Origin of the sequence: Rothia sp. HMSC069C04 (genome assembly GCF_001812895.1) — a bacterium.
In the GTDB taxonomy this organism is placed as follows: domain Bacteria; phylum Actinomycetota; class Actinomycetes; order Actinomycetales; family Micrococcaceae; genus Rothia.
Map to the genome: position 1 here is coordinate 166,819 of NZ_KV810762.1, position 86,237 is coordinate 253,055.

The window sequence follows — 86,237 nt, forward strand, 5'->3', positions numbered from 1 at the left end:
GCGAATCGGATGCCAAAAGCATATAGTTTTGGCACCCATAGTAGTATTCACAGAAATATTTTAAAATTTGAACTGTAAATATAGGATTGTATGAGAAAACATATCCCGGTATGGGTGAGGAATACGCAGGGTGCTCATAGTTAGCAGGAACATGAACCCCAATCATATCAGTCTCACCCAAATCATACTTACCCCTGTAATCTTTCCCGTCAAAGAATGATCCATATACATGATTTATTACAGGCTCCATATAAACTCTCCTCCTCACATCGTACCAACAGAAATTTTAGCTCTTATAGAGCTCATATGCTCCACGTGTAATCGAATTACTTTTTGAGGTATTCGTCCCCGTATACAACCCCGTTCCTCCCCTTTCATTAGGATTATCTTCAAGAGCTACATAATCCCCTGTGTCGAGATGCACCGCAGTATCATAACCATGGCCATTCGAAATATTATTCCTAGTAGCATCAACATAAACATTCATATCATGAGGACCCAACACACCAGAAACGTTGGGGCTCTCAACAACATGTATTTCTTGAGCAGGATCTTTAATTTCTGCCTTATTTTGGGGAGCAAGAGAAGGGACTGGGTCCTGAGCATTAACAACTGAAACATAATTAAATTTATGCTGCAGATCCTCCCTCTGGCTTTCAAGATTCGCAACAGGCGAGCCATAAGTCACCACGCTGGAAACTTTATACTTACTATTAAATTCCTTATTGTTAGCCAAAGAGTATGCCACAGCACCACCCTGGGAGTGACCCACTAGAACAACTTGATCTACACCCATAACATCGGCTTGATGCATTGCATTTTCTACCATACGGTGATATGGGGAAAGTTCATCTATGGGTTTATCAGAAGTGTTTGCCCCTAGTCCCAAATTATTTCCAATAGACCCAAGCTCACCTTGCTTATCGCCAAAATCTGTTCCTGGAATATATACATACGCAATTTTCTCACCTGTATTTTTATTTTTATAAACATCAATCTGAACAGAAGAATAACCTTTATCTCCTTCAGATTTTTCCATCTCCTTAACATGAGGATTGTCGTTAACCGAATTCATACGCTGCGCCACCTCATAATCACTTTTGGGCGGAATCGGCGGGATATCGCCACTCTGGCCATATTGCCTATGGACATTTAGATCTTCAATTTTAGGGGAGAATGTGTCGTCCCATGCCTCCCTATTAGTAAAGTAAACGCCAGCTGAGCCAAATACGAGAGGACCAAAAAAGAAAAATCTTCCCAGATCTCTTAGTCCTGTTGCACCAGCAGCGTTAGCTTCACTTCTTTGCCTGAAGCCAGATGCTTGATGTTCTCTAAAATCTATCACCGACATCGGGCGCAAACCCCACGGGTCAGCTAGAGAAATAGGATTCCAGCCCACAAACGAATTTACATCAATGCCATGTACAATACCCGGCACCGAGCTCAAAGCATCGGTGGACACAAAACGGCGCACGCCAGCATCAGCTACACGGAAACCCATAAAATCAAGGCCAACAATATTGACTGAGGAAGCTGCCGGACCAGCACTAACCATGCCAAGGCCGGGAACAGTAGGAACAGTAACTACATCACTTTCCCACGGATTAGAAGACATAGACCAGCCCAAGCCATAGCCCAGTTCCTCCGCAGAAGAGATCTTCTCCAGCACAGAACCAGCACTCATTCCGCCCACACCCAGCACCATAGGTACAGATGAAACAGCGTCCCACATCAAAGGCATAGACGAACCGGAGACATCCACCGTAGTGCTAGGATGCACGGAGGCAAGCTCACCAGTCATGTCATGGTGCAGTGACCATTCTTCACCGCCCTGGCGAATAGCATTCACCTGCCCCATAACATCCCAGCCAAGGGTACGTTCACGGCGCTGTCCAGTCAGCTCGTCCGTGGTCACCTCACGGACGCGCTCACCGGCAGCGTTATAGAAATACTCAGTTCGAGAACGATTCTGGGCAGTACCACCTGCACCATACTGCACCTCAGAAACAGCGCTGAGCAGACCAATTGAATTATGGCTGAAGGCGCGTTCCAGCAGCAGGGCGTTATTTCCCTGCTCACAATTATGCTTATACAATGCCTCGGCGACCATCATGCCGTTTTCGTAGGTCCAGGTTCGCTCCTGAACACCATCCGATACAGAGATGAGAGCACCCGAAGCATCATAACGATACTTCATAGTGTGTGCCTCAGGCTTATTTTCTGCACCTTCAAGAGTGCAGACAGCAACCTGAGAAGAAGCGTTACGTTCCACATGAGCAACAAACGTACTTACAGGTGCACTACCAGTTCCCAACTCATGGGTACCGGTACGCTCTACCTTGTACTCCACGGGAACATGCTTAACAGGATCGAGTTCCCACACGGTATAAGTGTCATCTGTACACGCCGAAGTTAGGGCACCACACGGAGCATGGGTAAATTCCATCTCCCTGGTACGAGCAAAGACATCCTTAGACTGGGCGTGGCGCACTCGACCTGCGCCGTCACGTATCCAGCGAACTGAACCGTACGGGTTGCTACTCATTACCAGAACGCCATCAGCATCGTAGGTATAGTTCAGCGTGTACTCACCACGCTGCTTAAACGCTTGCAAGGCATGGAGAGTACGCTGGCTCGCGTCCGGGGCGCGAAGAATACCCGTGGTGTGATCAGCAATAGACACCGTACTTGAGATGCGCTTCATGTTCATATCACCATGGGGTACGCGAGTACGGCTCAGCAACCTGCCAGATGCAGAGTACTCATAGATATGCTCTGCCTTTGCATCATTTACCGAAACCTTCAACGTGCCCTGCTGAGAGCCACGTCCATTCATCAAGGAATATTCAAAAGTTCCCTGAAGTTCACCATCAACAGTGACCGAACGGAGCACACCCCCGCGAGCGTAATCATACTCAAACGAACGGATACGTTCGCCATCGTTCATCGTCAGAAGACGGCCTGCAGCATCGTAAGAGAAAGTACGTACGAGAGAGTCTGCCGCACTTTCAACCGTAAAACTTGTACCCGAACGTTCTTCACGCAGAAGACGTCCTGCCGCGTCCCATTCATAGCTCGTTACGATACCCGCAGGCGTAATCCAGCGCAGAGGACGTGCGAGCGCATCATACTCACAGCGGGAGGTACCACCCAAAGCGTCATCAACGCTCACAAGGCGACCTGCCGCATCGTATGAGAAAGAACGAGTACCTTCAACACTATCTTCAATACGTGCAATAAGTCCACGTGAAGTGTAGCTGTAGCAGGTGACCTTCTCCCCCGTATCTTCTTTAATGCGTCGGCCAGCAGCATCGTAGGTGTACTGTACAAGGCGCGACGGGGTAGCTGAAGTATCTGCAGAATCCCGAATGGTCTTCTCTAACAAACGACCTGCGAGATCGTACGTAAAGATAGTCTCCAGGTAACCCTCATCAGTATCGAGCTCGGTCGTTTTCTTGAGGGTTTTCTGGCTGGTACAACGGCCTGCCGCGTCATATTCAAAGAAAGTCTCTCGACCAGCTACACTGATGCTACGACTCATACGTCCCTGAGCATCGTACTCGAAGCTAATTGCCCCGCCATCGGCAGAGCTAATCTGAGCAATCTGACCGTGAGTGTTATATCCAGCCTGCGCAGAGCTATCAGATGAAGAGTTGAGAAGGATAGAGGCATCCGGCATGTTCAGCTTAGGAACGGGCACCCCAAAGAGAACCGCCATATCCTGACGGTTCTCAAACATCGTAATAACAGACGGAAGATGAGCAGCAGTAAGGGCGCTATCGCCTCGCGATACGTTATCGCGGGAACCCAAAATAGTGGGAACACGAAGTTCCGGCTGCACCAAGCTCCACGACGCCCAAGGACCCGCAGGACGCTCAGAAGGCTGCTTACCTGCTGAAGCAAGCCCCGCAAGAGAAGAGTTAGAGCGCAAAGATCCAGCGGGACCCAGACCCGGCACCATATTCATCAGAGAATTTGATGCAGAGACAACTCGTCCCAGGGCATCGGTTACAACGGCGTAGTTACCAGGCGCGCCCTCAACTCGCATTGAATACTCACCGTGAGAGCGCGAGTGGGTAATGCTCAAAGCTACACCAGTAGCGTCCACAATGCGGCTCAGGTCGCCAGTTAGAGAATATTCGTATTCGGTACGAGCCCCGCAGGGGTCAACGATAGCGACGAGCTGCGAGAGTTCGTCGTATTCATAATGGGTCTGGGCTCCTGTGGCATCAGTCATGGAGACAACGTTGCCCCAGGTGTCGCGTTCAACACTGGTTCGGTTACCCATAGGGTCAACCACAGCACTTAGGTGACCAGCTGAGTATTCAAAAGTAGTGATGTTACCTTCAGGGTCGGTCAGCGCTGTCAAGTGTTGCTCGGAGGTCGGCGTAGCATTCTGAGCTGCCTCTTCATAAGACAAACCCCAACGAGCACCTATAGCATCGGTCACTGCGCTGAGGCGCCCGCTCGCATCCCACTCAAAATACTGGGTATCTCCGAGAGGATTAGTTACTGAGCGCAGGTTGCCAGCAGCATCATACGAGTACTGCGTTTGCGCACCACTAGAGTCCGTGGAGCTCAGAAGCTGTCCACAGTCATTGTAGGTAAAGTGCTGTTTGGATCCTGATTCATCAGTGACGGCGGTGCAATGACCGGCGTTGTCCCATTCAAGATAAGTTGTATTGCCTCCGTTACGGGTAATAGTCAGGGGGTTAGGGTCCAGCGGATTCTGGGAGTAGGTATAGCGTGTTTCAGCAAGGATGCCTGCACGCCGATCCTTATTCATAATTCGGTGGGCAAGCATACGGTCGTACTCATCCCACGTATAACGGTGGACCGCACCTTCCGGAGTATTCTCCGAGACAAGGCGAGCACGTTCATCATAGCTACGATGCGTCACAGATCCGTCACGCTCGCAGATATAGGTACGGTAACCGTAGGAGTTGTATCGCATGGACTGGCGGCTTCCGTCACCAGCCACGAGGGAAACAAGCTGACCGTGTTCATTCGAACGCCAAATATTAGCGTGCTCACCGGTTTCGGAATCTTCAATCACGGTCATCAGACCGTGCTCATAGCGGTAGCTAATATTTCGACCATGCTCGGTCTTCTGGGCTACGATGCGACCGTCAGCGTCATAGCTATTCTCAACCTCGCAATATCCCGTTTCATTCCAGACACGGTGGATAAGGTTATCCTCCGTCTGTTCATAACGGCGGGTACCATCAGGTCGCTGAACTTCACAAAGTACGCCAGCAGAATTGTAAATATAGCGCGCATCGTTCAGCTGGCTTTCGACCTGTCCTGATGAATGTTTTTCAAAGGAACCTTCATTGAAGTTATTCAGAGACGCAGCAGATACAAAACCCTGGGCGTCATAGCTGACAACAATGCCCTGCGCGCTAAGAGGCTGAATCAAAGCGATCGGTCGCTGAACTACGGATTCCCCATCAGCATTAGCCTTTGGGCCACGGTTGTAAAGAGCAACTATAGCTGAGCTGGGGTGCCCCTCCATGAAAGCAACCAATTCACCCGAAGGAGCATAGAAATAACGGCTACCAGAATGGTTAGTAACAGACCAGTAGTAACTGGGTTCAGACGATTCCGTTACTTCAAAGGATGACGGCAGTAGACGATGGGCGGACTTGACCGCTTTATTCACAGCAGAGTATAGGGCGCGATAAAGCGCCTCTTGTCCTTCGGTATCTTCTTCGAAGGGCGCAGAGACTGAATCCACATTATACGTAGGTGCCGCGTCTAGAGCAGACTCGGATACCTTCTCCAGCCAGTAGGGGGCGTTGGGAGTTCGTGCATACCCGCTAGCCGAGTTCGTATCACGTTCAAAGACGAGTTCACGACCGTCGGCAGTGTGCCATGAGATGCTATCGGAGTTTTGCTCAAGTCGGCTATCCAGCATGCTTGACCAGCCCTTGCCAAAAGCACCGTGAGGGGTATTCGGGAGGGCAGCGAGAACACTGTTGTAGGTGCGCTCAAGACGCAACACAGGGTTTACATGAGAGCGAAGGTCAACTTCACTTTCAATGAAGTTACCGGTTGCAACGTTGACGGGGTCATTTGCGTAGCCGGATGAGATATTTACACCGGTAATGCTCATGCCAGGAACCTGCAGTAGGTGATGCATGGGAATATCATCATGCATCAGCTCATTCAGAAGGTTCATGTCGAGGCTAACTTGAGCCTTTGCCCCAGGCCCGGAAAGATCAACAGAACCCTCCACCGAAGCACTAGTGAGATTGCCATAAGTTGCAGCATCAAGCATTACCTGAGCAACTTTTCCTAGCCAGGTAGCATCTTCATACACATCTTCAATCCAGGTGTGCAACGCAGCAATCAAAGAATCAGCGTTAAAAGTTCCCCACGAAGTATTCGAACGGAACTGAGCATAGGTGGACGCTACGCGAAGCTGCACCTGGTCAAGTTCAGCATTCATAGAAAGAGTGACCTGACGATGCTGATACGCATTGTGCGGAATGATAGAAACCGTAGATCCATCAGAAGCAAGCGCAATCTGGGTATTCAAATGCTGAGTACCCTGTGCAGAAGAGTTTGCCTCGGCAAACTGTCCGAGAGCGCTTTGAGAAACTCCCGAAGAAACTGAGTTACCCTGAGCACCAGTGAAGGGGTCAGCTACAGGTCGTGGAGTGTAGACCTCAAAATGCGGGGGACTGGATGGTATAGGACGAGGAGGGATCTCCAGTTTGTAGTCAGAATTACTCTTATAGTTATATTGATACCAAGGAGTGGTCTGCCTCTCATGGATTGCATGTTGCTTACGCCTTTTGAGTTCCTCCCATTCAGTAATCTCTCGACGAATACGCTCTTCCTCCCGGGCAGCTTTGATATAAGTCTCCATATTACGAGCTGCGTTGCTAAAGCATTCCTTAAACTCGCGCAACAGCGCAAATGACGAAGCAAGCTTTGCCCTATACACTCGTGCATAGCCACCGGTGAACCCCTCCAGAGCGAGCTGAGCGGCACCACAAGTACCGTCGGCGCCATAGCGGGCAGGGAGCTGATGCTCGATTACTTGAGTTAGATGCGTCAAATGTGTTTTGAGAGCCTCGGCGCTCTCAAAATCAAAAGGAACAGCTTCAGTATTAGCGTGGACATAACCCATTGTGTATTTACTTCCGGAAGTTGATGTGACAGTGAACGAGCATCCTCGTTCACATTCGTTGCATGTGTGTCCTCACTCGGTGACAGTGAGAATCACACACCTTTCAAGGTAACACACGCACACTCTGCACACGAACTCAGCAGGACGGATTCCACCTCCCCTAGCCAGCCGCGAAGAGCCCCCCTGAAAAGTGCAGCAAGAAACCCCCACCAGCACAGTACCGAAAGTACTGCCCGGCGGGGGTATCTAGAGTAGCTACAGCTGCCCGAATCCTCGCGGGTAGATCGGCTCGTAGGTGTTGCGGTTGCTGTAGCCGTCACGGTCAACCACAATCACCCACTGCCCGCGCAGATGCTCCACAGCCAGCGAGAAACGCCCCAGATACCTCAAATATTTGTTGACATCCTGCTTCTCACCCGTCTCAGTCACGTAAAACGCCAGGTCCGTAGCCTTAGTCGTGTACAGGGTGCTCACCAGAATATTTCGGCTCGTATTTTTAGCCTTTTCACCGGCGATAAGATCATCAACAACGTTGGCGTTCAGCACATTCTTATCAGCCGAAATAACCCACCCGCGCTTCTCCCTGTACAGGCGAAGAATTTCGGGATGTAGCACCTTTTCGGGGTCTGTGACCTTGGAAAGAGGCTCCGTGTCGCCCGTGTGGTAGAAGTAATTCATCGACGCAAAGAAGTACGCCACGAATGCGTACAAGCCGGCGCGGTCGTAGTTATCCATTCCGGGCTGCTGGATAGGGTATGGCACGTTCTGCGCCGCCTGCGCCTCGGTGGCAGGAATGAAGCGGCCCTTACGCTCGAATGCCGTGTAGACGAGCGGCCCGGAGGAAGGCCCCAAGGTACGGAGCTCATCGTACTTCTCCGTGGGTTCCAGGCTCACAAACTCCTGGTCCCGCTTCTTATCGGCTTGGGAATCCGAGCTCATCGTATTGAGCAGGTTGACACCCCAGCCAAAAGCCACCGCGACGAGGGCGGCACCGGCGAACACGCCAGCCCGTATAAACTTGGCGCGAGACAGCATAGATCTCATGTACGCTCGTTGCTCGTTATATCCGGGTCCGCCGTATCCGGGTCCACCAAAGTTATTCGTCATGATGCCCTCCCCTAGCTCAAACTATTTTCTGGGATGAATTGGACGGGCCTCCACTCATTCGTGAATTGTGTGCGTAGAGTCCCGTGTATTGCGCCGTCACGAATCAGGCCGCGCGTATCAAAATCGGTGATGGGATACACCTGATTTGTGTCCTTGCGGTACACCTGAACTTCGGGAAGAATATCGAACCGCACATTCCATTCCACAATTTTTAGCGTCTCGTCAATGAGGCGCGGCTGCCCCTCCAAAAGGTTCATGGTCAGAATCTGGGGGTTAGGGGTAATGACCCAGCCTTTACCTTCTTCGTAGAGGTCCTGAATGGTGGGGAAGAACATTTCCTCGCTGATATTGTCCATTCTCAGAACCGCAGGTTCCGAGGCGAGAATCATGTAATTCTGGCAGGCGTAGTAGTAGCCCAGGTAGGGGCGCAGGTTCCTCGCCGCATAGTGCCTCGGCCTGTACCTCACCCCCGGCGCCGGCGCCGAGTAGGCGGGGTGGTCCCGGTTTGCGGGTGTGTAGGGCCCAATCACGCCATCGGCAACGTACGGGTATGTTCCGGTGTAGTCTTTTTCGTCAAAGAGCGCTTGAGCGTTTACGGTCATTCTTTGCCTCCTTGGATTCGATGTTCACTAGTTGCCGTTTTCATAAGCTGCCGAGGTGGTCCTGGACTGCTCGGGCGGCTGGGTTCAGCACCTGGGCGTCTTCGCCCGCCTGTATTTGCTTGCCTGTATTTGTTTGCCTGTGGAGGTGCGTGCGCTCCCTGTTTCGCTCCCCCGCGGCAACCGTATGGGTACCGCCCGGTGAGCGCCGGGGCCCTCTATATTTCCAGTCTAGTAAAGCTGCTCTGTCCCTCTCGGATACAGGCGGCGAATCGAGGGAATCCACAGCAAATAGCCAGGAAACAGCCCCACACCCTGCCCGCGCAGGATTATCCGGGCATGAGCGGGCATGCAGAAACCCCCGCCGGAACGGTACCGAAATACCGCCCCAGCGGGGGTTCCTTACACTAAAACCGTGTACTAAATCTGTGCACCCAGATTAGGCGCCCAGTGCCTCCAGGCCGGGCAGGGTCTTACCCTCAATGTACTCGAGGGAAGCGCCACCACCGGTGGAGATGTGGCCGAACTGCTCATCCTTGAAGCCCAGGTTACGGACTGCAGATGCGGAGTCGCCACCACCAATGATGGAGAACGAGTCAGACTCGACGATAGCCTGAGCCACTGCGCGGGTACCCTCAGCGAAGGGAGCAATCTCGAACACGCCAACGGGGCCGTTCCAGAAGATGGTCTTTGCACCCTTGATCTTCTCAGCGAAAATCTCGCGGGTCTTGGGGCCAATGTCCAGGCCCTCAGCCTCTGCGCCCAGCTTGCCGCCGGTCAGGTCCTCAATCGGGCGAATCTCGGTGTTAGCGTCAGCGGAGAATGCGTCAGACCAGACAACGTCCACTGCGGTGATGATCTCGGTGCCCTTCTCGGGAGCTTCCTTCAGGTAACGCAGAACGTTGTCGACCTGGTCCTTCTCCAGCAGCGACTGGCCAACCTCGTAGCCCTGTGCGTATGCGAAGGTGTAGCCCATACCGCCACCAATGAGGATGGTGTCAGCCTTACCAATCAGGTTGTCAATCACGGCGAGCTTATCGGAAACCTTAGCGCCACCCATGACCACGACGAAGGGACGCTCGGGGTCGTTCAGGGTCTTAGCCAGAACGTCAACTTCCTTCTTCACCAGGTCACCCAGGTATGCGGGCAGGCGCTTAGCAACGTCGTAGACGGAAGCGTGCTTGCGGTGAACTGCACCGAATGCGTCGTTCACGTATGCGCCGTTCTCACCGGTCAGTGCGACCAGCTCGTCAGCGAATTCGCCGCGCTCTGCGTCGTCCTTGGAGGTCTCGCGTGCGTCGTAGCGGACGTTCTCAACAACCAGAACTTCGCCGTCAGCCAGGGCTGCTGCCTTAGCCTTTGCGTCCTCGCCTACCAGGTCGGTTGCAACCTTCACGGGCACGGATGCCAGCTCAGCCAAGCGTGCAGCTGCCGGTGCGATGGAGTACTGGGGGTCAACCTTGCCCTTGGGGCGGCCCAGGTGTGCGGTCACGATAACGCGTGCGCCAGCCTTGGCAAGCTTCTCAATGACGGGCAGGGATGCGCGGACGCGGCCGTCGTCGGTGACAACGCCGTCCTTCAGGGGTACGTTCAGGTCGGAACGAACGAGAACGTGGCGGCCTGCGACGCCTTCTTCGAGCAGTTCGGACAGTGCCTTAGCCATAGGAATTCCTCCTGGATAGGTGGGTTTATATACCGTTTCCATCATACCGAACATTAGGGTGTTTGACAGCCTAAAAAATAGCTTTTATATGGTGTTTTTCCGCAGAATATCGCGGATATTCGCACTCTCTATCAGCTATCTTCTTACGGTATTTTTGACCCAAAAAGGGCGACGGAAAACAGTATGTTTATACGTTTTTAGGGGTTTTATTCAAGGCCCTTACACATGGGTCTTGGTACAGCAAACCCCGACTCCCCCGCTTGATGCGGTGGTGCCGGGGTTCACTATGCGTTAGTTACGCTGGGTGACGCTTACACTCGGTTAGCGTCGTAAGCCTATTGGGGCTTAGAGGGATGCCACAACCTTGTTGGTGAACATCACGAGGCGTGCAACGTAGCCGTACTCGTTGTCGTACCAAGCGATAACCTTCACCTGGTCGCCGATGACCTTGGTCAGCGGTGCGTCGAAGACGGTGGAGATGGGCTCACCCTCGATGTCCTTGGACACGATGGGATCCTCGTTGTACTTGATGATGCCCTTCATGGGGCCCTCAGCTGCTGCCTTGACTGCTGCGTTGACTTCCTCAACGGTGACCTCGCGCTCAGCGGTGAAGGTCAGGTCGGTGATGGAGCCGGTGATGGTGGGAACGCGGACTGCGAAGCCGTCCAGCTTACCCTTCAGCTCGGGCAGAACCAGGCCAACAGCTGCTGCTGCACCGGTGGAGGTGGGGACCATGTTCACAGCTGCTGCGCGTGCACGGCGCAGGTCGCGGTGGGGAGCATCCTGCAGACGCTGGTCAGCGGTGTATGCGTGGATGGTGGTCATCAGACCCTGCTTGATGCCGAATGCGTCGTTCAGGACCTTAGCCATCGGAGCGAGGCAGTTGGTGGTGCAGGATGCGTTGGAGACGATGTGGTGGTTAGCTGCATCGTACTGGTCGTCGTTCACACCCATGACGAAGGTGCCGTCGATGTTCTTACCGGGAGCGGAGAGGATAACCTTCTTAGCGCCAGCCTCGATGTGTGCCTTTGCCTTGCTGCCTTCGGTGAAGAAACCGGTGGACTCGAGGACTACGTCAACGCCCAGGTCCTTCCAGGGGAGGTTCTGGGGGTCACGCTCAGCGAGGATCTTGATTTCCTTGCCGTCAACAACCAGCGCGCCTTCCTTGACCTCAACCTCTGCGTTGAAGCGACCCATGATGGAGTCGTACTTGAGCAGGTGTGCCAGGGTCTCAACATCGGTGAGGTCGTTGATTGCGACGATCTCGAAGCCGACGCCCTCGGTCTGAGCTGCGCGGAAGAAGGTGCGGCCGATGCGGCCGAAGCCGTTGATTGCTACGCGTACAGTCACTGGAGTATCTCCTTGTCAGTGCGTTGGTGGCGGTGTACAAATCCGATGCCTTGCAGGCTCTGGTTTAGTCGGATTCGTCCGTGCTCTATGTTGCCCGGTGCGTTCCGCCGTTGTTGGTAATAATCCTACCCTAGTTTGTGTGTGTTTTGGTGTGTTGTATCGAGAAATTTTTGTGAGTTGCGCCATAAAAACCGACAAAAACCCGTTGTTTTCTGTTGGTTTGCGTTGTGTTCGCCCCTAGAAAATGTTGCGATACGGTCACGGCAACATAAACACACATGAAACGCACATTTACTAAAAACCGCGCCATATCAAGGCAAAATCTGAGGGTAAAAAATACCCTTTCACCTGCGAATGGGTTTCACTGACGCCCCATGCGCTCGCACGCAGTGCAATTTCTCACGCGAAAACAGACGAGCCCAACGTAAGACACACCACAGCCTCAAAACGGGTTAAATACGCTCCCGGCACACAGTTTTCGTGTCGTGTTTCGTGTCGCCCGCGGCGCATCGTACGGGAACACCGCGCGGACACGCAGCACACAGCACAGGGTCAACACGGGCACGCCGGAAAGGCGGCTAGTACACAATCCTAATAAACGACCAGCGCCACAGCACCCAGCCCCGAATGAGCCGACAGCACCGGCGGCAACGCACTCACCAAAAACTCCGGCGCCGAAGAAACGGCAGCATCATGAACTAGGGAGCTCTCCCCCAGCATCTGCTGAACCTGCTCGTACAGCTGCACCGCCTGCGCCGCATTACCCACATGATGCACCGCAACCACCTCACCGCGCGGGGATGCGGCAAGCGAAGAACTGGCGGGGTCGGCGGCGGTAGAACCCACTGAAGCGGAGCTGAGCGCCGCCGCATGCTGATGCTCACGGCAGGTCTGCACGGTCACCTCCACCAGGCGCTCCAGGGCGCGCGCCGCAGTGCGGGGGCGCTCCACATACGCCAGCTTGCCCTCGGTAATCGTGCCAATCGGCTTAATCTGGAACATCTGCCCCACCATCGCCAACGCCGGGGAAACACGGCCACCGCGGCGCAACGCATCCAGGGTCGGGATATAGAAGTAGAGCGTGGACTGCTCGCAGACGGACTGAATGTAGTCCACCAGCTGCGCCGCAGTCGGATAGTCAGAGCTTGGGTGGTCAGGGCTCGGAACAAAATCAGAGGAAGCAGAGTTCAGCATCTCCAGGGCGCGCACCACCGCATGACCGTAGGCACCGGCGACCGTGCGGCTATCCACCACGCTCACACCCTTAGAACCCAGGCGGCTCAGGCGGGCACCGGTGCGTGCCGCCTCCACCGTGCCCGAGAGCTCACCGGACAGATGCACCGATACCACATGCGTAAAACCTCGCGACGCCAACTCGTCATACACATCAGCAAACACGCCCGGCGCGGGCCCGGAAGTGCTCACCGTCTGACCCATCACGTGCGCGAGCATAATCGCCTCATCCACCTCGGCGGTGGTCAAATCCTGCAGCTGACGATCCGGCTCACCGGGCGTGCGAATAGTCACCGGCATCGGAACCAGTACAAAATTACCGCGAGCGCTCAGGCGCTGCACGAGCTCCGGGTCGAGGGCGGCGGCGCTATCGGTCACCACGGCAATGCGGTTCTCTGCTTTGTTCTCTCGCTCCATATTCCGGCCCTTCTTCCGGTTCGTCAGTGCGTGATTCGATGACGAACCCTCTCCTAGCGTTCCCTGAACATTATGGCACTCATCACTACCGCAGTACAGCAAAGCCCCGCCGCGCCTCCGGGTTCGTTCCATTGAACGATCCGAAGCCACAGCGGGGCTTGTACTTTATCTAAGAAACTTCTTTATCTAAAAAGCTTAGATCACGATGTTCACGAGCTTAGGCGCACGCACAATCACCTTGCGGATCTCGGCGTCACCAATCGAACGCTGAACAGCGGCATCCGCCAGAGCCAGCTCCTGAAGCTCCTGCTCGGAAATATCCTTCGCAACCTCCAGGCGAGCCTTGACCTTGCCCTTAATCTGCACGATAGCGGTGACGGTGTCATCCACCAGCAGAGCCGGGTCAACCTCGGGGAAGCCCGCGGTCAGAACCGGGGTGTCGTGGCCGAGAGCGTGCCACATGTCCTCAGCGGTGTACGGCGCGTACAGAGACAGCAGAATAGCGACAGTCTCAGCAGCCTTACGGACAGCCGGGTCAGCCGCACCAGCACCGGAGTCAATAGCCTTACGGGTAGCGTTCACAAGCTCCATGGTCTTAGCAACAACCACGTTGAACTTGCCGTTATCCAGCAGGCCCTGAACCTCGTGCACGGTACGAGCAATCAGCTTCTGCAGCTCCAGGTCACCGGTGGTTGCGTCAACGCCGGGTTCGCTGGTGACGTCCTGAGCCACACGCCATGCGCGAGCCAGGAACTTCTGCGAACCGGACGGGGAAACATCCGCCCAGTCCACGTCATCCTCGGGCGGGGACGCGAAAATCATGGTGGTGCGGATAGCGTCCACACCGAACTTGTCGAGCTGCTCACCCAGGTTCACGCCGTTACCCAGCGACTTGGACATTGCCTTGCCGCCGTTGAGCACCTGACCCTGGTTCATGAGCGCCTTGAACGGCTCATCGTGCTTGATCAGACCCAGGTCGCGAACAACCTTGGTGAAGAAGCGTGCGTACAGCAGGTGCAGAATAGCGTGCTCCACACCGCCAACGTACATGTCGACGGCACCCCACTCGCTCATAGCCTGCGGGTCGAAGGGGCCCTCATCGAAGTTCGGGGAAACGTAACGCAGGAAGTACCAGGAGGAATCCACGAAGGTGTCCATGGTGTCCGAGTCACGGCGAGCCTGCTTGCCACACTCGGGGCAAGGCACAATCGCCCAGTCATCGGCAGCCGCAAGAGGCGACTGGCCCTTAGGAGCCAGCTGCTCACCGCGCAGGTTATCGGGCAGCAGCACCGGCAGCTGATCCTCAGGCACCAGAACCTCGCCACAATCCTCACAGTGAATCACGGGGATGGGGGTACCCCAGAAACGCTGGCGGGACAGCAGCCAGTCACGCAGACGGTAAATGACCTTGCCCTCACCGGTGCCGGCAGCCTCAACCAGCTCAATAGCCTTAGCGAGCGCCTCAGCCTTCGGCAGGCCGGTCAGCTCACCGGAATTGATGAGCACGCCGTCACCAGCTGCGGCAACACCGCTGGTAGCCGGGTCCTCAGCACCCTCAACGTCCAGGACCTTCACGATGGGCAGGTCGAACTTCAGGGCGAACTCAAGGTCGCGCTGGTCGTGCGCGGGCACAGCCATAATCGCGCCGGTACCGTAATCGGCGAGCACGTAGTCAGAAGCCCAGACGGGCAGCTTCGCGCCGGTCAGCGGGTTAATCGCGTAGCGGCCGGTGAACACGCCGGTCTTCTCGCGGTCAGAGGACTGGCGGTCAATATCGCTCAGTGCCTTAATGTCTTCGCGGTACTGCTCCAGGTCAGCCTTGTGCTCGGGTGCCACGATCTGCTCGGCGAACGCCGCATCCGCAGCAACCACGATGAAGGTTGCACCGTACAGGGTGTCCGGGCGGGTGGTGAACACGGTGAAGGACTCAGCAGGCTGGTCCTCGGTCGCCTCAATCTCGAAGCGCACCTCAGCACCCTCAGAACGACCAATCCAGTTGCGCTGCATGAGCAAAACACGCTCAGGCCACTTGCCCTCCAGCTGCTCCATGTCATCCAGCAGCTGCTGTGCGTAATCAGTGATCTTGAAGTACCACTGGTTCAGCGACTTCTTAGTCACGGTAGTACCGCAACGCTCACACGCACCGTTGACAACCTGCTCGTTCGCGAGCACGGTCTGGTCCTTGGGGCACCAGTTGACCATGGAGTCCTTACGGTACGCCAGGCCCTTCTTGTAGAACTGCTCGAACAGCCACTGAGTCCACTTGTAGTACTCGGGGTCCGAGGTGTGCAGGCGGCGGCTCCAGTCAGCGGCAATAGCGTAGCGCTTGAAGGACTCAGCCTGAGTCTCAATGTTCTTGTACGTCCACTCCTTGGGGTGAGTGTCGTTCTTAATGGCTGCGTTCTCAGCGGGCAGGCCGAAGGAGTCCCAGCCAATCGGGTGCAGAACATCGTAGCCGCACTGCTTGAAGTAGCGGGCGTTCATGTCACCAATAGCGAATGCCTCCGCGTGACCCATGTGAAGGTCACCGGAGGGGTACGGGAACATATCCAGCACATACTTGCGGCCCTTGGGGGCGTCACCGGTGGGCTGGAAAACCTTCGTTTCGTCCCAGTAGGGGCGCCACTTGGCTTCCATAGCGCGGAAGTCGTACGCATTTTCGTTGCGTTCGGTCTCTACCTGAGCAGACACAGCGATTCCTTAAATAAAGACAGGTTGATAAAAACTTAACCCTCCAAGTGTAACGCGAAACCCGCACCGCGCCAGAGTTGAGGCCGCCTCGACTACCAAATGGACGGCACCACCCACCCGACCACCTGCGCAATCACACGCCCAACCACCGATGCGGCAGGCGGGTTTCAGAGCCCTTTCAGGCTTCTCCCCTAGAATTAAGAACGGGACTTTGCCGTCCCAGTACCCAACCCGCGAAAGGTACCCATGACCTCCACCGTTACCCCGGACTCTCCCAACACCTCAGTTCTTGAGGGTGTGCCCGGACCGCTCATTCCCGGCACCCGCCACGACGCCCTCATTGGTGACGGCGCGCAGGCGGTTATGACCCGCTACTGGCAGTACGGCAAAGGCATGAACGCTGGGCTCTTCCCCGAAGGCTCCTACCCCGTGCTGCTCGTGCACGGCTTCCGCGGCGACCACCACGGCCTGGAAATCATCGCGAACTACCTGCTGAAGCTTATCCCGAACGTCAGCATTATCAGCCCCGACCTGCCCGGCTTTGGCCGCTCCGCAGACCTGCCCGAAGGCACTCAGGGCAAAAACACTCGGGACGAAAACGCTCAGGGCGAAGACAACATCAACGCGTACGTGGCGTGGCTAAACGACTTTGTGAAGCACACCAACCCCGCCCGTGAGGATGCACAGCGCCTGCCGCTGCACGTGGTCGGCCACTCCTTCGGCTCCATCGTCACCAGCGCCTTCGCCGCCGCACACCCGAACTCGCTCGCGCTCCTCTCGCTCATCAACCCGATTAGCGAACCCGCCCTCGAAGGCAGCCAGCGCGTCGCCTCGCGCCTCGCCTCCCTCTACTACCGCGCCGGCGCGGCACTCCCCGAAAAAATCGGCTACCCGCTGCTGCGTTCGCAGCTGATTACCCGCGCCTCCAGCGAAGTCATGATGCGCACCAAAGACAAGGCAATGCGCCGCTTCATCAACGGCCAGCACGCCGCCTACTTCGGCTCCTTCGGCTCCCGCCGCGGAGTGCTCAGCGCCTACGAAGCGTCCATTACGCACACCGCCGCCGAATACGCCGCCGCCATCCGGGTGCCGGTGCAAATGCTCGTCGCCGAAGACGACGACCTGGGCACCCCCGAAACAGCTCGCGCCATGTACGCGACGCTGACCTCCCGCGACCTGCCTGATTCCCGCAATCTACCCGCGTCTTCGTCCGGCGCCCGCGAGCGCCTGGACATGATCCCTGAAGTCGGGCACCTCATCCACTACGAAACCCCGCACCTGGCCGCGGAACTCATCGCCGATTTTGCCGCCGGCCACTCAGGGAACGAGAAGTAAGGAACCAACATGAAACTCATGGTTGACGCCCGATACACCCGTATCGGCTTCCACGACGGCATCAGCCGCTACACCGCCTCCCTGCTGGGCGCGCTCAAAACCCTCATTGACACCGGTGACGAAGCCGCCGCCGACCTCGACCTGACCATGATTATCAGCGATGAGCGTCAGCTGGACATGCTGCCCGACTTGCCGCACGTGAAAATCTGCTCGCCCACCGGCCCGCTCGAACCGACCGCCGCACTGCAGCTGAACAAGTACGCGCCGGACGTGGTGTTCTCCCCCATGCAGACCATCGGCTCCACCGGACGCAAATTCAAGCTGATCCTCACCCTGCACGACCTGATCTACTACTCGCACCCGACCCCGCCCGGGTTCCTGCCCGCACCGGTGCGCGTGGGCTGGAGGCTCTTCCACAAGACCTACACCCCGCAGCGCTTCCTGCTCAATCACGGCGACGCGGTCGTGACGGTTTCTGAGTCGACCGCCTCACTGATTCGTGAGCACGAGCTGACCACCAAGCCGCTGTTCGTGGTGCCCAACGCCCCGCAGCCCGGCAGCGTCGTATCCCGCCAGACCGCGCTGGAACGCGCCACCACCCGCGAAGAGCAGCCCGTCAAGCACCTGGTGTACATGGGTTCGTTCATGCCGTATAAGAACGTGGAAACCCTGCTGCTGGCGATGCGTTCCCTGCCGGATTACCGCCTGCACCTGCTGTCGAAGATGCCGCCGCAGCGTCTGGTGCAACTCACCGACGAGCGCCTCATCGGTGAGAACGTGGAGGTGCACAACGGCGTGAGCGACGAGGAGTACCAGCAGCTGCTCCGCCAGGCGCACGCCCTGGTGACTGCCTCCCGCGAGGAGGGTTACGGCCTGCCCGTGGTCGAGGCTCAGGCTGCCGGTTGCCCCGCGGTGATTAGTGACATCCCGATTTTCCGTGAGATTGCGCCGCACGCCGTGTTCGCGCCGGTTGACGGTGCCCCGGAGGCGCACGCCGCCGATTGGGTGAAGGCAATCCGTTCCCTGGAGGACACCGCCGTTCGCGAGCGCGTGATCATTGACGGCCTGTCGGATGTGCGCCGCTACTCCTGGCGCGACTCGGCACTCAAACTGCTGGAGGTCGTGCGCGGGCTCTAGAGCCTGCGTTGGGCAAAGAAATGCCGCCGTACTCCCCCGGTTCTCGGGAGGGTGCGGCGGCATTCTCGTATTCAATTCATGGTTGCCGGTAGGTGCGTACGGCTTACGGCAATGATGTACAGCGGCGGTTCGCTACACACTTCCTCCGCGCCGACGCAGGGAACCCGCCCTCGCAGAGCTCGGGCACCCTGAGGGCGCATCCGGAAGGTGCAGCCTCACCGCATCGCACCGGAGCAGAGATCCTTAGACCGCAGTAAAGCTACCGGTACGAGCTGCTTCCTTCGCAGCCAGCTCATCCGCGTGACCGTACGCGTAGAAAATCTTCGCGTCATCCAGCTCAGCAAATCGAGCCAGGTAGCGGCACACCGCGCCACGCTGAGCCTTCGTCATCGAGGACAGCAGAACAGGGTCCGGGTGGGTAATACCGTTGTCGCGGCTCGGTGCCGAACTACCGAACTCGGGCTCGTAATCAGAGGTGATATTGGTGAAACTCATCGGTGAGTACCTTTCCTTAGGGCGTTTCTTAGGGCAGCGCCGCAACAATGCAGACGCTACCGGAGGCAACACCGCGAAAAGAACCTACGGAGATCATCGGAAGTCTCTTCGCAGTAGTGGTTGTGATACCTCTAAACTACCCAAGAGCTAATCAATGTTCAAGAACCATCAGGGAACGCCCCCATAGTGGACATGTTCCCGGTTGTCAGGAAGAAATCAGGGGCATCATAGCGGCATGGGACCGCCGAGTCTCCAACCGAACTGAAACCTGCCCGAAAGCCAGCGTGAAAGCCAGCCCGAAAAGCAGAAATGCTGCCGCACCCATAAAGAGTGCAGCAGCATTTCTAAAAACTAATTGTGCAGGCTACGCCATAGTTGCGTAGAGACCGCGCTCGGCATCCTTACGAGCCAGCTCGTAAGCGTGACCGTACGCGTAGAAAATCTTTGCGTCATCCAGCTCAGCGAAGCGCGCCAAGTAGCGGTAAACAGCTCCTCGTTCTGCGCTGGTCATGTCGGAAAGCAACACGGGGTCCGGGTGCATGACGCCGTAATTGTGTACAGAAGCAGACCCGCCGCATGCAGGTTCGTATGCGGGGGCGATCATAGTCTGAGTCACCAGTATTCATCTTTCGTTGGTGCGCACGGTTGTGAAGCGTACGCGAAGTTGAGTGATAGATACTGCCAACACCACCTCGACAAGCGCCGAAATAGTATCCGCAGTGCTGAATATATTACCGTGGATACGGAGACTACGCCAATTAGAATCAGCCAAACCCCAACAAATCTTAGGTGCACACGAATGCATAAAAATTCTGGGGTGCCCTTCCAACGGCACCGCCTAAGCACCCTAAACTACAGCGCTCTGCCCTGCTTTACTCTCCTGCTTTTTCTCCCCTGCGAGGTTATGTTCCTCTGCATCCTCAGCGTCTTCATCCTCACCGTCAAGACCCAGAAGAGCCGTCACCATCGGCAAAGGATTGAACTCGCTCAGCTGACCCGTGCGGTCCACCTTGCGCATCATGAACGCACGCTGCAAACGCCGCTGAGTCCACGGCGAAAGCACCATCATCAGCAGCGCCTCCACCACAAAAATGCCGACCAGAATCCACAGCAGCAGATCCGAAGAACCCGCCTGCTCACGCAGCTGCTGAGCATCCGCCACCAGACGGTCAAAACCCTCCGAATGTAGGTGCGACGTATCAAGTCCCGTCAACGCGGACAGGCTCACCGGCGACGCCACATTCAGTAGCACCGACAGCATCAGCAGAAGCACCGCATACAGCCCGTAATGCATGGTGCGCATCCACTTCTTCACGCGCGCAAAACCGCGGTTCAGTTCCGCACCAATATCGGTGAAAGCCGCCGCTTTCTGCGCCTGCTCACCCGCCGGCATCATGTGCGGCACCAGACGGTGCGCAAGCATCAACGGCACCGGCGAGCACGCATCAAAATACTGCATGTGACTATTCACCGACGGGCCCGGCAGGGTCACAAAGCTGACGTCTACATCGGCGGGCTGAGTAATATTCGACCTACCAATACTGTCACCACGAGCGGAAATCTCGCACCGGTCAGCCACATCAAGATCCTGCAGCATCGGCGCGTAGGCGCGCACATACAGGTGGCAGGCGCTACGCACCGACATCATGAGCACCAGAATCAGCGCGCCCCAAAACGCCACGGAGGCGGCGGTCAGCTCAGGGACCGCGCCCTCAACACGCAACTGAGCCAGCAGCAGCATGAACACCGCGTACAGCATGAAAACGCCGTGCACGAAGAGCAACGGAATCAGCCATTTCACGTAGGCGCGTGTGCCGTACGGGTTGACCAGGCGCGCATCCGCCAGACGCACATCAGCCGGACTCTTTGCGGAGGGAGTTTCGGAGGCGCTGTCCCGGGCACTCTTGCGGCCAATACGCGCCCTACCCTTGAAGGTACCCGGCACGCTCACAACCAGCGGCACCACACTCAACGCCAGGGGTACCAGCATCGCATAGTGCAGTAGCGAACGGTACGGGCCAAACAGCAGGGACGCCTCCACCAGCCAGGAGAACGCCGCGACCGCGCTCACCCACAGCAGCATGGAGCGGTTACGGTAGCCGCCCGCAGCATCCAGGTGCCCCGGAATGTCGTTGCGGTCACTAGCGATAATGCTAATCGGGACCACGCCACTACCCAGGCCGTAGAAGAAACGAATCGGCTTCTTACCCGCCGCCGCACGACGACGCAGCAACTCATAGCTCAAATACCCGCCCTGCGAATGAGCAATAATGCCCACCGCATCGCTACGGGAACTCAAATCGTCCAGCTGACGATCCAGACGCGCATAAATACGCTCCAAATCGCGCGACTCCGGGCTGGTTGCCGTCTGAATCAGCTGCGTCGGAATAGCCTTCACCAGCGCCCACAGCTCACGGGCACGACGAGCCAAAACCCAGCCCACAATACCCAGGCCGAGTGCCGCCGCCAGACCCATAAATGCACCCTGCGGAGTGCCCAGGGACGCCACAAAAGCATCGCGGAACGTCATGAGCGCCATAGCCGCCAGCACCAGCCACAGCGCTACGTTCACAAACCGCGCCGTAGAACGCAACAGGTGCCCGGCACGCTCACGCCAGGTCGCGCCGGGGCGCTCATAGTAGAAGCAGAACATCAAAAACAGCGGCAAAACCGACGCCAACCAGGGCAAATGCTCCTTCAACGGGCGGTAATGTCTGGGCCGCCAGAAGCCCTCCTGAAAAAGGAGGCTGCGGCGAGTGACCGTGCGAACCGGGCGCGGCTTCGGCTGAGGCAGGTGCGGAAGCTCAAGGTTCGGCAGCTCGATATTCGGGAAATCGATGTTCGGGAGCTCTACCTTGGGAAGCTCAATTTTCGGCAGCTCAATCTTAGGGAGCTCCACTTTAGGCAGTTCCACCTTGGGTAACTCCACTTTGGGCAACTCAACCTTCGGAAGTTCAATTTTCGGCAGACTGATTCTTGTAGATTCTTTGGGCTCGGAGGCTTCGGCGAGTTCTTCCTGCGCGGAGTTCTCTTCAACCTGCGGGCTTTCCTCAACCGAGTCAGCGGGGTCGGCAGGGTACTCCGTGCGCTCAATCGTCAACGAATACGTCAACTCGCTGTGGTGGCTCAGCGGGTTCACCTCGGCGGCAGGCGGGAAGGTATCACCGTCAGGAATCACCTCAACACGAACCCGCGCAGAAGCCTCTGCAGCAGGGTTCTCTTCGGAGGCGGCGACAGAATCCGTGTTCAGCGCCAGCAGAGTCTGCACACTATGCGCCACCGGCTTGCCAAAATACGCGAGCGTCTCGCCGTGATTCTGGTAGCCGATACCGTGAACCAGCAGCACCGCCGCATCATGGTGCTGGCCCTTGCGGTGCAGGGCACTCTCGGATGCGCAGAAGCATACTCAGCCAGCCGTTGCTGCTCACCATCAGACAGCGCACTACCCTTCAGCAGATGAGGCACCTTCGACATGCCTCTCACCTCCTCGCCTCTGCGCACAGCGCGCCCGCAAACCCGCGTAGCTCAACGCCCAACCCGGGGCAAAAACCGCCCCTCACTAGAACACTACAGCACGACTAGAAAATCACAGCACGTCCAAGCCGTCACAGCGAATCTGAACCGGGCGCTCCCCCACGTTCTTCTTCAACGCCGCAATCGTTGCACGCGTAGCACGCAACTCACGGGTCACGTGCTGGGCAATGCCGTACGAGAAGAACATCAGGGTACGCCAATCGCCCTGAACCGGCGCCTCCTCAGAATCCTCCTCAAGAGACTCCGACCAGGCAAAATACCCCTGATCCAGAGGAACCGGGCCCACAATACGCAGCTGCTCACGCACCCGCTCCGGCAACGCAGAAGAGCCCAAGAACTCCTCCATGAAGGCGCGAACATCCGCCTCCGCACCGGTCACCGCAGCCGTACGAACCGCCGGAGGCAGACCCGTCTGAGCGCGCTCCTCCAGCTCCTGACGAGCAAACCACGCCGGATCCCAACGCACCAGCGCCTGCTCCACCGGCGACGGCGAAGCAGTCGTCACCACCGTACCCTCAAGAGCCGCAGGACGAACCAATGCCGCCGCATTCAACCAGCGACGCAACGCCGCCTCCGGGGCACGCAACGAATCAAAACGAAGCATCTTATCGGCATCCAGAAGAAGCGCCGCCGCATAGCCGCCAAAAGCCACCGGCTCAGCACCCGGAGTCGCCACCACCAACGCAGGCTCAGGACCAACCGACGCCCGCACATGGTCACCCGCCGAAGAAATCACCGGAACATTCGGGAACGCACGGCCCAGCTCCTCAGCAGTACGAGTCGCACCCGCCGCCGAATAACGCCAATGCGTAAAACCGCATTCAGAACAACGCCACTGCTGCGCCAAATGACCGCACCACGAACACGACGGAACCGACGAACCCGAAGCCACCGACAAAGGCCCACTACACTCGCCACAACGCGCCGGCATGCGGCAACGCTCACACGAAAACGACGGAATATAACCGCTACGCGCCACCTGCACCAACACGGGACCACGCGCCAACGCCCGACGAGCATGCTCAAACGCCAGGTGAGGAATACGCGCCATCGCCGCCAACGGGTCACGCGCCAACTCAAACTCCGAACCCGTCGAAAAAATACGCGGCGAATAATCACGCACCAACGCACGCGGCGCACGCACATGAGATGCCCAACGGGTACGCACCAGACGCGCCGCCTCACTACTCATACTGAACCCGGCAAACAGCGCCGCAGTATTCTCAGCAGAAGCACGCAGAAGCAACACATCGCGGGCATGACAATACGGGGCGCGCTGCTCCACCAGCGAAGAATCGCCGTCATCCCAGCACACCACCAGGCCCAGGTTCGCCACCGGCGCGTAGGCCGCCGCGCGGGTACCAATCACCACCGGCACCTGCCCCAAACGCACCTTCACAAACCCGTGATAGCGAGTATGCGGAGTCGAATCAGAACTCAAACGCACAAACGAATCAGCGGGCAGACGCTCGGCGAGCGCCGCCTCCAGAAGATCCAGGTTCTTAGCGGTCGGAACCACCGCAATAGCGCCGCGACCACTCGCAGCAGCAGCCGCGAGTGCGGTCGCCAAAACATCCGCCCACGTGTGCTCCAGGTGGCCGGGAAGGACCGTCATCACGGCGCGGGTCGCGGCACCGGCGGCGACGTCCTCAATGAACTCCGCGCCGTTCTCGTAATCGGAGAAGACGGAGGCGGCATCCGGCGCATCCGGGTTCAGCGCCGGCGGGTCCAGCACGAAGGGTGCGAGCGCGCCGGGAGTGGCAAGCCAGGCGTACGGGTCGGCAGTGCTGGAGGCGGCGGAGACGGCAGAAGACTCGGGAGCCGTGTGCTCAGATTCCGCGGCCTCGAGAGCCGCGTTCTCGGGGGCGTTTTCCTGCGACTTCTCCCCCGCGCTCGCCGGGGTCATCTCGGGAGTGTTCTCCGGGGTGTTCTCGGGGGTATTGGAAGTACTTACCGGGGCAGAATCACCCAAATACGCCGACTCGTAACCCGGCAGAAGCGGCGCGTACTTCTTATCCAGCGCGGCAATACGCGGCGGCACCGCCAGGCGCAACACGTTCGCCACCGTGGAGGCGTAACGGTCGGCAAGCGCCTCAGCAAGCGCAAAAATTTCGGGCGCAACAGACGGCACACGCGACAGCACCGACTTGAGCGGTAGTAGCGAGGTACGCGTCCAATCAGTCGTGGCGGCGCGCTCCTCAATGTAACCGGTCAGCTCGTGACCGTTGAACAGCACGCGCACGCGGGCGCCGGGCACCGCATCCTCACTCAGCTCAGCGGGCACACGATAATCAAACGTGCGGTCCACCTGCGGCAGGGTGCTATCCACGCGCACACGCGCCACAGGGTTCGGCACGCCGCTCGCCTCCAACTCGGCGGCAACGTTCACCGGCTCCGGGGCAGCCGGAATCAGGGCATCACGAAGAGCAGGAAATCCCTGCAACAGGTCAAGCTGTTGCAGGGATTCCTGCTGAGCACCCAACGGTGCCGAAGAGTTCGATTCAGAACTGCTCTGAGTCACCCGAATCTGCGTGCTCCTCTACCCTGACAGATATTAGGAGGAGGACACTGCCGAACGCAGTGCATCCACGCGGTTCAGGCGCTCCCAGGTGAATTCCGGCTCGGTACGACCGAAGTGGCCGTGAGCTGCGGTCTTCTTGTAAATCGGGCGGCGCAAATCCAGTTCGTTAATGATTGCCAGCGGGCGCAGGTCGAAGACCTCACGCACAGCCTTCTCAATCTTGATCGGGTCGACCTTCTCGGTACCGAAGGTTTCAACGTACAGACCGACCGGCGCTGCCTGGCCGATAGCGTACGCAACCTGAACCTCGGCGCGGTCGGCAAGACCGGCACCCACAATGTTCTTCGCAACCCAACGCATTGCGTACGCTGCGGAACGGTCCACCTTCGACGGGTCCTTACCGGAGAACGCGCCACCACCGTGACGAGCCGAACCGCCGTAGGTGTCCACAATGATCTTGCGGCCGGTCAGGCCCGCGTCACCCACGGGGCCACCCTGAACGAAGCGGCCAGCGGGGTTCACAATGAACTTGGCGTTGGAGGAATCCAGCTCGACGCTACCCAGAACCGGCGCGATAACGTGCTTCTCAATGTCTGCACGCAGGTCAGCCAGGTCGTAGCTTGCGGTGTGCTGGCTCGAAACAACCACGGTATCCACGGAGACAGGCACGTTGTTCGAATCGTAGCCGAGGGTCACCTGAGTCTTGCCGTCGGGGCGCAGCTCGGTCAGCAGGCCGTCCTTACGGACCTTGGTCAGACGCTCAGAGAGGCGGTGCGCCAGCCAAATCGGGGCGGGCATCAGCACGTTGGTCTCGTTGGATGCGTAACCGAACATGATGCCCTGGTCGCCCGCACCCTGGCGGTCGTACTCGTCAGCAGCAATGCCCTGACGAACCTCGAGGGACTCGTACACGCCGGCGTTAATGTCCGGGGACTGCTCGCCAATGGACACGGACACGCCGCAGAACTCACCGTCGAAGCCGCGGGTAGAGGAATCGTAGCCGATACCCAGAATGGTCTCGCGCACGATGGAGGGGATTTCGACGTAGCTGGAGGTGGTCACCTCACCAGCAACATGCACCTGACCGGTGGTTACCATGGTCTCCACAGCAACATTCGCTGCGGGGTCCTGGGCGATGATACCGTCAAGGATGGCGTCAGAAATCTGGTCACAAATCTTATCGGGGTGGCCTTCAGTCACCGACTCGCTGGTGAATAGGCGCAGATGGTTATTACTCACGGTTTCCACTCTACTGGTTGAGGGCGCGCGAAGATAGCGCGCTCGTAATGATGACGGTTTCCTTCAATTATGACACGTTTGTTAAGCGCCATTACGAGGCGGGGTGCTGCGTTCACACCCCGGGCGGGCCTTCACCCAGCGCCAGCCAGAGGATTAGGTCAGCGCCAGCAGGCACTTAGGCCAGCGCCAGCCAGAGGATTAGGTCAGCGCCGCCAGAATCTTCTGAGCCAACGCCGGACCAATACCCGGCACCGCCGTCAGCTCCTCGGCGCTCGCCTGCTTAATCTGAGCCACCGACCCGAAATGCTTAATCAGCGCGGAACGCTTCACCTCGCCCAGACCGGGCACCTCATCCAGGGCGGAGGCTACCATCGCCTTACCGCGCTTAGAACGGTGGAAGGTGATAGCGAAACGGTGCGCCTCATCGCGGATGCGCTGCACCAGGTACAGCGCCTGCGAGGTGCGCGGCAGCACGACCGGGTAGTCGTCGTCCGGCAGCCACAGTTCCTCCAGGCGCTTAGCGATGCCGGCAACGTACACGTCCGTAATGCCCAGGTCGCTCAGCGCGGCGGATGCGGCAGCCACCTGCGGCGGACCGCCGTCCACGAGCACCAGGTTCGGCGGGTAGGCAAACTTCGCAGGCTCGGGTGTGGAGGCGTCAATCTCGCCGGAGTGCACGGGCGCGGCTTCGCGTTCCGCCTGCTGCGCCAGGTGCCTCTTGAAGCGGCGCGTAATGACGTCGTACATGCTGGCGGTATCGTCACGCGCGGCGTCGCCGGTAATGCTGTAGGTGCGGTAGGCGTTCTTCGCGGGCATGCCGTCCTCAAAGACGACCATGGAGGCAACCACGTTCGTGCCCTGCACATGCGAAATGTCGTAGCACTCGATGCGCAGCAGCGGGTCCGGCAGTTCCAGCGCTTCCTGCAGCTCCACGAGGGAGGCGCTGCGGGTGGTCAAATCGCCCGCACGGCGACTCTTGTGCAGGGTCAGCGACTGGCGCGCATTCTCGGCAACCGTCTTCATGAGTTCTGCCTTGTCGCCGCGCTGCGGGACGCTAATCTCCACGGGGCCGCCGCGCACCTCCGCCAGCCAGGACGCCAGCTGCTCCTTATTCTCGGGCTCCACCGGCACGAGCACGGAACGCGGAATATCGTAGCTGTTCAGGCTCTTCTCGGCGTCCTTCTGGGAGGCGAGGCTCGCCGCAATATCGCTGTACACCTGCGCGATGAGCTGCTCGATGAGCTGTGCGTCGGTGCTGTCGTTGACCTTCTCCACGATCCAGCCGCGCTGGCCGCGGATCCTGCCGCCGCGCACGAAGAACACCTGAACGGACGCCTCCAGGTCGTCCTCAGCGTAGGCGAACAGGTCAGCATCCACGGTCGCGCCGAGCACCACGGCGTTACGCTCAAACGCCTTAGTCAGCGCGGCAATATCGTCACGAAGAATCGCGGCGCGCTCAAAGTCCATATCAGCGGCGGCGGCCTTCATTTCTGCGGTCAACTGGGCGATATGCTTCTCAGCGCCACCACCCATAAACCGGGTCAGCCCGCGCGCCAACTCGCGATGCTCCTCGGCGCTAATCTTGCCCACGCACGGCGCCGCGCACTTATCGATATAGCCGAGCAGGCAGGGCCGGCCACTATTCTTCGCGCGGTTGAACACGCCGTTCGTGCAGGTACGCACCGGGAAAACGCGCAGTAGCGCATCCAGGGTTTCACGAATCGCCCACGCCTGCGAGTACGGCCCAAAATAGCGCACGCCCTTACGGCGCTCGCCGCGAGTGACCATCGCGCGCGGGTACACGTCATTGACGGTAATCGCCAGGTACGGGTACGACTTATCGTCGCGGAACGCAATGTTGAAGCGCGGCGAAAACTCCTTAATCCAGGTGTATTCAAGCTGCAGCGATTCCATCTCGCTCGCCACCACGGTCCACTCCACGCTCGCCGCTGTATGCACCATCGCGTAGGTCTTCGGGCTCAGCGTCTGCGGGGACGCAAAATAGCTGTTGAGGCGGTTGCGCAGGTTCTTCGCCTTGCCCACGTAGATGACGCGGCCGTCGGCATCGCGGAAACGGTAAACGCCCGGGTCGGTGGGGATTTCGCCGGGGGCGGGGCGGTAGCTGGAAGGCTCTGCCATGGGTACTTTCTCCTCGCTCTACTGGGCTTGACGGTGCTTCTCTACGGGGGTCGGTGCGGGGTTGCCACTGCTGGGCTACCGGGGTCATCCCAGGCTCGCGCATACGACAAACCGCGCATCCTGCACCCATCTCCCCCAAAGCGCGGGGGTCGGTGCGTGAATGCGCGGTTTAAGTCTACGCGGTATAGGCGGCGCGTGCCCTAGCCTGCGTCACGTGCGGCTGAGGGCGAAACGTTGTACTCGTGCTTTCGTGCCTGACCGGACAGCTGAGCAATCTCATTCATGATCGTGTCGGTGGTGACGCGGCGCTGCTTGCCGGTCATCTTCTCGCCGGTCTTCTCAAAGTAGAGCGGCTTGCCCACACGAATCGTGAAGCGGCGCGGGTAAATCATGTTCGAGCCGGGCTTCTGCAGGCGGTCGGTGCCAATCAGACCAACCGGAACCACGGGCGCGCCGGTCATGTGCGCCAGCCACGCCACACCAATCTTGCCGCGGTACAGGTAGCCGTCGCGGGAGCGGGTGCCCTCGGGGTAAATGCCGAAGACCTTACCCTCCTGCAGCTTCTCCAGGGCAATATCGAGTGCCTTGAGCGATTCGGAACGGTCGGAGCGGTTCACGGGAATGATGTCCACGGCTTCGAAGAATGCCTTCATCATCTTGCCGCGCGGGCCGGGGGTGTTCACGTACTCAGCCTTGGCGAGGAACGCCACGCGGCGCGGCATCATGGCGGAAATAATGATGGAGTCCAGGAAGGACAGGTGGTTGGAGGCGACAATCACCGGGCCGGTGGCGGGGAAGTTTTCGAGTCCGGTCACGCGGGCGCGGAAGACGGTGCGCAGGATTCCGGTGACTGCTTTCTGGGTGGATTTGTAGAGAAGCACGTGAACTCTCCTGAGGTGCCGATAGATTGCGGGCTGTGGCGGCGGTCCGCCGTGGATGCGGGGTAAGTGGCCCCTTCTGAGGGTACACCGTGTGGGTGCACAGAATCTGTACTGAAAAAATTTGTACTGTGTTTAGTAGTACCGAGTTTTATTATTCCACACCCGAGTGTAGGAACCTGAGGGGTGCCGCATTCCCCTTCCACATGCTGGGATGCGCCTCCCACCAATAATTTCGGCAAGATTTCCGGTAGAAGCTCAAGTAGAAGCCCGAGTAGGAACCCGAGTAAGAGTCCTGATTGAGGGAGCCTGCATAGCTTCCGCCCTATGTTCCCCCGTTGCAGGCTGGTAAGTAGTCACGGAAGCTAAGGATTCAACCTCAACGTAACATTCGAACTTTTTTGCCTTGTAACTGTGGCTTTTATGCCTGAATACGCCTGTCATATTGTGACGATACGTCAGCAAAGTTTCGTAAATACGCATTTAATATGCAAAAATGAGAGCAGGGTGGGCTGTCGCACCTCCCTCAAGGACGATTCACCCTGAACATAGTGAGCCGCCCCTCCAGCGGATGTGCGTCGGAACCACTCCACCTACACAATCCACGCACACTGGAGACATACACTATGGCTACAAAACCCGTCTCGCGTGCGCAGGCAGCAAAGATTGCCCGCCGCTCAGACACGGTCGGTGCCTATGCCGGAAAAGGCTGGGTACAGGCTGTTGCGTTTGTGATGCTCCTGGGCTTCACCATTATGGCAGTCCTTGCAATGCGCACCTACGCACTCTCCATGCCGCTCCCCGATAAAATCGTCGGCAACGACGGCAAAACTATCGCAACCCAAGAACAGATCCTGCACGGTCAGGAACTGTTCCAGGGACGCGGCCTGCAGCAGTACGGATCCGTGCTCGGTCACGGTGCCTACCTCGGCCCCGACTACACTGCAGAATACCTGCGCCTGACCACCGATGCTGCCGTCAAGGAGTACCGTGAACAGGGCAAGCAGGACCCCCGCGAACTCGTCAAGAACGAGTGGCGCAAGGAGAACAAGTACGACGAGCAGACTAAGACCATCACCTGGTCCGCTGGTGAGACCAAGGGCTACCAGCTCATGCTCAAGCACTACCGTGAAACCCTCATGAAGGGTGACACCTCGCAGGGCCTGTTCCCCGACGCCATTAAGAACGACGAAGAACTGCACGACCTCGTCGCATTCTTCGGCTGGACCGCATGGGCATCGGCGGCAGACCGCCCCGACCAGCCCTACTCCTACACCAACAACTGGCCTTCCGAACCCAACGTGGACAACAAGCCCACCGCGGATCTGATGGTCTGGTCGGCACTCTCCCTGATTGCCCTCATCGGTGGTACCGGTCTGATGTTCGCCATCTACGGCCGCTGGTCCCGCGCTATCGGCTGGCACGCGGAAGAGGCACCCGTCCTCGACTTCCGTCAGCCCGACGAAGTTCGCCTGACCCCCTCGCAGAAGGCAGCCTGCCTGCTCTTCGCAACGATCCTGGTGCTGTTCCTGCTGCAGGCTCTGGTGGGTGCACTCACCGAGCACTACCGTGAAGAACTCACCGGCTTCTTCGGTATCGACATGGGCCAGCTGTTGCCCTACACGGTATCTCGAACCTGGCACCTTCAGCTCTCCCTCTTCTGGACCGCAGGCGCGTTCCTGGCGGGCGGTATCTTCATCGCCCCGCTGATTACCCGCCGCGAACCCAAGAAGCAGGGCCTGCTTACCTACGTTCTCATCGGCGCCGTGGTCTTCGTGGTCCTCGGCTCGCTGCTGAACGAATGGTTCTCTCAGAAGGGCCTCATCCCCAAGGAACTCACCGGCTTCTTCTCGCAGCAGTGGGAGTTCCTGGACCTGCCGCGATTCTTCCAGATCCTGCTCACCGCGGGTATGTTCATCTGGATCGTCATCGTCTGGCGTACCCTCTCCTCCCGCCTGAAGGGCTCGAAGAAGACCTCCCTGCCGTGGCTGTTCCTCTTCTCCGGCCTGGCCATCCCCATGTTCTACGCGGTCGGCCTGCTCGCAGGTCAGCGTACTCACGTGACCGTCGCCGAATTCTGGCGATTCTGGGTGGTTCACCTCTGGGTGGAGGACTTCCTCGAACTTTTCACCACCGTCATGGTGGCGTACATCTTCGTGCTGCTCGGTGTGGTCCGCGAGCGCATCGCGATCTCCATCATCATGATGGACGCTGTGCTCTACTCCGTCGGTGGTGTGATCGGTACTCTGCACCACACCTACTTCGTCGGTACCCCCTCCGAACAGATGGCATTCGGTGCGTTCTTCTCGGCTGCTGAGGTTATCCCGCTGACCTTCCTGACCGTTGAGGCGTGGGGCTTCATGCAGCTGGGTGCTCGCCAGTACTCCAACCGCACCAAGCCTTTCCCGCACCGTTGGGCTGTTATGTTCCTGATTGCTGTGGGCTTCTGGAACTTCCTCGGCGCAGGTGTGTTCGGCTTCCTCATCAACCTGCCGATCGTGTCCTACTTCGAGATTGGTACGGCACTGACCGCAAACCACGCACACGCCTCCATGATGGGTGTGTACGGTATGCTCGCGATTGCGTTCGCGGTGTTTGGTCTGCGCTACCTGCTCCCGGAGAACAAGTGGCCGGAGAAGGGTCTGAAGTTCTCCTTCTGGACCCTGAACATTGGTCTGCTGTGGATGTCCTTCATCTCGCTGCTGCCGCTGGGTATTGCTCAGCTGTACAAGTCCGTGGGTGAGGGCTACTACGAGGCTCGTTCCTTCGCGTTCATTCACGACGGTGCTTCCGCCGTGATGGGTTGGATGCGTATGCCCGGTGACGTGATCTTCCTGGTCGGCATCATCCCGCTGATTAAGCTGGCGCTGCTGGGTATCAAGGAGATTTTCTCCAAGAACGCTAAGGAAACCGTCCTGGAGCTGCCCGAACCGCCGCTGTACGAGGTGGTTGAGGACGCTCGCATCGCAGAGTTCGCCGGCGCTCAGGATGCCGAGGAGCTGCCCGAGCAGACCAGCCCCTACCGTAGCGATCGTCGAGGCTAACCATGCCTGAGCAGATTGCTGGAGTTTCTTTCCTCGTGTGGCTGGCCTGCGTGTACGCGCTCGGTCTGGTCGCCGTGGGTTGGGGCTTCGATATTCTCGCCAAGCGCACCAGCCAGCGCATGGTGGCGGCGCGAACCTTCGGGTTCACCTACCACCAAGAGAGCGACGCGTGGCTCTGCCCCGAAGACCAGTGGCTGTGGGCGACCGCATTCGACTCGGATAACCGAGTGATGCGTTACCGCGCCAAGCCCAGCGTGTGCAACACCTGCCCGATTAAGGACAGCTGCACCGTCTCGGCGAACGGCCGCGAGCTCACCCGCGAAGTGGATGAATGGCCCTACTCCGAGTCGGGTCGTTTCCACCGCGGGCTGGCGGTTGCCGTGTCGCTGCTGGGCGTGGTCATGCTGATTGGTGCCGCTATCGTCTGGCACTCCCCGCTGGAGCTTCTGGTGGAGGGTGCCGCCGCGGTGGTCTGCCTGTCGCTGACCTACCCGCTGGCCGTGAAGCTCATGCGTTCCCCCGCGAACTTCGAGAACGATCCGAAGCATATTCACGCATCCACCGCTGACGAATCGGTGAACGTGAAGATGGACCGTTTCGCGGCGAAGTGGGGTGGCGTGTCGAATGAGCGTAAGCGCCGTACCGAGCAGACCCGCAAGCAGATGATTGCGGAGGCAACCCTGCCGGTTCGTACCTCTGCCCTCGACCCGGACCGCCCCGCATGGAGCGGTACCGGCACCTCGGTTAAGCGACTGCACAAGACCACGAATGAGGTCCTGCAGGAGCAGAACCTGGCTGAGGTTGAGGCTGCCGAAAAACTGGCAGAGCAGATGGCGAAGAAGTAGCGCTGCACAAGTTTTTCCGTTCCGGCGGCTGACCGGTCGATTGGTCCCGTCTGTTAGCTTCGGCGGCCACCCCGTGTGGAATTCTCTTTTATTCCTCTTTTGAGTTTTCCATGCGGGGTGCCGCTAAAGCACCGACCGCCGCGAGGTACGCCGGGACGGAAAATTCCCCTCCCAAAACTCCCCCACACACAGCCCGGTACCGGGCACCCCCTACTACCTGCACCGTACGAGGCGCGGGCAGGTGGGCACACATACCGTCCTCCCCCAATATTTGTGAAGGAAAACCATGGATCCCGTCACTCTGGCAACTATCCTCATCCCAGTTGCCGTCATTGTTCTTTTTATTCTGATTCGTATGTTCCGCGTCATCCCCGAATACGAGCGTGGCATCTCTTTCCGCTTCGGTCACCTGCGTTCGGAGCTGAAGCCCGGCCTGAACGTCGTCTTCCCCCTCGTTGACTCCCTGCAGCGCGTTGATATGCGTGTTATCACCCTGACCATTCCCCCGCAGGAAGTCATCACCAAGGACAACGTTCCCGCCCGCGTGAACGCCGTGGTTCTCTTCCGCGTGACCAACGCCAAGAACGCGGTGCTTGAGGTTGAGAACTACCCGATTGCCACCAGCCAGATCGCGCAGACTACCCTGCGTTCCCTGCTCGGCCGCGTTGACCTGGACACCCTGCTCGCACACCGCGAGGACCTGAACGAGGACCTGCGTTCCATCATCGGTTCGCGCACCGAGCCGTGGGGTATTCAGGTGGAGCTCGTCGAAATCAAGGACGTTGAGATTCCCGAGGCTATGCAGCGCGCCATGGCTCGCGAGGCTGAGGCTGAGCGTGAGCGCCGTGCAAAGATCATTTCGGCACGCGGTGAGCTGGAGGCCTCCAGCGAGCTGAAGGAAGCATCCGACATTCTGAGCCAGTCCCCCGCTTCCCTGCAGCTGCGTTACCTGCAGACCCTGCTGGAGCTGGGTGCCGACCAGAACTCGACCGTGGTCTTCCCGCTGCCCATGGACGTGATCGGTCCGCTCGTGGGTGCACTCAAGGGCGAGAGCAAGTAGACTGTAGACCTTGCACCTTCTGAGGCGCCTACGTGCCTACCGCAAAAACCTCGAGTACCATAGGTGCTCGAGGTTTTTGTATGCCCGGATCTTTTTCACCACCGAGGACCACGATGACTACCCGCTTTGCACTTTTTCTTTCCAGGATTCCAACTCCGCGCCGCTACGGGCGGATTATGGCGCTTCTCCTAGCATCCCTGGGGGGAGCGGTAGATGTTTTCTCTCATATTCATTACAAAGCTTTGGTTGCCACGCAGACCGGTAATTTTATCCTTCTCATTGCTGATATGAGTCACAGTTCGCAGCACGCTATTCACCTGCGTTGGCTCTCAGTGATTTTCTTTAGCCTGGGGTACCTGGGCGGTCATCTTCTGCACGATCTTTTGGGGCAGAGGGCACACCTGAAACACTGGCGCATTTTTACTCTGGTGCCCTTCCTCCTCGTCTGTTTTGTGACTCCTCTGATTCACCGGGTGAGCGAGCACGGGGTTCAGGTGGGGGCGTTAGCGTTCACTATTGGCCTGCTCATTCATGCACTTGCAGACACCCGTATTGGTGAGAACCCGTTTTCCCTGTTTATGACCAGCGGAAATTGGCGCAAAATGTTAAGCGCCTGGTACACGGCCGGCGCTCTCTATACCCGTGCTATAGCTAATGCTTGCAGCACCCGGAGGGAGCGTGTTGTTAGAAGGCGTGTTGAGGCTCGTCACCCGTCAGCGGATACCTCCCCCGCCCGGTCTGAGGACGAAGAACGCCGCACCCGCAGACGTGCTCTGATGACGGCTTTAGATTACTCCCTGGTGGTCGGAGGATTTGTCGCCGGTGTGATTGCGATGGCTCTTATAAATCAGCTGGTAGGTAGTATCTCTCTGTGGTTTGCCGGGTGTTTGGCAGCTGGAGCGTTCTGGCTGGGGTTCCGGACCGAGAAAAATGAAGATGCGGAGAACGAAGCGGCGGCTCAGAGCTCAGCTCAATAAATCAGAACTAGGTTCGGCAGGTCAGAACTAAACTCGGCAACTCAGAGCTAGCCCAGCTCCCCTTCCCTGACGCATTAGCCTGATGCACTAGCCGCGGCGGCTGATTCGCAGCGGTTAGACATATAGAAATATCCCGTGCAGATGAGAGTATCTGCACGGGATATTTCTATGCCGAACATTCTTCGCGAAAGCTAGAAGGAAGGTGTTTGGCCCGCCGCGGGGGTTGGATGAGGTGGTTGCGACGGGCCAAACTGGTCGGTTACACGCCGTAGAGGTGCGGGCGCGGCAGGTACATCAGCCAGTTGGGTGAGGGCCGGAATCCTACCGCTAACGGTTTTCACCGACGCCTTAAGCATAACCGGCACAACCCCCGAACCAGTGGTAGCTTGAGTGAAGCATCAATCACCCATCTCACGCCATGCCGGGGCGGTATTCAGCCCGAAAACCGGCACCTATCATCTAGCGCAGAGCTAGTCTTCTAGCGCAGTGCCCGGTGTGCCTGGTCAAAGAACTCACGCTCGTACACGCACGCCGACAGGTACGCCCGCGCCGCACGCACACGCTGAGCCGGTGAAGCCGCCTCAAACGCACGCTCCACCTCCGCGAGGCTACGCGCCACATCCGCGGCAAACTCTTCGCCACCGTACATGCTCAACCACTCCGCGTACGGGTGATCCGCGTGATTCTGCGAGGAGAGCACAGCGCCCACCTCTTCGTACAGCCAGTAGCAGGGCAAGATAGCGGCGGCACCGACCACGTAATCATCACCGGCAGCGGAGGCACGCAGGAAATTCGTGTACCCCATCGTAATCGGTGAGGGCCCACCCAGACGCGCACGGTTCGCCAGCCAGCCCTCGTGCAGCTGCGATTCGGCGGCAATCGCCTCATGCGCACCGGCGGCCCAGTGCACCTGCGCCTCAGCGGTGTCAGCACGCGCCGAGAGAGTCGCGAGCGCACGCGAATAATCCCGCAGGTAGAGGGCGTCCTGGTCCAGGTAGAAGGCGAACAGGTCCTCGTCGAGGGTTCCGTCACCGAGGGCACGCACGAAGGGCAGGTCCAGGATCTGGTGCCAGGTTTCGCCACCGGCTGCCCAGAGGGCGGCGGTCCAGGGACCGGCGGGCTTTACGACGGCTTCACCGGCGGGTACGGGGCTGACCGGCAGCAGACGCTCCGGGCTGGTGCCGTCCAGAGTATTGCCCTCAGAGTCGGTGGTGGCGAGCAGGTGATGCCACGGGTACGCGGAGGCGGCAGCCTCCAGGCGGCGAGCACGGGCGGCGTGATCCACCGGGCCGTGGCCCTCACCGGAGCCGACCTGCAATCCGGCACCTGCGGCGATGGATTCGTGGAGCCAGCGGGTGCTCCACTGCAGGGCGCGGTGGGTATCGTCGCTGGTCAGAGTGTTCTTCTCGCCCGCAGAAGATTCTGCGGCTTCGGTGTGCTGCAGCAGCTCCACGCCCAGGCGGGTTGCCAGCGAGGAGGACAGGGAGCATCCGGTGCCGTGCGTATTGCGGCTGTCCAGACGCGGGGTGCGCACGTGCGCGCAGGTGCCGTCCGGGAAGACCGCGGTGTTACCGGCGTCCTGACCGCACAGGTGGCCGCCCTTCACAATCACGGTGGTTCCGGTCGCCGCCGCAAGGTTTGCCGCCTGCTCATGCGCCTCATCAAAGGTCTGGGCGGGCTCCTTCTGGCAGAGCACGGCAAGCTCCGGAATGTTCGGGGTAATCACATTCACGAGCGGCACGAGGTCGCGCAGCGCCTGCTCCGCTTCCGCCTGCAGCAGGCGGTCACCGCTGGAAGCAATCATGACCGGGTCGAGCACGACCAGGGGCACGGGGTGCTCGCTCAGCCAGGTGCGGACGGTGCGAATCGTGTCTGCGTCGCCGAGCATGCCGATTTTCACGGCGTCAACCGTGACGTCATCAAAAACGGCGGCAAGCTGCGCGGTCAAAAATTCCAGGGGCGGGGTGAATACTTCACGAACCCCGCACGTGTTTTGGGCGACCAGTGAGGTGGTCACACACATGCCGTAACCGCCGGATGCGGCAATGGACTTGAGGTCCGCCTGGATACCTGCACCGCCGGAGGGGTCGGTTCCCGCAATGGAGAGAACCCTCGGCACCCGAGCTGTCTGGGGTACCCCGGATGCTCCGGAGGCGCTCGCGCCGGGTGCAGGGTTGGAGAGGGTCGAGGGGTTGGAGGTGGGTGCGCACGAGGGCGCGGTAGGCTGCTCTGCCATGATCGATAATCCCTTCGCTAGTTCGAACTAGAGCAGGTTCAATGGGTGATTCTCTCAGCCTTGAGTGTTATTACGCCGTTTCGTGCGCCCGCTGTGCTGTAGCTCTTCGCTGTGCCGTAGCCCTTCGTTGGGCGGTCAGTTGGGCGGTCAGTTGGGCGGGTTAGCGGGTCGCGGGCGTCTCAAGGCACCCCATATCGCTCTGCCAGGTTATCACAATGATTCTCCGTAGCTAAAAGTTCTGCGGGTAACAAGTGAATCTCTCCGAAATTTTCGTTTGAGTCTTGCACTCTTGCGAGTGCTCCCGCCGCCGATTTCAGTGCACCCTTGTACGGAAACCACCCGTTAAACACGTAGTGCCCGGCACCGCTTCACACGGTACCGGGCACTATCAGCCGGGCACTATCAGCCGGGTTTAGGTCAGGGCGAAAATCTCTGCCGGTGAACCCTCCGCAATGATCCTGCCCTCGTGCAGCAGGACCGCGCGGTCAGCCAGGGAGGCGATACGCGCATCGTGCGAAATGATCAGCACCGCACGGTTCGCCAGCACGGCGCGCAGGGACTCGGTTGCGTCCGCGAGCTCCAGCTGGGTGGTGGACTCGTCCAGAATCACGGCGTGCGGGTCGGCAAGCACGATACGTGCCAGTGCCAGCTGCTGAATCTGGTCGCGAGTCAGGGGCGAATCCGCGCCGCTGACGACGGTGTCCATGCCCTGCGGCAGGTCGCGCCACCAGCGGGCACCGACAGCGTCCAGGGCCTCACCCATCTGCTCGACGGTTGCATCCGGCACGACCACCGTGAAGTTATCGGCGAGGGTGCCGAAGAAGACATGTGCCTCCTGGGTGCAGACCAGCAGGCGCGGGCGGCCATCGGCGGCGGCATCGGTCGGGAAGTCGCCGTGACCGACCGGGCGACCCATCACGGTGATGGTGCCTTCCAGGGCGGTCAGCGAACCACCGATCAGACGGGCCAGGGTGGTCTTACCCGAACCGGAACGACCCACCAGGGCGAGCGCCTCACCGCGGCGAATCTTCAGGTTGATGCCTTCAAGCACCAGGGCGTCCGGCGAGTAGCCGTAGGAGACGTCGGTGCAGTCAATGGCGTACTCCGGGTTCTTCACGGCTTCATCCGACACCTTGGAGGAGGCCTCGGCCCGGTGCTGTGCGCGCTCCTCACGCTGCTTCTTCGCCAGGGAGACCACACCAAACACGCGGCCCATGTTCACGAGCATGATGCGCAGGCTGCTGACGTGGTGGTTCAGCATGTCGGCGAGGGTTCGCAGGCTGAAGACCATGACCGAGGCGGTCGCTACGGCACCCCAGCTTGCCCAGCCGATAGCCACGCAGGCGGCGCCCCAGAGCATGCACAGAATCGTGGGAATCCATGCGTTGATGGCATCCACGGTGAAGTACAGCTGGCGGATGCGCACCATGCCCAGCTGCGCGGCGAACTGGCGCTTGTTCTCACCGGCGAAGGCGTCCTCGCGGGCGGTGTGAACGCCCAGCTCACGGATCGTGGAGGTGCCGCGAATGTTCTCGGTCAGCACGCTGTTGAGGTCGCTCACGCGCTCCTGAGCGGTCTGGTTGCGTGCCGCCATGAGCGGCAGCATCTTCGACATGATGAGGGCAAGACCGGCAATCATGGGTAGCATAATCAGACCCATTGCCGGGCTCACAAACGCCAGGGAGATCGTGGAAACCAGGAAGTACAGGACCACGTAGATTGCACCGAGAAGGTCTGTGCTGACAGCGTTTGCTGCCGAGGACAGGTCGTCGGTCACGCGGGTGAGCAGGTCGCCGCTGCCGGCTTCTTCCACGGTGCGTGCGTCCAGGTCGAGGGTGCCGTCGAGGGTGTCCTGGTTGGCATCACGGGTGACGAGCGCACCCAGTCGCGCAGCACTGTACGAGGAGACCATGAGGGTTATCGCCTGCACGATGAATGCCGCCAGGATAATCAGAATCGGCTGCCACGGGTAGCTGGAGAACTTGCCCGCCACCACGTCGTCCACGGTGGCACCAATCTGCAGGGGCACCACCGCACCCATGAGGGTGCTGACCATGTAGATGACGAAGGTGTAGAGGGCTCGCCCCTTATGCGCTGCGAGGTAGTTCCACATGCGGCGTGCCACGTAGGCGGGGCTTTCGATGGGGAGCTGCTTTGCCATGCTAGTTCACCTCCTGATTCTGAGTGGTTGCGGGGGTTTCTGCCTGAGCGACGGGGTAGCCGTCGCGTTCCATGCGGCGGGTCGTCTCCGCGGTCGTGGAGACAACGTAGACCTGCTCCAAATCCTGCAGCAGGCCGGGGTAGCCGACGGGCAGGCGGTCGCTACCGACCTGGGTTTCCATCGCATCGTAGATGTAACGCTGGCTGGGTTCGTCCACGGAGTTCAGCGGCTCGGTCAGGATGAGCACCTGCGCATCCTGTGCGAGTGCGCGGGCGAGTGCCAGACGCTGACGCTGACCACCGGAGAGGTTCGCGCCTTCGCTGGTGATGCGGGCGGCGAAGTAGTCTTCGGGGTTGCGTCCGCCCAGTCGGTAGGCGATTTCGCGGGAGTCGGTAATCTTCAGCAGTTCCTCATCCTTTGCCTGTGCCAGCTCCTCGTCGGGATTCGGCACGGTGCCCAGGCGCAGGTGCTCCTGCAGGGTTCCAGCGAAAATCATGGGGTTGGGTTCGCTCAGCAGCACGCGGCGGCCGGAGGCATCCTTGAGGTCCTCTCCCCCGTGTCGCAGGGTGCGGGCAAGCGCCTCAGCGTAGTCTTGCGCGGTGAGGTTGTAGTCGCGCGGGTTGACGTACACGATGCGCGGGTTGCTTGCACCGGCGGGGGCGACGGGTACGGGCACCTCCAGGGTGCTTGCTTCGACTGTCTGTTCGACGCGTGCCAGCTGCGCCATTTCTTCGTCGGTGCGCGGGCTCTTCAGCACGCCCTGGCGTACGCCAGCGTGACCTTCGAGGCGGGCGACCTTGGCGAGCGCAATCTTGGCGTAGCGCCATGCGGTGAGGAAGTTCTGGGTAATCCAGATGGGGCCGCCCATCATCGCGATAATGGAGGCGACGGTCACCAGGGACGCGGCGGGGGTGTCGGATACCCAGCGGCCGTTTTCGACGTGGCCGGTGAGGGCGAAGCCGATGCCGAGCAGGGTCACGGCGCCGCCGAGCAGCGCGCGGATGAGGTACATCCAGCGGTGCGTCTTTTCGTAGCGCATGTAGCTGTCGAAGACTTCGTCGGTGCCGCGGTGGTAGCGTTCACGCATCTGCTCTTCGGCGCCGAGACCGGCGATGGTGCGCAGACCGGTGGCGATGTCGGAGGCGCGTGAGGAGGCTTCGCCGTCCTTTTCGCGGTATTCGCCGATCTTGGATTCGAGGAAGGTCGAGTACCAGGCGATAACGCCGACCACGATAATCGTGCCGATGAGGGTGACAATCGCTGTGACGGGGTTGATCAGCCAAAGCTGCACGGCACCGAGGGTCGCGATGATCATGGCGTTGACGAATAGCGGCAACGAGAAGTAGACGTCCGTAATGCGGCGTACGTCTTTGTTCATGACGGTGACCGCTTCGCCGGAGTCTACGCCAGCGCGGGTGCGCCCCATGAGCCGGTTGATGTAGATGCGCCAGTCGCGGCTAAGTTCCGCGCTGAGGGTCATGGAGGTGCCCCAACCGAAGAACTCGTTGATCACGATGAAGGTGATGGCTGCGACGACTACCCAGAACATGGGCCAGGCGTCGGGGGCTTTGCCGGCGATGTGCTGGTTGATGAATTGACCCACCATGACGGGGATAAGAATCGCACCGGTACCCGCGGTGGTTTCACCCACGACGGGGATTGCCCAGCGGTGCCAGGGGTATTTGTATCCGGGTGCGGTGACTCGCAGGGCGAGGCGCTTTTTGAGGGCTTCCTCTTCGGCCTTGCGCTGTTCGCTACCGGTTACTTCCTGTGCAGCTTTTTTCTGCGCAGTTTTCTTCTGAGCGGCTTTTTCCTGCGTGGTTTTGTTATGCATGGATTCTTCATGCGTAGCTTCTTCACGCGCGGCGTTTTCTTGTGCCTTGTCAGCGTTGTATTCAGTCATTCAACGTCTCTCCTTTCTCTTACCCTATTCCTTTATCAATGTGGCACGCAACACTATTTGCACCATAGATGGGCGTGTCGTCATTTATGCAACGTATTTTGGAGTTTGTATCAGCCGCTCAACATGCACCGACATCAATCGGCGGATTCTGCATCTACGCGGTAATCTATGCGGCTTGGAGGCCTACGTTTTCGACCTTCTGAGCACCAGGTTTTTGCACCACTGCACTTTTAGTGCTTTGTTCTACACTACACGAATTTGGGGAATTCCCGCGTTAGCGCGGCACCGCGCCTCCCGAACGCCCTATATACGCCCCGCGAAGGAACCGCGAACCACCCCGCAAAGATACAGCGAACACCCCGCAAACACTCCGTGAGTACCCGTTTGTTCCCTCGTAACGATAACGCCCCCGCGCCCGCGCTATTCCCGATAGACTGGAATCCTCATGAGTATTTTGAATTTTCTTTCTCCCTCGCTGGGTGAGAATCCCGGCGACTACAATCGACGCGATTTTAAGAGCAACCCCCTCACCGCCGAAGAAATCTATGAGGCGTTCACCGAGTGGATTTCGACCCGCGGTATGACCCTGTACCCCGCCCAGGACGAGGCTGTTCTGAGCATTGCCGCCGGACATAACGTGGTGCTGGCAACCCCGACCGGTTCGGGTAAGTCCACTGTGGCTGTTGCCGCGCATTTTACGGGTCTGGCGACCGGTCAGCGTTCCTACTACACCGCCCCCATTAAGGCGCTGGTGTCTGAGAAGTTCTTTGACCTGATCAATATTTTTGGTGCCGAGAACGTGGGCATGATTACCGGCGACTCCGCCATTAATACGGAGGCACCCATTATCTGCTGCACCGCGGAAATTCTCGCCAATATTGCCCTGCGCGAGGGTAAGGATGCGGACCTCTGCCAGGTCATTATGGACGAGTTCCATTTCTACTCTGACCCGCAACGCGGCTGGGCGTGGCAGCTTCCCCTGCTGGAGCTTCCGCAGGCGCAGTTCCTGCTGATGAGCGCGACCCTGGGCGATACGACTCGCTTCCAGGAGGAGATGACGGCGCTGACCGGTCGTGAGAGTGACCTGGTGGCTCACTCCGAGCGTCCCATTCCGCTGCATTTCTACTACTCCACCACCCCGGTTCAGGAAACCGTGCAGGAGCTCGTGCAGACCAAGCAGACTCCGGTCTACATTGTGCACTTCTCGCAGAAGGCGGCGCTGGAGCAGGCGAACGCGCTGCTGTCGGTGGCTATTGCTTCGAAGGAAGATAAGGAACGCATTGCAGAGCTGATTGCGAAGTTCCGTTTCGGTCCGGGCTTCGGTAAGGCGCTGAATAAGCTGGTGCGTGCCGGTATCGGTATTCACCACGCGGGCATGCTGCCCAAGTACCGCCGCCTCGTGGAGCAGCTGGCTCAGGAGGGCCTGCTCAAGGTCATTTGCGGTACCGACACCCTGGGCGTAGGTATTAACGTGCCCATCCGTACCGTACTGATTACGGCGCTGTCGAAGTTTGATGGTGCCCGTAGCCGCCGTCTGCGTGCCCGCGAGTTCCACCAGATTGCTGGACGTGCCGGCCGCGCCGGTTTTGATACCGCCGGCACCGTGGTGGTTCAGGCACCCGAGCACGATATTGAGAACGCTCGTCTGCTGGCTAAGGCTCAGGCGAAGTTCGGTGACGACACCAAGCGCATTAACCAGTCGCTGTCCTCCAAGCGTAAGAAGGCGCCGGAAGGCTTCGTTGGCTGGTCCGAGAAGACTTTCGACCAGCTAGTAGAAGCCGCCCCGGAGCCGCTGACCTCCTCCTTCGACATCACCCACTCGATGCTGCTGAACCTGATGCACCGCCCGGAGAACCCGGTCATTGCCGCATACCGCATCATTCAGGAGAATCACGAGAGCCCCGCGCGCCGCCGCGAGCTGCTGCGCAAGGCAATCGGCATCTACAAGGAGCTGCTGACCGGCGGCGTGATTGAGCGAACCAACACCCCGGACGAGCACGGATCCTACCTGCGCCTGACCGAGGACCTGCAGGATAACTTTGCCCTGAACCAGCCGCTGTCCGCTTTTGCGGTCGCCGCGCTGGAATTGCTCGACCCCGAATCCCCCAGCTACGCACTGGACGCGCTCTCCCTCATCGAGGCGACCCTGGAATCACCGAACCAGGTGCTGTACGCGCAGGAACGCAAGGCGAAGAACGAGCTGTCGGCACAGTTGAAGGCGGACGGTGTGGACTACACCGAACGCATGAACGAGCTGGACAAGGTCACCTACCCGCAGCCTCTGGCGGAGCTCATTGATCAGGCGTACACGACCTACAAGCAGTCCGCGCCGTGGGTTGCACGTTTTGAGCCGCGCCCCAAGTCGATCGTACGTGACATGTACGAACGCGCAATGGGCTTCAACGACTTCGTGCAGTACTACTCGCTCGAACGTGCCGAGGGTGTGCTTCTACGTTACCTCTCTGACGCGTACAAGGCGCTTCGCCACACCATCCCCGATTCTGCCGTGACCGACGAGCTCGACGACATCATCGAGTGGCTCGGCGAACTCGTGCGCCAGACCGACTCCTCCCTGGTGGACGAGTGGGAGAAGCTGGCTGCCGGCGAAGACACCGCGACCATTGCCGCCGAGCACGCCTCCATCGAGGAGGAAGAGCCTCCCGCCGTGACGAAGAACCTGCGCGCCTTCCGCGTGATGGTGCGCAACGCCCTCTTCCGCCGCGTGGAGCTCTTCGCTGATGAGCGTGACCGCGCCCTGGGCGCTCTGGACGAATGGTGCGGATGGGATGCCGACCGCTGGGCGGACGCCATGGACGACTACTTCGACACCTACGACGACATCTACACGGACGCCGACGCGCGCTCGCCTCGCCTGGTCAGTATGGATGAGGACACCGCCGCTCACCCGGGCGTGTGGAAGGTTCAGCAGAGCTTCGCCGACCCCGAAGATAACTTTGACTTCGGTATTCGTGCCGAGGTTGATTTGGCGGCATCCGATGAGGCGGGGTACCCGGTGCTGAAGATTCTGAGCGTGGGCGAGTTCTAAGGCTCCAACTGAGACTCCGATTGAGACTCCGCCCGAGGCTCTGCCACGATGTTGCCCGTAGTGGGCTAGAATACAGAGTATCTATCTATTTGAATGAAAGAAGGTTCACCGTTGACCGTTTCTTCGCTTCCCAAGGTTGAGTACCGCAAGGGTTCGGTCGTCAAGCACGACGGCTACGAGATTACCGACCACTGGTTCCAGGTTCCCCTGACCCACGGTCTGATTTTCTCCAAGGGCAAGGATGCCGCTCTCTCCTCCCGTTTCGCGGACCAGACCATCACCGTGTTCGCCCGCGAGGTTGTGAGCACCAACGAGACTCTGACCGTTTCGGCTGATAAGCGTCCTTACATTGTGTACCTGCAGGGCGGCCCCGGTTTCGGTTCGCCGAAGACCGGCTCCATTGGCGGCTGGATTGCTGAGCTGGCGAAGTCTCACCGCGTGGTTCTTCTGGATCAGCGCGGTACCGGCATGTCTTCCCCGCTGTCTGCTCGCAACATCACCGCTGTGGGTGACGCGCAGGTTCAGGCTGAGTACACTGAGCTGTTCCGTGCGGACTCCATCATTGCTGACGCGGAGGCTGTCCGCGAGGTGCTGCTGGCTGACCGTGCCGACAAGCGCTGGTCCACCATTGGTCAGTCCTTCGGTGGCTTCCTGACCCTGTCCTACCTGTCGTTCGCACCGCAGTCGCTGCGTGACTGCCGCATCACCGCGGGCCTGGCGCCGATTCGCACCTCCGTGGACAACGTCTACCAGCACACCTTCGACCGCATGAAGGAACGTGTTGAGGAGTACTACAGCTGGTTCCCCGAGGACGCTGAGCTCGCTACCCGCATTGCTGAGCACCTGCGCACCCACAAGGAGTACCTGCCCACCGGTGAGCGTCTGACCGATCACCGCTTCCAGATGGCCGGCCATTTCCTGGGTGGCCGCTGGCGCGAGCGCGGTCTGCACTACTTCCTGGAGACTGCTTTCGCTGAGGGTAACGACCACCTGTCCGATCAGTTCCTGACCGCTATGGGTGCCGAGGTGACCTTCCAGGCGAACCCGCTGTACGCCCTGATGCACGAGACCATTTACGCTGACGGCCCCGCCGACGGCGTTCTGCCCGGCATCCCCGGCTACGAGCTGTCCCCCTCCCCCGCGCCGACCAACTGGTCTGCTGCTCGCGTGGCGGCTTCCCGCCCCGAGTTCGCACCGGATGCGGACCGTCTGCTCTTCACCGGCGAGCACATCTTCCCCTGGTACTACGAGGAGGATCCCTCGCTGCGTCCGCTGGCTGAGGTTGCAAACCTGCTGGCTGAGAAGAAGGACTGGGGCCGCCTGTACGACCACGCACAGCTGCACAAGAACGAGGTTCCCGTGGTGGCTGCGGCGTACAACCCGGACGTGTACGTGGACTTTGAGCACTCCATGGAGACCGCTCGCTGGGTCGGTAACACTCAGGTGTGGACCTCGAAGACCCACCACCACGACGGTTTCGGTTCTGACCCGCTGACCATTCTGGGTCACCTGAAGAACATGCTGGCTGAGGTTCACAACCAGTAATTCTTCGCCGGGTAGTCATTCTGCCCCGGGTATATCCCCGAATATATTTTGATACAGCGAAAGCCCCTCACCCCGGTTGATCCGGTGTGAGGGGCTTTCGTGTGAGCGCTTAGCCTGGTGAGGCCGCAGGCTCAGTAACTCAAACTACTTCGAGGAGGAAGAATGCGCATCCTGTGCGGTGCGGGCACGCATCACGAGGGCGTGGTATTCGTCTTCCTTCTCGATCAGCTCGTCACGCAGCTTGGCGGGAATGGCGTTGAGCTTCTCGGTTTCCTTCTGCCAGCGGGCGGTGATGTCCGCACGCTCGGCGGCGGATGCATCCTCGGGCAGTGCCAGGTACTTCTCGGAGAGCGCCTGAACACGCTGAATGGTCTGCAGCGCGCGGCCCTTGGGGCTGAGCAGCGAGGCAAGCACGGTAATGATCAGGACGCCCACGATGACCATCAGCGACATTTCGGTGCTGATTTCGACCACGTGCACGGGCTCGCCGTGGTTGATAAACGGCAGGTTATTCTCGTGCATTGCGTGCAGGATGAGCTTCACACCAATGAACGCGAGGATGGTCGCCAGGCCGTAGGAGAGGTAGACGAGGCGGTCCAGCAGGCCGTCAATAAGGAAGTACAGCTGGCGCAGACCCATGAGGGAGAACGCGGTCGCGGTGAACACAATGTAGACGGACTGGGTGAGGCCGAAGATCGCGGGGATCGAGTCGAGCGCGAAGAGCAGGTCGGAACCAGCGATAGCGACCATGACGAGCATCATGGGGGTCATGACGCGCTTGCCGTTTTCGATGGTGAAGAGCTTGTCACCGTCGAAGTGGTCGCTGGTCTTCAGGTACTTCTTGGCGAGGCGGACCATGATGTTGTCGGCTTCGTCATCGCCGTCACCTTCGGTGATTTCGTCCTTGAGCAGGTTACCTGCGGTCATGAGCAGGACCAGGCCGAAGATGTAGAACACCCAAGCGAAGGAGTTGATGATCGCTGCGCCGGCGAAGATGAAGGAGCCGCGCGCCAGGATCGCGAAGACAATACCGAAGAGCAGAACCTTCTGCTGATTCTCACGGGCGACACGGAAGGTGCCCATAATAATCATGAAAACGAAGAGGTTATCGACCGAGAGAGCTTCTTCGGTGATGTAGCCTGCATAGAATTCGGTGGCAGCGGAGGGGCCGTTCGTCACGAAAATATACAGACCGAACAGCATCGCGATGCCGATGTAAATACTCGACCAGATGGCCGCTTCCTTGACGGAAGGTTCGTGCGCCTTACGAACGTGGAACACGAAGTCGAAGGCCAACAGACCCGCGATGATGAGAATAGTAACCAACCATTGCAACCCGGTAACTTCCATGGGGAGCCTTTCTTGTGGTGTGCGTACAGGACCACAAGTCTCTCCCGCCGACCTTAATGGAGGTCGGCTCGATTCACCGGTTAGGCGCCTTCGGCTAACGTGCTGACGATGAGTCGATTGGTGGGATACTCCCTTGCTCGGTGAACGATTATACAGCAGGTTGGGGTTTTCGCACAGGAGCCCCTCCGGGAGAACTTTCAGGAGCTAGGTGCACCGAAACGCCGCATCCGGCGGGGTTGACCTGTCGGATGCGGCGTTCTGCGTGACGAATACACGCTGTCTAGTTGGGGGTCTAGCTGGCGCCACTATTAGTTTGACAACATGTAGAGCGGCGTATTGCAGACCAGCACGCACAAATCAACACCGCGCCGCAAGGCCCCATAAAAGTAGCCCTCCCCGTGAACTATTACGGGGAGGGCTACTTTTCATTCAATTAGGAGACCATGTTGAAGGTCGGCGGGGTGAAAGCAATCGCGTTGACCTGCTTGTTCGTATCAAGCGTGCCGTTCTCACGAATCGTCGGGACGGTAATAACCACCTCGAACTGGTACATGCCTTCCATGAGCGTATTGCCACGCAACGCAAAACGCGCGGAGATGCCGGTCGCCTTATCATTCACGCTCGACGCGAAGGGAATGACCTGACCCTGAACGGTCTGAGTCTTGCCGTTGCGGGTCATGACGGTTGCCTTGCCGGTCGGGTCAGTCGTGAAGACCTGACGGTCAATGATTTCACCCTCGGGCGAGAAAAGGTAAATGTCCATGGACGGGTGCAGGTGCGTGGTGCCGGTCGTCGCCTCCAGGGCGGAGACGTTGTAGGTCATCACGAACTCACCGCAGTTCAGGTTGAGGTCGCCCTCGGGGCCGTGAGTCGCCTCGTACACGGACATGAGGCGAATCGTTGCGGGATTCGGGGAGGTTGCATTCTCCATGGACCACCACGCCTGACCGGTCTCCGGCGCAGTCACGGGCTTGTTCTTGGTGCGCGACTGCAGGGCGCCACTGGCAGGGTTGGTAATCATCCAGCCGCCGACCTGGGTGAAGTCCGGGCCGTGTACCGTCTTGCAATCATCAGCCGAGGCAGCGAATGCGGGTACCGCCGTGGAGGCGGCAATAGCGGGCAGAGCCCAGAGCGCACCGCGGGTGAGGTTGCGGCGGGTAACGGAACGAGCTCCCATGGTGTGTGCGTCTGAAGAGTTATTCGAAATAGTCACAGATTTTTCTTTATCGTTCGGAAGCATCAAGGTGTTATTTGACACGTAAAACACCTTGATAGTGTACAGCATGTATCTGCACTCAGTAGAACTTCATGAACAATGAGTTACCTCATGGCGAAAAACCCACGTCGGCCCCTAAACGCCGGGCTTAGAACACCGGGCTTAGGCGTGACCCGCCTCCTTCATCAGGCGCAGCTCCTTCTTCAAATCGGCAAGCTCATCACGCAGACGCGCCGCCAACTCAAACTGCAGGTTCTCCGCCGCCACACGCATCTGCTCGTTCATCTGCTCAATCAAATCCAGCAGGTCCTCAGCGGGTGCCGCCGCCAGGCCGTCCGCACGAACGCGCGCCTCCGCACGGGCGAGAAGCTCCTCCGACTCCGGGGTGCTCGTGGCAATCTTCGACGAGGTCGCAGAACCGGTCTTCGCACCCGCACTCACCGTGCGGGCGCCCTTCTTACCACTCTTACGCTGCTGCAGAAGCTCGCGGGTGTCCTCTTCCTCGCGGGCGAGAACATCCGTAATATCGGCAATCTTCTTACGCAGCGGCTGCGGGTCAATGCCGTGCTCACGGTTGTACGCCTGCTGAATCTCGCGGCGGCGGTTCGTCTCATCAATCGCCACGCGCATAGAATCCGTAATCTTATCGGCGTACATGTGCACCTGACCGGACACATTACGCGCCGCACGACCAATGGTCTGAATCAGCGAAGTGGTCGAACGCAGGAAGCCTTCCTTATCGGCATCCAGAATCGCAACCAGGGACACCTCGGGCAGATCCAGGCCCTCACGCAGCAGGTTAATACCAACCAGCACATCAAAGGTACCCAGGCGCAGCTCACGCAGAAGCTCCACACGGCGCAACGTGTCAACGTCAGAGTGCAGATACTGCACCTTCACGCCATGCTGCAGCAGGTACTCGGTCAAATCCTCCGCCATGCGCTTGGTGAGGGTCGTGACCAGCACACGCTCATCACGCTCAACGCGCACGCGAATCTCCTCGAGCAAATCATCAATCTGACCCTTGGTCGGCTTGACCACAATCTCCGGGTCAATCAGACCGGTCGGGCGAATAATCTGCTCCACATAACCATCAGCCTGCGACAGCTCATACTTACCGGGGGTCGCCGAAAGGTAAATCGTCTGACCGATACGCTCCAGGAACTCCTCCCACTTCAGCGGGCGGTTATCCATCGCCGAGGGCAGACGGAAACCGTGCTCTACCAGGGTGCGTTTACGGGACATATCACCCTCGTACATGGCACCAATCTGCGGGACCGTCACGTGCGACTCGTCAATAATCAGCAGGAAATCATCCGGGAAATAATCCAGCAGACAGTTCGGGGCACTGCCTGCGGCACGACCGTCAATATGGCGCGAGTAGTTCTCAATGCCATTGCAGAAGCCCATCTGCTCCATCATTTCCAGATCATAGGTGGTGCGCATGCGCAGACGCTGCGCCTCCAGCAACTTGCCCTGGGATTCGAGGGTCTGCAGGCGCTCGCGCAGCTCATCCTCAATGGAGGTAATAGCCTTCGCCATGCGCTCCGGGCCGGCAACGTAGTGGCTTGCGGGGAAGACATACATTTCTTCTTCCTCGCGAATTACCTCGCCGGTCAGCGGGTGCAGGGTGTAAATCGCCTCAATCTCATCACCGAAGAACTCGATGCGGATCGCGTTCTCCTCGTACATGGGGATGATTTCGACGGTATCGCCGCGCACACGGAACGTGCCGCGGTGAAAGTCCATGTCGTTACGCGCGTACTGCATCGCCACGAACTGGCGCAGCAGCTCGTCGCGGTCAATCTCCTCACCGCGACGCAAAGTCACCATCTGCTTAATGTACTCCTCGGGCGTGCCCAGACCATAAATGCAGGACACGGTCGAAACCACCACCACGTCGCGGCGAGTCAGCAGGGAGTTCGTCGCCGAGTGGCGCAGACGCTCCACCTCCTCATTGATGGAGGAGTCCTTCTCAATAAACGTATCGGTCTGCGGCACGTACGCCTCAGGCTGGTAGTAGTCGTAGTACGAGACGAAATACTCCACCGCATTATTCGGCAGCAGCTCGCGCAGCTCATTCGCCAGCTGCGCCGCCAGAGTCTTATTCTGCACGAGCACCAGAGTCGGACGCTGCACCGCCTCAATCAGCCAGGCTGCGGTCGCGGACTTACCGGTACCGGTAGCGCCCATCAGCACAATGTCTTTCTCACCGTTCTGCACACGCTCGGTGAGCTCGGCGATAGCCTTCGGCTGATCACCGGCAGGCTGGAAGGGGCTGACCACTTCAAAGGGGGCGACGATGCGGTTAATTTCGGGTGCGTAACTCATGTATCCATCCTAGGGGAAAGCCGCCCAATGCGCCTCAGGATTGGTCGCCCTTTTCTGCTGGCGCAATACGATGACGCGCAATAGTCCAGACACGACAGGTAACAAGCCATCACCATGAAAGTGCCCAAGTTCATAAAAGAAAGGACGCAAAAGATAAGGGGTATTCGACTGGTTCATCTGCGCTACCGGGCAGGAGGCGAGCGGGAGCATTCTCCCGCACGATGACGGTGCTCTTAGGAACAGCGCTCTTAGGGGTGGCCGCCCTCCCCCACAGCCGCCGCCACTTACGGGTGCCGCACCGCAGAAGATAAGCGGCAACACATAAAGACTTATGACGGGCGCTCTGCACTCACCCCCTTTGCCTCTTTGATGTGGCTCACATATGTTTAGAGCACACACGCAGACAGAACGGGACCACAAGAGCGCACGGAAGGACTCCATGAGCACGACCACGGAGACAGCTTCACAGGCAACCCCGAACGAATCCACAGAAGCGAACCCGGAGGCGAACCCCACCGGCGCGCCGGTTGCCACCTTAGCTACCAAAACCGAGCATCGTAGCACCCTCTTCGCGTCCTCGTACCCGCTGATTCTGCTCATCGCCCTCGCCATTCTGCTGGGCGTCACCTATCTCTCACTCATCACCGGCAGGTACCCGGTCGAACTGGACGAGCTCTTCCGTATCCTCGGCAAGAACTGGTTCGGCATGGACCTGAAGGTCTACAAGCCCGCCGAAAACATGCTGCTGACCGTGCGCATTCCGCGCCTACTCGCCGCCGGGCTCATCGGAGCCGCCCTCGCCATTGCGGGTGCCACCTTTCAGGCGGTCTTCCGTAACCCGCTGGTCTCCCCGTACCTGCTGGGTGTTTCGCAGGGTGCGTCGGTGGGTGCCGCCTCCGCCATTCTGCTGGGTGTGGGCACGAGCATCGCCATTCAGGGTTCCGCCCTCGCCGGCGGTCTCATGGCGGTACTACTGACCGTGAGCATTCCGCGCCTGCTCAAGAATCAGTCCACGCTCATGCTGGTGCTCTCCGGCGTGATTGTGGGTGGCTTTGGCACCGCCGCGCTGGGTGCGTTGAAGTTCATTGCGAACCCTGAAACTCAGCTGGCGCAAATCGTGTTCTGGCAGATGGGCTCCCTGCAGGACGTACGCGCGGAAGCACTCACACAGTTTGCGCTGGTGGCGGTGCCCTGCATCCTGCTGCTCCTGGCGATGCGTTGGCGCATCAATATCCTCTCGCTCGGTGACGATGAAGCACGCACCCTCGGCATTAACCTGACCCGCACCCGCGGTATCACCATTCTGCTGGCAACCCTGGTCACCGCGACCAGCGTGTGTATTGGCGGCCCGATTTCTTGGGTTGGCCTGGTCATTCCGCACCTGTGCCGCCTGCTGGTCGGTAGTGACACGACCAAGCTCATGCCGCTGTCCATTCTGATGGGTGCTTCGTTCATGATGTTCGTCGATACCCTGGCACGTAGCCTCACCAGTGCGGAGGTTCCTCTGAGCGTACTGACCGGCTTCATTGGCACGCCCCTGTACGTGGCGCTGCTGCTGCTTGGAAAGGTTCGGGTGAAGTAATGTCGCCTTCCATTCCCAATACTCAGCAGCGCACGGATGCGAGCGCAGAGGTTCTGCTACACCTGGACGATGCGGGCTTCCGTTACGGCCACCGGGGCGGGCGCATCAATCGCCGCCGTACCGGTCTGCACCGTTCCGGGCACCGCTCCAGCCGCTGGATTTTCCGCAACGTGAACCTGCAGGTGCGACGCGGTGAGGTCCTCGCCATTCTGGGTCGCAACGGTGTGGGCAAGTCCACCCTGTTGAACTCCCTGATTGGTTTGCACTCGCTCACCGAGGGCACCGTCCACCTGGGCGGTGAGCCGCTGGATTCTTTGACCGCGACTGAGCGTGCCCGCCGCATCGCCTACCTTCCGCAGATGGAGGGTCGCGGCATCTCCTACACGGTCACCGAGTACCTGCTGATGGGTCGCGCACCCTATATCGGCCTGTTCTCCTCCCCCTCGCGTCAGGACCGCGACAAGGTGCAGGAAATGATGGAGGAACTGGGTCTGCTCGACCTGGCGCATTCCCCGCTGGATCAGCTGTCCGGCGGTCAGCGTCAGCAGGTGGGTATCGCCCGAACCCTGGTGCAAGACGCCCCACTCATCGTTTTGGACGAGCCAACCAGCGCCCTGGACGTGGCGAACCAGGCGAAGGTTCTGCGTAAGATTCGGCAGCTCCACGATGCCAGGTACGGGGTCATTTTCACAACCCACAACCCGGACCACGCCCTCATGCTGGATGCGACCGTCGCCCTGCTCGGCGCGCACGACGAACCTGACGTACAGGCTTCGAAGGACGCGCCAGCTCAGCTTTTGACGGGCCGCGCCTCCGAGGTGCTCACGAGCGATGTTCTCTCGCGCACCTTCAACACCGACCTGACAGTGGCCTACTCCCCCGAGCTGGGTCGCTCCAGCGTGCACATGACGAGCCTCGATACCTGAGAATCCGCAACCCCTAGTCTTCCGGTGGTGGTTTGGGTGGCACACAAGAGATACGGTAGAGGTGCCCTTTGTCTTGTGGGAGGCGTGTCCCTAGCACGCCTGCCCCACCCAGGCCGCCGCCGGGTTATTCACCCACCCTATCGACACAGAAAGACACATCATGAAGATTACGAAGTTCCACACCGGCATTGCCCTGACCACTTCCCTGCTGCTGGCTGCGCTGACCGGTTGCGGTGCCGCGAACACCGCCTCCTCCTCTGCATCGGGTTCCGCCTCGAGCTCGGTGTCCGCTTCCGCCTCCTCTCAGAGCTCGAAGAAGCACACCAGCTTCTTCGTGAAGGATAACGGTGACGGCACCAAGGTCATTAAGGACATTGACGGCAAGGAGGTCACCGTACCCACCACCCCGGAGCGCATCGCTGACCTGTGGCACGCAAACAACCAGGTGGTTCTGCTGCTCGGCGGCGCTGAGAAGCTGGTGTCCACCACCTCTACCGTGAAGTCCCTGGCATGGTTCAAGCAGGTGTACCCCGGTATTGAGAAGGTTGACGCGCCGGTGAAGGGCACCGACGTGAACATGGAGCAGCTGCTTGCCGATAAGCCGGAGGTGCTACTCGCCTCCTCGAAGGAGCAGATTGCGAAGGCATCTGAGGCGGGTATCCCGGCGGTGCACGTGGAGTTCCAGAACTTCGCGGATCTGAAGCGCACCGTTGAGCTGACCGCCGAGGTCATTGGCACCGATGAGGCGATTGAGCGTGCCGAGAAGTACCTGGCGTACCTGGAGAAGAACGAGAACCTCATCAAGGAGCGCCTGCAGGGCGTCACCGAGTCCCCGAAGGTTCTGCACATTGCGGGCGGTTCTGACCTGACGAAGGTGGACGGCTCGAACTCCCTAATTGGTGAATGGATGAAGCTTTCGGGTGCGAAGAACTCCCTGGACGGCGTGGAGAACTTGAAGAACATTTCCCTGGAGCAGATTATTGCCTCACAGCCGGAGTACATCATCATTGGCGGCGCGGATGCGCAGAAGGGCGTGGACGCGATTAAGGCGGACGCCGCGTGGGCTGACGTTCCGGCGGTGAAGAACGGCAAAATTATTAAGAACCCGGTCGGCACCTTCAACTGGGACCGCTACTCCGCCGAGGAGGCTCTGCAGATTCTGTGGGCGGCGAAGCTGTTCCATCCCGAGAAGTTCTCCGACGTTGACCTGGTGAAGGAGACCCGCGAGTTCTACTCGACCTTCTACGGCTACCAGCTGACCGAGGATGAGGCGCAGCGCATCATCAACGGTCAGGGTCCCGCAACTAACTAATCCGAAACTAGCTAATCCGGCAACTAACTCGCCTGGCGGTAGCTCACCTGGCGACCGGTTAGTCACCGGCTAGTTCGTTAAACACGTACCGCCCGGAACCGTGCTCACAGCAAGGTTCCGGGCGGTATTTTATTGGTTTGTAGCCGTGGGGTGCCGCAGTGTTAGATGACTGCAGTGCTAGTTGACCGCAGCGTTAGCGCACCTCCACGGTGGCTCCGGCGAGGCTCATCAGCGCCCGGTTCGTCAGCGGAAGGTACCCGTTCAGGGCGCTCAAAATCAGCTGCATGGTGCGCTCTTCATCCTCCACGCTCAGCCCGCGCGGAATACCCACACCCGGCACGCAGATGCGCTGCTTATACAGGTCAATCACCGCGCACACGGTGCGGTTCGGCACGCCCAACACCGGCAGCATGCCGCGGTGATTGATGGTGCGCAGGCCCTTACCGACCACGGCGGCGGTGCGGATATCCGGGCGGGCACTCCTCGCGAACCGGGAGGTGCTCGCACCGTTCGCAAAAGCGGCAGGGTCGGGAATACTATTCGGCACCGCGCTCTTCTCGTTCAGCACAGACAACAGCGGCTCCCCCACCGCGGCGGTGACCGCCACGTAGCGTACCTGCCGGTCCATGGCGTTGAGGAAGTCCAGTTCCGCGTACTCCTCCACGCGGTAGTTTTCGACCAGACCGGCCTCGCCCGCCCCGGTTTCTTCCACGGTGCGGGTGATGACTTCTTCATCGTAGAAGCTTGCCACGCACACCTGCGGGGCGCCGCGCTCAATGCGGGCGCGGCACTGATAGTCGTCGTCAAGCAGCCAGAGGGACAGCTCGTAGCCGTCGGGTACATCGCGCACACCGGTCGCGAGCAGCACTTCGCTGCCGTCCAGGGAGAACGGCTCCCAGCCAGCCGGTTCAAAAGCGTTGAGGGCACCGTCCAGGGCGGGGTTGCAGGAGCCGAGGCTCGGCGCCTGATCAGCCGGGGTGAACGCCTCGGTGGAGGGCATGGCGATGGTGAGCCCGCGCATCCTGCCGGCGAGGCAGAGTTCAACCGCCATGAGCAGGTGGCCCGCACCTTCACGGCTCAGTGCTGGGCTCTGAACCAGGTGCGCCACGCCGGAGTTGTCCAGGCTGAGGTGTTCGCCAACTCCGCGGGCGGCGTTGGAGTAGCGGTTGTGCAGGCGCACCAGCTCGTCAATGGGCAGGGCACGACCCACGGCGCCGAACGCCTGGGCGATAGCGTGAACATGTTCGGGGAAGACGCGGCAGAGCCTGCCAAGCTGGCGAGCAAATTCTGCCGGACGCTGCGTGAGCACGCTCAGTAGGGTACCGAGGTTCTGCTGGCGATAGGCGTTAAGCAGCTGGGCGACGGTGGCGGGTTCAAGCTGCTCGACGGTGCCCCTCGTGGGGAGGCGCGCTCCCTGGCGGTTGAGAGTTGCGGTGCCGCCGCGGCTGCCCGCGGACTGCTCTGATGAGTTTTTGCCTGCTTGTTCGTCTACTTGTTGATAGTAGGTTCCCGACTGCGTCACGTTTTCACGACCTTGAGCTCTTCAGAGCGTTCGTTAGCTGATTCTTCGTAAGGTGACGGGCGGGGCTCAGCGCCTACCGGCAGATGGTTCGTGCACACACTACCGTCTGCCGGATCGTATAGTACCGGCATACAGCTGTGCCTCGTTCCTTGAGCAACTAAGCTATAGCTTCAAGACGTCAGCATCAGGACCTCAGCGCTGAGATAGTACCCAGTTCTCGGCGCTGAGATGTCAGCGTTGAGCCCTGCCCGTCGGTGCGGGCGCACGCGTTGCCTCGTGGAGGCGCCGGGCTGGGTTACCGCTGGTGACGAACCCGTTGCCCGTGCCGTGGAGGGGCGTGTGCGTTCCGCAACGCTTTTTAGGCTATCAGCTTTAGCGGGCAATTACTAGGGTTAGAGTAACTATTAACTAAGGTTGGACTATCTTTTGGGTTTTGGGGGCTTTAGGCAGGCGCTCTAGCCCGAAAATCTGGGACCGGAAATCTAAGACCGAGAATATAGGGAGCGGTAACCTAGACCGGCAAATCCACCCACTGCGTGTCCCCCCAGGTCACACTCGCCGCACCGGAACTCAGGCTCACCACCAGCTCCTCGGCACGCGCCAGCTCCTCCGAGCGGTCAAACACGCCCAAGGAAATCGTGGCACCCTCCGCACCGTACTCGGTACCCAGCACATTCAGACCGGCGGCACGAATCTCGTTCTCCAGGCGGCCAGCATCCGCATGCGAACTGGGCACCTGACCCACACGCAGACGCTCACGCGAATCGAATAGCGCACCATCCAGGGTCTGCACCACCGAATCAGTGTAGGCGCGCACCAAACCGCCCGCGCCAAGCTTAATGCCACCGAAATAGCGCACGACCACCGCAACCACATCCGACAGGTCGGTGGTGCCGTCCTCGCGGGTCTGACGCGCCAGCAGCGCCTGCATCATCGGCACACCGGCGGTACCGGCGGGCTCACCATCATCGGAGGAACGCTGAATATCGCGGTCAGCACCAATAATGAACGCTGAACACACGTGGCGGGCATCGTGGTAGGTCTTGCGCACTGACTCAATGTAGGCGCGCGCCTCCTCAACGGTGCTCACGCGTTTGATGTGACCAATAAATTCGCTACGCTTAATTTCGAGGAGGCTCTCATAGGGCTCATCGCCGCGCGGCACAAGGTATCGGTTGGCGCGAGTTTCTTCCTGCATGTGTCCTCCTCTAATCAGTACCTATCTATTGTGGCACAGCCCGTCAGGAGCACCGTCCATGTCCCAGCCTTCTTCCCCCGCTTCTACCACGCTGCACCGTTACGCCCTCACCGGCGGTATCGGCAGTGGCAAGAGCACCATCGCCGCCCTCTTCGTGGAGCAGGGCGCATTCCTGGTGGATGCGGACGCCATCTCCCGATCCCTCATGGAGCCCGGCGAGGCGGTGCTCGCCCGCACGGTCGCGGAGTTCGGCGAGCATCTGCTCGATGAGGACGGCCGCCTCAACCGCCCCGCCCTGGCGCGTATCGTGTTCAATGATGAGCAGGCGCGCCTGCGTCTGAACGCGATTGTGCATCCCGCTATTCGTGAGCGTGCCGCGCAACTGGTGGAGCAGGCGCAGGCCGAACCCGGGTTCAGCGGCGTGGTGCTGGAGGATATTCCCCTGCTCGTGGAGACCGGCGACCCGTCCGCCTTTGAGGGCGTGGTCGTGGTGCGTACTCCCCTGGCGACTCGCCTGCAGCGCCTCGTATCTTCGCGCGGCATGAGTGAGGAGGATGCACGCGCCCGCATCGCCGCGCAGGCAACCGACGAGCAGCGTGAGGCGGTCGCAACCTGGATTATCGATAACGGCGGCTCGCTGGAGGAAACCGCCGAGCAGGTGCGCGCCGTCTGGGAGCAGATGACCGCCGCCTAAGATCCTCCCCAGCAACACGGGGCACAGCAACAGCGGGCATAGCAACACCGGGCGCGTACTCCGGATCCCAACGCCCCCAACCCTGACTCACCTAAACCCCCAATAACGCAAAGAACCCCCTCCCCTCCCAAACGGGAGATGAGGGGGTTCCTCTGCTCTAGGCACCCCACGCGGGGTTACCTATCGGCTATTACGCCTGATGAGTGCTCATCTGAGCGGCAGATTAGTTGCCGGTCAGCTTCTTGCGGAGCTCAGCCAGTGCCTCATCCGATGCGAGGGTACCTGCGGAAGCGGGCTCCTCGGAGGAGTAAGAGGTCGGTGCGGGCTCAGCTGCTGCGGGAGCTGCTGCTGCAGCCTCTGCGTCAGCCTCGAGAGCCTTAGCAACCTGAACCTTGTGAGCCTCGAAGCGAGCCTGTGCCTCTGCGTACTGTGCTTCCCAAGCCTCGCGCTGTGCGTCGAAGCCTTCCAGCCACTCGTTAGCCTCGGGGTCGAAGCCCTCGGGGTACTTGTAGTTGCCAGCCTCGTCGTACTCTGCAGCCATGCCGTACAGAGCGGGGTCAAACTCGGTAGCGTTGGGGTCAACGCCCTCGTTTGCCTGCTTGAGGGACAGGGAGATGCGGCGGCGGTCCATGTCGATGTCGATGATCTTAACGAAGACCTCTTCACCAACGGAGACGACCTGCTCAGCCAGGTCAACGTGGCGGGTTGCCAGCTCGGAGATGTGGACGAGGCCCTCGATGCCGTCCTCAACGCGCACGAATGCACCGAAGGGAACGAGCTTGGTGACCTTGCCGGGAACGATCTGACCCAGAGCGTGGGTGCGAGCAAATGCCTGCCACGGATCTTCCTGGGTTGCCTTGAGGGACAGGGACACGCGCTCGCGGTCCAGGTCCACCTCGAGAACCTCGACGGTAACGGGCTGGCCAACCTCGACAACCTCGGACGGGTGGTCGATGTGCTTCCAGGACAGCTCGGAAACGTGAACCAGACCGTCCACGCCACCCAGGTCCACGAATGCACCGAAGTTGACGATGGAGGAGACAACGCCCTCGCGGACCTGACCCTTCTCCAGCTCGTTGAGGAAGGAGGAGCGAACAGCGGACTGAGTCTCCTCCAGGTATGCACGGCGGGACAGAACAACGTTGTTGCGGTTCTTGTCCAGCTCGATGATCTTAGCTTCGATCTGCTGACCGATGTAAGGTGCGAGGTCGCGGACGCGGCGCATCTCAACGAGGGATGCGGGCAGGAAGCCACGCAGACCGATGTCGAGGATAAGGCCACCCTTGACAACCTCGATAACGGTACCGGTAACGACGCCGTCGTTTTCCTTGACCTTCTCGATGTCGCCCCATGCACGCTCGTACTGTGCGCGCTTCTTGGAGAGGATCAGGCGACCTTCCTTGTCCTCCTTGGTGAGGACGAGTGCCTCAACCTCGGAGCCGAGCTCGACAACCTCAGAGGGGTCGATGTCGTGCTTGATGGACAGCTCGCGGGAGGGGATGACGCCTTCGGTCTTGTAACCGATGTCGAGCAGAACCTCATCGTGGTCGATCTTAACGACCTGGCCGGAGACGAGATCGCCGTCGTTGAAGACCTTGATGGTCTTCTCGACTGCCTCGAGGAATGCCTGCTCGTCGCCGATGTCGTTGATTGCGACCTGAGGGATGTTGGTGCTCATGTAGTGAGGGCTCCAATTGGATTTCTAATAGGTCGACGCTGCCGGTTCGCCGTTCAACACCCCCGAGTGGAGGCGCCGACCGGCTCACTTTTTCACCCCGGCGCGCACGGCATAGGGCCGCTAACGCCTTTGAACGGGGTGAGGAAACGTCGAGCTGACGGATACTTACAATGTGTACCACCCACCGGAAGCAGATGCTCTCAGCAGGGTGTGCGAGCGGTCTGTGCCCGTTTTCTCCCCGTTTTCTTAAGGAGAAAAAAGAGCATAGAAAACCCGTACGTTGGTACACGCGATTAATAGTGTACGGGAATCCCGGGCGTGTCGTCAATGGTTACGCGCCCGGGATTCCCGTACTTATTTGCGGTTTTGAACTTGTGGTTTACGTTGTGGTTTGCGGAGGGGACGGCGCCCGTCCTCGTTCCTCTCCCCACCCAAGGATGCGACCGGTGCGCACCTTCCTACGCTCCTACAGGGGAACCCACCCTCTCGGGTGCTCCGCTCTTCCTTGCTTCGCTGCGGAGAGCACCCGAGAGGGTACCCTGATGTCGCTTCCGGAAGGTGCACCGGCACGCTCCGGTAGCGGGGCCAAGAGCGGCTCGCTGAGCAGCTACCCGGAAAACGCGGCCGCACCCGCTCGGTGACCTGCTACCCCCAGCGCGGAAAGGCGGTATCGTCCGTAGTGACATCAGGGTGCCCGAAGCGAAGCGAGGGCGGGTGCCCCTGTAGGAACGAGGACGATAACCGTCTTTCCAAGCGGAGCAAAGCTGAGCACCGTCTTTCCAAGCGGAGCCAAAGGGAAGAAACGCGCCTAGTGGCCCGCCTCCTGCCAGGACTTACCCCAGCCGACCTGAACATCCAGAGGAACACGCAGGGAGGCGGCACCGCTCATCTCCTCGACGAGCACGCGTTCGGCGGCTTCACGCTCACCGGTGGCGACTTCGAGGATGATTTCGTCGTGCACCTGCAGTAGCATGCGGGTCTTCAGACCCTCTTCGCGCAGGCGGCGGTGAATGTTGATCATGGCGATCTTGATGATGTCCGCGGCGGTGCCCTGAATCGGGGCGTTGAGGGCGGCACGTTCGGCGGCTTCTCGGCGTACACGGTTGGGCGAGTCCAGGTCGGGCAGCACGCGGCGGCGGCCGAAAATGGTTTCGGTGTAGCCGTCCTGGTGTGCCTGCTTGAGCACGCCGCGCAGGAATCGTCCCACGCGTCCGAAGCGCTTGAAGTAGTTGGTGCGCAGTTCGCCTGCTTCATCGGAGCTGATGTTCAGCTGCTTGGCGAGGCCGAAGCGGGACAGGCCGTATGCCAGGCCGTAGGACATTGCCTTGACCTTGGAGCGCTGCTCGGGGGTGACTTCTTCGGGGGCGACGCCGAAGACTTCGGAGCCGACGTAACGGTGCAGGTCCTCCCCCGCTTCGTAGGCTGCGATGAGCTTCTCGTCGGCGGCGAGGTGCACCATGATGCGCATTTCGATCTGCGAGTAGTCGGCGGTGAGCAGACCCTCGTACTCCACACCATCGACGGGTGCGGGCGCGACGATGAATGCGCCACGGATGCGGCGGCCTTCTTCGGTGCGGATCGGGATGTTCTGCAGGTTCGGCGCGGTCGAGGAGAGGCGGCCGGTGGCGGCGGCACCCTGCTGGAAGGTGGTGTGCACGCGTCCGTCGTCGGCGGCTGCTTTCTGCAGGCCTTCGACGGTCTGTACGAGCTTGATGTTGTCGCGGTAGGCGGCGAGCGCACCGAGGAATGCGGCACCGTCGGACTCCGGGGAGATTTTGGTGAGCAGTTCGGTGACGGATTCGGCGTCGGTGGAGTAGCCGGATTTGATTTTGCGGGTGTGCGGCAGGGCGAGCTTGTCGAAGAGCACGGTCTGCAGCTGTTTGACGGAGGCGAGGTTGAGGGGTTCTTCGCCGTCGTCGGTTTGGACGGTGTCGCCGATGATGGTGCGTGCGGCGTCCTGCGCCTGGTTAGCGCGTGCGGAGAAGGTGTCGTGCAGTTCGGCAAGGAGCGCGTCGGAGACGGCGATGCCTGCCTGCTCCATGTCTGCGAGGACGTAAAGTAGCGGCAGTTCGATTTCTTCGTAGACTTTGAGCTGGCCGTGCTCTTCCATTTCGAAGTGCAGCAGGCGTGCGAGTTCGTGGATGATGCGGCTGATCTGCGTGAAGTAGCGCAGGTTTTCGACGGGTTCGGCTTCGCCGGGCATGCTGAAGAGGGAGGGTTCTGCCTCTTCTTCTTCGGGTTGGAAGACGAGCTGCGCGTAGGGGTCCTTGGGGATCCAGAGGTAGCGTTCAGCGAGGTCTTCCATGCGTTCGGAGAAGAGTTTGCGGGTTGCGGTGGGGATGAAGCCGCACATGTAGGAGGACAGGGCGGGGTCTTCGACGGCGCCGGCGAGTTCGTAGCCGTAGGCGCGCAGGAGCTTGCGCTGAACCTTGAGGTCCATGACGATTTTGCGGGCTGCTTCGTCGGAGAGCCAGGCGGCGAGGGCGGCGTCGAGTTCCGGGTCGATGGTGCGGGTGTCGATCCAGAGGCTGGTGTTCTTGCTGGTGAGGAGCACGCCGAGCAGTTCGGGGTTTTCTTCGGCAGCGCGGATCTTGGTTTTGGTGACCTTGACGGCGGGTGCGTCGCCGATGGCGGGGCGCGCTACGGGCAGGTTGGTGACCGGGTAGAGGGTCACGGCGCCTTCGAGGCGTTCGGGTACGGCGATGGGCGCACCCTGTTCGTCATTGCCGTAGTTTTCTTCGGCTGCGGCGGCGCAGAAGGCGCGGAATGCTGTTGCGTCTGCGTTTTTGGTGGGTGCGCTGGTGGCAATGGGTGCGTAGACGGGGCCGGTGGGCGCCTTCTTGATGGCACCCTCCTCCCCTGCTTCTGCGGCGGAGCTTGCAGAGCCTGCGGATCCAGCGGCGCGCACGATGGGGCCGAGGGTGTCGGCGGCACGCTTGCGGATGGTGCGGAACTCCACCTCGTCGAAGAAGGTGTTGAGTGCATCCAGGTCGGGGGTGAATTCGGTGTCTTCGAGGGTGACGTTCAGGTCGAGGTCGTTGACGAGCTGGTTGAGGCGACGGTTGCGTACTACGTTGTCGATGTTTTCGCGTAGTGCTTCGCCCTTCTTGCCGCCGATTTTGTCGCTGTTTTCGATGACGGCGTCGAGGGAGCCGTATTCGCCGAGCCATTTGGCGGCGAAGCCGGGGCCTACGCCGGGTACGCCGGGCAGGTTGTCCGCCTGCTCGCCGGTGAGGGCGGCCAGGTCGGGGTACATGTGCGGGGGTACTTTGGTTTTCTTTTCGACGGCGGCGGGGTCCATGCGCTGAATACCCTTGGAGGGGCCGGTGGTGACCGGGTAGAGCAGGGTGACGTCGTCGGTGACGAGCTGGAAGATGTCGCGGTCGCCGGAGAGGATGAGGACCTTGTAGCCGGCTTCGGTGCCGCGGCGGGTGAGGGTTGCGACGATGTCGTCGGCTTCGTAGTTTTCGTAGGTGAGCGCGGGGATGTTGAGCGCGCCGAGCATCTTTTTGATGAGGTCGATCTGGCCGTTGAAGGCTTCGGGGATGGCGTTGCGGCCGCCCTTGTATTCGCCGTATTCGGCGGTGCGGAAGGTGCCGCCGGGCAGGTCGAAGGCTACGGCGATGTGGCTGGGCTGGTTGTCTTTGATGATGCTCAGCAGGGTGGAGAGGAAGGCATGGACGGCTTCGGTGTGCTGGCCGTCGCTGCGCACGAAGATGTGCTGTCCGGTCTTTTCGGCCATGGTGTAGATGCCGAAGAAGGAGCGTAGGGCGAGGGAGTGTCCGTCAATGAGCAGGAGGGTTTTGTTCTCTGTAGTCACTCCTCTAGTGTATCGAGTCTGGGTTTTCTTGGTGGTTGGCTTGGTGACGGCTGGGTTGGGGGGCTAGTTTCGGTGGTTACGGGTTAGAGCCCTGTGGGGAGGCACCCGCGCTGTGTTGGGTGCTGGCGCTGTGTTGGGTACCGGCGCTGTGCCATATAGCGGAATAACGGGGTGTGTGGAAAGAGTTTTACCTCATATGTAGGTGCCGGTGGGGTGCGTTTGGTGAGTTTTTCTCCCAAAAATTGTGCCCCAAGCCACTATGTAGGGTGGATAATAATACGGTTTCCAGATAATATATAACCTTATTATCGCCTCCAGCGTAGGAAACCCCCACACCCCGTGTATTCATAGGCAGAACTCTACCCAGAATTCACCGGCAGGATTCACCGGACCGTGAGGGCACATCCCGCGCTTAACACACAACGAACCCTCATTTAGGAACCCATGAAGGTACTCAAAAAACTCCCCCTCCTCGCGTGGATTATCATCGCGATTGCATCGGGTGTGCTTATCGGCATGCTGACCCCCGGAATGATTAGCGGCATCAATGACGCAACCGGCGCAGCCATCCCCACCGACCTCATCGTGCAGCTCTTCGTCTCCTTCTCTACCGTATTCAGTGCCTTCCTGAGCTTCGCGATTCCGCTGATTATTATCGGCTTCATCGTGCCCGGCATTGGTTCCCTCGCGCAGGGTGCGGGCAAGATGCTCGGCATCACCGTGGGTCTGGCGTACATCTCCAGCATCCTTGCTGGCTTCCTGGCACTGACCTGCGCACTGCTGCTCTACCCCATCATCCTGAAGGGTCAGCAGCTCGCTTCCTTCGATAACCCCGAGAACGCACTGTCCAAGGGTTACATCTCCTTCGAGCTGACCCCGATTATGGGCGTGCTGAGCGCACTGATTCTCTCCTTCATCCTGGGCCTGGGTATTACCGCACTGAAGACCCGTGCGATGCTGAACCTCTTCGAGGACTTCCAGGTCATCGTTGAGAAGATGCTCGGCTACGTGATTATCCCCCTGCTGCCGGTGCACATTGTGGGCGTGTTCGCAAACATGACCCTCGCCGGTCAGGTGGCGAAGATTCTCTCCGTCTTCGGTCTTGTGTTCGTCATGGTGATTATTCTGCATTGGGTCACCCTGGCGCTGCAGTACTCGGTGGCTGGCGCGATTTCTCGCCGCAACCCCATCCAGATGCTCAAGACCATGCTCCCGGCATACTTCACCGCAATCGGTACCCAGTCTTCGGCTGCGACCATCCCGGTGACCGTGCGTTCGGCGAAGAAGGCTGGCATCTCCCCCCGCGTGGTGGACTTCGCGATTCCGCTGTGCGCGACCATTCACCTCTCCGGCTCCATGATTACCATTACCTCCTGCTCGGTGGCAGTGCTGTTCATGACCGGTCAGCACCCCGACTTCGGTAGCCTGATCCCCATGATTCTGGTGCTCGGCGTGATGATGGTTGCCGCTCCCGGCGTTCCCGGCGGTGGCGTGATGACCGCAATCGGTCTGCTGCAGTCCATGCTTGGTTTCGATGCCTCCATGATTGCCCTGATGATTGCCCTGTACCTGGCTCAGGACTCCTTCGGCACCGCAACCAACGTGACCGGTGACGCGACCATCGCGGCCCTGACCGAGCGTATCTCCAAGGCAATCGGAGCGAACCCCGATAAGGAAATCCGCGACGAGGACATCGAAAAGGCAGAAGCTATTTCCGCCTAATCCTCATCCGCTTACATAGCGTTTTTCAGCCCCGTCTCCTGAGTTCAGGAGGCGGGGCTGACCCGTACCCGGAAGCACTCGCGAAAAGCTATCCCACCCAAAGCAACAAAAACCAAGGAGTACACTGGAAGTCATGACTGAAAACAACACACAGCACGCACCCGTCCGCGCGGCAGCACCCACCACCCTCACCGCAGAAGAAATCAAGGCGCAGCTGACCGAAAGCGGCATCCCCGAGCACCTGCACCCCTACTTCCCCCGCGGCCTAGGCGAGCTCATCCCCGCCATGGGCATTAAGTTCCAGGAACTCACCGCAGAACGCACCGTCGCAACCATGCCCGTCGCCGGCAACACCCAGCCCATCGGCCTGCTGCACGGCGGCGCCAACGTGGTCCTCGCCGAGACCCTCGGATCGCTCTCCGCGGGCGTGCACGGCGGCGAAAACCTCGTAGCAGTCGGCGTGGACATCAACGCAACCCACGTGCGCCCGGCAGTCTCCGGCGTGGTCACCGCAACCTGCACCGCCGTCAAGCTCGGACGCACCCTGTGCATCCACTCCATCGACATTGTGGATGAGCGCGGCCGCACCACCTGCACCGCACGCATCACCAATATGCTGATCCCCCGCCCCACCGCCTAACGTCCTACAACTTCAGCAAGTAGCCTAAAATCGTAGAAGCACGGGGTACACGGCACCCCGCCAACACCCCACCAGAAGGTACGACCAGAAGGAGCACCATGGCCCGCGAGCGCACCCCCTATTTCAAGCGTTACCCGAAGATTGTGCGCGCTAAGCGCATTGTCCTGCCCATCGCAATCGGTGTGATGCTGGTGTGCCTGGTCACCGCAATTAATAACCCCGGCAGCTTCTGGTGGCTGGGCGTGATGCTCGGTACCGGCGGCATGCTCTGGGCTGGCTCCCCCACGGACCGCCCCATCAGCGGCCCGAACAATGACGAAGACGATTTGAACCGCTACCTGCGTTAAGTTCCGTGTAGCGCCGGGTTCCCGCCCGCGCTAAGCGCCCGGTTTACAACGCACACCCGCGAGCCGTTATACACGCGAACCGTTAAACACGAACGCCCCGTCCCTCAGCTTCATCGTGAGGGGTGGGGCGTTTGTGTGTCATGAATAAAGGTGCTGGTTCATCACTGCACCAGCCGTGTGTGCTCATCGACGATTCCTAGTCTTCGCCGTAGCGTGCATTCGTACCTGTACTGTCACGTACTTTGCACGTCTTGTGCTTAGGAGAGCTGCTTGATGATGGTGTCAGAAACTTCGCGCATGGACAGGCGGCGGTCCATGGAGGTCTTCTGAATCCAGCGGAATGCTTCCGGCTCGGTCAGGTTCATCTTGGTGATGAGCAGCGACTTTGCGCGGTCAACGAGCTTGCGGGTCTCGAACTGGTCGCGGATGGTGCCCACTTCCTTCTCGAGAGCGCGAATCTGCTCGTAGCGGCTAATTGCCACCTCAATGGCGGGAACCAGATCGTTCGGGGAGAACGGCTTGACGACGTACGCCATAGCGCCTGCCTCAACGGCACGGTCAACGAGTTCCTTCTGGCTGAATGCAGTCAGCAGAACGACGGGAGCAATCTGCTCCTTCGCGATTTCTTCGGCTGCGGTGATGCCGTCCATAATCGGCATCTTCACATCCATGAGGACGAGGTCGGGGCGGTGCTTCTGCGCTAGCTCGACAGCGGTCTTGCCGTTATCGGTTTCTGCAACAACATCGAAACCCTGGTCCTTCAGAATTTCGACGATGTCGAGGCGAATCAATGCCTCATCTTCAGCCACGACGACGGTGCGAGCGGGACCCTGCTCCTCCGCCTGGTTTTGAGTGGTCAGCTCTGACATTACTCTTCTCCTTTATCAAATTTGAATCACTTAAAGTCTACAGGAGGGAATAAATGTTCATCTACTTTCTCGCCTTGTCCCAGGTGTGTTATATGCGTCCTATGTGCATGTTGAAAAAGTTTTCTGACGCCATTTTGTGACCCTCCATCAGATTTTGCATATTAATGCACATTTTTGTTCTATACTGCTCATGACTGTGAAAACAAAACCGCACAATGCAGAGGTCACGCGGCGAAATTCACACCTAAAACATGGACCCGAAAATGACTCTGACATGCACTAACACCCCCTCGGGTTAGACACAAAAGTAATAAACAAAATATTTATATCGAAACCCCATCACGCGCCGCAGAAGGCCGATACACTGAAATAGGTATTCTCCTCGACTTCTCCGGCACTCACATTTGACCACCCATACTCGATACCCGGAGGGGATTCATGTCAATCACCCGTCAAGCACGCACCCTGTACTCAGACTTCGTCGAGTACAAGGAACTCGATCGCGCCCCGCTGACTTCCATTCACCCCGGAATTCTCATCGCCTTCGACTCCACCGCGCTTGCAAGCCTCTACAACTACCCAACCCACATCAGCGACGAAATCCTCCGCGTCTACTCGCAGCTGCGCGGACACGCTTTCCTCCCCCACCAGGCACTCAAAGAATTCTGGGCAGCACTCGACGGCGCCTCCCCCGTACCCGCCGCCGCAGACCGCGTCCGCTCAGCGCTCGCATCCTTCAAAGAAACCCTGCCCGAAGAACGCAACTCCCCCTGGAGCGCACTGCGTTCAGTCACGCACCAGCTGGACCACTCCATCGCGCAGATCATGAAGATCCTTGAACCCACCACCGACACCGGATCCATCAACATGGCACGCCGCGAAGACGACACGATCCTGCCGCGACTGAACCGCATCTTCACCGGCCACGTGGGTGCGGCACCCAGCCCCGAACGCCACGAACAGCAGTGCCGCGAAGCCCTCGCACAGGGCCACCCGTTGCTCGCTAACGCCAGCTTTGACGCCGACTTCGCGCTCTGGAACCAGTGCGTTGCCGAAGCAACCACCCGCGTGAAAGGCACCGACTGCGTCTTCGTCACCGGTGGTGTGCGCGACACCTGGCTGCGCAACGGTCAGCAGGTACGCGCCGCATCGGGCGGCGAACACGTGCGTCAGCTCGCGAACCGCCAGCTGCTGCGTGAATACACTAAGGCAACCGGAGGCGGCGTGTTCCGCATCTACACCGTTGAGGAGATCCTGCGGCTCGCCTCCAACCAGTACGGCGTGACCGTCAGCGACGCTACCTACAGCGCGATTCGCGCGGAACAGCCCGTAGCTGTGTAGGCAAGCGGTGTAGGCGGCCAACCATCACGCCACACTAACAACCACCGTTAACCGCGAGAAGCCACATGTGTTTCGAGAAGCCACCAAAAACGTGGCTTTTCGAAACACATGTGGCTTTTCAGCATCTAGCTAGTTCTCGCAGCTGGCGCGGTACAGCTCAGCGGCGCGTTGCTCCGAAGACTCGTCATCACCGAGGAGCAGATAGCACAGGTACAGGGTGAAGGCGGCGCGGCGGTCGTCGGCGAGCGCGCTGGTTCCTTCGCCGGGGTGGGCGCTGAAAGCGATAACGTCGTGTGCCTGAGGCAGGGCGGCAATCAGGTGCGCGGCGGTTTCGTAACCGTCCTGGTCGCCGGGCAGGGTGACGTGGTGCGGCTCCTGGTTCTCGTCAGCAGTACCAGATTCCGCGCGAGCGGCGGAAAAGTTAGCCTTGAGGACGTCCTCAACACGGCTCATCAGCTCAGCATCGGGCAGGGTGAGGTCATCCGCATCGAACGCAACGTGGATGCCATTCAGAGTCTCGTAGGGGTGCTCACCCGCGTAGTATCCGGCGGCAAGAACGTAGCCGGTGAGTAGCTGCGCCTCGGCGGCGGTGAAGGTGCCGCGCGCCTCACGCAGGGCGGGCAGCAGAAGCTCGGCCAGGAGCGGGTGCAGGGACTCGGGGGCGTTCGCGATAGCCTCCTGCAGGGACTCTTCCGCCTCCGCGGTGGGCTCGGCGTTGAGCAGGGTCAGGAAAGCCTCATCGGTGCCCTCCCAGTAGCGGGCAATCAGCACAAGGGTTGCAACGAGTGCGAGAAGTTCACGGTAGTCGCCGGAACGGTCAGCGGCGAAAGTGTTAGCAACAACGCGGGCGAGCATGCGCGCGGCAATGTTCTCGAGGATGTACTCGTCGTAGGCGTTATCGCCGGGCCAGTTTGCGGGGTCGGGAAGGTAGGTTTCGTCCAGGTATCGCAGCACGGGTTCGAGGGGCGCGGGAGCATCCGCCGCGAGTTCGGGGCAGCACTGCTCAACCCAGCTGTTCACGGTAGCCTCGTCAGCGATACCGGTAGCCTCAGCGAGCTGGACGCGCGAGAGGCTGTACGGTGCAACGAGTGCGGCGAGGTCGTCGCCCGCGCCGTTGGAACGGTAGGTGGGCTGGTAGTTGGGGTCGGGAAGAGTTCCGGGGAGGTGGGTGGCTGCCATGGTAGCTCCTTCACTGAGGTTCGGGGTGAATTGGGTTGTATGGTGTGCGATGCTCGGGACCGCCTGAGGGGTCGGCACTTTTTCTCGCTACGCATCTTCTAGTTTCAGAATATCCCAGAGCCCCGCATCGTGTGCTGCCCGTCGTCATTACCCGCCCACTAACCGCGAAAAGCCACATGTGTTTCGAGAAGCCACGTCTTTGGTGGCTTTTCGAAACACATGTGGCTTCTCGGCGATTAATTAGAAGTTCAGATCTCCTAGGTGGCCGGCAACCTCATCCACAACATCCGTAAACACAGCGCCGACGCGCTCAATCACCGGGCGGAAACGCAACAGCTTACCGCGAATCTGCACCTTCAGCTTAGCCTTGCCGGTGTTATCCGCCGCATCCAGAGCCGCAGCATCCGCAACGGAGTCCTTCAGCTGGCGAGCCAACATGACAAGCTCCTCCTCAGTGAGTACCTGAGTCAGAATGTCGATTGCGCACAGCTCGTCGTAGACTCGCACCTCGCGAGCAGACAGGCCCAGGCGGCGGCCACGTTCGGCGTCATTCTCAGCCTCGGTAGCCAGCGAGCGAACAGCGAGCAGTAGCTCTTCAAGCTCCTTGCTGCTCTTATTCTCAAAGGCGTTGTAGCGCTTGAGCAGCTCTTCCAGACGCTTCATGAAGTAGACGACTCGTGCCTGCTGGCCTTCCAGGGAGTTCTGAATCTGCATGGTCACCAGGTCGGCGGCGTTCTGAGCTACCAGAGCGGCCGCATCCGTGCCGGACAGCTGCTCGATTGCCGAATCGGTCAGCTGACGCAGGTCGATAGCGCTCTCACCGTTGGCATTCACCGTGATGATGTTGGTGCCACCGGTCTCCACGGCCTCGTTGAACAGGCGTTCCATCTGCTTCTTGATTTCTTCAGCGCTGATGGTCTGTTCGAAGGCTCGGTTGGTCAGGCGGCGGTTCTTCACGCCCTTGTGTACTTCACGCAGGAATTCGAGTCGCGCAATCATGGCCGGGGTCAGGGCCTTAGATACTTCCTCCTTGTCCTTGAGGGGAATGAGCTGTCGGTACAGGTCGATGATGTGGCTCAGGAGCTTAGAGACCTGCGGTGCATCACCATGAGGTGCGCGTTCCGCGTCCTGCTCGTAACCCAGGATCTTGCTCTGTACCAGGGTCAGCATGCGTTCGTATTCCCGCGGGTCTACGCCATTTCCGCGGCTTTCAGCCATGGCGTACCAGTCGATGCCCAGGTATTCGGTGAGCTGCGCGTAGGAGGTCTTGAAGTCTTCCAGCAGCTTCTCGCCGCGGGTTACGGGGTTGAAGTTGACCTCTTCACCACCGGTGGCGTACTGCTTCAGGGCCTTGCGCAGGTTGGTGTGCAAGGGCAGGAAGCCAACAATCAGACCGGACTGCTTTTCCTTGTAGGTGCGGTTGATGCGGGCGATGGTCTGCATCAGGTTGTGTTCCTTCTGCAGACGGTCCATGTACATGGTGTGCAGTACGGGGGCGTCAAAGCCGGTGAGCAGACGATCGGCCACCACAATGATTTCCAACTGGTTTTCGGGATCCTTGATGCGACGCTCAACCGCACGGGAATCGGCCTTGTTGCGGCGGAAGGGTGCGAGCTCCTCCGTGTCGCTCGTGGTACCGGAAATCAGCACCTGCACGCGGCCACCGTTGATGTCTTCGGGGCCTTCGGGGGCCCAGTCGGGACGCTTCTCGATGATTTTGTGGAAGAGTCGCACGGCGTGCTCACGACCGGAGGTAACCACCATGGCCTTGCCGATGCCGCCGCTCATTTCTTCACGCATGAGCTCGCGGCGTTCTTCCCAGTGCTCGACAATGTTCTTCGCGACCTCGTCCAGACGCTCGTCAGAGGCCAGCAGCTTCATAATCTGGGTCTGCTCAAGCTTGGTCTTATTGGCCATTTCGAGTTCCAGCGCATCAGTCAGCTCCTCAATGGACTGGCCGATTTCTTCGCTGCCTTCAGTGGTTGCCATCTTAATGTGGCGCGGCTGGTAGAGCAGCGGGACAGTTGCGCCTTCTTCAATGGCGCGGTCGAAGCCGTAGGTGTGAATGTAGTCGCCGAAGACTGCGGTGGTGTTACCGGTCTTGTTGTCGATGGGGGTGCCGGTGAACGCGATGTACTTGGCGTTGGGCAGGGCGGTGTTGAGGTTGTGTGCGTATCCTTCCAGGGTGTCGTAGTGGGAGCGGTGTGCCTCGTCCACCATGACGATGATGTTCGAGCGGTCGGAGAGCTGCGGGAACTTCTCGTCGGGGTCTTCCATGCCGAACTTCTGCAAGGTTGTGAAGAAGATACCTCCGGACTGGATGTCGTTCAGGCGGTTCTTCAGTTCACGGCGCGAATCGAACTGGACGGGTTCCTCGGGGAGCATGTCCTTGGCGTTCAGGAAGGTCGTGTAGAGCTGGCTGTCCAGGTCGGTGCGGTCGGTGACCACGACGATGGTGGGGTTGTGCAGCGCCTTTTCACGCATGGCGGCGCGGGCGAAGAACAGCATGGAGTAGGACTTGCCGGAGCCCTGGGTGTGCCAGACGACGCCTACCTGTCCCCTGCCGGTGTGGGTCTTCACGGCGCGGTCGAGTGCCTCGCGGACGGCGTAGTACTGGTGTGCCTTGGCGAGGATCTTGACGTAGGACTTGCTGCCTTCTTCGCTGCCGGTGCCTACGAAGAGGGTGAAGTGGCGCATCATGTCGAGCAGAATTTCGGGGGTTCCGAAGGCCTGGATGATGCGGTTGAGCGGGGTGCTGTGCTGGCCGTTATCGTCGTGGTAGGTACCGTTGGGGGTTTCTGCACCTTCGGCGTTGTAGTTCCACTGGGCGGTGTGCGAGAGCGGGGTGCCGATGGTGCCGTAGCGTGCGTGGTCGGCCTGCCCCATGATGGTGACGATGTTGTAGATGAATGCCTGCGGGATTTCACGCTGGTAGGTGTTCATCTGGTTGTAGGCTTCGGTGAGCTTCTTGTCCTGATCTTTGAGCTCGATGATGCCTACGGGCAGGCCGTTGCAGTAGAGCACCACGTCCAGGCGGTAGGTGCGTCCGCTGGAGAAGACGGTGACCTGCTGCGCCGCCAGGTAGGTGTTCTGGGCGGGGTCTGCGGATATGACCTGCAGGTTGCGGGTGCGCAGGGTGCCGTCGGGTGCCTTCATTTCCACGGGGATGCCGGCGCTCATGTAGCCGAGAGCTTCTTTGTTCTCAGCCATAATGTTGGCGCTGCGGCGGCGAGTCAGGGTGGTGTAGGCCTTCTGCACGTGGTCTTCGGTGGCGTCCGGGTTGAGGCGGCGCAGGGCTTCCTTGACCTCGCCGGGGATGATGAGGGATTCACGGGATTCACGGCCGTGACGGAACGCCTTGTAGTTGGGCAGAATCGAGTCCGGAACGCGGGTTGCCCGTACGCGCTCTTCGTAGGTGGTGTCTGCCTGAATACCGGATCCGTTGGTTAGCTCCCAGCCCTTATCTGCGAGTTCAGAGAGGACGCTCAGTTCCCAGTTCTTTTCAGCCACGGTGGCTCCTTTCGTTGCTGGTGTCTTGCACCTTGCATGTTGTGTGAATACTTTGCCTGTGTGCCGGTTGCTCATTTTCTGTGGTGAGCTGTGCGGCGTTGTATATCTCTAGAATGCCTGATGACGAGGGGGAATGTCGTTATTGTGTTTTACCCCGGGGTAAGCGAACGCGCTGAGGTGCTGGGTTGATTACCCCGGGGCGCACTGTTGAGGGGAGTATCCGGGCAGTTAGTGGGGCTGTTCCTCGTCGGATTCTCCTGGAGTGGATTCTTCTGAAGTGGCCATTTCAGCCGCCAGAGCTTTCAGGGCTTGTCGGATTCGCGCAGCTTCTTCTGCCTCAAGGCGTTTCCGCTCAGCATCGGCCTCCCAGGTGGAGCGAAGGTCTAGGCGATTAGCCATGAGGTCCCGTTCGTAACGTCCACGGACGGCACGCACATGCTGCAAGGCTTCAGCCAGGGCGGCTTCCACCTCGTCGAAGGCGTTGAGTTCCTGAGTGAGGTAGCGTGCAACGGGGTGGGTGACGTATGCGTCCGCGTTTTCGGGTGCGTCACCCTCAGCCTCGGAGTTTCCGGCTTCAGCACTGTCAGTCTCAGGCTTTTCACTGAACCATTCGAGGTCATTGTTGTTCCACGCCAGACCGTCAATATGGGGCAGCGGCTGCTTCTCCCAGCCCCTAATATCCGTGCTGGTCTTACGCTTTTCGGGTGCCAGGTGGGTACTGATCCGGAGGGCGGTTCCTTCGGCTAGGCCGTTGAGGAGCGCTCGCAGAAGGTGCGCGAGTAGCTGGGCCCGCTGAACGTATTCGCTGGTGACCTGCAGGTTGGAGCGGTCGGGGGTGTAGTGGCGGAATCGGAGCACGGTCATGCCCTGGCCGATGACCTCTCCCCCGTGTTCGCTCAGGTAGACGGCGGGTCCGCCGTAGGCCTGGTCGTAGGCGGGGTAGATGACAATGTCGTTGGCCCGAGTGAGCTGGGTGCCTTCGGTCAGGTCGAGGGCACGCAGGTAGTGGCTCTCAGCAGGCAGCACACCGTAGCGTGCGTAGTGGCCAAGGGCGTGCGCGTCGAGAACACGGATGCGCTTCCTGTTGTTTTCAACGTCGCCGTAGCGTGCACCGTCGACCTGGCGGCCGGTGATTTTGGTGAGTACTTTCTCGGTTTTGATGAGCTGGTTGATGGTGATGTCGTATTCTTCGCCGTGCGGAATGGACCGTTCGTCTTCGGGGGTGCGAAGGTGCGGCACGCTTACGGGCAGGCTAGTGGGGAGAGTTTCGAGGAGGGCGGGTAGGTCTCGGGTGAGGCTGGTGAGTAGGCTGAGGCTTTCTTCGGGGGTGTTGTTGGAGACCGGGTTGATGTGCAGCTCGTCGAAGGAGGCGTTTTTGAGCGCGTCGGAGGCTACGATGACGCCGCGAATGATGTCTTCGGAGCCGATTTCGCCGCGTTCGAGGTAGCCGCGGGCGGTATTTGCGACGAGTTCGGCGACTGGAGTCAGCACCGGCGTATTGGAGGGTTCGGCGAGGGTGTAGAGTTTCTCGTCGTCGAGGGAGCCTAGGTAGACGGATCCCTGGGGCTTGCTGCCGGGCGCGAAGATGCTGAAGAGGCCCAGGCCGAGGCGGGTTTTGGTGTTGACTTTGAGGTGTTCGGGGCCGAGGTCGATGACGGCGCGTAGGCGCATGCCGTGGTTGCCGGGCTGCACGGTGATGGCGGTGAGGAAGTCGTCGACGAGCTTGTCTTGGCGGGTTTCTTCGCCGCGGTGTGCGGCTTTGAGGTGGCGACCGAAGCCTGCGAGTACGTCCAGGGGTGCGAGGACGGCAAGATATTCGCCGGCGCGCACCGGGTAGGTAATGGCCCCGTCCGTACCGATGCCTTCGTCAACGGTGTAGGCGAGGTTCTCGAGGGCGGCCCAGGCTTCCTCTTGCTGTTCGGCGAGGTTGTCAGGGGTGCCCGAGGGGGTGTCGAGCGGCAGGATGATGAGGTGGTTGGCAGCCGCCTCAGGCAGGGTTGCTGCGGGGTTGGGGGCCTTTTCCTGCACCGTGCTGCTGGTGGTTTTCCCGCCGGTGGCGCGGCTCTGTTGTTCGGCCCAGCGTTCGGCGTGGTAGAGGTCTGCGGCTTGCTGTTCGGCGGAGTCCTCGTCGGTAAGAAGCAGGTAGCAGAGGTAGAGGATAAAGTCGGGTCGGCGTTCATCCGTCAGGGCGCCGGTACCGTTACCACCGGTGGCGCTGAAGGCGACTGCCTGGTGGGCCTGGGGCAGGTAGGCGACGAGGTGCGCGGCAGTTTCGTAGCTACCGTATACTCCGTGCAGGATGAGGTTACGCCGGTCGGGTTCGCTACCGCCGAAGGCGAGGTCGTGGTGGGTGGTGTAGGAGCCGGCGTTGAGGAAGTCGGCTACGTAGCGGATGAGCTCGGCGTCGGGCAGGGCGTTGGTGCGGTCTGCGGCGGCGAGTGATGTGTGGATGCTGTTGAGGGTTTCGTGCGGGTGGGCGCCTGCGTAGTATCCGGCGGCGAGCGCGTAGCTGGTGAGGAGCTGCGCTTCGTTCGCGGTGAAGGTGCCTCGGGCGGCGCGGAGTGCGGGTACGAGCAGTTCGGTGAGGATGGGGCGCAGGGCTTCGGATGCAGATTCGATGGACTGCTGCAGTTCTTCTTCGGTGTCTGCGGTGGGCTCGGGGTTGAGCAGGGTGAGGAAGGTTTCTTCGGACCCTTCCCAGGAGCGTGCGAGGAGCACGAGGGTTGCGATGAGTGCGAGGAGTTCGCGGTAGTTGCTGCTGTACGGGTGATCGGTGCTGAAAGTGGCGGCTACGACGCGGGCAAGCATGCGCGCGGTGATGTTTTCGAGGATGTACCGGTCGTAGGGGTAGCTGCCGGGCCACTTTTTGGGGTCGGGAAGGTGCGTCTCGTGCAGGTAGCGCAGGATGGGCGCGAGGGGCACGGGGGCGCCCTGCGGGAGGTTGGGGCAGCACTGTTTGACCCAGGTGTTGACGGTGGGTTTGGTGGCGATACCGACGGCTTCGGTGAGCTGGATGCGTGAGAGGCTGTAGGGTGCGACGAGTTCAGCTAGGGCGCTGTAGGTGGAGTTGTTGGGCCGGTAGACGGGGCGGTTGGTGGTTGCCATGGTAGCTCCTTTGCTGAGGCGGTCGTGAAGTAGGTGATTGCGTGGTAGCGGGATGGCACGCCCTGCCCGGTCGGTGTGAACCAACCGGGCAGGGCGGATGCGACGCTCCCCTAGCGTCTAGCCAATGAGGCGCTTAATGAGAGCGTCACGGGTTTCAGCAAGCTGAAGGTTCTCTTGTTCAAGAGAGAAAATCTCTTGTTCAACACTTGTTAGAAAATCTTCTACGCCGTTAGAAATAGCAGTCTCACTGAACGGTATATCCAGCTCGGAGAGACCCTTTTTATTAATGGCACTAAAAATTGTTCCTTCACCCTCGAATTTCTCCCAGAGATTAGGATTAGTTTTCAGAGTGTAGAAAAGAGTATTTTCCTGGCCACACGATGAGCGAATAGCTGCCAGACCTCGCCCAACACAACATGCTTCAACCGAACGATTAAGAGCACCAATCGGAGCACGAACACTGAACAGAATATCCAGCGGTTCTGCCATTCGAGTTGCAGCAGTTGTATATGTGCGCGGTGTGGGGTACCTGAATCCAAAATCTTTTTTACCTTGGAAAAAGAGAACTCCAGAACCCTCAGTGTTTAGAGTCTCTCCCTTCGGAGATTGACCCATAACTATATGAGCAATGTCATTAAGTTTCTGAGTTTTTTGAACTGACTTTAGATACTTACGGGTTGCTGCCTCCCCCAAGGAATCTAGTGTCTGGATGAGGCGGGTGTTTGCTTCGATTTTGTCGTCGAGCGAGCCCAAAATCCCGGCAATCCGCTCCTGCTCCTTCAAAGGGGGAAGCGGAATCTCAAAACTCTCAATAATTCCCTTAGTCAAGGCATCACGAGTCGAACCATAACTAAGCCCCAGAAGCTCATCCTTAAATGCAAAAATTGATTTTTGCAGAAATATTTCATTCACCAGGGATTTGTTAGGGCGAATAATGCATACATGCTGATTAACGTATGCCTCCCCCAAATCTTCATTAACTAAAGCCGAACGACCGATAGTAGTATTGCCACTACCAGTGATATTCAAAAGAGTATCTCCCTTTTGAACGAGAACGCTCTTTAGCTTTGCTGTCAATTCTTCCGGCACATGCGCAACGTCAGACAGGTCCAGTTCATTATCAAGAACATTCTGCGAACGAATAACCATGGGGCCTTCATCAACATACGATGATTTACCGCCTCTTGGAGTAGAACCAGATCCAATCTTTGTCGTTATATCCCCCAGCTTAGCGATAGTCCACCCCGCATCACGCTGAGCATCCGACAGTACAGCCACTACAGCTCACCGCCCTCAAGGTCCAGCGAGGCCAGCTGCTCACGCACGACCGCGCCCAAACGCTCCGACTCAGCGAACTGATCCAGCAGCTGCTCACGCAAACCGGCAATACGCGCATCCAGCTCCTGGGCGCTCTCACCCTCAGACACAGCGCTACCCACGTAGCGGCCCGGAGTCAGCACAAAATCCTGCTCCCGCACATCCTCAAGCGACGCCGAGAAGCAGAACCCAGCCTCATCCTCATACACGCCAGCAGTCGGCTCCTCGCCAGCCTTCACCAGCGAACCATCCGCATGATACATCGACGGCATACCGCGCCACGCACACCACGTATTCGCAATCTTCGCGATATCCTCCTCAGAGAACACACGCTCAGTACGAGACACCATATGGCCCATCGAACGGGCATCCATAAACAAGATCTGGCCCGAACGGTCCACAGAACCATTCACACCGGCAGACTTATCCTTCGACAACAACCACACACACGCCGGGGAGCTCGTCGTCGTAAACATATTCGGCGGCAACACCAACACAGCAGCCACCGCATCGCCCTCAACCATGGCGCGACGAATACCGCCCTGACCACCCGTATCAGCAGTCAACGAGCCATTCGCCATCACCACAGCAGCCGAACCCTTAACATCCAGCTTCGACCACACATGCTGCATCCACGCAAAATTCGCGTTATTCTTCGGGGGAACGCCAAACACCCAGCGCGGGTCATCCTCAACCCGATGCCACTCCTTAATGTTGAACGGCGGGTTCGTCAACACATAATCAAAACGCTCACCCGGGTGCGAATCCTCAACGAACGTATCCCGCCAGCGGTCACCCACCGAACCATCAATACCGTGAATCGCCAGATTCAGGCGCGCCAAACGCCAGGTCGCCTGGTTACGCTCCTGACCATAAGCGAGCACACGCTGGTCACCCTTGCTGCGGTCATCAAACGCGCCGCCGGCACGGTGCACAAAATTATTCGACTGCACAAACATGCCACCCGAACCACAGCACGGATCATACACGCGGCCACTCGTCGGCTGAATCATACCCACCAGAGTATTCACCACGGTCGTCGGGGTGTAGAACTCGCCGCCCTTCTGACCCTGAGCACGAGCAAACTTACCCAAGAAATACTCATACACGAAGCCCAGAACATCCTTCGATGAAGAATGCTCACCGTCACGCACCGCCGCAAAATTTGCGTTCGACAGCAAGTCAATCACCTGCGCCAAGGTGCGCTGTTCCACCTTCTCACTCGCATACATGGGCTCCAGCGCACCACGCAGCGGAGGGTTCTGAGCCATAATCTCGTCCATAGCTTCATCAACCAACTCACCCACACGGTCACCCTTTGCCTGCTGCACCAGGTCAGACCAGCGGGCGCCGACCGGCACATAGAACGCATGACGAGCATGGTAGTAAGGCGGGTACTCCAACTCCTCCGCCAGGTCCTCGCCACTCAGACCATCCTCCACAGTCAGCATGCGGTAAACATCCTCACGGGCCTTATCGAAGGTGTCACCAATGTACTTCAAGAAGATCAGGCCCAGCATGAAGTCGCGGTAACCACCAGGCTCCATCGAACCGCGCAGAATGTCCGCGGACTTCCACAGCATCTCCGCCAACTCAGCCGGAGTAGTAGGGGCACCCGACCCCTGAGATACAGGCGCTTTCGCCATTATTGTGCCTTTCAACGTCACCGGGGGTGGACCCCAGATGTCCTCAATGTAAGTGTCTAATTATCTATTATCCCTGCTGGCCGGAAGTTCGATTGCCGGGTTGGTCGTCTCCCCCCCTCTCTTTCTCCGCCGAGAAGCCACATGTGTTTCGAAAAGCAACATGTTTGGTGGCTTTTCGAAACACATGTGGCTTCTGGAGACTGCTATAAAGCGCCCTCCCGCAGGAATTCAAAGAATATACTCCCTTTCCCCCGCACCCAGTCCGATAATTTTTCGCTTACCCCGGGGTAAATCAAAAAATCTCAGCTACCCTAAACCCTCCCCCTATTGTGGAGGTACAAGGTCACTGCACGACACCGCACCACCTGCCCCGGTGCAGGCCCAAACGGGCCGGGGCAGCCCCTCCAGATAGGAGAAAAACTCATGGACTTTATCAGCAAGGTTATATTGATTTGTTTCCCTCTGCTCACCGTTATCTTTGCGCTCCCCGCTGCTATCATGCAATTCGCCACTAATATCTTGAACTTCCGCGCAGCACGCTTAAAGTACAATGACGCCAAGAGGGCAGCCGCCACCCCCGGAGCGGGAAATACCACTCAGAAGCTCAGCGTCGGCACCATCAACGGCAATGGCAACCACGTGCACAACACCCACCAGCATGTAGGCAACGGCTCCGCAGCCATTAGCGGCGACGGTAACCGCACCGCCATCGACAACAGCCAGCACACGCACAACCACGCCTCCTCCAAGGGAACGCAGGCAAGTAATGACGATGCCTTCGACAGCATCGCACTTGCTGTTGTTGGCAGTCTCCTTATCGCGGGTGCGTTCCTCATCAGCTGGCCCACTATCAGCTGGATCCTCGCAGCCTGCTGGGTTACCTGTCTCGTACTCATCGGTTGGCAGGTAAAGCTTCTCAGCCCTAAGAGCATCAACTCACCTGAATCTGCCATTCTGAATGTGCTCTACCCTGCATCCCTGCTGGCGATTGTTGGCGGCACCTGGCTCGCTCTCCTCGGGGCAGGTAAGTACAACATGGCGACCATCTACACCACCGTCAGCGGACACTACGAGTCTCACCCTCAGGGCAGTATGGTTGCGCGTTTCATTCAGGCAGTTACTGCGTCATACGGTACTGCAGGGTTCACCCTGATTATGCTCAACCTGCTTGCTGCCCTCTTCATGCTGGGGACTTTGATTCAGTGCTTCAAATACTCGATTAACGTAGTAATTGCAGTCCGCCGTGGCACCGTCACCAACCTCTCCATTCAGGAGGCAAGCATGAGCTTCTTCCTGGCTATTGTGAGCCTGGTAGTATGCCAGCCTGCACTTGCCGAGCTGATTGTTTCGCAGTTCAACAGGTAGCATCCGGTAGGTAAAGTACCGGGCCGTATTCGCTCAACTTATCCACACCCCTCTCGTCGAGAAGCCACATGTGTTTCGAAAAGCCACGTTTTTGGTGGCTTTTCGAAACACATGTGGCTTTTCGGCGTAATAACTAAACGTAACACTTGAACATAAATACTCTCATTTGATGCAATTAAAGCATGTTTACCAGAGAAGAACTATCAATGATGATACGCACCCGCACCGAACTCATCACCTCAGCCACCCACACGCGAATCACCCTGAGCCACGCCCTCAACCGCGGCGAACTCACCCGCATCTCAAAAGGGCACCTTCTCCCCACCCAAACCTGGAACAACCTACACCCCAACGACCAGCACTACGTGTGCATCCTCGCCCACCTCAACGAATACCCCGCCAACATCCTTGCCGCTCAAAGCGCAGCCATCGCCTGGGGCATCTCCTCCCTCAGCCCACCACGTCACGTTCAAGTACGAGGGACCGGAGGCGGCCGCCGAGAAAACATCCAGCGCATCCAAGACACCCTCACCGCGGACAGCCCCATCGTGTACACGCCCGAAGGGATCCCCACCGTCACACCACTAACAGCTATCATCACCTGCGTGAAAACGCTTCCCTTTCGCGCCGGGCTCGTTCTGGCCGAAAGCGCCCTTCAACGCTTCGCTCAGGAACCGGAGATGCTCACCTACGAGAAGCTCAAGAAGGAGCTCTCATCTGCATCTGGCCGCGGGTGCCGAACCGCCCGCCTCGTCGGACATGAGCTCAGCCCACACTCAGAATCCGTTGCTGAAACCTGCATGCGGTTACTTCTCGATGACCAGGGAATCCGATACAAGCAGCAAGAAACCATCATCTGCGAAGGTCATGCCTATCGAGTGGACTTTCTGCTACACGCCATTAACCTCCACGGCAGGCCCGTCATTCTGGAGGTAGACGGCAACGTCAAATACAACGCCAAAGAGGACCTGGTTCGGGAGAAGAATAGACAGGATCGGCTACTCCACGCGGGGTATGCTGTCATCCGTGTTTCTGCTAAGGATGCTATCTACCGTCCGAGGCGGGCCCTGCAGGTGCTGCGTGCTGCTGGAGGGCCCCAAACTTAACCGCGAAAAGCCACATGTGTTTCGAGAAGCCACTAAAAATGTGGCTTTTCGAAACACATGTGGCTTCTCAGCGAGTAAAGAGGCGGCTATCTAGCCAACAAACCACTCGATACCAGGAACATCGCCAGGTAGAGAGCTATACTCACCGTGAAAAGACGCTGCGCACTTTCCAACTTCGATCCAACAATCACAGCACGACCTCCCAGCGCGCTAGCGGCAAGGAAAACAGAGTGCAACAGAACTTCCGGAACAAGCATTCCCCACACAAAGAACAGCACGGTATACGCAGCCAGAGCTACCAACCCCGGAACACCGTATCCACCCATAACACCATTTACAAAGTCCACGTCAGTCGGACCTGCAGAAAGACCCGCCTGAATCAGATTGACCATCGACCAATGTTCGCTCATCTGCAGGCCATTCGACAGCGTAGAGCTGAGAGCCGTACCGGACGAAGTCACATACATCAGACCAAGTAAGGCGTTGGGCTTCATCTTCTTACCCTTAGCCCGTGCACGCTTGGAACAACGCACCATTGCAGTCAAACCCAGCAGTAGTACCGCGAATACCGAAATGTCAGCAACCCACACCAAAGCCTCTACCGAAGAGCTTTGCTGTAGCATGACCACCCACATCGCCGCGGCCACAAATCCGCCCATCACGAGGTTGATGATAATATCCGGACCGCCCAAAATGGAGGAACTTAAGATACGGTCTTCGTCGTCCGATTCTCGCGTGTACTCCTCGCCCTTCGTCGTGGCTCGCAAATAACGAATCGATGTGGTTACACCACCCACGGCTGATATTGCAGCCCTCACGAAGAAGATAATTACGCTCACCAACAGCAGGACCAACGTTGCTGAGTTCAACCATTGTGACAAGTTCATATCATGCCTTTCTTCTGGGTGGCCTTGTAATGCAGTGACCACCCATCCAATATGTCCCCTTCAGACTATTCCTGATGTGGGGGCCGACCCCTTGTTCGCAATTTACCCCGGGGTAAATCAGGCTATGTTCTTTCCTTTCAGATAAGCGAAAAGCCACATGTGTTTCGAAAAGCCACGTCTTTGGTGGCTTCTCGAAACACATGTGGCTTCTCGGCGGAATATGAGGATGTTAGTCCAGCAGCGCGTCCACGAATGCTTCCGGGTCGAACGGCGCCAGGTCGTCCGGGCCTTCACCCAGGCCGATGAGCTTGACGGGAACGCCGAGCTCCTCCTGAATAGCGACCACGATGCCGCCCTTTGCCGTGCCGTCAAGCTTGGTCAGCACGATACCGGTGACGTCCACGATATCGCCGAAGACCTTCGCCTGAACCATACCGTTCTGGCCGGTCGTCGCGTCAATCACGAGCAGAACCTCGGTGACCGGCGCTTCCTTCTCAATCACGCGCTTAATCTTGCCGAGCTGATCCATCAGGCCGGACTTGTTCTGCAGGCGGCCCGCGGTGTCCACGAGCACGGTGTCAACGCCCTGCTCCTTGCCAGCCTTCACAGCATCAAACGCGACGGATGCCGGGTCGGCACCTTCCTTCTCGGAACGCACGGTCTTCACGCCCACGCGGTCACCCCAGGTGGTCAGCTGCTCGGAGGCGGCCGCACGGAACGTATCCGCGGCACCCAGGAGCAGGGTCTGACCGTCAGCGACCATCACGCGGGCAATCTTACCGACCGTGGTGGTCTTACCAACGCCGTTCACGCCAACGACCAGCACCACGCCGGGGTTGCCGTCGCTGCCGGCGGTCTTCAGTTCGCGGTCCATGTCGGGGCGAACAATCTTCACGAGCTCTTCGCGGAGCATCTTCTTCACGGCGGCGGGGTTGCTCGTACCCTCAACACGCACACGCTGCTGCAGCGCCTCCACCAGGCGGGTGGTCGGCTCGGAGCCGAGGTCGGCGAGCAGCAGGGTCTCCTCAACCTCATCCCAGACGTCCTGGTCGATGCGGTCGCGAGAAAGCAGAGCCAGCAAGCCCTTGCCGAGCATGTTGTTGGAGCGTGCCAGGCGGGCGCGCAGGCGCACCAGGCGACCCGCGGACGGGTCGGGCATATCAAGTTCAATAGCGCGAGGTGCCGAGCTTTTGGGTTCTTCCGCCGATCCGCCGGAGGCTTCTGCCGCCTCCTGACGCAAAGACTGCAGGTCCGCGGTCTTCTTGGGTCGGCGCAGAACCGCGAAAAGTACACCGGCAATAACCAGTACACCCAGCACGATCGCGCAAATCATCATCATCGTTTCATTCACACTACTAGCTTACCGGTTTGGGCGGTTTGGCTGGTCGAGGTTACGCACATGCCCGGCTGTCGGCGGAGTAGACTGGACACTGTTAAGTTTTTTAGCCGAACACATGGTTGACAGTTGCGGGTGGGGCCCGCGGCTGCCGCACGGCACCGCACGATTTCGAGGATGAACATGAGGAACCCTGCCAAAACACCGCCTGTTTTTGACCCGCACACGATTGACCCGAACCGTGTGCCGACCGGTTTGAAGGTTCTGATTGCTGCCTCGTTCATGATTGCGGTGGGTTTTGGTTTGGTGGCGCCGGTGCTGCCGAACTATGCGCAGAATTTTAATGCCACGGTCACTATGGCGACGATGGTGGTTTCTGCGTTGGCGATTACGCGCCTGATTTTTGCGCCGTCGGCGGGTCAGATGATTACCCGTTGGGGTGAGCGTCCGGTGTACACAATTGGCATGCTGATTGTGTCGGTGACGTCGTTTATGATTGCGTTTGCCTGGGATTATTGGGTGTTGCTGGGTTCGCGTGCGGTGGCGGGTATCGGCTCGGTCATGTTCACGGTCTCTGCGATGGGTCTGCTGGTGCGCCTGTCCCCGGCGCATATGCGTGGCCGTATTTCGGGCTATTATGCGACGGCGTTCCTGCTGGGTAACCTGCTGGGCCCGGTGATTGCGAGCGCTCTGGCACCGTTTGGTATGCGTGCGCCGTTCATTGTGTATGGTTTTTCGTTGCTGGCGGCGGGCCTGATTGTGTGGTTTTTGATGCCGTCGCAGGCAGCGCTGGAGGCGGAGCGTGACGCGATTATGGAGGCGGCGGCACTGGCTGAGGGTAAGGGCACCGGGGTGTTGCCGTCGGCGGCTCCTTCCCCTGCTGACACTCAGGCTGGCGCATCCGGCAAGGCAGCTAAGCCTGCTGCATCCGGCGGCGCTGCGGGTAAGAGCGATCTGCCTGCGATGACGGTTCGTGACGCGTTGAAGTTCTCGAATTACCGTTCTGCGCTGGTTTCGAACTGGGCGATTGGCTGGTCGGTGTTTGGTGTGCAGTCGTCGATTATTCCGTTGGCGGCGGCGTATTTGGCGACTGGCGGCGATATGTCGAATTCGGTGGCGGGTACTCTGTTGGCTTCTTTGGCGATGGCGACGAACTCGTTGGGTAATGCGTTGACTCAGACGTTCTCGGGTCGTTTTTCGGATCGTTTTGGTCGCCGTGTGATGGCGTTTTCGGGTCTGCTGTTGGCGGGTTCTGCGGTGACGTTTATGGGTTTCGCGCCGGTGGCGTGGGTGTTTGTGTCGTTGACGGCGTGCCTGGGTATTGGTGCGGCGTTTATGGGCCCGTCGATTCAGGCCGCGGTGTCTGATGTGATTGGTACTCGCCGCAGTGGCGGTCAGGTGTTGGCGGTGTATCAGATGTGTAGCGATTTCGGTATGATTTTGGGTCCGCTGGTGGCTGGTTTGATTGCGGATGCGTGGGGCTTTGTTCCGGCGTTCATTATGAGTGGTTTGTTGTTGGTGGCGGCGGCGTTTACGTGGGCGCCGTTCCGTAAGGCGCGCTGGCCGAAGGATATTGCGGACGCGGACTATACGGGCCGCTAAGAGCTCTCTAATAAGTAAAAAGCCGGTGCCTGCTGCGAAGCAGGCACCGGCTCTATCTCTATGTATCAGGTCTGTATCCGGGAAGTAGATAAAAATCCGACAGGATAAATAACCCTAGAATCAGGTGAGCTGACCCGAGAAGGAAACCCCAGACCAACCCCTATTTCAACCATCCCAAGGCGAGCTAATTAGAGAAGGGAACCACATACCAGCTTCATATACCCAAGACTGCGGCGAGCTACCCCGAGAAGGTACCCACCTACCAACCCCTTCTATCCTCCACCCGAGGGGTAGGCGACCTAGAGGGCGACCGGACACGCGAAGCGGGGGCTCCGTCCTCGAA

Annotated in this window: 51 protein-coding genes, 1 pseudogene and 1 riboswitch; of the genes and pseudogenes, 19 read left to right on the forward strand and 33 right to left on the reverse strand. The window is 59.4% G+C overall.

The annotated features are described in order from the left end of the window. The 8 genes and pseudogenes from HMPREF2879_RS09465 to leuS form a co-directional block, all read right to left on the reverse strand. Positions 1-250, reverse strand: a pseudogene (locus HMPREF2879_RS09465) (hypothetical protein); the annotation flags it as partial. A 36-nt stretch (positions 251-286) separates the two neighbouring features. After that, complete coding sequence (locus tag HMPREF2879_RS09230; RefSeq protein ID WP_083309644.1) at positions 287-7,138, reverse strand: DUF6531 domain-containing protein; 6,852 nt, start codon at positions 7,136-7,138, stop codon at positions 287-289. A gap of 255 nt (positions 7,139-7,393) precedes the next feature. Further along, complete coding sequence (locus HMPREF2879_RS08310; RefSeq protein ID WP_246822939.1) at positions 7,394-8,182, reverse strand: DUF6318 family protein; 789 nt, start codon at positions 8,180-8,182, stop codon at positions 7,394-7,396. Positions 8,183-8,256: 74 nt separating this feature from the next. After that, entirely contained in the window at positions 8,257-8,847 is a 591-nt protein-coding gene (locus tag HMPREF2879_RS08315) for a DUF6318 family protein (RefSeq protein ID WP_070506373.1), read from the reverse strand. A 436-nt stretch (positions 8,848-9,283) separates the two neighbouring features. Then, on the reverse strand, positions 9,284-10,507 hold the full coding sequence (gene pgk / locus HMPREF2879_RS08320) for a phosphoglycerate kinase (RefSeq protein WP_005506145.1): 1,224 nt from the start codon (positions 10,505-10,507) through the stop codon (positions 9,284-9,286). Between the two features lie 345 nt (positions 10,508-10,852). Further along, a complete protein-coding gene (gene gap / locus HMPREF2879_RS08325; protein ID WP_005506148.1) occupies positions 10,853-11,857 on the reverse strand; it encodes a type I glyceraldehyde-3-phosphate dehydrogenase in 1,005 nt (334 codons plus the stop codon). A gap of 591 nt (positions 11,858-12,448) precedes the next feature. Continuing rightward, complete coding sequence (locus tag HMPREF2879_RS08330; protein ID WP_049353123.1) at positions 12,449-13,507, reverse strand: DegV family protein; 1,059 nt, start codon at positions 13,505-13,507, stop codon at positions 12,449-12,451. Positions 13,508-13,702: 195 nt separating this feature from the next. Then, entirely contained in the window at positions 13,703-16,204 is a 2,502-nt protein-coding gene (gene leuS, locus HMPREF2879_RS08335) for a leucine--tRNA ligase (RefSeq protein WP_371326092.1), read from the reverse strand. A gap of 240 nt (positions 16,205-16,444) precedes the next feature. Here leuS and HMPREF2879_RS08340 point away from each other — a divergent pair, with 240 nt between their 5' ends. Both HMPREF2879_RS08340 and HMPREF2879_RS08345 read left to right on the forward strand, forming a co-directional pair. Beyond that, positions 16,445-17,533, forward strand: a complete 1,089-nt coding sequence (locus HMPREF2879_RS08340; protein ID WP_070635264.1) for an alpha/beta fold hydrolase — start codon at positions 16,445-16,447, stop codon at positions 17,531-17,533. Positions 17,534-17,542: 9 nt separating this feature from the next. Next, on the forward strand, positions 17,543-18,670 hold the full coding sequence (locus tag HMPREF2879_RS08345) for a glycosyltransferase family 4 protein (RefSeq protein ID WP_005509133.1): 1,128 nt from the start codon (positions 17,543-17,545) through the stop codon (positions 18,668-18,670). 243 nt (positions 18,671-18,913) lie between these two features. Here the strand turns inward: HMPREF2879_RS08345 and HMPREF2879_RS08350 are convergent, their stop codons facing one another. The 7 genes from HMPREF2879_RS08350 to HMPREF2879_RS08380 all read right to left on the reverse strand — a co-directional run bounded on the left by HMPREF2879_RS08350 (position 18,914) and on the right by HMPREF2879_RS08380 (position 29,479). Further along, positions 18,914-19,165: a DNA mismatch repair protein gene (locus tag HMPREF2879_RS08350; protein ID WP_070592960.1), complete on the reverse strand. Its 252-nt coding sequence runs from the start codon at positions 19,163-19,165 to the stop codon at positions 18,914-18,916. 364 nt (positions 19,166-19,529) lie between these two features. Beyond that, the gene (locus tag HMPREF2879_RS08355) at positions 19,530-19,781 is read right to left on the reverse strand and encodes a hypothetical protein (RefSeq protein WP_049327135.1); all 252 of its coding nucleotides are present in this window, start codon (positions 19,779-19,781) and stop codon (positions 19,530-19,532) included. 231 nt (positions 19,782-20,012) lie between these two features. Beyond that, complete coding sequence (locus tag HMPREF2879_RS08360; protein ID WP_246822940.1) at positions 20,013-22,511, reverse strand: aconitase; 2,499 nt, start codon at positions 22,509-22,511, stop codon at positions 20,013-20,015. A 240-nt stretch (positions 22,512-22,751) separates the two neighbouring features. Next, entirely contained in the window at positions 22,752-25,220 is a 2,469-nt protein-coding gene (locus tag HMPREF2879_RS08365) for a primosomal protein N' family DNA-binding protein (protein WP_070635266.1), read from the reverse strand. Between the two features lie 33 nt (positions 25,221-25,253). Continuing rightward, complete coding sequence (gene metK, locus HMPREF2879_RS08370) at positions 25,254-26,459, reverse strand: methionine adenosyltransferase (RefSeq protein ID WP_005506182.1); 1,206 nt, start codon at positions 26,457-26,459, stop codon at positions 25,254-25,256. Between the two features lie 198 nt (positions 26,460-26,657). Continuing rightward, complete coding sequence (uvrC, locus tag HMPREF2879_RS08375; protein WP_005506184.1) at positions 26,658-28,598, reverse strand: excinuclease ABC subunit UvrC; 1,941 nt, start codon at positions 28,596-28,598, stop codon at positions 26,658-26,660. 200 nt (positions 28,599-28,798) lie between these two features. Continuing rightward, on the reverse strand, positions 28,799-29,479 hold the full coding sequence (locus HMPREF2879_RS08380; RefSeq protein ID WP_049359481.1) for a lysophospholipid acyltransferase family protein: 681 nt from the start codon (positions 29,477-29,479) through the stop codon (positions 28,799-28,801). Positions 29,480-30,102: 623 nt separating this feature from the next. On the opposite strand from HMPREF2879_RS08380, the gene HMPREF2879_RS08385 reads away from it, so the two are divergent. The 4 genes from HMPREF2879_RS08385 (at position 30,103) to HMPREF2879_RS08400 (ending at position 35,402) form a co-directional block, all read left to right on the forward strand. Further along, positions 30,103-32,520 carry a nitric-oxide reductase large subunit gene (locus HMPREF2879_RS08385; RefSeq protein WP_070635268.1) on the forward strand — a complete coding sequence of 806 codons (2,418 nt, stop codon included), beginning with the start codon at positions 30,103-30,105 and terminating at the stop codon, positions 32,518-32,520. A 2-nt stretch (positions 32,521-32,522) separates the two neighbouring features. After that, positions 32,523-33,365: a transposase gene (locus HMPREF2879_RS08390; RefSeq protein WP_070635270.1), complete on the forward strand. Its 843-nt coding sequence runs from the start codon at positions 32,523-32,525 to the stop codon at positions 33,363-33,365. Between the two features lie 286 nt (positions 33,366-33,651). Next, the gene (locus tag HMPREF2879_RS08395) at positions 33,652-34,425 is read left to right on the forward strand and encodes a slipin family protein (RefSeq protein WP_005506196.1); all 774 of its coding nucleotides are present in this window, start codon (positions 33,652-33,654) and stop codon (positions 34,423-34,425) included. A gap of 113 nt (positions 34,426-34,538) precedes the next feature. Beyond that, the gene (locus tag HMPREF2879_RS08400; protein ID WP_070635272.1) at positions 34,539-35,402 is read left to right on the forward strand and encodes a YoaK family protein; all 864 of its coding nucleotides are present in this window, start codon (positions 34,539-34,541) and stop codon (positions 35,400-35,402) included. A gap of 478 nt (positions 35,403-35,880) precedes the next feature. Here HMPREF2879_RS08400 and HMPREF2879_RS08405 read toward each other — a convergent pair whose 3' ends face one another. From HMPREF2879_RS08405 to HMPREF2879_RS08415, 3 genes are all read right to left on the reverse strand, one after another. Continuing rightward, positions 35,881-37,638 (reverse strand): bifunctional hydroxymethylpyrimidine kinase/phosphomethylpyrimidine kinase, encoded by a 1,758-nt coding sequence (locus HMPREF2879_RS08405; protein WP_246822941.1) that lies wholly within the window; start codon positions 37,636-37,638, stop codon positions 35,881-35,883. Next, positions 37,630-37,840, reverse strand: a riboswitch (TPP riboswitch). (Overlaps the previous gene by 9 nt.) 210 nt (positions 37,841-38,050) lie before the next feature. Further along, complete coding sequence (locus HMPREF2879_RS08410) at positions 38,051-39,799, reverse strand: ABC transporter ATP-binding protein (protein WP_070635274.1); 1,749 nt, start codon at positions 39,797-39,799, stop codon at positions 38,051-38,053. A 1-nt stretch (position 39,800) separates the two neighbouring features. Further along, positions 39,801-41,702 carry an ABC transporter transmembrane domain-containing protein gene (locus tag HMPREF2879_RS08415; protein ID WP_070635276.1) on the reverse strand — a complete coding sequence of 634 codons (1,902 nt, stop codon included), beginning with the start codon at positions 41,700-41,702 and terminating at the stop codon, positions 39,801-39,803. A 445-nt stretch (positions 41,703-42,147) separates the two neighbouring features. On the opposite strand from HMPREF2879_RS08415, the gene HMPREF2879_RS08420 reads away from it, so the two are divergent. Together HMPREF2879_RS08420 and HMPREF2879_RS08425 are read left to right on the forward strand one after the other, a co-directional pair. After that, positions 42,148-44,748 (forward strand): DEAD/DEAH box helicase, encoded by a 2,601-nt coding sequence (locus HMPREF2879_RS08420; RefSeq protein WP_070635277.1) that lies wholly within the window; start codon positions 42,148-42,150, stop codon positions 44,746-44,748. Positions 44,749-44,841: 93 nt separating this feature from the next. Beyond that, on the forward strand, positions 44,842-46,293 hold the full coding sequence (locus tag HMPREF2879_RS08425; protein ID WP_070635279.1) for an alpha/beta fold hydrolase: 1,452 nt from the start codon (positions 44,842-44,844) through the stop codon (positions 46,291-46,293). Between the two features lie 144 nt (positions 46,294-46,437). On the opposite strand, the gene HMPREF2879_RS08430 is transcribed toward HMPREF2879_RS08425, so the two are convergent. The 3 genes from HMPREF2879_RS08430 to uvrB all read right to left on the reverse strand — a co-directional run bounded on the left by HMPREF2879_RS08430 (position 46,438) and on the right by uvrB (position 51,190). After that, positions 46,438-47,643, reverse strand: coding sequence for a TerC family protein (locus HMPREF2879_RS08430; RefSeq protein ID WP_070506435.1), 1,206 nt, complete (start codon positions 47,641-47,643; stop codon positions 46,438-46,440). Positions 47,644-48,076: 433 nt separating this feature from the next. Continuing rightward, positions 48,077-48,856, reverse strand: a complete 780-nt coding sequence (locus tag HMPREF2879_RS08435) for an ornithinee aminotransferase (RefSeq protein WP_246822943.1) — start codon at positions 48,854-48,856, stop codon at positions 48,077-48,079. Between the two features lie 165 nt (positions 48,857-49,021). Further along, entirely contained in the window at positions 49,022-51,190 is a 2,169-nt protein-coding gene (uvrB, locus tag HMPREF2879_RS08440) for an excinuclease ABC subunit UvrB (RefSeq protein WP_049354746.1), read from the reverse strand. Positions 51,191-51,629: 439 nt separating this feature from the next. Between uvrB and HMPREF2879_RS08445 the strand changes: the two genes are divergently transcribed. The 3 genes from HMPREF2879_RS08445 to HMPREF2879_RS08455 all read left to right on the forward strand — a co-directional run bounded on the left by HMPREF2879_RS08445 (position 51,630) and on the right by HMPREF2879_RS08455 (position 55,010). Then, the gene (locus tag HMPREF2879_RS08445; protein WP_053088742.1) at positions 51,630-52,772 is read left to right on the forward strand and encodes a FecCD family ABC transporter permease; all 1,143 of its coding nucleotides are present in this window, start codon (positions 51,630-51,632) and stop codon (positions 52,770-52,772) included. After that, a complete protein-coding gene (locus HMPREF2879_RS08450; protein ID WP_049354747.1) occupies positions 52,772-53,698 on the forward strand; it encodes an ABC transporter ATP-binding protein in 927 nt (308 codons plus the stop codon). The genes HMPREF2879_RS08445 and HMPREF2879_RS08450 overlap by 1 nt, the downstream gene beginning before the upstream one ends. 160 nt (positions 53,699-53,858) lie before the next feature. Next, positions 53,859-55,010, forward strand: a complete 1,152-nt coding sequence (locus tag HMPREF2879_RS08455; RefSeq protein ID WP_239662228.1) for an ABC transporter substrate-binding protein — start codon at positions 53,859-53,861, stop codon at positions 55,008-55,010. Between the two features lie 193 nt (positions 55,011-55,203). Here HMPREF2879_RS08455 and HMPREF2879_RS08460 read toward each other — a convergent pair whose 3' ends face one another. Together HMPREF2879_RS08460 and HMPREF2879_RS08465 are read right to left on the reverse strand one after the other, a co-directional pair. Beyond that, positions 55,204-56,532 (reverse strand): 2-oxoglutarate dehydrogenase, encoded by a 1,329-nt coding sequence (locus HMPREF2879_RS08460; RefSeq protein WP_070635283.1) that lies wholly within the window; start codon positions 56,530-56,532, stop codon positions 55,204-55,206. A gap of 511 nt (positions 56,533-57,043) precedes the next feature. After that, the gene (locus HMPREF2879_RS08465) at positions 57,044-57,730 is read right to left on the reverse strand and encodes an IMPACT family protein (RefSeq protein WP_049353142.1); all 687 of its coding nucleotides are present in this window, start codon (positions 57,728-57,730) and stop codon (positions 57,044-57,046) included. 58 nt (positions 57,731-57,788) lie between these two features. Here HMPREF2879_RS08465 and coaE point away from each other — a divergent pair, with 58 nt between their 5' ends. After that, complete coding sequence (gene coaE / locus HMPREF2879_RS08470; RefSeq protein ID WP_070635285.1) at positions 57,789-58,424, forward strand: dephospho-CoA kinase; 636 nt, start codon at positions 57,789-57,791, stop codon at positions 58,422-58,424. Between the two features lie 223 nt (positions 58,425-58,647). Here the strand turns inward: coaE and rpsA are convergent, their stop codons facing one another. Together rpsA and polA are read right to left on the reverse strand one after the other, a co-directional pair. Then, entirely contained in the window at positions 58,648-60,102 is a 1,455-nt protein-coding gene (rpsA, locus tag HMPREF2879_RS08475) for a 30S ribosomal protein S1 (RefSeq protein WP_005506223.1), read from the reverse strand. A gap of 808 nt (positions 60,103-60,910) precedes the next feature. After that, positions 60,911-63,922 carry a DNA polymerase I gene (gene polA, locus HMPREF2879_RS08480; RefSeq protein ID WP_070594093.1) on the reverse strand — a complete coding sequence of 1,004 codons (3,012 nt, stop codon included), beginning with the start codon at positions 63,920-63,922 and terminating at the stop codon, positions 60,911-60,913. 444 nt (positions 63,923-64,366) lie between these two features. On the opposite strand from polA, the gene HMPREF2879_RS08485 reads away from it, so the two are divergent. The 3 genes from HMPREF2879_RS08485 to HMPREF2879_RS08495 all read left to right on the forward strand — a co-directional run bounded on the left by HMPREF2879_RS08485 (position 64,367) and on the right by HMPREF2879_RS08495 (position 66,631). After that, complete coding sequence (locus HMPREF2879_RS08485; protein WP_070594092.1) at positions 64,367-65,644, forward strand: dicarboxylate/amino acid:cation symporter; 1,278 nt, start codon at positions 64,367-64,369, stop codon at positions 65,642-65,644. Positions 65,645-65,777: 133 nt separating this feature from the next. Next, positions 65,778-66,284 (forward strand): PaaI family thioesterase, encoded by a 507-nt coding sequence (locus tag HMPREF2879_RS08490; RefSeq protein WP_049341349.1) that lies wholly within the window; start codon positions 65,778-65,780, stop codon positions 66,282-66,284. A 98-nt stretch (positions 66,285-66,382) separates the two neighbouring features. Next, positions 66,383-66,631, forward strand: coding sequence for a hypothetical protein (locus tag HMPREF2879_RS08495; protein ID WP_005506231.1), 249 nt, complete (start codon positions 66,383-66,385; stop codon positions 66,629-66,631). A 257-nt stretch (positions 66,632-66,888) separates the two neighbouring features. On the opposite strand, the gene HMPREF2879_RS08500 is transcribed toward HMPREF2879_RS08495, so the two are convergent. Beyond that, positions 66,889-67,500, reverse strand: coding sequence for an ANTAR domain-containing response regulator (locus HMPREF2879_RS08500; RefSeq protein ID WP_005509159.1), 612 nt, complete (start codon positions 67,498-67,500; stop codon positions 66,889-66,891). 438 nt (positions 67,501-67,938) lie between these two features. On the opposite strand from HMPREF2879_RS08500, the gene HMPREF2879_RS08505 reads away from it, so the two are divergent. Next, positions 67,939-68,841 carry a PIN-like domain-containing protein gene (locus HMPREF2879_RS08505; RefSeq protein WP_070604757.1) on the forward strand — a complete coding sequence of 301 codons (903 nt, stop codon included), beginning with the start codon at positions 67,939-67,941 and terminating at the stop codon, positions 68,839-68,841. A 129-nt stretch (positions 68,842-68,970) separates the two neighbouring features. On the opposite strand, the gene HMPREF2879_RS08510 is transcribed toward HMPREF2879_RS08505, so the two are convergent. From HMPREF2879_RS08510 to HMPREF2879_RS08530, 5 genes are all read right to left on the reverse strand, one after another. Next, a complete protein-coding gene (locus tag HMPREF2879_RS08510) occupies positions 68,971-70,020 on the reverse strand; it encodes a glycosyltransferase (protein ID WP_070635287.1) in 1,050 nt (349 codons plus the stop codon). A 240-nt stretch (positions 70,021-70,260) separates the two neighbouring features. Beyond that, positions 70,261-73,530 carry a type I restriction endonuclease subunit R gene (locus tag HMPREF2879_RS08515; protein WP_070543087.1) on the reverse strand — a complete coding sequence of 1,090 codons (3,270 nt, stop codon included), beginning with the start codon at positions 73,528-73,530 and terminating at the stop codon, positions 70,261-70,263. 228 nt (positions 73,531-73,758) lie between these two features. Next, on the reverse strand, positions 73,759-76,635 hold the full coding sequence (locus tag HMPREF2879_RS09370; protein WP_070635289.1) for a hypothetical protein: 2,877 nt from the start codon (positions 76,633-76,635) through the stop codon (positions 73,759-73,761). A gap of 117 nt (positions 76,636-76,752) precedes the next feature. Next, entirely contained in the window at positions 76,753-77,913 is a 1,161-nt protein-coding gene (locus HMPREF2879_RS08525) for a restriction endonuclease subunit S (protein ID WP_083309647.1), read from the reverse strand. Next, the gene (locus tag HMPREF2879_RS08530; RefSeq protein WP_070635293.1) at positions 77,913-79,598 is read right to left on the reverse strand and encodes a type I restriction-modification system subunit M; all 1,686 of its coding nucleotides are present in this window, start codon (positions 79,596-79,598) and stop codon (positions 77,913-77,915) included. Before HMPREF2879_RS08530 ends, HMPREF2879_RS08525 begins: the two co-directional genes overlap by 1 nt. A 423-nt stretch (positions 79,599-80,021) precedes the next feature. Between HMPREF2879_RS08530 and HMPREF2879_RS08535 the strand changes: the two genes are divergently transcribed. Both HMPREF2879_RS08535 and HMPREF2879_RS08540 read left to right on the forward strand, forming a co-directional pair. Next, a complete protein-coding gene (locus HMPREF2879_RS08535) occupies positions 80,022-80,963 on the forward strand; it encodes a hypothetical protein (RefSeq protein WP_070543103.1) in 942 nt (313 codons plus the stop codon). Between the two features lie 206 nt (positions 80,964-81,169). Continuing rightward, complete coding sequence (locus HMPREF2879_RS08540) at positions 81,170-82,069, forward strand: hypothetical protein (protein ID WP_070635294.1); 900 nt, start codon at positions 81,170-81,172, stop codon at positions 82,067-82,069. 86 nt (positions 82,070-82,155) lie between these two features. On the opposite strand, the gene HMPREF2879_RS08545 is transcribed toward HMPREF2879_RS08540, so the two are convergent. Both HMPREF2879_RS08545 and ftsY read right to left on the reverse strand, forming a co-directional pair. Continuing rightward, entirely contained in the window at positions 82,156-82,956 is an 801-nt protein-coding gene (locus HMPREF2879_RS08545; protein WP_049361968.1) for a hypothetical protein, read from the reverse strand. 229 nt (positions 82,957-83,185) lie between these two features. After that, complete coding sequence (ftsY, locus tag HMPREF2879_RS08550; protein WP_070635297.1) at positions 83,186-84,295, reverse strand: signal recognition particle-docking protein FtsY; 1,110 nt, start codon at positions 84,293-84,295, stop codon at positions 83,186-83,188. Between the two features lie 180 nt (positions 84,296-84,475). Here ftsY and HMPREF2879_RS08555 point away from each other — a divergent pair, with 180 nt between their 5' ends. Beyond that, positions 84,476-85,894, forward strand: a complete 1,419-nt coding sequence (locus tag HMPREF2879_RS08555) for an MFS transporter (protein ID WP_070635299.1) — start codon at positions 84,476-84,478, stop codon at positions 85,892-85,894. Positions 85,895-86,237 lie beyond the last annotated feature (343 nt).

Excerpts from the sequence above, each read along its gene's own strand:
- HMPREF2879_RS09230 (WP_083309644.1), bottom strand. The coding sequence starts at position 7,138 with ATGGGTTATGTCCACGCTAATACTGAAGCTGTTCCTTTTGATTTTGAG.
- HMPREF2879_RS08310 (WP_246822939.1), bottom strand. The coding sequence starts at position 8,182 with ATGAGATCTATGCTGTCTCGCGCCAAGTTTATACGGGCTGGCGTGTTC.
- HMPREF2879_RS08315 (WP_070506373.1), bottom strand. The coding sequence starts at position 8,847 with ATGACCGTAAACGCTCAAGCGCTCTTTGACGAAAAAGACTACACCGGA.
- pgk (WP_005506145.1), bottom strand. The coding sequence starts at position 10,507 with ATGGCTAAGGCACTGTCCGAACTGCTCGAAGAAGGCGTCGCAGGCCGC.
- HMPREF2879_RS08330 (WP_049353123.1), bottom strand. The coding sequence starts at position 13,507 with ATGGAGCGAGAGAACAAAGCAGAGAACCGCATTGCCGTGGTGACCGAT.
- HMPREF2879_RS08340 (WP_070635264.1), top strand. The coding sequence starts at position 16,445 with ATGACCTCCACCGTTACCCCGGACTCTCCCAACACCTCAGTTCTTGAG.
- HMPREF2879_RS08345 (WP_005509133.1), top strand. The coding sequence starts at position 17,543 with ATGAAACTCATGGTTGACGCCCGATACACCCGTATCGGCTTCCACGAC.
- HMPREF2879_RS08350 (WP_070592960.1), bottom strand. The coding sequence starts at position 19,165 with ATGAGTTTCACCAATATCACCTCTGATTACGAGCCCGAGTTCGGTAGT.
- uvrC (WP_005506184.1), bottom strand. The coding sequence starts at position 28,598 with ATGGCAGAGCCTTCCAGCTACCGCCCCGCCCCCGGCGAAATCCCCACC.
- HMPREF2879_RS08385 (WP_070635268.1), top strand. The coding sequence starts at position 30,103 with ATGGCTACAAAACCCGTCTCGCGTGCGCAGGCAGCAAAGATTGCCCGC.
- HMPREF2879_RS08390 (WP_070635270.1), top strand. The coding sequence starts at position 32,523 with ATGCCTGAGCAGATTGCTGGAGTTTCTTTCCTCGTGTGGCTGGCCTGC.
- HMPREF2879_RS08395 (WP_005506196.1), top strand. The coding sequence starts at position 33,652 with ATGGATCCCGTCACTCTGGCAACTATCCTCATCCCAGTTGCCGTCATT.
- HMPREF2879_RS08400 (WP_070635272.1), top strand. The coding sequence starts at position 34,539 with ATGACTACCCGCTTTGCACTTTTTCTTTCCAGGATTCCAACTCCGCGC.
- HMPREF2879_RS08405 (WP_246822941.1), bottom strand. The coding sequence starts at position 37,638 with ATGGCAGAGCAGCCTACCGCGCCCTCGTGCGCACCCACCTCCAACCCC.
- HMPREF2879_RS08410 (WP_070635274.1), bottom strand. The coding sequence starts at position 39,799 with ATGGCAAAGCAGCTCCCCATCGAAAGCCCCGCCTACGTGGCACGCCGC.
- HMPREF2879_RS08415 (WP_070635276.1), bottom strand. The coding sequence starts at position 41,702 with ATGACTGAATACAACGCTGACAAGGCACAAGAAAACGCCGCGCGTGAA.
- HMPREF2879_RS08420 (WP_070635277.1), top strand. The coding sequence starts at position 42,148 with ATGAGTATTTTGAATTTTCTTTCTCCCTCGCTGGGTGAGAATCCCGGC.
- HMPREF2879_RS08425 (WP_070635279.1), top strand. The coding sequence starts at position 44,842 with ATGAAAGAAGGTTCACCGTTGACCGTTTCTTCGCTTCCCAAGGTTGAG.
- HMPREF2879_RS08430 (WP_070506435.1), bottom strand. The coding sequence starts at position 47,643 with ATGGAAGTTACCGGGTTGCAATGGTTGGTTACTATTCTCATCATCGCG.
- uvrB (WP_049354746.1), bottom strand. The coding sequence starts at position 51,190 with ATGAGTTACGCACCCGAAATTAACCGCATCGTCGCCCCCTTTGAAGTG.
- HMPREF2879_RS08445 (WP_053088742.1), top strand. The coding sequence starts at position 51,630 with ATGAGCACGACCACGGAGACAGCTTCACAGGCAACCCCGAACGAATCC.
- HMPREF2879_RS08450 (WP_049354747.1), top strand. The coding sequence starts at position 52,772 with ATGTCGCCTTCCATTCCCAATACTCAGCAGCGCACGGATGCGAGCGCA.
- HMPREF2879_RS08455 (WP_239662228.1), top strand. The coding sequence starts at position 53,859 with ATGAAGATTACGAAGTTCCACACCGGCATTGCCCTGACCACTTCCCTG.
- HMPREF2879_RS08465 (WP_049353142.1), bottom strand. The coding sequence starts at position 57,730 with ATGCAGGAAGAAACTCGCGCCAACCGATACCTTGTGCCGCGCGGCGAT.
- coaE (WP_070635285.1), top strand. The coding sequence starts at position 57,789 with ATGTCCCAGCCTTCTTCCCCCGCTTCTACCACGCTGCACCGTTACGCC.
- rpsA (WP_005506223.1), bottom strand. The coding sequence starts at position 60,102 with ATGAGCACCAACATCCCTCAGGTCGCAATCAACGACATCGGCGACGAG.
- HMPREF2879_RS08485 (WP_070594092.1), top strand. The coding sequence starts at position 64,367 with ATGAAGGTACTCAAAAAACTCCCCCTCCTCGCGTGGATTATCATCGCG.
- HMPREF2879_RS08490 (WP_049341349.1), top strand. The coding sequence starts at position 65,778 with ATGACTGAAAACAACACACAGCACGCACCCGTCCGCGCGGCAGCACCC.
- HMPREF2879_RS08495 (WP_005506231.1), top strand. The coding sequence starts at position 66,383 with ATGGCCCGCGAGCGCACCCCCTATTTCAAGCGTTACCCGAAGATTGTG.
- HMPREF2879_RS08500 (WP_005509159.1), bottom strand. The coding sequence starts at position 67,500 with ATGTCAGAGCTGACCACTCAAAACCAGGCGGAGGAGCAGGGTCCCGCT.
- HMPREF2879_RS08505 (WP_070604757.1), top strand. The coding sequence starts at position 67,939 with ATGTCAATCACCCGTCAAGCACGCACCCTGTACTCAGACTTCGTCGAG.
- HMPREF2879_RS08510 (WP_070635287.1), bottom strand. The coding sequence starts at position 70,020 with ATGGCAGCCACCCACCTCCCCGGAACTCTTCCCGACCCCAACTACCAG.
- HMPREF2879_RS09370 (WP_070635289.1), bottom strand. The coding sequence starts at position 76,635 with ATGGCAACCACCAACCGCCCCGTCTACCGGCCCAACAACTCCACCTAC.
- HMPREF2879_RS08530 (WP_070635293.1), bottom strand. The coding sequence starts at position 79,598 with ATGGCGAAAGCGCCTGTATCTCAGGGGTCGGGTGCCCCTACTACTCCG.
- HMPREF2879_RS08535 (WP_070543103.1), top strand. The coding sequence starts at position 80,022 with ATGGACTTTATCAGCAAGGTTATATTGATTTGTTTCCCTCTGCTCACC.
- HMPREF2879_RS08540 (WP_070635294.1), top strand. The coding sequence starts at position 81,170 with ATGATGATACGCACCCGCACCGAACTCATCACCTCAGCCACCCACACG.
- HMPREF2879_RS08545 (WP_049361968.1), bottom strand. The coding sequence starts at position 82,956 with ATGAACTTGTCACAATGGTTGAACTCAGCAACGTTGGTCCTGCTGTTG.
- ftsY (WP_070635297.1), bottom strand. The coding sequence starts at position 84,295 with ATGATGATGATTTGCGCGATCGTGCTGGGTGTACTGGTTATTGCCGGT.
- HMPREF2879_RS08555 (WP_070635299.1), top strand. The coding sequence starts at position 84,476 with ATGAGGAACCCTGCCAAAACACCGCCTGTTTTTGACCCGCACACGATT.